95 protein-coding genes and 2 pseudogenes (1 of these 97 cut by a window edge) are annotated in these 115343 nt (G+C 60.7%); 57 read left to right on the top strand and 40 right to left on the bottom strand.

Translation table 11 applies throughout. From position 1 onward, the window contains the following. Positions 1-605: the 5' portion of an FAD:protein FMN transferase gene (locus tag OIT41_RS09020; RefSeq protein WP_241708350.1), read on the bottom strand. Its footprint begins 331 nt before the window's first position; only the first 605 of its 936 coding nucleotides appear in the window; its start codon is at positions 603-605; its stop codon lies off the left edge, out of view. Then, positions 605-889: a hypothetical protein gene (locus OIT41_RS09015; protein WP_241708349.1), complete on the bottom strand. Its 285-nt coding sequence runs from the start codon at positions 887-889 to the stop codon at positions 605-607. Before OIT41_RS09015 ends, OIT41_RS09020 begins: the two co-directional genes overlap by 1 nt. A gap of 189 nt (positions 890-1078) precedes the next feature. Here OIT41_RS09015 and OIT41_RS09010 point away from each other — a divergent pair, with 189 nt between their 5' ends. Genes OIT41_RS09010 through OIT41_RS09000 form a run of 3 tightly spaced genes read left to right on the top strand, consistent with a single transcriptional unit; the run spans position 1079 to position 4186 of the window. Continuing rightward, complete coding sequence (locus tag OIT41_RS09010) at positions 1079-2062, top strand: ABC transporter ATP-binding protein (protein WP_241708348.1); 984 nt, start codon at positions 1079-1081, stop codon at positions 2060-2062. Between the two features lies 1 nt (position 2063). Continuing rightward, complete coding sequence (locus OIT41_RS09005; RefSeq protein WP_241708347.1) at positions 2064-3686, top strand: ABC transporter permease; 1623 nt, start codon at positions 2064-2066, stop codon at positions 3684-3686. After that, positions 3683-4186 carry a GbsR/MarR family transcriptional regulator gene (locus tag OIT41_RS09000; protein WP_241708346.1) on the top strand — a complete coding sequence of 168 codons (504 nt, stop codon included), beginning with the start codon at positions 3683-3685 and terminating at the stop codon, positions 4184-4186. The genes OIT41_RS09005 and OIT41_RS09000 overlap by 4 nt, the downstream gene beginning before the upstream one ends. On the opposite strand, the gene OIT41_RS08995 is transcribed toward OIT41_RS09000, so the two are convergent. Continuing rightward, entirely contained in the window at positions 4177-4647 is a 471-nt protein-coding gene (locus OIT41_RS08995; RefSeq protein ID WP_372489651.1) for a DUF805 domain-containing protein, read from the bottom strand. The genes OIT41_RS09000 and OIT41_RS08995 overlap by 10 nt on opposite strands. A 258-nt stretch (positions 4648-4905) precedes the next feature. Here OIT41_RS08995 and OIT41_RS08990 point away from each other — a divergent pair, with 258 nt between their 5' ends. Then, positions 4906-5766 (top strand): universal stress protein, encoded by an 861-nt coding sequence (locus tag OIT41_RS08990; RefSeq protein ID WP_241708344.1) that lies wholly within the window; start codon positions 4906-4908, stop codon positions 5764-5766. A gap of 75 nt (positions 5767-5841) precedes the next feature. Here the strand turns inward: OIT41_RS08990 and OIT41_RS08985 are convergent, their stop codons facing one another. Both OIT41_RS08985 and OIT41_RS08980 read right to left on the bottom strand, forming a co-directional pair. Further along, entirely contained in the window at positions 5842-7536 is a 1695-nt protein-coding gene (locus OIT41_RS08985) for a SulP family inorganic anion transporter (RefSeq protein ID WP_241708343.1), read from the bottom strand. Between the two features lie 199 nt (positions 7537-7735). Further along, positions 7736-8803: a YeiH family protein gene (locus tag OIT41_RS08980; protein WP_241708342.1), complete on the bottom strand. Its 1068-nt coding sequence runs from the start codon at positions 8801-8803 to the stop codon at positions 7736-7738. A 161-nt stretch (positions 8804-8964) separates the two neighbouring features. On the opposite strand from OIT41_RS08980, the gene OIT41_RS08975 reads away from it, so the two are divergent. From OIT41_RS08975 to OIT41_RS08965, 3 genes are all read left to right on the top strand, one after another. After that, complete coding sequence (locus OIT41_RS08975; RefSeq protein ID WP_241708341.1) at positions 8965-9870, top strand: LysR family transcriptional regulator; 906 nt, start codon at positions 8965-8967, stop codon at positions 9868-9870. An 842-nt stretch (positions 9871-10712) separates the two neighbouring features. Then, positions 10713-11771 (top strand): LLM class flavin-dependent oxidoreductase, encoded by a 1059-nt coding sequence (locus tag OIT41_RS08970; RefSeq protein WP_241708340.1) that lies wholly within the window; start codon positions 10713-10715, stop codon positions 11769-11771. Between the two features lie 157 nt (positions 11772-11928). Next, positions 11929-12282 carry a TraR/DksA family transcriptional regulator gene (locus OIT41_RS08965; RefSeq protein ID WP_241708339.1) on the top strand — a complete coding sequence of 118 codons (354 nt, stop codon included), beginning with the start codon at positions 11929-11931 and terminating at the stop codon, positions 12280-12282. A gap of 166 nt (positions 12283-12448) precedes the next feature. On the opposite strand, the gene OIT41_RS08960 is transcribed toward OIT41_RS08965, so the two are convergent. Next, positions 12449-13027 carry an SOUL family heme-binding protein gene (locus OIT41_RS08960; protein WP_264637851.1) on the bottom strand — a complete coding sequence of 193 codons (579 nt, stop codon included), beginning with the start codon at positions 13025-13027 and terminating at the stop codon, positions 12449-12451. Between the two features lie 301 nt (positions 13028-13328). On the opposite strand from OIT41_RS08960, the gene OIT41_RS08955 reads away from it, so the two are divergent. From OIT41_RS08955 to glgX, 4 genes are all read left to right on the top strand, one after another. Then, the gene (locus OIT41_RS08955) at positions 13329-13829 is read left to right on the top strand and encodes a MarR family winged helix-turn-helix transcriptional regulator (protein ID WP_241708337.1); all 501 of its coding nucleotides are present in this window, start codon (positions 13329-13331) and stop codon (positions 13827-13829) included. An 89-nt stretch (positions 13830-13918) separates the two neighbouring features. Beyond that, positions 13919-14422, top strand: coding sequence for a hypothetical protein (locus OIT41_RS08950; RefSeq protein ID WP_264637850.1), 504 nt, complete (start codon positions 13919-13921; stop codon positions 14420-14422). Then, complete coding sequence (locus OIT41_RS08945) at positions 14419-15408, top strand: serine/threonine-protein kinase (protein ID WP_264637849.1); 990 nt, start codon at positions 14419-14421, stop codon at positions 15406-15408. Before OIT41_RS08950 ends, OIT41_RS08945 begins: the two co-directional genes overlap by 4 nt. A gap of 297 nt (positions 15409-15705) precedes the next feature. Continuing rightward, complete coding sequence (gene glgX, locus OIT41_RS08935) at positions 15706-17913, top strand: glycogen debranching protein GlgX (protein WP_264637848.1); 2208 nt, start codon at positions 15706-15708, stop codon at positions 17911-17913. Positions 17914-18105: 192 nt separating this feature from the next. Here the strand turns inward: glgX and OIT41_RS08930 are convergent, their stop codons facing one another. Further along, a complete protein-coding gene (locus OIT41_RS08930) occupies positions 18106-18564 on the bottom strand; it encodes a hypothetical protein (RefSeq protein ID WP_264637847.1) in 459 nt (152 codons plus the stop codon). A gap of 471 nt (positions 18565-19035) precedes the next feature. Here OIT41_RS08930 and OIT41_RS08925 point away from each other — a divergent pair, with 471 nt between their 5' ends. The 3 genes from OIT41_RS08925 to OIT41_RS08915 all read left to right on the top strand — a co-directional run bounded on the left by OIT41_RS08925 (position 19036) and on the right by OIT41_RS08915 (position 24103). Next, complete coding sequence (locus OIT41_RS08925; protein WP_241711011.1) at positions 19036-19677, top strand: peptidoglycan-binding protein; 642 nt, start codon at positions 19036-19038, stop codon at positions 19675-19677. 6 nt (positions 19678-19683) lie between these two features. Next, positions 19684-22080: a hypothetical protein gene (locus OIT41_RS08920; RefSeq protein ID WP_319801846.1), complete on the top strand. Its 2397-nt coding sequence runs from the start codon at positions 19684-19686 to the stop codon at positions 22078-22080. Positions 22081-22474: 394 nt separating this feature from the next. Beyond that, positions 22475-24103 (top strand): fibronectin type III domain-containing protein, encoded by a 1629-nt coding sequence (locus OIT41_RS08915; RefSeq protein WP_264637845.1) that lies wholly within the window; start codon positions 22475-22477, stop codon positions 24101-24103. Positions 24104-24295: 192 nt separating this feature from the next. Here the strand turns inward: OIT41_RS08915 and OIT41_RS08910 are convergent, their stop codons facing one another. After that, positions 24296-24604 (bottom strand): MerR family transcriptional regulator, encoded by a 309-nt coding sequence (locus OIT41_RS08910; protein ID WP_264637844.1) that lies wholly within the window; start codon positions 24602-24604, stop codon positions 24296-24298. A 132-nt stretch (positions 24605-24736) separates the two neighbouring features. Between OIT41_RS08910 and OIT41_RS08905 the strand changes: the two genes are divergently transcribed. Together OIT41_RS08905 and OIT41_RS08900 are read left to right on the top strand one after the other, a co-directional pair. Further along, the gene (locus OIT41_RS08905) at positions 24737-25162 is read left to right on the top strand and encodes an Hsp20/alpha crystallin family protein (RefSeq protein WP_264637843.1); all 426 of its coding nucleotides are present in this window, start codon (positions 24737-24739) and stop codon (positions 25160-25162) included. 324 nt (positions 25163-25486) lie between these two features. Next, complete coding sequence (locus OIT41_RS08900) at positions 25487-25861, top strand: hypothetical protein (protein WP_241710962.1); 375 nt, start codon at positions 25487-25489, stop codon at positions 25859-25861. A gap of 117 nt (positions 25862-25978) precedes the next feature. Here OIT41_RS08900 and OIT41_RS08895 read toward each other — a convergent pair whose 3' ends face one another. Then, positions 25979-26167: a hypothetical protein gene (locus OIT41_RS08895; RefSeq protein ID WP_264637842.1), complete on the bottom strand. Its 189-nt coding sequence runs from the start codon at positions 26165-26167 to the stop codon at positions 25979-25981. A gap of 94 nt (positions 26168-26261) precedes the next feature. Continuing rightward, a complete protein-coding gene (locus tag OIT41_RS08890; protein WP_264637841.1) occupies positions 26262-27245 on the bottom strand; it encodes an aldo/keto reductase in 984 nt (327 codons plus the stop codon). Positions 27246-27470: 225 nt separating this feature from the next. On the opposite strand from OIT41_RS08890, the gene OIT41_RS08885 reads away from it, so the two are divergent. Next, positions 27471-28481 (top strand): aldo/keto reductase family protein, encoded by a 1011-nt coding sequence (locus OIT41_RS08885; RefSeq protein ID WP_264637947.1) that lies wholly within the window; start codon positions 27471-27473, stop codon positions 28479-28481. Positions 28482-28933: 452 nt separating this feature from the next. Here the strand turns inward: OIT41_RS08885 and OIT41_RS08880 are convergent, their stop codons facing one another. Then, complete coding sequence (locus tag OIT41_RS08880) at positions 28934-29956, bottom strand: helix-turn-helix domain-containing protein (protein WP_264637840.1); 1023 nt, start codon at positions 29954-29956, stop codon at positions 28934-28936. A gap of 187 nt (positions 29957-30143) precedes the next feature. Continuing rightward, on the bottom strand, positions 30144-31415 hold the full coding sequence (locus OIT41_RS08875) for an ROK family transcriptional regulator (protein ID WP_264637839.1): 1272 nt from the start codon (positions 31413-31415) through the stop codon (positions 30144-30146). 264 nt (positions 31416-31679) lie between these two features. Between OIT41_RS08875 and OIT41_RS08870 the strand changes: the two genes are divergently transcribed. The 8 genes from OIT41_RS08870 (at position 31680) to OIT41_RS08835 (ending at position 40101) form a co-directional block, all read left to right on the top strand. Next, positions 31680-32813: a Gfo/Idh/MocA family protein gene (locus OIT41_RS08870; RefSeq protein WP_264637838.1), complete on the top strand. Its 1134-nt coding sequence runs from the start codon at positions 31680-31682 to the stop codon at positions 32811-32813. A gap of 87 nt (positions 32814-32900) precedes the next feature. Beyond that, positions 32901-34328 (top strand): ABC transporter substrate-binding protein, encoded by a 1428-nt coding sequence (locus OIT41_RS08865; RefSeq protein WP_264637837.1) that lies wholly within the window; start codon positions 32901-32903, stop codon positions 34326-34328. A 39-nt stretch (positions 34329-34367) separates the two neighbouring features. Next, positions 34368-35348 (top strand): carbohydrate ABC transporter permease, encoded by a 981-nt coding sequence (locus OIT41_RS08860; protein WP_264637836.1) that lies wholly within the window; start codon positions 34368-34370, stop codon positions 35346-35348. Continuing rightward, positions 35348-36208, top strand: a complete 861-nt coding sequence (locus tag OIT41_RS08855) for a carbohydrate ABC transporter permease (RefSeq protein WP_264637835.1) — start codon at positions 35348-35350, stop codon at positions 36206-36208. The genes OIT41_RS08860 and OIT41_RS08855 overlap by 1 nt, the downstream gene beginning before the upstream one ends. A 21-nt stretch (positions 36209-36229) precedes the next feature. Continuing rightward, positions 36230-37258, top strand: a complete 1029-nt coding sequence (locus OIT41_RS08850) for a zinc-binding dehydrogenase (RefSeq protein WP_264637834.1) — start codon at positions 36230-36232, stop codon at positions 37256-37258. 29 nt (positions 37259-37287) lie between these two features. After that, a complete protein-coding gene (locus tag OIT41_RS08845) occupies positions 37288-38148 on the top strand; it encodes a sugar phosphate isomerase/epimerase family protein (protein ID WP_264637833.1) in 861 nt (286 codons plus the stop codon). 218 nt (positions 38149-38366) lie between these two features. Next, positions 38367-39362, top strand: coding sequence for a sugar phosphate isomerase/epimerase family protein (locus OIT41_RS08840; RefSeq protein ID WP_264637832.1), 996 nt, complete (start codon positions 38367-38369; stop codon positions 39360-39362). Positions 39363-39741: 379 nt separating this feature from the next. Next, positions 39742-40101 carry a hypothetical protein gene (locus OIT41_RS08835; protein WP_264637831.1) on the top strand — a complete coding sequence of 120 codons (360 nt, stop codon included), beginning with the start codon at positions 39742-39744 and terminating at the stop codon, positions 40099-40101. On the opposite strand, the gene OIT41_RS08830 is transcribed toward OIT41_RS08835, so the two are convergent. After that, the gene (locus tag OIT41_RS08830; protein WP_264637830.1) at positions 40098-41351 is read right to left on the bottom strand and encodes an ROK family transcriptional regulator; all 1254 of its coding nucleotides are present in this window, start codon (positions 41349-41351) and stop codon (positions 40098-40100) included. The genes OIT41_RS08835 and OIT41_RS08830 overlap by 4 nt on opposite strands. Positions 41352-41483: 132 nt before the next feature. On the opposite strand from OIT41_RS08830, the gene OIT41_RS08825 reads away from it, so the two are divergent. The 10 genes from OIT41_RS08825 (at position 41484) to OIT41_RS08780 (ending at position 51933) form a co-directional block, all read left to right on the top strand. Beyond that, a complete protein-coding gene (locus OIT41_RS08825; protein WP_264637829.1) occupies positions 41484-42986 on the top strand; it encodes a sugar ABC transporter ATP-binding protein in 1503 nt (500 codons plus the stop codon). Position 42987: 1 nt separating this feature from the next. Further along, on the top strand, positions 42988-44034 hold the full coding sequence (locus OIT41_RS08820) for an ABC transporter permease (RefSeq protein WP_264637828.1): 1047 nt from the start codon (positions 42988-42990) through the stop codon (positions 44032-44034). 48 nt (positions 44035-44082) lie between these two features. Next, positions 44083-45144 carry a substrate-binding domain-containing protein gene (locus tag OIT41_RS08815; protein ID WP_264637827.1) on the top strand — a complete coding sequence of 354 codons (1062 nt, stop codon included), beginning with the start codon at positions 44083-44085 and terminating at the stop codon, positions 45142-45144. Between the two features lie 26 nt (positions 45145-45170). Next, entirely contained in the window at positions 45171-46031 is an 861-nt protein-coding gene (locus OIT41_RS08810) for a sugar phosphate isomerase/epimerase family protein (protein WP_264637826.1), read from the top strand. A 13-nt stretch (positions 46032-46044) separates the two neighbouring features. Then, the gene (locus tag OIT41_RS08805) at positions 46045-46590 is read left to right on the top strand and encodes a gluconate 2-dehydrogenase subunit 3 family protein (RefSeq protein ID WP_264637825.1); all 546 of its coding nucleotides are present in this window, start codon (positions 46045-46047) and stop codon (positions 46588-46590) included. After that, positions 46587-48320, top strand: a complete 1734-nt coding sequence (locus tag OIT41_RS08800; protein WP_264637824.1) for a GMC family oxidoreductase — start codon at positions 46587-46589, stop codon at positions 48318-48320. Before OIT41_RS08805 ends, OIT41_RS08800 begins: the two co-directional genes overlap by 4 nt. Next, complete coding sequence (locus OIT41_RS08795) at positions 48310-49167, top strand: SDR family oxidoreductase (RefSeq protein WP_264637823.1); 858 nt, start codon at positions 48310-48312, stop codon at positions 49165-49167. The genes OIT41_RS08800 and OIT41_RS08795 overlap by 11 nt, the downstream gene beginning before the upstream one ends. Positions 49168-49196: 29 nt before the next feature. Next, the gene (locus OIT41_RS08790) at positions 49197-50390 is read left to right on the top strand and encodes a Gfo/Idh/MocA family protein (protein ID WP_264637822.1); all 1194 of its coding nucleotides are present in this window, start codon (positions 49197-49199) and stop codon (positions 50388-50390) included. Between the two features lie 92 nt (positions 50391-50482). Beyond that, complete coding sequence (locus OIT41_RS08785) at positions 50483-51109, top strand: hypothetical protein (RefSeq protein WP_264637821.1); 627 nt, start codon at positions 50483-50485, stop codon at positions 51107-51109. Then, positions 51106-51933: an aldo/keto reductase gene (locus tag OIT41_RS08780; RefSeq protein ID WP_264637820.1), complete on the top strand. Its 828-nt coding sequence runs from the start codon at positions 51106-51108 to the stop codon at positions 51931-51933. The genes OIT41_RS08785 and OIT41_RS08780 overlap by 4 nt, the downstream gene beginning before the upstream one ends. 1544 nt (positions 51934-53477) lie before the next feature. Here the strand turns inward: OIT41_RS08780 and OIT41_RS08775 are convergent. From OIT41_RS08775 to OIT41_RS08755, 5 genes are all read right to left on the bottom strand, one after another. Then, positions 53478-53624, bottom strand: a complete 147-nt coding sequence (locus OIT41_RS08775) for a hypothetical protein (protein ID WP_264637819.1) — start codon at positions 53622-53624, stop codon at positions 53478-53480. A 350-nt stretch (positions 53625-53974) separates the two neighbouring features. After that, on the bottom strand, positions 53975-56323 hold the full coding sequence (locus OIT41_RS08770) for a YncE family protein (RefSeq protein ID WP_264637818.1): 2349 nt from the start codon (positions 56321-56323) through the stop codon (positions 53975-53977). A gap of 696 nt (positions 56324-57019) precedes the next feature. After that, complete coding sequence (locus tag OIT41_RS08765; RefSeq protein ID WP_264637817.1) at positions 57020-57496, bottom strand: hypothetical protein; 477 nt, start codon at positions 57494-57496, stop codon at positions 57020-57022. Next, the gene (locus OIT41_RS08760; RefSeq protein ID WP_264637946.1) at positions 57493-58452 is read right to left on the bottom strand and encodes a caspase family protein; all 960 of its coding nucleotides are present in this window, start codon (positions 58450-58452) and stop codon (positions 57493-57495) included. Before OIT41_RS08760 ends, OIT41_RS08765 begins: the two co-directional genes overlap by 4 nt. 9 nt (positions 58453-58461) lie before the next feature. After that, complete coding sequence (locus tag OIT41_RS08755) at positions 58462-58839, bottom strand: TIR domain-containing protein (protein ID WP_264637816.1); 378 nt, start codon at positions 58837-58839, stop codon at positions 58462-58464. Positions 58840-59707: 868 nt separating this feature from the next. Between OIT41_RS08755 and OIT41_RS08750 the strand changes: the two genes are divergently transcribed. Beyond that, complete coding sequence (locus tag OIT41_RS08750) at positions 59708-60586, top strand: S8 family peptidase (RefSeq protein WP_264637815.1); 879 nt, start codon at positions 59708-59710, stop codon at positions 60584-60586. Between the two features lie 434 nt (positions 60587-61020). Continuing rightward, positions 61021-61761: a hypothetical protein gene (locus OIT41_RS08745; RefSeq protein WP_264637814.1), complete on the top strand. Its 741-nt coding sequence runs from the start codon at positions 61021-61023 to the stop codon at positions 61759-61761. Positions 61762-62570: 809 nt separating this feature from the next. Here OIT41_RS08745 and OIT41_RS08740 read toward each other — a convergent pair. Beyond that, positions 62571-63718 (bottom strand): IS3 family transposase gene (locus OIT41_RS08740; protein WP_241711096.1). Its coding sequence is split into 2 segments (ribosomal slippage): positions 62571-63445 and positions 63445-63718, totalling 1149 coding nucleotides; the frame shifts between segments, so codons are not numbered across the junction. 772 nt (positions 63719-64490) lie between these two features. After that, positions 64491-64730 (bottom strand): hypothetical protein, encoded by a 240-nt coding sequence (locus OIT41_RS08735; RefSeq protein ID WP_264637813.1) that lies wholly within the window; start codon positions 64728-64730, stop codon positions 64491-64493. A gap of 939 nt (positions 64731-65669) precedes the next feature. Between OIT41_RS08735 and OIT41_RS08730 the strand changes: the two genes are divergently transcribed. Continuing rightward, entirely contained in the window at positions 65670-66839 is a 1170-nt protein-coding gene (locus tag OIT41_RS08730; protein ID WP_264637812.1) for a hypothetical protein, read from the top strand. Positions 66840-67241: 402 nt separating this feature from the next. Further along, positions 67242-69359 carry a restriction endonuclease gene (locus OIT41_RS08725; protein ID WP_264637811.1) on the top strand — a complete coding sequence of 706 codons (2118 nt, stop codon included), beginning with the start codon at positions 67242-67244 and terminating at the stop codon, positions 69357-69359. A 227-nt stretch (positions 69360-69586) separates the two neighbouring features. Here OIT41_RS08725 and OIT41_RS08720 read toward each other — a convergent pair whose 3' ends face one another. The 7 genes from OIT41_RS08720 to OIT41_RS08690 form a co-directional block, all read right to left on the bottom strand. Beyond that, entirely contained in the window at positions 69587-70084 is a 498-nt protein-coding gene (locus tag OIT41_RS08720; RefSeq protein WP_264637810.1) for a GIY-YIG nuclease family protein, read from the bottom strand. A 539-nt stretch (positions 70085-70623) separates the two neighbouring features. After that, on the bottom strand, positions 70624-71364 hold the full coding sequence (locus OIT41_RS08715) for a hypothetical protein (RefSeq protein WP_264637809.1): 741 nt from the start codon (positions 71362-71364) through the stop codon (positions 70624-70626). Between the two features lie 629 nt (positions 71365-71993). Then, complete coding sequence (locus tag OIT41_RS08710) at positions 71994-72536, bottom strand: DUF6036 family nucleotidyltransferase (protein WP_264637808.1); 543 nt, start codon at positions 72534-72536, stop codon at positions 71994-71996. After that, complete coding sequence (locus tag OIT41_RS08705; protein WP_264637807.1) at positions 72526-73071, bottom strand: hypothetical protein; 546 nt, start codon at positions 73069-73071, stop codon at positions 72526-72528. The genes OIT41_RS08710 and OIT41_RS08705 overlap by 11 nt, the downstream gene beginning before the upstream one ends. 299 nt (positions 73072-73370) lie before the next feature. Further along, positions 73371-75722: a hypothetical protein gene (locus tag OIT41_RS08700; RefSeq protein WP_264637806.1), complete on the bottom strand. Its 2352-nt coding sequence runs from the start codon at positions 75720-75722 to the stop codon at positions 73371-73373. Positions 75723-75998: 276 nt separating this feature from the next. Beyond that, the gene (locus OIT41_RS08695) at positions 75999-76859 is read right to left on the bottom strand and encodes a hypothetical protein (RefSeq protein ID WP_264637805.1); all 861 of its coding nucleotides are present in this window, start codon (positions 76857-76859) and stop codon (positions 75999-76001) included. A gap of 432 nt (positions 76860-77291) precedes the next feature. Beyond that, entirely contained in the window at positions 77292-77540 is a 249-nt protein-coding gene (locus OIT41_RS08690) for a hypothetical protein (RefSeq protein ID WP_264637804.1), read from the bottom strand. 104 nt (positions 77541-77644) lie between these two features. Between OIT41_RS08690 and OIT41_RS08685 the strand changes: the two genes are divergently transcribed. The 4 genes from OIT41_RS08685 to OIT41_RS08670 all read left to right on the top strand — a co-directional run bounded on the left by OIT41_RS08685 (position 77645) and on the right by OIT41_RS08670 (position 83441). Further along, a complete protein-coding gene (locus OIT41_RS08685; protein WP_264637803.1) occupies positions 77645-77938 on the top strand; it encodes a hypothetical protein in 294 nt (97 codons plus the stop codon). A 647-nt stretch (positions 77939-78585) separates the two neighbouring features. Beyond that, positions 78586-79056: a hypothetical protein gene (locus OIT41_RS08680; protein WP_264637802.1), complete on the top strand. Its 471-nt coding sequence runs from the start codon at positions 78586-78588 to the stop codon at positions 79054-79056. Positions 79057-79060: 4 nt separating this feature from the next. Beyond that, a complete protein-coding gene (locus tag OIT41_RS08675) occupies positions 79061-79330 on the top strand; it encodes a hypothetical protein (RefSeq protein ID WP_264637801.1) in 270 nt (89 codons plus the stop codon). 583 nt (positions 79331-79913) lie between these two features. Further along, complete coding sequence (locus OIT41_RS08670; RefSeq protein WP_264637800.1) at positions 79914-83441, top strand: ATP-binding protein; 3528 nt, start codon at positions 79914-79916, stop codon at positions 83439-83441. Positions 83442-83510: 69 nt separating this feature from the next. Here the strand turns inward: OIT41_RS08670 and OIT41_RS08665 are convergent, their stop codons facing one another. After that, on the bottom strand, positions 83511-86123 hold the full coding sequence (locus tag OIT41_RS08665; protein WP_264637799.1) for a hypothetical protein: 2613 nt from the start codon (positions 86121-86123) through the stop codon (positions 83511-83513). Positions 86124-86273: 150 nt separating this feature from the next. On the opposite strand from OIT41_RS08665, the gene OIT41_RS08660 reads away from it, so the two are divergent. Together OIT41_RS08660 and OIT41_RS08655 are read left to right on the top strand one after the other, a co-directional pair. Beyond that, a protein-coding gene (locus OIT41_RS08660; RefSeq protein ID WP_264636635.1) for an IS3 family transposase occupies positions 86274-87418 on the top strand; the annotation gives its coding sequence in 2 pieces (ribosomal slippage) (positions 86274-86547 and positions 86547-87418; 1146 coding nt in all). 108 nt (positions 87419-87526) lie between these two features. After that, positions 87527-88774 carry an IS256 family transposase gene (locus OIT41_RS08655; RefSeq protein ID WP_241711089.1) on the top strand — a complete coding sequence of 416 codons (1248 nt, stop codon included), beginning with the start codon at positions 87527-87529 and terminating at the stop codon, positions 88772-88774. On the opposite strand, the gene OIT41_RS08650 is transcribed toward OIT41_RS08655, so the two are convergent. The 5 genes and pseudogenes from OIT41_RS08650 to OIT41_RS08630 all read right to left on the bottom strand — a co-directional run bounded on the left by OIT41_RS08650 (position 88775) and on the right by OIT41_RS08630 (position 94540). After that, on the bottom strand, positions 88775-89728 hold the full coding sequence (locus OIT41_RS08650) for an SIR2 family protein (protein ID WP_264637798.1): 954 nt from the start codon (positions 89726-89728) through the stop codon (positions 88775-88777). It lies immediately after the preceding gene. A gap of 103 nt (positions 89729-89831) precedes the next feature. After that, a complete protein-coding gene (locus tag OIT41_RS08645) occupies positions 89832-90830 on the bottom strand; it encodes a hypothetical protein (RefSeq protein WP_264637797.1) in 999 nt (332 codons plus the stop codon). Positions 90831-90832: 2 nt separating this feature from the next. Then, positions 90833-92832, bottom strand: a pseudogene (locus OIT41_RS20960) (DUF3732 domain-containing protein). Continuing rightward, positions 92832-93332 (bottom strand): three component ABC system middle component, encoded by a 501-nt coding sequence (locus tag OIT41_RS08635; RefSeq protein ID WP_264637796.1) that lies wholly within the window; start codon positions 93330-93332, stop codon positions 92832-92834. The pseudogene OIT41_RS20960 and the gene OIT41_RS08635 overlap by 1 nt, the downstream one beginning before the upstream one ends. Continuing rightward, complete coding sequence (locus tag OIT41_RS08630; protein WP_264637795.1) at positions 93329-94540, bottom strand: ABC-three component system protein; 1212 nt, start codon at positions 94538-94540, stop codon at positions 93329-93331. Before OIT41_RS08630 ends, OIT41_RS08635 begins: the two co-directional genes overlap by 4 nt. 205 nt (positions 94541-94745) lie before the next feature. Here OIT41_RS08630 and OIT41_RS08625 point away from each other — a divergent pair, with 205 nt between their 5' ends. The 6 genes from OIT41_RS08625 (at position 94746) to OIT41_RS08600 (ending at position 102219) form a co-directional block, all read left to right on the top strand. Then, positions 94746-94904 (top strand): hypothetical protein, encoded by a 159-nt coding sequence (locus OIT41_RS08625; RefSeq protein ID WP_264637794.1) that lies wholly within the window; start codon positions 94746-94748, stop codon positions 94902-94904. A gap of 367 nt (positions 94905-95271) precedes the next feature. Then, positions 95272-95997: a hypothetical protein gene (locus tag OIT41_RS08620; RefSeq protein WP_264637793.1), complete on the top strand. Its 726-nt coding sequence runs from the start codon at positions 95272-95274 to the stop codon at positions 95995-95997. Positions 95998-96511: 514 nt separating this feature from the next. After that, positions 96512-96784 carry a hypothetical protein gene (locus OIT41_RS08615; protein ID WP_264637792.1) on the top strand — a complete coding sequence of 91 codons (273 nt, stop codon included), beginning with the start codon at positions 96512-96514 and terminating at the stop codon, positions 96782-96784. 527 nt (positions 96785-97311) lie between these two features. Continuing rightward, positions 97312-98991 carry an IS21 family transposase gene (gene istA, locus OIT41_RS08610; RefSeq protein WP_264637791.1) on the top strand — a complete coding sequence of 560 codons (1680 nt, stop codon included), beginning with the start codon at positions 97312-97314 and terminating at the stop codon, positions 98989-98991. Then, positions 98988-99806 carry an IS21-like element helper ATPase IstB gene (istB, locus tag OIT41_RS08605; protein ID WP_264637790.1) on the top strand — a complete coding sequence of 273 codons (819 nt, stop codon included), beginning with the start codon at positions 98988-98990 and terminating at the stop codon, positions 99804-99806. The genes istA and istB overlap by 4 nt, the downstream gene beginning before the upstream one ends. Positions 99807-101073: 1267 nt before the next feature. Next, complete coding sequence (locus OIT41_RS08600) at positions 101074-102219, top strand: DUF4062 domain-containing protein (RefSeq protein ID WP_264637789.1); 1146 nt, start codon at positions 101074-101076, stop codon at positions 102217-102219. Positions 102220-102557: 338 nt separating this feature from the next. Here the strand turns inward: OIT41_RS08600 and OIT41_RS08595 are convergent, their stop codons facing one another. Then, positions 102558-102695 (bottom strand): hypothetical protein, encoded by a 138-nt coding sequence (locus OIT41_RS08595; RefSeq protein ID WP_264637788.1) that lies wholly within the window; start codon positions 102693-102695, stop codon positions 102558-102560. A 475-nt stretch (positions 102696-103170) separates the two neighbouring features. Here OIT41_RS08595 and OIT41_RS08590 point away from each other — a divergent pair, with 475 nt between their 5' ends. After that, on the top strand, positions 103171-103815 hold the full coding sequence (locus OIT41_RS08590; RefSeq protein ID WP_264637787.1) for a nuclease-related domain-containing protein: 645 nt from the start codon (positions 103171-103173) through the stop codon (positions 103813-103815). A gap of 287 nt (positions 103816-104102) precedes the next feature. On the opposite strand, the gene OIT41_RS08585 is transcribed toward OIT41_RS08590, so the two are convergent. After that, positions 104103-104822, bottom strand: coding sequence for a hypothetical protein (locus tag OIT41_RS08585; RefSeq protein ID WP_264637786.1), 720 nt, complete (start codon positions 104820-104822; stop codon positions 104103-104105). Positions 104823-104898: 76 nt separating this feature from the next. Between OIT41_RS08585 and OIT41_RS08580 the strand changes: the two genes are divergently transcribed. After that, entirely contained in the window at positions 104899-105786 is an 888-nt protein-coding gene (locus OIT41_RS08580; RefSeq protein ID WP_264637785.1) for a PIN domain-containing protein, read from the top strand. 547 nt (positions 105787-106333) lie between these two features. Here the strand turns inward: OIT41_RS08580 and OIT41_RS08575 are convergent. Next, complete coding sequence (locus OIT41_RS08575) at positions 106334-106639, bottom strand: helix-turn-helix domain-containing protein (RefSeq protein WP_264637784.1); 306 nt, start codon at positions 106637-106639, stop codon at positions 106334-106336. Then, positions 106639-106992 carry a type II toxin-antitoxin system RelE/ParE family toxin gene (locus tag OIT41_RS08570; protein ID WP_264637783.1) on the bottom strand — a complete coding sequence of 118 codons (354 nt, stop codon included), beginning with the start codon at positions 106990-106992 and terminating at the stop codon, positions 106639-106641. The genes OIT41_RS08575 and OIT41_RS08570 overlap by 1 nt, the downstream gene beginning before the upstream one ends. Before the next feature lie 299 nt (positions 106993-107291). Here OIT41_RS08570 and OIT41_RS08565 point away from each other — a divergent pair, with 299 nt between their 5' ends. Next, a complete protein-coding gene (locus tag OIT41_RS08565) occupies positions 107292-108188 on the top strand; it encodes a YaaC family protein (protein ID WP_264637782.1) in 897 nt (298 codons plus the stop codon). A gap of 470 nt (positions 108189-108658) precedes the next feature. Further along, positions 108659-109651, top strand: coding sequence for a hypothetical protein (locus tag OIT41_RS08560; RefSeq protein ID WP_264637781.1), 993 nt, complete (start codon positions 108659-108661; stop codon positions 109649-109651). Here the strand turns inward: OIT41_RS08560 and OIT41_RS08555 are convergent. After that, positions 109638-110726 (bottom strand): IS630 family transposase, encoded by a 1089-nt coding sequence (locus OIT41_RS08555; protein WP_241711099.1) that lies wholly within the window; start codon positions 110724-110726, stop codon positions 109638-109640. The genes OIT41_RS08560 and OIT41_RS08555 overlap by 14 nt on opposite strands. Positions 110727-111116: 390 nt before the next feature. Next, positions 111117-112264, bottom strand: a protein-coding gene (locus tag OIT41_RS08550) for an IS3 family transposase (RefSeq protein ID WP_241711096.1) whose coding sequence is annotated in 2 segments (ribosomal slippage) — positions 111117-111991 and positions 111991-112264 — 1149 coding nt in all. Because the reading frame shifts where the segments join, the coding sequence is not laid out codon by codon here. Positions 112265-112358: 94 nt separating this feature from the next. Here OIT41_RS08550 and OIT41_RS08545 point away from each other — a divergent pair. Beyond that, a complete protein-coding gene (locus OIT41_RS08545) occupies positions 112359-113489 on the top strand; it encodes a hypothetical protein (RefSeq protein WP_264637780.1) in 1131 nt (376 codons plus the stop codon). On the opposite strand, the pseudogene OIT41_RS08540 reads toward OIT41_RS08545, so the two are convergent. Further along, positions 113486-113908: pseudogene (locus tag OIT41_RS08540) on the bottom strand (transposase); the annotation flags it as partial. The gene OIT41_RS08545 and the pseudogene OIT41_RS08540 overlap by 4 nt on opposite strands. A gap of 108 nt (positions 113909-114016) precedes the next feature. On the opposite strand from OIT41_RS08540, the gene OIT41_RS08535 reads away from it, so the two are divergent. Continuing rightward, complete coding sequence (locus OIT41_RS08535) at positions 114017-115309, top strand: ISL3 family transposase (protein ID WP_264637166.1); 1293 nt, start codon at positions 114017-114019, stop codon at positions 115307-115309. Positions 115310-115343: the final 34 nt, after the last annotated feature.

The raw sequence follows: 115343 nt of genomic DNA, 5'->3' as shown, positions 1-115343 counted from the left end.
TCCGGCAAATCCTGGACCAGCACCACCCACCCCTCCGGGGGCGCCTCCCCTGCGGTGGCCAGATCGCCGCCCAGGCTCACCATCGAACCGCAGCCAAGCGTTGACGAAATCCGGTGCGCGGCCCAGTCGGCCGCCAAGGCTTTGCCGATCGCACCAAAGTCAAGCATGAGGCCCTTGGGCACTTCAAGCCTGTTTCCGGCAAGTCCTATGCGGGTCCAGGCCGGGGCAACTGTTGTCACGGCAAGTGATCCCTGCGGCTCCGCCGCCCGGTTCCTGGGCACGTCGAGAAGGGCGAAGTCGCGGTCATACCCGAGTCCAAGCAGCGCGCTCCCGATTGTCGGGTCCACATCCCCGTCGGTCATTTCCGCAGCAGCCAATGCGCTGCGGACGATCGCCGCGAGTACGTCGCTGATTTCCTGCCCCTCGGATAGCCGGCTGCCGAGGATCATGAGTTCCGAATCGTCGCGGAAACGGCTGCACGCCATCTCAACGCCGTGGCAGACGTCCCGACATAGATCGACGGCCCGGTCAAGCATCGATGGCTCGGTGACGATGACACATGCCTCGGTGCCCCATAGCTCCCAGCGCCGCGCCGCCGTTACCATCAGGATCCTGACGATCGGCCCTGCGGGGCGGTTGATCCGGGCCCGAGGGGCTGCACCGGCGAGGTGGATGAGTAGTGGTGGCGCGGGCCATAGTTTGGAGTGGTGGACTGCCCCGTATTGCCGGAAGACGTGTCGCCGGAAGAGGTATTGCCCGAAGAGGTATTGCCTGCCGCGGCCGGAGCCGAGACGGCCGCACCGACGACCACGGCGCCGGCCACGCTCGCGGCACCCACCCACGATGTCACTTGACGGGCGATCCTGTGGCCACTTTCCCTGGAGTTCATGGCAGCCTCCTTGGCTGGTGCTTGACCGATGTCGCTGTGTTAATTCTAGGAGCGCCAGAGTTGGCCTCGGCTAAGCGTTTCCTGTGTAGAAGCTGTGTGGAAATGCTGAACCCCATGCACGAACCGCGCCGGAAAACAAGGGCCTTTGGATCATTCAAGATTTTGTGAAAACTGCGTACGTTTGTGGTCATGGACACCGTCATCCAGACTGTCGACTTGCACAAGAACTTCGGGCGCGTCAAAGCGCTCGACGGCCTCGACCTCGAGGTCCACAAAGGCGAGATCCACGGCTTCCTCGGGCCGAACGGCGCGGGAAAAACCACCACGCTACGCATCCTCCTCGGTCTGGCCCGGCAGTCGTCGGGCAGCGCGAGCGTCCTGGGCATGAATCCGTGGGCGGACGCCGTCGAACTCCACCGCCGCGTCGCGAGCATCCCGGGAGACGTGAGCCTCTGGCCCAACCTCTCCGGCGGAGAGGCCATCGACCTCCTCTCCCGCCTCCGCGACGGCGCTGTGGACCACGCCGCCTACAAGGAGCGCAAACATCACCTCTGCGAACTCTTCGACTTCGACCCGGGCAAGAAGGGCCGCGCGTATTCGAAGGGAAACCGCCAGAAGGTCGCGCTCATCTCCGCCCTCGTCATAGACGCTGAGCTGTATCTCCTCGACGAGCCGACGAGCGGCCTTGACCCGCTCATGGAGGCCGCCTTCACTCGAGAAATCCGTCGGATCGTGCGCGAGAACGGCGCGACAGTCCTGCTCTCAAGCCACATCCTCTCCGAAGTCGAGCAGCTCGCCGACCGCGTCAGCATCATCCGCGCCGGCCGGATCGTCGACGGCGGCACGCTCGATGCGCTGCGCCACCTCACCCGCACGGAGGTTTCCTTCGCGCAGGACAGCGTGGACACCCATGCCCTCGCCGCACTGTCGCAGGTCCACGACCTCACCGTGGTTGAGGGGCGCGTCAAGTTCGGCGCCGATTCCGACCGCGTCCACGAGGTGCTGCCCCTTCTCGGTACGCTCGGGGTCAAAGGCCTGCTCGTCGCGCCTCCGTCGCTCGAAGAGCTGTTCCTGCGCCACTATGGCGACACCGTCGCCCAGACCGTCCCGCAGATTGCGGACGACGGCGGCACCCATCACCGACGCCATCGAGCCGCCGCGGCGGGAGCCTGAGATGGGCGCGCTGTGGATCCTGTACCGGCAGCGCTTGCGCCGGGACCGCTGGCAGATCATCGTCTGGATCCTCTCGATCGGCGGGCTCGCACTGCTCGCCGTCGCGGCCATAGCGAAGTCCTTCGGCGACGACGCTACGCGCGCGCAGGTGCTGCAGCTCGCGACCGCGGCGCCCGCGATCCTCGTGCTGCGCGGCCTCCCGCGCGGCCCGGCGCTCGATTCGTTCACGTTCTTCGAGATTTTCGCGTTCCTGGCCCTCCTTGCGGGACTCATGAATACGTTCATGGCCGTCCGCCACACCAGGGCCGAAGAGGAGTCGGGCCGGGCCGAGATCGTCTCCGCCACCGCCGCAGGGCGGTGGGCCCCCCTCGGGGCGACCGTCCTTCACGCCATGGTGGCCAATGTGGTCGTCGCCATGGCCACTGCTCTCGGCTTCATCGCCGGCGGGCTTGACCCCGCGGGTTCACTTGTGGCCGGTCTCGCCACGGGCGCCGTGGGCTTCGCCTTCCTCGGCGTGGGCCTGTTGGCCTCGGAGTTCTTCAGTACATCGCGGGGAGCCAACGGCATTTCTTCGGCGCTCGTGATGGTTGCATACCTGCTGCGCGGCTTCGGCGACGCGACCGGACAGGTCAGTCCCGACGGAATGACCATGACGGCGGCGTGGCCCAGTTGGGTCTCCCCCATCGGCTGGGGCCAGCAGACCTTCGCCTACACGGGCAACCGATGGTGGCCGCTGCTCCTGCCACTCGCGCTTGGGGCGGCTTGCACCGCCGTCGTCGTAGCCCTCATGGCCCGCCGTGACGTCGGTGCGAGCGTACTCGCCGGACGATCCGGACGCGCCAACGCCCGGCCCTGGCTGCGCGGGAGCTTCTCCCTCGCTCTGCGCCTCCAGGAGGGCGCGATCATCGGCTGGTGCATCGGCGGCCTTGCCACGGGCCTCCTCACAGGCTCGCTCGGGGCCGCGATCCAGTCCTCGATCACCTCCAACCCCCAAATCACGGCCGTGCTTCGCGGCATGATCGAGGCACAGGGCACATCCATGACCCAGCTCCTCGTCGCTGCCCTGTTCGAGGTAGCCGGGATCCTTGCCGCGGCGTGCGGCCTCCAGGCCGTCCTGCGCCTGCGCCAGGAAGAGGCGGCCGGAACTGCCGAGCCCGTCGTGGCCGGATCCGTGGGCCGGATGCGCTGGCTGGGCAGCTTCCTCGGACTCGGCACGGTCTCGGTGGTGCTGGTGATGGCGTTCACCGCCGTCGGAGCATGGGCCTCCCTCGTTGCGTCCGGAGATACCTCAGGCTCCGCAGGCGAGGTCTGGCAAACTGCCGTCGACCAGCTCCCGGCAGCACTCATCTACCTCGCCCTGCCCGCCGCAGTCTTCGTCGTCTGGCCCCGGGCCACCATCCCTGCCGGCTGGGCGCTCCTGGGCATCGGCGTTGTCCTCGGCGTCTACGGTGGCATGCTCGGCCTCGACCAGAGGATCCGGGACCTTTCACCCTTCACCCACACCCCCGTCACCACAAGCACCGGAACCGACTGGAGTGGCGGTTTCTGGATGCTCGGCATCGCCGTCGTGGTCACGGCGCTCGCGCTTGCGGCTGTGCGCCGCCGGGAGGTGGGCACGGCATGACAGACTCCGGCATCGCCCGGATGCCCGACGCCGCCGAGACGTCCGCCGCGGTGCTTACGGCCGCCGGAATCCCCAAGATGCCGGCCCGTTCCCTTATGGCCCTTGTAGTCTCCGACGACGGTTCGCTGACCGCGGCCGAGCTCTCCGAGATACTGGGCGCGAGCGCCGCCGCGGTATCCGGCGCCGTGCGGTACTTGCAAACTGTCGGTTTCGTCCACCGGGTCTCGCAGCCTGGCAGCAGGCGCGACCGCTATGCCCTCCCCGCCAATGCGTGGTACGTCGCCTCCCTGCGGCAGAACCCCGTGTACCAGCGCCTGGCTGAGCTCGCCGACTCCACAGCGTCAAGCCTCCCGGAAGGATCGCCGGCGAGGACGAGGGTGAGCGAGATGGGCGCCTTCTACCGGTTCCTCATGACCAGGCTGCCTGCGCTCCTCGATGAGTGGGAGCACATGCGGGTCAAGGTCCAGGCCGCTCCGACTCCGCCTGGGCTTCAAGCCTGAGGCGGATACGGCTGCGGAGGGTTCGGCGGATATGCCTGCACCCATCGGTCGAAGCGCTGACCCCTGGGATTGGCCGGCAGGAGCACAAACACGAGCAACGCAATCCATCCGAGCACCGGAACCAGAGCGAGCAACAAGAAGAGCGCACTAAGATTCGCGTCGTGGAGGCGCCGTGCGCCCAAGGCAAGTGAAGGCACAACCGTCGCCAGGAACCACAGGCCGCCAAGGGCCGTCGAGGTGCCGGTGTTGCCGTTTCCTGTAGCACCGGCCGCATTGATGACCCCGGAGACAATGGCAGAGGCGAGGAACCACCACCAATACTCACTGCGGCTAGCGCGGCCGTGGAAGATTGCGTACTTTTTCCAGAATCGTTTAACGGCCTCGACCGGCGGGGCTCCGTAGTAAGGCAATTCAAGCGGGACTTCACCCGGGGGAAGATTCTGGGGCTGATAGCCGGACATCATTCAAGCCCTTCCATGCAGACTATTCGACACCGGAATGCTAGGCCGTGTCCCGCCTGTCCGAACAGGGCACAAAGCCCCGCCTGGGACAGGTGACACCGCCTAGGATCCGCGGGCGCAGTCGGTCCCTGGCCCCGGCGGCGTCACGAGCGTCGCTAACGGGACTTCCGGCCCTGCCGGGCTGGACCAAACGAGCAGAGGATGGTGCGTAAAGCACCCGGAACGCGGGAGCCACATTTCATGGAGGCGGACAAAGTCATGAAAAAACCAATCGTTGTCGGCGTCGTTGACACCCAGGCGAGCCGGGCCGCGCTGGCTTGGGCAATGAACCGGGCGGCACGACGGAAACTCCCGGTGCTGCTCGTTCACGCCGTCGACACTCGATGGCTCGACGAATCAGCCCATTCCAGCGAGGTGACCAAGGCCGCAGCAAACGAACTGCTGAGCAAAACCGCAGCATATGCCGGCGAATTGGAGCCATCGGTTCAGTTAAAAACCGTGCTGTTCCCCGGCAGCCCCGGGCAGGCACTCAGGAAGCAATCCAAAGGAGCCTCGATGGTAGTCATCGGAACCGGGCACAACTGGCCCGGAGGACCCGTCGCTGACAGGGCACTGCAGATCGCCGCCGTCGCCCAGTGCCCTGTGGCAGTAGTCGGGGAACAGAACATGACAGAGCGCCGCGGCATCGTGGTCGGCGCTGACGGTTCCGAAGAATCAACGCAAGCAGTTTCCTTCGCCGCCGCCGAAGCGGACAGGGACAACCAGGACCTGACAGTAGTTCACGCCGTCCCCGCGCCGCCGCTCATCCACCGCGCCATGCCAGCGGCCGACGTCGCCGAGGACATCCTGGAAGAAGAACGAATCGTCCTCGCCGAAACCGTCGCCGGTCTGGCCGAAAACTACCCCGACCTGATTGTCCACCAGGTTCTGGTATCCAACAACGAACCAGCGGAAGCACTCACGGAAGCCGCAGCCAACGCCACCATGCTGGTACTGGGAAGCCGCGGAAGAGGCAGCTTCAAACGCCTCCTCATGGGATCGACCGCCCACACCGTACTCAGATCCCTGCCCTGCCCAACCGTCATTACCCGCGTACGACGGGCGAAACTCACGGGTTAGACATCCAGCCCAGTCACTACCAACCGCCGAGCCGCTTCCCGTTTCCTCCTGGTCCTCCGAACGCCAAGGAGGCGACTATCCCTCCCCCTTCCCGCGTTGGAACGCCCTCACTGCTTCGCTCACCGTTGGGTGGAAATGCTCGGAGGAGAAACGCGAGCCCATGCCGTATTGCAGCAATTTGTCTTTGACCGGGCCTTTGAGCTCGGCGAACACCAAGTCCACGCCGCGCCGGTCCAGCCATTCGTCAAGCTCCACCAACTCGTCCAGTGCCGTCGTGTCGATCCCCGTCACGGGTTCTGCTGCCAGCACCACGCGCTCTATGCCGTCCGCCGCCTTGTCCAGTTCGTTGCGTACGAATGACCCCAGCAAGGCTCCGTTGCCAAAGAACAGCGGTGCGTCGAAGCGCAGGATCAACAGACCGGGGATGCGTTCCCCTTCCGGATGACGGCTCACGTCGTGGTACCCCGGCACCCCGGGCACGTCGACCAGTTCAGTGCGGTAGGGGTCCCAGGCTCGCCGCAGGAAATCCAACAGGGCCAAGCCGATGGCAACGGCGATGCCCGGGAGGACGCCAAGTATGGTGACCCCCAGAAATGCCGCGAGCATCACCAACGATTCGCTGCGGCTCATGCCGATAAGCCGTCGCACACCACCTGGGTCGGCTATACCTGAGGCGGCAGCGATGACAATGGCTGCAAGGGTTGCTGCGGGCAGGAAGTCCGTGACGCCCGGCGCCACGAGCATGAATCCGAGCACGAGCACTGCACCTACTACCCCTGTGAGCTGGGACTTTGCGCCGGACTCGACTGCCACCGGGGTGCGGGAGGTGCTGGCCGACACGGGGAAGCCGCCCAGTAGCCCGCTGGCAGCGTTCGCCGCACCCAAGGCTGCCATTTCATGGTTGCCGGATACTTTGCTCCCCTCTGCGGCCGCCAAGGATTGGGACAGTGTTCCGGTATCAACGAAGACGATGAGGGCGATCGCCGCGGCGGCGGGCAAAAGCGCCAGCACGTCAGGCCAGCCAATTCCGCCCAGGGCCGGCGCAGGGAGGCCCCGAGGGAGGGCGCCGGTGACCTGCAAACGCCCGTGGAGTCCCAGCAGGGCAACTGCCATGCAGGCCACAACAACCGCAACAAGCACACCCGGAACTTTCCATTTCAGCCAGCGGGGAATCAAGATGAGCACCAGCGAGACCACGCCGAGCAGCAGTGCCGTCACACTGGCTTCGCCGGCAAACACCTTCGGCACGACGGCGATGAGTCTTTCCCAAGGGGTGCCCCCGTCCACGGAAATCCCCAGGAAGGTGGGAAGCTGGGACACGGCTACCAGCAATGCGATCCCGTTGAGATAGCCGAGCCGGATGGGCTTCGACAACAGTCCCGTGACGATTCCCAGCCTCAGCGCCGCCCCGAACAGCAAAATGCCGCCGATCAGCATGGCCAGGAGGCCCGCGAGCGCAACGGATTTCTGCTGGCTATCCCTGGCCAGTGGAACCAAGGCTGCAGCGATCAAAGGGGCAAGCGCGGAATCCGGCCCCAACACCATCACACGCGATGGCCCGAACACCGCGTAGGCAATCAAGGGCACGACCGTGGCGTACAGACCGTTCACCGGTGGAAGACCGGCCGCCTGGGCATACGCCATTCCCGCAGGGACCAAGATCGCGAAGAGAGCGGCGCCGGCCGCCAGATCGTGGCGCAGCCACTCGATCCTGTAGCCGCGAAGGGCTGGCGGGACCGCCCAGAATGGATACGTTCCGGATGGGCGCATATTCCGATCATGTCCCATCATGCCCTTGCCCGCCATCCATGATCGGTGGCCGCGAAGACGGCCGGCACGCAGAAACCATGCCGATGGACAGGTCCGCACATCATCACATCGGCACTTCCATGGAGCAGACGTAGGTGTGGACACTGCAAGCTCGTGGGTCAATGCCGCTGTTCGCCGTCGGGCTGGGTGGCGGCCTGCCCTAGATGATGTGCACGCCGGCGAATGCCAGCGCTGCGATCAGACCCCAGGAGAGCATCGCTGCCATGATGGCCCTGCCGCTGGTCTGGAGCAGGGCCCGGACCTGCACTGATGCGCCAAGCCCGAACAGGGCTGCTGCGAGCAGCAGGTCCTGGACCGTGCCGGCAGCTTCCAGGACAACAGGCGGCAGGATGCCGAGCGTCCGCAGAATGATCATCGCCATGAACCCCGCCACGAAGAACGGAATCAGCGGAGGAAGCTTGATGCCGGTATCCCCTGCGCCGTTTGCCGTCCGACGGCGGCGGAAGCGTCCCACGAGGGCAGCTCCGGTGACCATCGGAGCAAGCATCAGCACACGGGTGAGCTTGACGATGAGCGCGACGGCAAGGGAAGCCGGGCCCGCCGTCTGCGCCGTTGCCACGACCTGCCCCACATCGTGGACGCTTGCTCCCACCCAATAGCCGAACTGGACAGTATCCAAGCCAAGGGGACCCTTGAGCGCGGGAAGGATCGCGATCGCCAGCGTTCCGCACAGCGTCACGAGGGCGATTGGAACGACGGTGTCGCGGTGATCCGTTTTGGTGACCCCGCTCATGGCGCCGATGGCGGAGGCCCCACAGATGGAAAATCCCGTGGCCAGAAGCAGGGGCTGATCGCCGGGAAGTTTCAGCGCCTTGCCCAGGAGCAGCGTTCCCATGAAGGTCAGCAGCACGATGCCAACCACGATCGCCAGCGTCTTCCAGCCGAGCGCAGCCACATCGAGAAGGCTGAGTTTGAGCCCCAGCAGGACAATGCCCAACCGCATGAACCGCTTGGCGGAAAGCACCAGGCCTGGCTGCAGGACTCCTTCCACGGCCGTACTGATCCCGGGGAGATTCGCACAAAGAATTCCCAGAATCACTGACACCGTCAGGAAGGGCATCACCGGGACGGTCGAATGGATCAGCCACGCGACGACGACAGCGGCCGCGGACGCCGCCAGTCCGGGCAACGATTTGTACCGCAAACCCCGGGGAAGCAGCGCACCCTGCCGTGCGTCCTTTAGGGGTGTGGCAACGTCTAGTCTCATGCTTGTCTGTGATCCTCCCGGAGCCGGCGTGCGCCAGGCCCTGGCTGGATCTCCTCCTCTCCCCCAATTCTCGGCCCGGATCATGTGCTGGGATAGCCGCTTTCTTGGCATAGCGATATATCAATATCGCATCACTATTCTCCCTGTTATATGCTTTGCGCATGGCAAAGTGGCCCGATCTGACCGTGCTCGAACTAGTGGTTGGCGTGGATGATTACGGAAGCCTCAGCGCAGCCAGCCGGCAAGCTGGCCTTGCCCAACCCAACGCGAGCCGATCGATCAGGGTGATGGAGCGCCAGCTGGGCATGACCCTGCTGCAGCGCAGTCCAACAGGCTCCACGCTCACCCCCCAAGGCACAGTCGTGGCCCACTGGGCGCGTAGAATCCTTGCGGAAACACGGCAGATGTTGCAGGCCACCGATTCCCTGCGCGCCGAGAGACGGACCGCACTGACGGTATCCGCAAGCATGACTGTCGCCGAGCACCTGGTACCCGGTTGGCTTGGCACCTTTGGAAGGCTGCACCCCGAAGTGCGAATACACCTGCTTGTCCACAATTCCGCGCAGGTTTTCGAGGATGTGACCAGCGGAGCCTGCGATATCGGCTTCGTGGAATCCCCAACCATCCCCCGCACCCTGCACAGCCTCACCGTGGCGCGCGACGAACTCGTCGTCGTCGTCCACCCCAAACACCCGTGGACCCGACGGCGGGAGCCAATCTCCATTGCCGAGCTGGCATCAACATCATTGCTGGTCCGCGAACCGGGGTCTGGCACCCGGATCACGCTTGACCTCGCATTGGCCGAGTACCCGCGTGCGGCTCCCTTGCTGGAACTTGGCAGCGCGGCCGCCATCCGTACAAGCGTTTTGGCCGGCATGGGTCCTTCAGTGATGAGCACCCTTGCAGTGGCAGACCAAGTAAACACCGGGGAACTAAAGATCGTCCCCGTCCAGGACCTTGTCCTTCATCGGGCGCTGCGTGCGGTGTGGAACGGCCCCCGTCAACTATCAGGTCCAGAAGCAGAGCTCGTGCGGCTCGTTCGTAGCCCAAGAACATCCCGAAACTAAACCTCGGAAACAACGCTCGGGAACCTTCACGTGCTGCGCCGCAGTCAGAGCACACCTGCGCCTGTCCGAGGCCGGCGATAGGATCTCGGCCGCTTGTTGCCAAAACGCTGTGCCCGAGGTGGGTTCGAACCGGGTTCCAGCGCGTCGCCAGGAATGCGGCATTTCGCAGCAGGCACTCGAGGAGACTGCCGGGGTTTCAAGGAAGTTCTTCGTTGCCCTGAGCATGTCGACGGCCATCGCTCCAACGCATCCGCCGACTCAAGGATCGGCCCGCTGACTGGAAGTAGCTCTCGGGCTGGACGCCCATCCGATCACCGTCTCGCCCACCGGCACGGTCGCGGTCCTCACCGCGCCCAGTGCCGGTCCTGCGGTGATCGCGGAACCGAATGCGCCTAGGCGGAGAACAGTGCCGACGCCAACCAGGATGGACGACAGCCCGAATCGGCCGGACCTACGATCTTTCCGCACCGGATCTCCTTCGTCATGCCCGGATATGTCGAAGGAAAACATGCGCAAACTTTCAGCTTGCGCTTCCCGGGCACAACACTGCGACTCGCCGTTTACGGACTCGCTGATCCGTCCAGCGCTGTGCGCGATGTGGTTCCGGTCCAACTCCATTTGGCGCTTCGGTTCGACCATGACGCAGGAGTTCCAACCGCTGTCCAAAGACGGTTCCCGGGCACCCTGTGAAGGGAACTCCGTCTCCGGCAGGCGTTCGATGCCGGCGACATGGCACCACTCACCACAGCCGACACGAAGGGTAACCTCCCGCCATTGTCAGACGAACCCGCAGGTCCCGGCGCATATTCTGAGATCAGCCGAATCCGATCCTGAAGGAAGCCATGCCCGACACCTCACGTCCCTTACGCAAACTTGGATTCCTCACCATCGGCCTTTTCGATCCGGCGGATCCCGCCTCGGGCCACGAATCCACACTACAGATCATCGAACTTGGCGAACGCCTCGGATTCGACAGCGCGTGGCTGCGGCACCGTCACCTGCAGTTCGGAATCTCCTCCCCCATCGCGATAATGGCCGCCGCCAGCCAGCGCACCTCACGGATCGAGCTTGGAACCGCGGTAACCCCGCTGGGCTGGGAAAACCCCTTGCGCCTTGCCGAAGACCTGGCCACCGTGGATCTGCTCGCCGGGGGACGCATCAATCCGGGGCTGAGCGTGGGTGAACCGATGCACTACGACACAGTGAAGCACGAGCTGTACCCGGATTCCTCCGAGCTGGAGGATTTCAGCTACGGGCGCCTGAACCGATTTGCCCGTCTGATCGCGGGGGAAAAGGTGCGGGACTTTTCCGGCAGGCAGGGTGTAGTCGAGGAATTCTCCAACCGCGTCGAGCCGCACTCTGCCGGGCTCCGGGATCGCCTTTGGTATGGGGCGGCCAGCAGGAAGTCGGCCGTCTGGGCCGGGGCAAACGGGTTCAATCTGCTCTCCAGCAGCGTCATCTTTCCGGAAGCGGATCAAGAACCGGACTTTGCCCGAATCCAGCAGTCGCAGATTCGCGCCTTCCGTGAAGCCGCTGAATCGTCAGCCCCGGCCCACGGACAGGCCCGTGTGTCGCAGGGCCTGGTGGTGATCCCAACTGATTCCGCTTCGCCGGGTCAGCGGGACAAATACCGGCGGTATGTCGATGAACGCACCCCCCGCACGCAGGCGCCGCAAGGGGCAAGGGGCATGCTGTTCGCCGCGGATCTGATCGGTACCAGCGACGAGATCGCCGAGCAGCTATACGCACACGCAGGATTTCGAGAAGTCGACGAGGTGGCGTTTGCGCTGCCCTTCAGCTTCGACCACGAGGATTACATCCAGATCCTCACCGACATCGCCACCAAACTCGGTCCAGCTCTGGGATGGACTCCAACCGAAGCCCGGCCCGACCCGCGGTAGGCGTCACAGCCGGCAATCGATCACATGTTGAGCATTCCTGGGACGGTGTGCGCTGCACCGGATCCCACACACCGGCACCCCGCGCCGGATTTTGAGCACTACGGACCCGAACTACGACAACCAGCAGGAGCTCAACTGTGCGGTAGCCTTTCGTCCCATGGTCGATGCGAAGCGGTTCCGAGTACTCCTTGAGGAGGAACGTGACCGCAAGGTTGCGCTCTTGAAAGCCCTCCTTGGGGACATCACGTCGGTAAACGTCGCCAGGCAGGACGCGAACGTCGACGACGAACACGATCCGGAAGGGAGCACGATCGCCTTCGAACTTTCCCAGGCTTCCGCACTCATGGAGCAGAGCCGTGTGGGCCTGGAACAGATCGAGGCCGCTTTGCTGCGGATTGCCAGCGGAAGTTACGGACTGTGCGCCGTGTGCGGCAAGCCCATCGCGGAGGGTCGCCTGGAAGCAAGGCCTTGGACTCCGTATTGCATAGAGCACGCGTCCGGTCAGGGCTAAGCCAAGGCGAATAATTCAAGGAATGCGCCACATCAACGCACAGATCATTTCCCTGCCGCCTTGGACGCTTGTCTGGGCCGCGAGGTAGCAACCGCAGACGAGCACATATGTACCGGACACCAGGGTCCTGACACAAAGAACGAACGGGGACATTCCCCTGACCCGCTCAGCCAGGGGTCTTCAGGTCAATGACTATCTCGTTGCGTCGCATGAACCATGGCTTGAACGGTGGATCAAACCGCGCGAATCGCGGAGTCCCGGCAGGGGTGAGTCCAGCCGCCTTCAAAGCGCTTCTTAGCTTCTCAAGATGGCGCTGATAGCTCACCGCACTCCAGCGCCCGCTGTAACGGATCGCCGCGGCAAGGCTTTCGGGAACTGTCCGCAAGTGCACATTCGGGTCGGTGGGGACGGGCGCGTTCTCGATGGTGAAGCCTTCCGGCAGAACAAAAGCAATCCGGAATTTCCGCTCCTCACCCGGCTGCCTTTCGATTCCCTGCTGCACGACCGGAGCAGTCATCGCGATCTTTTCAGAAGCCGCGTCCTGAACCACCGGCGCTGTCATCGCTACTTTCTGCTTGGAGCGGTTCTCTCCGCTGATATAGGAAAACAGGTAACGGAACGCACGGTTGCCGGCCTCTTCAAAAGTGCCTTCCACAATGACCTCGGCCAGTAGGTGTTCGGGATACTTTCGAACCTCAAAATCGTCGTAGCTTCGCACAATCTGATAGGGCTGCTGCGCCGTCATGGCATCACGGTACTCCGGCGGCGTTGCTCAAGCCATGAAGGTTCCTAAGGGTGGTGAATATTCGGGTGGTTTTCTTGCCCTGAGGCTTCATCCGACCCGCGCCGATCGGGAAACAAACCGTCGTACCCCTGACCCTTTCACGGCCAGCTCATATCACCTCGCCGTGACTGGTTGCCCTGGTCTACCGCAAACGGTCGGCTGCCGATCCAAGCCAGAACCCCAACGGCAGCAAGAAGACCGTGACACGCTTGTCGTACGATTAAATAGTTAGACGATCGAGCTACCTACTTAAGGGAATGACGTGGCCGAGGATACGCGGAAGGTTCACGATGGTTATTGGTACGAATCCGAAGAAGCCGACCCGGGACCGGTTGACCTGCTGAACGCCCTCCGGGACTACCGGGCGTCGGAGGCTGCGATGCGACGACGGACCCGCACCTCGATGGGGATGGGCGAGACGGATTTACTGGCGTTAAGGTACCTGCTCGAAGCCGAACACCAAGAGCGTGCCGTCAGCCCCAAGGAACTGGCAGCCTGGCTGGGCGTCACCTCCGCTTCGATGACGGCACTGATAGACCGGCTCGTGGCGTCCGGAAATGTCCGGCGCGAGCCCCATCCCAGCGATCGCCGGGCCCTGATCCTCCGCCCCACCCCGGGATCCGACCATGAAGTGCGCAGCACCTTGGGTGGAATGCATTCCCGGATGATTGAAGTGGCTCGTTCCTTTGATGCCGGGGAAGTCCGGGTCATCATCGACTTCCTGCGGCGCATGCAAACAGCAGTCGACACCATCGACGAATAAGCTCCTGACCCCGGCTGGACAATCTTAGTAAGCTCACTTATAAATAGTCCATCAAGCTACTTGCTATATGTACTATCCAGGAGATTGTTATGACGGCAGTTATGGAAAGCCCGGACAGCGACGAACTGGATTCGCCGGCTATCGGGGCTCAGCCGGAGGCGGACCATCAGGTTCTCGCGCTGGTGGTCGAAGACCCTGACCGTTTCGACCATCAGGCATACGTCGTTCACGGGCACGGTGGGCACGGACACGGCGCCGGAACGCCGGTGGTCGACAGGCCGTCTCACTGCGGGAGTGCCATGACGCTTAGTCTCGCAGGAGGAACTCCGCCGCAGGCCTGGATATCGGTGGAACCCGAGTGGCCTGAATGGACTTGCGGGTGCGGGTTGCGGATTTTTGCCGAGGTCGGTGATCTGTTAGGTGCCGTGTTATCGGCATCAGCCAGGGTCCAGACGCTGGAACTGCAGATGGAGGCAGCGCGGGCGGCACTGGAACATGCGGTGCACCAGGCTCGTGGTTCGGGGGTGGAGTACGGGGAACTGGCGCTTGCGTCCGGGTTGAACGGTTCCAAGATCGAAACCCTGCTCAGGTGAGCGTCCTGATGCCGGCAGAGCAGGTACCCAGATATCCCCCGGCAATATCCTCAGTGCATTCTTCGCGGACCTCCCTGTGGGACGGGCGTTACCGGCTTGGCCGGCCATTGGGCGGAGGAGCGGAAGCAGACGTCCTGGAGGCCTTTGATACCTGGAACGCCTCTTCTGTGGTACTGAAGATATTCCGTTCCGCGGGATCCCGCAGCGGAGAACCTTTCCTGCGGGAGATCGAATTCCACAGCCGGCTACGGCACCGGAATATTGTCCGCGTCGCCGGGCACGGCCGTCACCAACTTGCCGAGGGCGGCAGGGAGGGGCGTGACTACTTGGTGATGGAGCTAATGGCTGGCGGGGACCTGCGGTCAATCATCAAGAATGGCCCGTCCTGCCCCCCAACCGTCGCGAAATGGGTGGCCGATATCCTGGAAGGACTGGCCCATCTACACCTCAGACGCATCATTCACAACGACGTTAAGCCCGGAAATATCCTCATCGGCGCTTCATCCGGCAACGACACGGCGGGCCCGGCGAAGCTCTCGGATTTCGGAATCGCGACCAGCGGAAGACGCCGCGCGCGGTATCCATCCGCCGGAACACCTCACTACCTGAGCCCGGAAGAGGCCCGCGGCCACCCGCCGACCGCGGCAAGCGACATCTACGCCACCGGGCTAGTCGCTCTTGAATGCCTCACCGGCACCAAAACCTACCCGGGAACACCTTTGGAAACGATGGTCGCCAGGACCTTGCGCGAGCCCCGTGTTCCCGGCACCGTGCCTAGGCGCTGGGCCAGGGTACTGCTCGACATGACAAACCCCGACCCTCTCAAACGGCCCTCAGCCAGGAAAGCCGCCGGAATCATCCTGCGCCTTAGCGAGGCCACCGGCACAGACACATACAACCCGGCACCGGCGCGCAGAACCCACCCACTCCGTCTGCCCAGACAGGCAGGACACATGGAACCACCGGCTGGACCAATCCCGCTCTGATCGAACGAGCAATCGCGAAAGCAATCAAGCCCCCGGGAGTCAAAGGGGGGGGCTGGCTCGCGACCCTGTTGGCTGGCATCGTCGCCGCACTGGTGGACCAGGCCGGGATAGTGGACGTCGCCGGCCGGGGTGACGGGTTCGGCCTGTTCCCGGACTGAAGTATCCACGCACAGTGTAAGGTAAGTATGCTTAGTAATTTGGACAGAAGGCGCCCTCACCGGCCGCATTCGGGTCAGATCCGAGCAGGCGCGTGGGTTCCTGCCGGATTCCGTGTTTGACCAAGCAATAGGAGCACGAATGGACGTTTGGCCAGGATCCGCATACCCGTTGGGTGCCACTTTCGATGGCACGGGAACGAACTTCGCGTTGTTCAGCGAGAAGGCGGAGAAGGTGGAGTTGTGTCTCTTCGACGATGACGGGGAAGAGGTTTCCTACACCGTCAGCGAGGTGGACGGCTATGTTTGGCATTGCTACCTTCCGCATGTCCAGCCCGGACAGAAGTATGGCTACCGGGTGCATGGTCCGTATGATCCTGCCGCCGGGCAGCGGTTCAATCCCAACAAGCTCCTCCTGGATCCTTACGCCAAGGCCATCCACCGGCAGATCGACTGGGATCCGGCGCTTTTCTCGTACAACATGGGTGATCCGGACTCCCGTAACGACAAGGACTCCGCGCCCCACATGATGTTGGGTGTGGTCATCAATCCGTTCTTCGATTGGGACGGTGACCACCTTCCGCGGATCCCGTATCACCGGTCCGTGATTTACGAGGCGCATGTCAAGGGCCTGACCCAGCTGCATCCGGAGGTTCCGGAGGAACAGCGCGGCACCTATGCCGGTGTCGCCCACCCGGCCGTGATTTCCCATCTGCAGAAGCTCGGGGTCACGGCGATCGAGCTGATGCCGGTGCACCAGTTCACGAACGACGGCATCCTGCAGGACAAGGGGTTGAACAATTACTGGGGTTACAACACCATCGGGTTCTTCGCCCCGCACAACAGCTACAGTTCCAAGGGCGATACCGGCCAGCAGGTCCAGGACTTCAAGGCCATGGTGCGTTCCCTTCACCGGGCCGGCATCGAGGTCATTCTTGACGTGGTGTACAACCACACGGCCGAGGGCAACCATTTGGGCCCGACGCTGTCCTTCAAGGGCATCGACAACTCCGCGTACTACCGTCTGATGGATGGTGACGAGAAGCATTACATGGACTACACGGGTACGGGCAACTCGTTGAACGTGCGCAGTCCGCATTCGTTGCAGTTGCTGATGGATTCGCTGCGTTACTGGGTCACGGAAATGCATGTGGATGGTTTCCGCTTCGATCTGGCGTCCACGCTGGCCCGTGAGTTCTATGACGTGGACAAGCTGTCCACGTTCTTCGAACTCATCCAGCAGGATCCGGTGGTCTCCCAGGTCAAGCTGATCGCCGAGCCGTGGGACGTGGGTCCGGGCGGCTACCAGGTGGGCAACTTCCCGCCGCAGTGGACGGAATGGAACGGCAAGTACCGGGACACGGTGCGTGACTTCTGGCGCGGCGAGCCTTCGACCCTGGGCGAGTTCGCCTCGAGGTTGACGGGTTCGGCGGATCTTTACGAGCATTCCGGGCGGCGTCCGGTGGCCTCCATCAACTTCGTCACGGCCCACGACGGCTTCACCTTGGCTGACCTGGTGTCCTACAACGAGAAGCACAACGAGGCCAACGGCGAAGGCAACAACGACGGCGAATCGCACAACCGTTCCTGGAACTGCGGTGTTGAAGGGCCTACGGAGGATCCGAAGGTCCTGGGCCTGCGTGCCCGCCAGCAGCGGAACTTCATCGCCTCCATGCTGTTGTCCCAGGGTGTTCCGATGCTGCTGCATGGTGACGAGCTCGGCCGGACGCAGCGGGGCAACAACAACGGTTACTGCCAGGACTCCGAGCTGACGTGGATCAACTGGGACAGCGTGGACCAGCCGCTGGTGGAGTTCACGGCCGCGGTCAGCGCCTTGCGCGCCAAGCATCCGACCTTCCGGCGCAGCCGCTTCTTCGACGGCAGGCCCGTGCACAGGAGCGAGGGAGAACCGCTTCCGGACATTGTCTGGCTTGACCCGGAGGGAGCCCTCATGCAGCCGGAGGACTGGGACAACGGTTTCGGACGCTCCGTAGGGGTGTTCCTCAACGGTGACGGGATCCGCGGCCGGGACAACCAAGGCCGGCGCATCACGGACGTCAACTTCCTGCTCTACTTCAACGCCCACGACGACGAAGTAAAGTTCGTGCTTCCACCGGATGAATATGCTCCGGCGTGGGACATCCTCATCGATACAGCCGGGGTGGGCGCCGACTCGGGGCCCGTTGAAGCAGACGGCATTGTGTCCCTCGCGGCGAAGTCGCTCGTGGTGCTCCGGGCCCACAGCACACCGGAGGAAGAGCCCGACCACTCCGTAGCCGTCTCGCTCGCCGCGCTCACCCATACGGTCACTGCCGAAACCGCAGCCCTCACAGTCCCGGCGGTGCCCTAACCCAAGACCGCGGCCCGGGAGAAAACGGTGAGGAATGACTGTGAAAGTTACTCACCCCCCTGAAGCCGCCCTAGAGACCGCACCAATGTCAGAAGCGTCCCAAACTCCGGGAGTTGCAGCCGGCCGCCAAGGTAGGGCTGTAAAGGGGAGGAATTCCTGCAAGACATTCTGGACCGGGGATAACGACTGGCCCTAAAGGGTATGCAGGCCGGCATTCTGTCCGCGGCGATCCCCGGCAACTCCCGAAGGCAGGGCGTTGCCGGGGAGCGCGCCCTGAACCCAGGCCGAGCGACGGCCGGTCCGCAGGAGCTCGCTCGCTGTGGCCAGTCGCCATTTCATCTGCTCAACGGCATGATCTTCTCCGTGGTCGGCATTTGAGTGCCCAAGCCATCGTTCGATCAGGGATACCTCCAACCGGTACTCGCCCAGCTCCCTGCACAGCTGGCAAGCGAGCCACGTGACCGCGGCTGGAGGCGGCCCCAACGGGCCCGTATCCTTGTCAGATCCGGCCACCTCTGGCCGGCGGACCCCGAGATCAGCTTCGGCGGCCACAACGCACTCCAAAGCAAGATCCAAGGCCCGACGGAAATCAAAGCACGCCCTGAGGACCTTGACCCGCCGAATCTGCTTCGTATATGACAAGCCCCTCACCAGCAACTCCTTGGCCTCAGGCTTCTCGGCCGAGGAACCAACCCCCGAACTCGATCCCCTCCCTCCGGATTCCACCTGCTGCCGTGGCGAGCGGGCCAAAGGGCCACGCGACGACCGCATATCCTCCCGGCTAGAGCTCCGGGCCGACGCCCATCCCCGATCTTGAATCTTGCTTCACCTCTTGCCTGAAAGACTTAATACTAAGCAAGCTTAGTACTCTCTGAACGGGATCGACGAACCATTCGACTGTTGGCGTTGACCTTTCCGCGTAGGCGCGGACAGATGCCCGGTCGCAAAAAATGAAAAGTACCCTTACTATTTACCGGAGAGCGCGGCGCTGGGGTGGTGAGCTCTTCCTTGATCCATTTCCCGGTGCGGTTCTCCGTGCGAAATCAGTCACCGAAGCGGTGGATGAAGTGTTTATCGAAATAGCTGACGGCCAGGCTACTTGTGCCGGAAATGGAGTTTGTGATGAACGAAGAGCAGGAACTTGAGCCGTTGTCCGCTGAAGAACTGGCCGCGGAAGGCATCACCGCGCTGCCGGCGAAGGAAGTCGCGTCCATCCTTGACCTCAATGCCGACCTAAACCTCGGAATCCAGGCGGCCGCGCCGATCGATCTTGGCGTGGCCGCGAACGCCAACGTCGCGGCACCTATTGATGCGTCCGCGTCGGCCAACGTTCTCTCGGCCGGTTCCACGGCCGCGGGTGTGGCCCATCAGGGCGCACTAATCGATCAGGGTATCAATGCCGACGCGACGGCGAACTCGACGCAGGACAGCAGCATCGGCCACACAGCTCCGCCGGCTGCGGCCGCGCCGGCCCCGGCCGCTCCCGCTGGCGGGACGGTCACTGATCCGACCGCCGCCGTGAACGGGAACCTGCTCAACGTGGATGTAAAACTCGACGCCAACGCCGGTATCGCCGCCCCCATCAACGGCGCCGTTGCCGCCAACGCCAATGTTGCGGCACCGATCAACGCCGGGGTGGCAGCAAACATCGGCGCGATCGATAGCAATGCCGTGGCCGCCGCCCAGCAGGACGCCGTGATCAACCAGCACATCGACGGGGCTGCCACGGCCACGTCGAACCAACACTCGACCCTGCAGCAGTAGTACCCGGTGACGGTGATTCCCGGAGGCCCGCTCGACCCCGCCGACTATGCCAGCTCACCGGACATGGGCGCGGACGAACGCTGCCCGTCCCGTGCGGACGGCGTTGAGCTGATCGGTGAAATGGAAGGATCGGGCTACCGGGAACCGCCGTCTCTGGTGCGCCGGGCAGACGGACAGACCCTTCAGCTGACGCGGCTGCTCTACATGGTGTTGTCTGCAGTGGACGGCCGAACCAGCCCTGCGCAGCTTGCTGAGAGCGTCAGCGAAAAATCCGGGCGCCGGGTCTCCGAGGAGAACGTCCGCACCCTGATCGACTCCCAGCTTCGGCCGTTGGGTCTGCTGATGCGCCCGGACGGCTCACAGCCGGAAGTCAAGAAGTCCAATCCGCTGCTTGGATTGCGCTTCCGTTACGCCGTGACGGATGCCGAGAAAACCAGGCGGCTGACCGCACCATTCGCCCAACTGTTCCATCCACTCATCGCCGTGCCCGTGCTGGGCGCCTTCCTTTTTGTCTGCTGGTGGGTGCTGGCACTCAAAGGGCTAGGATCGGCAACCCACGACGCGTTCGAGAACCCGGCACTGCTGTTGCTTGTAGTCGCCGTGACGATCTTCTCCTCCGGTTTCCATGAATTCGGCCACGCCGCCGCAGCACGTTACGGAGGAGCGACTCCGGGAGCGATGGGCGCAGGCTTGTACCTGTTCTGGCCAGCCTTTTACACGGACGTGACAGACTCATACCGGCTCGGGCGCGCTGGCCGGGTCAGGACCGACCTCGGCGGCCTCTACTTCAACGCTATCGTCACTGTGCTGATCGCCGGGATCTGGTGGGCCACCGGCTACGACGCCCTGCTGCTGGTCGTGCTGACCCAGATCCTGCAGATGCTGCGCCAGCTCACACCTCTGGTCCGTTTCGACGGATACCACGTGCTCGCCGACCTCACCGGCGTACCGGATCTTTTCCAACGGATCAAGCCCACCCTCCTGGGCCTGCTTCCCTGGCGTTGGGGCAGGCCGGAGTCCAAAGCCCTCAAACCGTGGGCCCGCGCCGTCGTCAGCATCTGGGTCCTGATGGTAGTGCCTCTCCTCCTCCTGAGTGTCGTGATGATGATTCTCACGCTCCCGCGCGTGCTCGCCACCGCTGTGGTGAGCATCGCACGCCAGCAGAGCCTCCTCGGCGATGCCTGGGGCCATGGTGACCTGCCTGGCGGCGCGGCGCATATCCTCATGATTCTCGCCGCTGCTCTTCCCATCCTCGGCACAGGCATCGTCCTCGTCAGGATGGTGCGTCAAGGCGCGCGGGCGGTTTGGCGGAAGACCCGGGGCCGTCCAGGCCGACGTGCCGGCGCCGCAGTCGCCGGCGCCCTTGTCTGCGCCCTGCTGATTACGGCGTGGTGGCCCAACGCCTCCACCTACCGGCCAATCCAACGCTATGACCGCGGCACCATCACCGACGCCGTTTCCTTGGTAATGCCCAAACCCAACCGGCTCGTAGACGGAGCGCAGGGAAAGGTGGCAGCCATCTGGCCCTCCGGCAGCGTCAGGCCGACGGCGGACAAGCCGCAACTGGCCATGATACTGATCCCCCGGGCCCCGCAAACAACCGCCGCAGATACCGGCGCCCCCGCCGCAGAGCCCGCCTGGGTCTTCCCCTTCGATAAGCCGTTGCCCCCGGGCGACGGCGGGAACCAGGCATTGGCTGTGAACACCAAAGACGGGTCCGTAACCTATGACGTGGCGTTCGCCCTCGTCTGGGTTGATGACGGCCAGGCGCTCAACAAAAACGAAGCGTATGCCTTCGCCAGTTGTCGGGATTGCGGCGCCGTTGCCATCGGCTTCGAAGTGGTGCTCGTCGTGGGCCACGCGAACGTGATCGTTCCACAGAACCTCGCCGCGGCCGCCAACTACAACTGCGTCCAATGCCTCACCTACGCACTCGCCAACCAGCTGGTCCTGACCCTCGACCGCCCACTGAGCCCAGCAGGAACGGAACAACTGGCGAAAATATGGGACGAAGTCAGAAACTTCGAGGCAAACATCGAAAACATACCCCTGTCAGAGCTGCAGTCCCGCCTAGCTGACTACAAGACCCGCATCGAGCAGATCATCACGCACGACCCCTCCGCAACCCAATCCGCATCCGGGACAACCGCTCCGGCCCCAAGCACCACCACATCCAACACAGCCCCAGCACCCCCCGACGGGGGCACATCTCCCATACCCGGGTCCGCCCCGACACAGGCGCCGGTCCCACAGCAACCGACTCCGGCAGCCTCCCAGCCGGGCACCGCCCAACCGGTACAAACAGCAGTTCCCGCGCCGGCCACCGCCCAGCCGGCACAAACAGCCCCGGCGCCGACACAGGCTCCGGCGACGCCGCCCGCGACCGCGGTACCCGGCAGCTAAAACCACCCCAAATCTCGCCCACCATACTCCCCCGCCAACCGCTTGCAATTTCCCGGAATCAGCTTGGAATCCCGCCCACCGGACCTACCGTCGAATCTCGTCGGCGCCGAAGTGGTGCCTGTAACTGACGATCCACATCAGGAACACCATGAGCGTCCAGGCGGTGCGTTTGTTGCGAATAGGCTTCGACGCCCATGACCGTCGGTGCCGGGCGTGCCAAAGCCGAGGGCGAGCAACCCGACGTCGCGGATGTGGAAACCCGTACCGGTCGATCACCTGCAGGGCATCGGGCGCACCCACTAAGGGAAAGGGGTTACCAAGAATTAATGTGTCGGTGACTCGCCGCTTGGACAGTTTTCACTGTCTCGCCTCGGCGCCGCACAAAGCTGAACCCATGACTGATGACAAGGAACTCTTTAGGACTGGACTCTCGCGTCGCGGCTTCTTCACGGCTGCCGGAGCTTCCAGCGCCGTCGCCGTTTTGGCAGGCGCAACCCCGGCTTCAGCTGCGGACAACAAGGCGATGTTGCCCTCTGCCGTCGGCGACCCGCTGACCACCCCGGTGGTGAACGGACTGCATCTGCAGTTCGGTACCGATGCATCCAGCGAAGTTGTGGTGTCGTGGCACACCTTGCAGCCTGTCAAGCAGGCCCGGGCGATGCTCGGCGAAACCGACGGAAGTTACGGACGGAGCCAGGACGCGGTAGCAACCAGCTACGTCGACGCCAAATCCGGCCAGAAGGTATATGCCTATCACGCGAAACTCACCGAACTCGATCCATCCCACGACTACGTGTATGCAGCCATTCACGACGGCGCGCAGCCAGAGTTTGGTTCTTTCCGTACGGGTCCGCGCGGACGCGGAAAATTCACTTTCACAAGCTTCGGCGACCAAGGCACCCCCACGCTCGGAAAGAAGTCCAGCTCCGGGTCAGGCACGCAGCAATGGGTCAACGACAACCTCGGTTCCCCCGCTGCGGGTGACATGCCGGCCGGCGTCGAACGCGTCCAGCCTCTGTTCCACCTGTTCAACGGCGATCTCTGCTACGCCAATATCTCGCAGAACCGGGTACGGACCTGGACCGACTTCTGGGACAACAACTCACGCAGCGCCCGTCACCGGCCTTGGATGCCCGCCGCAGGAAACCACGAGAACGAACTGGGCAACGGCCCGATCGGATATGCCGCCTACCAGACGTACTTCTCCGTCCCGCCGCAGCCCGGGCAGACCGACCTCACCCGCGGCCTCTGGTACTCCTTCACCGCAGGTTCAGTACGAGTCATCAGCCTTGCCAACGACGATGTCTGCTATCAGGACGGCGGCAACAGCTACGTCAGGGGCTACTCGAAGGGCGCCCAGAAAATCTGGCTCGAAAATGAACTCAGGACGGCAAGGTCCGATAGGAACATCGACTGGGTGGTCGTCTGCATGCACCAAGTTGTCATCAGCACGGCAGGGTCCTTCAACGGAGCCGATCTGGGCATAAGGCAGGAATGGGTGCCGCTGTTCGACAAGTACGGAGTGGACCTGGTTGTCTGCGGGCACGAGCACCACTACGAACGCTCGCACCCGATCCGCGGCCAACAAGCCAACGCAACGCTGACTCCGATTCCGGCGGACACGCACACCGACGTCATCGATACCACCAAAGGGACGGTGCATATGGTCCTGGGCGGGGGCGGAACGTCGGTACCGTCGAACCAGTTGTTCTACAACCCTCCCTCATGCCGTGTCATCACGGGCGTTGGCGCACCCGACCCCACAACAAATAAGCGGCCACCGGTCTACGTCCAGGAAGACGCTCCGTGGTCGGGACAGCGCGATGCCGCGAACTCCTATGGTTTCGCGGCCTTCAGCATCGACCCCGGCACCGAACCCGGAGGGACAACGAAGATGGAGGTTACCTACTACAACGTAACCGGCCCCCAAGGACAGCTCGCATCCTTCGAATCCTTCACGCTCCAGCGCCCCCGGTCCGATTCACACCAACAAGGCGGCAACGGGAACAAGGACCGAAGCTAAGCCGATCAGCGTCGCCAAAACAACTCTTCAAAGTCGACTGCCGTCAGTATTAGTCTCAAACCTACTCCTTGGGCCTTTTCTCATGGGACTGTCCGGGATTGTCCAGGAGGCTCTATCCGGCCTTGGATCAGGACGTCGCCGCAGTCGCATCGTCGCCACCTTCTTGGTGAAGCTCCGCCAGGGATAGGAACATCAAGAACGGCCCTTGTTCCGTGTAGCGTTCGCGGATCTGAGCTCCGCCTCAAGACGGCGGTTGTCGGCCTCCAACACAAGGACCATCCGGATGCCCGCCAGGTTCAACCCCGATTCCAGCAGCTCACCGATCCGCCGCAATATCACGAGATCGTCCTCGCTGTACTGGCGGGTCCCGCCCAGGGTCCTGCCCGGTTCCAACAAGCCCTTGCGTTCGTAGAGGCGCAGGTTCTGCTGACCCGTCCCCACCAGTTCGGCGGCGACGGAAATCGCGTACACGCCCCTCCCCCGGTCCTCGGCCTGCCCCATCGGGTACCTCCAAAATCCTTCAAAAATCAGGCTTGCCCTGATCCATTCATGGTGCTATAAGAAATATATACCAGCCACCATAGATCGGCTGGGTTGACAACAAAAACTTCGATCCGCAAGGAGTGACACACCATGCTGATGCGAACGGATCCGTTCCGTGAATTCGACCGGCTGGCCGAGCAGGTGCTCGGCACCACGGCACGGCCGGCGGCGATGCCGATGGACGCCTGGCGCGAAGGCGAGGACTTCGTAGTCGCCTTCGATCTGCCCGGAGTCAACGTGGACTCGGTGGACATCGACGTCGAACGCAACGTCCTGACTGTCAAGGCCGAACGCCCGGACCCCGTCGGCGAGGGCACCGAAATGATTGCCTCCGAACGTCCCCGCGGCGTCTTCAGCCGCCAGCTCATCCTCGGCGACGCGCTGGACACGAACGGTGTCAAAGCAAGCTACGACGCCGGAGTCCTGACCCTGCGCATCCCGGTGGCGGAGAAAGCAAAGCCGCGCCGCATCGAAATCGAAACCGCCGGAAAACAGCGCCAGGAAATCAGCGCCTGACCCTCGGCGCAGCCTCCCGGACCGGGAGCACCCCATCGGCCCACCACACGCAAAGGGCGGTCGAGTTCACAGACCACGCCACAGCGCAGCCAGCGCACGGATGGATGAGGCCCCGAGGATGACTCCCGCAACGATGGTCCCCGGCCGAACAGGCCGGGGACCATCCCCCCGCCCACGAGAACACCCCGCATCTAAAACAGCCGCCCGCCGGACGGTCCCCGGGAATGCCGGTCCCGCAACGGCCATGTCCGCCAACCGGCCACGTGCTGATCCTGCAGATCAGGCGCTGAGAGCCGGAAAACCGCACAAGTCCAAGGAGCCCCCATGAGTGCCTGGCGCCCGTACGACAGCCAGTTGATGCCCGCGTTCTACGAACGCTTCGAGAAGAGATGGGGCAAAGGAACAGCGCCGTTCCTGGACCCCGAAACACACGAACAACCCATGCCCAGGGCTCAATGGATCAACCCCGACACCGGCGCCGCGGTCGCGGTCGTCCCCATCTGGACCGAGGACCCCCAGCACCGCTCGTTCGGCGTGTTCTACCTTCCCCCGGCCGGCGATATATGGGTCCTGCGACCCGGGTACACGAACTACCTCGAGACCGACACCAGGAACACCGAGCAAGCCAGCCTGCGCAACGACGCCTTCCGAAAAGCCGTCGCACACGCCAAAGAATTCATCTACGGAACCCAACCCTGACTCTTCGGGAACACACCATGACCCCTCCACAGACCAGCCAGTTCCTTCGGGACTGCATTGTTCACGATGACGCAAGCGACTCGGGGATCAACGTCGACGCGCTCTGCGGGCAATTCGTCAGCTGGTGTTCCTTGTCCAGCCGAGGGCCTCGTGCCGGTCCGCCGCCCCGGCGTCCACGGGCGCATAGACAACATCCGCGCCCTCGACGAAGGCTTCCTCCGCCAGGCGGGCCAGAACCGCGGCCTCGTGATCGGGCGCCACAGCGTCGCCGTCCACTGCGCACCGGGCCGACGACAGCGAATCCATCTCCAAACGCCGCCCGGCCCCGCGCCAAGGGGCGGTCGACGCGGGTCAGCTCTACGACGTCGTCAGCCTCCAAGGGCGCCTCGAACACCCCGGGTTACCAGCGCGAATGGATCATCTCGCGGAAGTACGTGTCGTAGATTTCCCTGACTCTGTTCTCGAAGTCCGGTCCTAGGTGGTCCAGTAGTTGGGCGGAGGCGGCGTTAGTGCGGGCTTGTCCGGGGTTTCGGGCCCCTGGTATGACAGTGCTGACTCCATCGCGTGCCGCTATCCAGGCGATGGCCGCCTGGGCTGTCGTTGCTCCGGACGGCACAATTTTTTTGAATTCTTCCACCGCTTTGAGGCCCTGTTCGAAGTCAACTCCGGAGAAGGTCTCTCCGACGTCGAATGCTGCACCGTTCCGGTTGTATTTCCGGTGGTCATTTTCGGCAAAGACTGTGTCCTTGGAGTACTTGCCCGAGAGCAGGCCGGAGGCCAGAGGGACCCTGGCGATGATGCCGACTCCGGCGTTCTTCGCCGCGGGCAGGACCTCGTCCAAGGGTTTCAGTCTGAAGGCGTTCAGAATGATCTGGACGGTCGCCGTGCCGTGCTTGATGGCCTCGAGTGCTTCGTCGGTCCGCTCAACGCTGACGCCGTATTCCTTGATTGCGCCTTCATTGACGAGCGTCTCCAGCGCATCGTAAACTTCCGGGCGGCTGTAAACCGGGGTCGGTGGGCAGTGCAGCTGCACCAGGTCCAGGCACTCCGTCCGGAGGTTCCGCCTGGAACGGTCAACCCATTGCCGGAAGTTGGCCAATGTGTAGTTTTCCGGTTTCTGTTCCAGGCGCCGCCCGATTTTGGTAGCTACTGCGATGTCCAGCCCGGGGTTGGCAGCGAGGAACGTGCCGATGGCTTGCTCACTCCGCCCGTCGCCGTAGACATCGGCAGTATCAAAGAAGGTCACCCCGGAATCCACTGCGGCTTCCAGGATGTCGTTGGCATCCTTCAGATCCACGTTGCCCCAGTCGGCACCAAGCTGCCATGTGCCCAGCCCCACAAGGGAGACGGAGCGCCCTGTCTTGCCCAATACTCGCTGCTTCATCCTTCGACTATAACCACGGCACAACTGCCCCGTCCGCATGGAAGGGGGACAGCTGATCCTAGGACCCGAAGGGCCAGCCACGCCTGGACAAAAGATCCCGTCAGAAGCGTAGTCTCGGAAACGGCTACAGACACAGGGGCCACTCATGGAACGACGTGGTCAGGGCCCTGGGTACCGCCACAAGGCCGGCTACTTCACGGACGAGAGAAAGTGCGTCAGCAAAAAATGGAATTCAGGTACCTTGGCAACTCCGGCTTCAAGATCTCGGAAATCACGTTCGGCAACTGGCTGACCCATGGCTCCCAGGTCGAGAACGACACCGCCACCGCATGCGTCCGAGCAGCGCTCGACGCCGGAATCAGCACCTTCGACACAGCCGATGTCTATGCCAACACCGCGGCCGAGACTGTCCTTGGCAACGCTCTGAACGGCGAACGGCGGGAATCGCTGGAGATCTTCACGAAGGTCTTCGGTCCCACAGGGCCCAAGGGCCACAATGATCTCGGGCTCTCCCGCAAGCACATCACGGAATCCATCAACGGCTCCCTCAGGCGCCTGCAGACAGACTACGTGGACCTCTATCAGGCCCACCGCTACGATTTCGAGACACCGCTGGAAGAAACCATGCAGGCCTTCGCGCACATCGTGCGGCAAGGCAAAGCACTGTACATCGGCGTGAGCGAATGGACAGCGGAGCAGATCCGTCACGGCCACGCACTGGCCAAGGATCTGGGATTCCAGCTGATATCCAACCAGCCGCAGTACTCGATGCTCTGGAGGGTCATCGAGGCCGAAGTGGTGCCGACGTCCGAAGAACTCGGCCTCTCCCAGATCGTGTGGTCTCCCATGGCCCAGGGCGTACTGAGTGGCAAGTACGCGCCCGGGAAACCTGCTCCCGAGGGCAGCCGCGCCACAGACACCAAGGGCGGAGCGCAGATGATCAAACGTTGGATGTCAAACGAGGTCCTGACCGGGGTCCAGAAGCTCAAACCGATCGCGGAAGAAGCCGGACTGACCATGGCTCAGCTCAGCATCGCATGGGTCCTGCAGAACCAGAACGTGGCCTCGGCCATCACGGGCGCGTCCCGGCCCGAGCAGGTCGCGGCCAACGTGGCGGCATCGGGAGTGAAACTGGATCAGGAGATCATGGACAAAATCGACGCCGCGATCGGCGCCCTCGCCGAACGCGACCCCGCCCGGACCAAAGATTCCTCACCCGCCACCCGGGAAGCATAGGCACCGAACGGTAGGGGACGGCCGGCCACCCACGTTACTTCCTGGATCTTCCACTCGGGAATCACCAGATTGCGCCCCTGCTTAGCTTTTCGGTTTTTTCCAACCGAGCGGGGGCGTCAATGGCGCTGCCGTACCAGGTCCGCCAATGTTCGAATTTTTCGTCCGGGTTTAGCCCGGCGGGAACGCTGTAGCGTCTGATTTGGTCCTGCGATGACCCGTCCGGATCGCCGGCAACGACGCCGTCGCAGGATACGGATTCCATTGAGTCGGAACCTTCCGGTAGACCGAGATTCAGAGTGTCCCGTCACTGCAACAGGAAAAGCGATCGTGTTGCACGGAACGTAGTTTAGGGTGTCGGCTTCGGCCTCACGAAGAACGAAGACGTTCGTTCCGCGATACGTGCGCCCCCGGGGAACGCACTTTGACCGCCGACTCGATCTCCCGGTCATGCGCTAGGGCATCAGCGACTCCCGCAGCTGTTTCAGTGCAACACGAACTCCGGTCTCGGATCGGTGGATCTCCCTCACATTCATCCCGGTGAACTCTTTCACTGCACGGCGCATGCTTTGCACGTTCGAGAATCCACACGATGCAGCAACTTCTGCGTAGGTGATCCTTTGGGCGTCGGCTTGAAGAAGAAGCTCCAGCGCCTTGCGCGTTCTCAAGGCGCGTATGCGTTCGCCCAGGTGAAGTTCTTCATTCTCGAAAAAGTAGAACAGGGAACGACGGGAGAGATTGAACCTTTCGGCCACCATTGCCACATCTAGATCGGGGTTGTCGTAGCTGGCATCAAGGTATTTCTTCACCGCCCGGCTCAGTGCCGGTTTTTGCGCCTCATCCTCGACCGGCACATCGAGCAGTGAGCCCACCAGGGTCGCCATCACGGATCTGAGGATGTCTGCGGTTCCCGATGCCTCGCGGTCGATTCCCGGCCGCTTCCAGCTCAATAGTGCGGGAACCACAAAAGTGCCCACAAGTGGATGTTTCGCGAGGTCAGGCAGGCGAATGAGGGAGCCTAAGGCGGTCTCGCTCACATCCAGGCTGCTGCGATCAATGTTGATCTGCACGGCGTGAAAGCCTTCGGGCGCATCAAAACTGCCGCCCACAGAGGTATCAATAAACCGGACGGAGCCGGGCGATACTGGCTCAGGCTCGCCGTTGAGGGCGAGGGTTAGGGTCGGCGCCTTCCTGAAGTAGGCCACGCGAATATCCCTGGTGTCGGGATTCGGCGCCCACGAGCCCAGTGCGGGGGCGTTCCATATTTCTATGAGGCTGAAACCTGGCCCGGCAAGACTAATGGCCGAAGGAGTGAAAAGCACAGGCGAAGCGTGTGCCGACTTTTCCAACCGCATCGGGGTTTCGACTGCACTGCCGTACCACGTTCGCCAGTGTTCGAACCTTTCTTCGGGACTGAGTCCCTCCGGCACCGTATATCGTCGCAGATGACCGCTGCTCTCGGAGGCAAATTGAGGCATGCCGTCCTCCTTTTCAGCAGCTGAACCTTTCGGGCGATCCTGGGCGGCCAAGTCGTCTGAGTGAGCGGTTGAGGTGGCTCGCAACTGGCAGGAGAGGACCTCAGCTGTATAAGTCGATTTTACCTGTGTACGTCGTCGATTCGTGTGTCGATGTTCTTAATGCCGGCACCTTCGTTTGGCGACTTGGTCAAGGAAATGCGTGGTGCAATTGTTCGTCCTCGACGTCTTGGAGCGGCTGGGACGTTCGGAAGATCTGGTCCACGTGCTCCAGATCCGTATTTTGCTGTCCACTGGGAAGCATCCTGATCGCGAAATCATTGACTCTATGAGGGGCGAGGGCGTGTTCGATGGCCAAGATGCTGGCCCCCACGACTCCAGCCTCCGGGCCGGTTTCGGATTGGGTGATGGTCAGGTGTTGGGTCGCCAACGGGGTCGAGCGTGCGTAGACAGTCTCGCGGATTCCGGCGATCAGATGTTCCCCGGATTGGGATAGGGATCCACCGACCACAATGAGGGAAGGGTTCATGAGGCTCACGCACATGTTGAGCATTTCTCCGATGTCGCGTCCGGCCTGCCGGACGGCTTGAATTGCAGCCAAATCGCCGGACCGGACGAGCGAGACGACGTCGCTTGCGGTGGTTGCTTCAAGTCCGCTGTCCCGGAGCCGGGCGGCGACCGCCGGAGCGCCTGCGATGGCTTCCAGGCATGCAGTCTGGCCACAGCGACATTGAACTCCCGCCGCGTTGGAAACGGCAATATGACCGATGTCTCCCGCGACTCCTGTCGCACCTCGCTGCAACATTCCTCCACTAATGACGCCAGAGCCGATGCCTGTAGCGACTTTGAGGAAGATCATGTTGTCCTCATTGGGCCAGCGTGTCGCCCGCTCGCCGAGGGCCATGATGTTGACATCGTTGTCGACGAGTACGGGGACGTCAAAGGTCTGCTGAATGTAGGCGGGGACATCGAATCCGTCCCATCCCGGCATGATCGGAGGGCTTGTCGGCTTTCCGGTCGAGTGTTCGACGGGACCAGGCAGGCCGATGCCGACAGCGATGATGTCCGTTGCCGGACGCTTCATCGTTTTCAAATGGCTCTGCAGGGTCATCACCAGCCAGTCCAGAACAGCTTCCGGTCCGCGGGAAATTTCAAGTCCTTCAGTGGTTTCCAGGAGAATCCTCCCCGCCAGGTCCGTGAGCGCAACGGTCGCGTGGGTAGCGCCGACGTCGGCGGCTGCGGTCAGCCTTGTGCCGGGGTTGAATGCCAGTCGCGCCGAGGGGCGGCCTCCAGTGGAAGCCGCATCCGATACCGGGACCACTAGCCCGCGTTCGAGGAGCACCTCAAGGCGGGAACTGATAGCAGCTCGCCCCAAGCCCGATATCCGTGCCAAGTCGGCCCTGGTTCGCGGGCGTCCGTCCCGCAGTATGCGCAAGAGTTCGCCGGCGCCTCCGTTGTCCATATCTCTCCGTTTCGGGGGTTCAAACGTCTCGGGGTTCGCAAGAGGTGAATGTGCGCGTGCCGTCAGCGTCGTGCTCACCAGGACCCCGAGTGGGATCTCATGTCCACTTAGTGTCGAGGCGTCCACTCGTTCCCGTCCACTCGCGGATCGCCACAGCATCAAAAAGTGCAACTTCGGTGCGGATTCCATACCCGCGAGCGTCAAAAGGTGCAGAGTTTTGCTGGCGGCCGACTAAAGCCATGTCGTGCGTGTCACTGTTTCGGCATGGAAAACAACAGAACCACGACAGCCGCTTCCCGGTTACGGGCCGGGTTCGTCGGTGCCGGGTTCATGGCTGAAGTGCATAGCAGAGCCGCCCGTGCCGCAGGGGCGGAAATCGCCGGCATCGCGTCCTCGAGCCCTTCCAGTGCCGCACGCGCGAAAGACCGCTTGGGCGCCGAACAGGCTTACCCCTCCGTCCAGGACCTGATACATGACGACAGGATTGACGTCATCCACGTTTGCACCCCCAACGCCACTCACGTCGCGCTCGCCGAGGCAGCCCTGAAGGCAGGCAAGCACGTTGTGTGCGAGAAGCCCTTGGCTACCAACGTGCCGGATGCCACCTATCTTGTGGAGCTGGCCGCTAGGGCCAAGACGGTCGCGACCGTTCCCTTCGTCTACCGGTTCCACCCGATGGTCCGGGAAGCCCGGGCACGTATTGCATCCGGCCAGACGGGACGGATCTCTACCATTCAGGGGTCCTATCTCCAAGACTGGCTGCTCTCCCGGAGCGACGACAACTGGCGGGTGGACGCCGGTCTCGGTGGCCCTTCGCGGGCGTTCGCCGACATCGGATCCCACCTGTGCGACCTCCTCGAATTCGTGAGCGGAGACCGGATCATACGGGTCGGAGCACTGAGCCGCACGCTCTTCTCAGGCCGGGCAAAGCACAAAGACGTCCAGACCGAGGACCTCGTTGCGGCTGTATTCGCGACGGAGAACGGAACCGTGGGAAATCTGCTGGTCAGCCAGGTTGCGCCTGGGCGGAAGAACCGCCTCATGATCGAGATTTCGGGTTCTGAGAGTACGGTCCAGTTCGACCAGGAGTCGCCCGAAACGTTGTGGCTTGGTAAACGGGCCGGTTCCCAGCTACTTGTCCGGGATCCGGACGCGCTCAGCCCCGAAGCGGCGCGGCTCAGTGTCCTGCCGGCAGGGCATCCGCAGGGTTACCAGGATGCGTTCAATGCATTCGTCGCAGATACCTACGCAGCAATCGACGGAGATATCCACGATGGCCTACCCACCTTCCGTGACGGGCTCAGGTCGGCCGTCCTCACCGAAAGCATCATCGAATCCAGCAAGTACGGCGAGTGGGTCGATGTCCCAGGCGTGAATCAACTCGAAGGAGTCCAGTGAAAGAACCAGAAGGAGTGCAGCAATGAAAATCATCCGGATAGAGGCATCGGCGCATGGAGCGCCTCACGATTTAAGGAAGGCAGTAGCATGATCCGTTCTCTCGATCGCATCAAGCGATCACGCATAGTAGCGGGCTTGGGAGCCGCGCTCACGGTGACCCTGTTGGCAACCGGATGCACCGGCGGGTCATCAGCACCCAGCACCAACGCGGCCAAACCGACGGAGTTGCGGATGCTCTACACCACCGATGAAGCCAACAGCGCAGCTGTCGCGTCGTTGGTGCCGCAGTTCAAGCAAAAGTTCGGCATCGATCTGAAGATCGACAACCAGCCGTACGACGCATTGCAGCAGAAGGTTTTCTCCGAGTTCGCTTCGGGCAGCAGTTATTACGACATCGTCGTCGTCGACACTCCGTGGGCGCCGGCCCTGGTGCAGAATCTCGAACCCCTGAGCCAGTACCTCCAGAACGGTGCCCTGAACCCTGACAGCCCGCAGGCAAACGTGGGCGACTTCATCCCTAAGGTGTTCTACGACACAGCCGTCTACAACGCTGATTCCCCAATCAAACGCTACCCGGATCCCACGGCAAAGCCCGATGCGGCTACGATCAAGAACGCCGGATTCGACGTGTACGGGATGCCGATCCAATCGAATGTGGCCGTCATGGCCTACCGCAGCGATCTGTTCAACGACCCGACCCAAAAGGAGAACTTCAAAGCCAAGTATGGCAAGGAGCTGACGGTCCCGAAGACCTGGGACGACTATGCCCAGGTAGCCGAGTTCTTCACCCAACCTGACAAGAAGCTCTACGGCACCACGGTCATGGCAGGCGTCGGAGACTGGGCCACGGACGACTTCAAGACCCTGCTCGCCTCCCAGGGCGGGGACGGCACCTTGGCGGACCAGAACGGCAAGCCCACGTTCAACACCCCCGAAGGGGTCCAGGCACTGGAGTACTACGCCAAACTGGCGCAAAGCGGACATGTCCCGCCGGGCAGCACGTCAGCGGATTGGGGCACGACAGCCGAATCGTTCGGCAGCGGGCTGACCGCCATGACAATCAACTACCACGACCTTAAGCTCGCTGACAACGTCAAGGGCGGCACCATCGGCTACGCCCCCGTCCCCACCGGCAAGGCTGCCGGCCCCCACTTCGGTACCTGGATGCTGAGCTTGAACAAGAATTCCAAGAACAAGGAATGGGCCTACCAGGCGATCAGCTGGCTGACTGCCGCCGAACAGCAAACGACGATGACCGCCAAGTCCCTGCACCCCAGCCGGGCCTCCGTCTTTGCCGGTATCAAGAGCGATAACCCCCTCGCACCCTTCTACGACACCCTCGGAAAATCCCTCGCAGAAGGCGTCGGCCGCGCACGGTTGACCAACTACACCGAAGCCAGCCACGAGGTGGCCGTCGCAGTGAACAACGCCGCAACCGGCGCTTCCTCGCCATCGGACGCCCTCAAGTCCGCGTCAGACAAGGTTTCGGCCCTCCTTAAATCGGCCGGCTACTAACCCATCAGACCGTTCAAGGTCGCCCAAGGAGTATCGATTATGAAAGCAACCGCCGCACCATTGGATGCGACCTTGACGGTTGACGCTTCCCGCCGCGCGGCCGGCCGTACCACGGTCGGTGCGCGCGGCAGGAAGCCGCTGACCTGGAAAAAGCGTTCGACCCCGTGGGTGTACATGGCCCCGGCCATGGTTGTCCTGCTGCTGATGACGGTGGCACCCGCCGTTTTTATCTTCTACTCAGCCTTCCGCAACGACAAGATCCTCGGGGGTGTGGGCAAATTCGTTGGACTGGATAACTTCATTGAGGCGGTCACCAATGCCTCGGTCCAGCACGCATTCCTGATCACGTTCGGCTTCGTCGCGGTCGCGGTGATCCTGGAGATGATCCTGGGCTTCGCCCTCGCACTCCCGCTGGCCGCCCAGACCCGCGCCAATAAAGTCGGGGCCGCCCTCATGCTGCTTCCGTTCGCCGTCACCCCGGCGGTCGCGGCAATGGTCTTCAAGCAGCTGCTGAACCCCAACTACGGTTGGGTAGGCTACTACCTCGGCGTCTTCGGATTCCCCAAAGGCATCGACCTGCTCGGTGATCCGACATCAGCATGGATCGTCCTTGTCATTCTCGACATGTGGCAATGGACCCCGTTCATCGCCCTGATCCTGATGGCCGGCCTTCAGTCCCTGCCGGGCGAGCCCCGGGAAGCAGCCATGGTAGACGGAGCGACCCCATGGCAGATGTTCCGGCACATCACCTTTCCGGCCATGGTGCCGTTCATCGCGATCGCAGCCGTACTGCGGACCATCCAGGCCTTCAAAACCTTCGATTCGTTCAAGATCCTTACCGGCGGCGGTCCCGGTGAGTCCACCGAAATCATCAACCTCGGCATATTCCGCGTCGGCCTTCAAAGCTTCAACGTCGGTCTCGCCTGCGCCTTGGGCGTGGTCTTCCTGATCATCCTCTCGCTCCTTATCCCCTTCATGCTGCGCATCATCGGTCGCCGAGCAGACCCTGAGGAAATGTAATGACAACGACATCATCAACCAGCCGCGGCGGTGCCGTGGCACGCGTCATCATCGGACGTACCTTCCTATGGGCATGGCTCCTGATCGGCCTCGTGCCGCTGCTGTTCATGCTCATCACCTCCATCAAGCCGGCCGGGATCGCCAACCAAATCCCCCCGGCCTGGATCTTCCAGCCCACCCTGGACAACTACGCCTCCGTGCTGTCAGCCGGCGGCGGGAAATCCGAAAGCTTCGGTCAGTTGCTCACCAACAGTGCGATCGTCAGTCTCGGCGCCACCGCCCTGGCCATCCTCGTAGGGGTCCCTGCCGCCTACGCCCTGACCATGAGGGATTTCCGGGCCCGCAAGGGACTCTCATCCTGGATCCTGTCGACCTACATGTTCCCTCCCATCGTCGCCGTCATCCCTGTCTTCGTCTTTGCCGGCAAGCTCGGGCTCATGGACACCTACCCGGCCCTGATCATCCCGTACGCTGCCTTCAACCTGCCCATCGTGGTCTGGATCCTGCGCAGTTCGATCCTGCAGTTGCCCTATGAGATCCAGGAAGCCGCCATGGTCGACGGCGCCTCAACATGGGAAGTGCTCCGCCGGATCATCTGGCCCCTGCTCGTGCCGTCCGTCGCGACGGCCGCTGTACTGACCATCGTCTTGTCTTGGAACGAATTCCTGTTCGCGCTGTCCCTGACCCGCAGCGGAGCCAAGACCGCTCCGGTGGGCCTGCAGCAGTTCACCGGCATGTACGGCACGGACTGGGGCAACATCACCGCCGCTGCGACCCTGATCGTCGCGCCCATCCTGGTGCTGATGGTCGTGCTGCGCCGCCAGATGGTCGCCGGCCTGACTTTCGGTGCGGTCAAGTAAATGAGTATTGGAGAAGAAAAAATGAAAGCAGTCATCCTACCCGGCGACAAAAGAGTCACCGTCGTGGAACGCGAGCTCCCGAACCCGGGACCGCATGAGGTGCTGGTGCGCACCCGTGCCTCCGCGATCTGCCGCAGCGACATGAGCATCTACTACGGCACCCCGATTGTCGGAGGCGAAGATGCCGGCCAAGGTTCGGTAATCCCCGGGCACGAGGCAGCCGGGGAAGTCGTCAAGGTCGGTAACGCCGTGACCCACGTCAAAGAAGGCGACCGCGTCGCCGGATACCTTGCCCTGGGTTGCGGATTTTGCGAGCACTGCCTCAGCGGCTACATGATGCTCTGCGAGCAGTGGAAATGCTTTGGCTTCGACGTCCACGGCGGCGACGCCGACTACTTCGTACTGCCCGAACGCAACTGTCTTCAGCTCCCCGACGAACTCAGCTTCCGCGCCGGGGCGGTGATGACCGACATGGTCGGCAGCCAATACCATGTGCAGAAGCAGCTCGGCGTGGCCGGAGGAAAAACCGTCGCCGTCTTCGGCATGGGACCTATGGGATCCGCAGCGGTACTCATCGGCAAGGCCTTCGGCGCCCGCGTGATCGCCGTCGACGTCATAGATCACCGCCTCGAACAGGCCAGCTCGCTCGGCGCAGACGCCGTCATTAACAGCACAACAGCCGACGCCGCCCAGCGGATCCGGGACCTCACCCAGGGCCGCGGAGCGGAGGTCTGCATCGATTGTTCCGGCAATCCGGCCGGGCAGAACTCTGCCTTGGATGCCGCCGCCAAGCGCGGCGCCGTCGCTTTCGTCGGTGAGTCGCGGGCTACGCAGATCAACCCCAGCGATCAGATGCTCAGAAAGCTGCTCACCGTCGTCGGCGGCTGGTACTTCCCAATCGGCGACTGGGAAGAAATCGTCCGCCTGGTCATCGACCAGAAAATCCCGGTCGAAAAACTGATCAGCCACGATTTTTCCATCGACCAGGCCGAGGAAGCCTTCCGCGCCTTCGACCGACGCGAAACCGAAAAAGCCGTCTTCGTCTGGTAAGCCCGGTCAGACCCCCAAGGAGAAAACCCATGTTCAGATATGCCGCCGAACTCGTCCCCTACCACGACCACGGCTTCGAAGACTCGATCCGCGACCTTGCCGAGATCGGCTTCAAAGAAGTCAATCTCTGGTCCTCGGCCGCTCCGCTGGCCCACCACGTCAACCCGGGAGATGACCCGGGAAAAATCCTCGGAGTGCTGGACAAATACGGGGTCAAACCCTGCGGTCTCACCGTGTATGGAAAGACCCAGGATGAGATCCTTGAACGCGTTGATTTCGCCGCAGACCTCGGAATCGACACCCTCATCTTCGACTGCGAAGCCAACTATCCCGACTTCGTCTCCACCTTCCTGCCACCCATCGTCGAAGCCGGGGCGCGCCGTGGAGTCCGCATCGCCGTCGAAAACCATCTCACCGTCCCGTTCTCCGCAGATTTCGAATCCGGTGCCAACGAAGACCAGCGGTGGGACGAAGGCGTTGACACGCTAGCGCAGATGAAACGGCTCATCCGGGACATCGACGACCCCTACCTCGGCGTCTGCGTCGCTCCCCCTCACCTGTGGGTAATGCAGGACACCATCAGCGAAGCGATCACGTTCCTCGCCGAACGCAAGAAGCTCTTCTACTACTACATCTGGGACATCGACCGCGCCTACCGCCACGGCACCGACGGGCTCAACTTCGGCCCAGCCGACCAGCAACTCCCCCGCCCCGACGGAACACTTGACCACTCCGTGATGCTGGGAACGCTGCGGCACGTCGGCTATGAAGGCGTGGCCAGCCTCAAATGCCATGGCACGCAGGGGTGGAGCTTCGAAAAAATCGGTGAGCATCTTCGTGCTTCCGACGCCTATGTCAGGGACTGCATGAAGAAAGTCCAATCCCTCTGAGAATCCCGGGCTCCCCACACGGTCCGGGGCCTGCAGCGGCAATGCCCGGTATCTTGCCGGCCCTAGCCCGAGCTGCATTCCCCGGACCTCAGGAACGGAAATCCGCCTCGGCAGCGAACGCTGCCACAGCCGACCCGACAACCTTTTGATCCCGACGCGTCGACGCCGCACCGCCGACCCGCCGCACGCCGGACAATCCAGTAGGCCAAGGAGAACCAATGCCCCGCCCGTATACCCTGTTCACCGGCCAGTGGGCCGACCTGCCCTTCGAGGAAGTCGCCAAGCTGGCCTCCGGCTGGGGCTATGACGGCCTGGAAATCGCCGTGTCCGGGGACCACCTGGACGCCTGGCGCTGGGACGAACCCGGCTACGTCGAATCCAAGCTCGCCGTCCTGGACAAATACAACCTGAAGGTCTGGGCCATCTCCAACCACCTCAAGGGCCAGGCAGTGTGCGATGACCCGATCGACTTCCGCCACCAAGGGATCGTCGGGGCCAAGGTCTGGGGCGACGGGGACCCCGAAGGCGTCCGCCAACGCGCCGCCGAGGAAATGAAACACACCGCCCGCCTCGCCAAAGCCCTCGGCGTGGACACCGTCGTCGGGTTCACCGGCTCCTCGATCTGGCAATACGTCGCGATGTTCCCGCCCGTCCCCGAGAAGGTCATCGAGGCCGGCTACCAGGACTTCGCCGACCGCTGGAACCCCATCCTGGACGTCTTCGACGACTGCGGGGTCCGCTTCGCCCACGAAGTCCACCCGTCCGAGATCGCCTACGACTACTGGACCACCGTCCGGACCCTGGAAGCGATCGGGCACCGGGAGGCGTTCGGCCTGAACTGGGACCCCTCCCACTTCATGTGGCAAGGCATCGACCCCGTCTCCTTCATCTGGGACTTCAAAGACCGGATCTACCACGTGGACTGCAAGGACACCAAGCTGCGCCCCACCGGCCGCAACACCGTCATGGGCTCCCACCTGCCCTGGGGCGACCCCCGCCGCGGCTGGGACTTCGTCTCCGCCGGACGCGGCGACGTGCCCTGGGAATCGTCCTTCCGGGCCCTCACCGCCATCGGCTACAACGGGCCCATCAGCATCGAATGGGAAGACGCCGGCATGGACCGCCTCCACGGCGCCCCAGAAGCCCTCGCCAACCTCAAAAAATACGACTTCCCGCCCTCCCAAACCAGCTTCGACGCCGCCTTCAAGCAGTAGCTCACCGTGGCGCGACGAGCCGCGACCGATACGGCCAGGCGAAGGCGATATCAGTAACCAGAAAGGACTCCACAAATGGATCCAGAAGAAGCACCGCTGCGCATCGGCATCCTGGGAGCGTCCCGCGTCAGCCCGACACCCATCGTTGAACCTGACATGCTGACAGGTGCGCGGCTGGTGGTCGTCCCTGCCCGCGACCGGTACGGCGTCGAACGGGTACTCGGCTCCTACGAAGATCTGTCAGTGACCTGGAGATCGAAGCGGGTCCACAACCCGCTGGACAACTCGCTGCACGAACGATGGAACCTAGCGGCCACCGCGGCGGGAAAACACGTCCTGTCAGAGAAACCGTTCCGCAAACGCAGCAGAAGCCAGAGAAGTGCAGGACGAAGGCAAACGCGCCGGCGTCAAGGTCGTCCACGGCTTCCGTCATCTTTACCACCCTGTCACGAAGAGACTCCACGAACTGGGCGCCTCCGGGGAACTCGGCGAGATGGAGCGTGTGGAAACCCTGGTGATGATTCCGCCCCCGCCACCCGAAGACCGCCGGTGGTCAGTGCCACTCGCGGGCGGAGCGCTCATGGACCTGGGCTGCTACAGCCTCCATGCCATCCGGGCCATGGCCCCCCTGGCAGGAGGGAATCTCACGCTCATCAACGCCCGGGGAGGCGAACGGACCGGCTTGCCCGGAGTGGACGAATGGGTTGACGCTGATCTGGTCTATCCCTCGTTCAGTTAGAGACCGAGTGGCAGCATCGTTGAGTCCGAGTGGCGGGTGTGGTAGGCGATACCGCGCGGCGACAGGACTTGTTCAATGCCGGATATCATTCCCCCTATGAGGCCGGCCTCGTTTCCGAGTGTGCTGTGCATCAGAGATAGATTGCGTGTGGCCAGCGGTTGGGCCTGTTGGTAAACGACGCTTCTGATCTGGGCAAGAATGTCTTCCGTGCACTGCGTGATCGCACCCGCCAGAACGATGCGGGCTGGGTTACAGAAATTGACTAGGTCTGCAACTGCCTGACCCACTATTGTGGCGCTTTCACGCACCACGCTCACGGTCGTGGGATCACCCCGTACGAGCAGATCAAAGAGTTCGCCTTCACTTACTGGCTTTTTGCGAAGTCCTGAGACCCGGTCCGCCATTGCGCCAAGGGATGCAACTGCTTCCAGGCAGCCATGATTTCCGCAGCGACAAAGGGCGTCGAGCATTGCAGGCACCTTAGTGTGCCCAATGTCGGCGGCCGCCCCGTCGGCTCCATGCAGCAGAAGCCCGCTCTCGCTGACGAACCCGCCGCCTACTCCGGTGCCGATGCTGATCATTAGTAGGGGCAGGAACTCTCCGCGGTAGGAGCGAGCTTCTCCTAGAGCCATTAGGTTCACGTCATTATCGACGATGACGTCACAGCCGAAGCGCTGTGCGAAGAACCTGCAGACCCCAATCCCGTCCCACCCTGGCATGAGCGGGGGGCGGACGGCAATGCCGAGTTTGGCATCCACAGGTCCGGGGAGACCAACCGAAATGACAAGGGCATCTTTTTCGCTCAGCGCGTTGTTGGTTAGCATCGATTCGAAGGAGCTGGCGATTGCATCCAGAACCTGGTCCGGACCATCGTCGACGGACGTGAAGATCTCATCTCTCGCGACAATCTGCTTGTCGAGCGTCGTGACTGCCAGCCTCGTCGTCCGGCTGGACACGTCTGCAACTAAGATGACGCCTTTGCCTGCACTTATCCTGAACGCCTGTGCCGGGCGCCCCCGGTTGCTTTGGGGCCCAAGTCCTCCGTCTTCGATCAGGTCATGGTCGAGCAAGACACTGAGGTGGTTTTCGATAGTTGAACGGGCCAGGCCCGTTGCTTTCACCAGATCCGTACGGGTGGTGTCGGTGCCGTCCGCGATGAGCCGCGCAACCACGCTTCTGGCTACTACCGCATCAGGAGCCAGATTTTGCTCCTGATGCAGCAGTCCGACTTCCGTCCACAACGAACCCATGTGATGCTCCTAGCGCATTCGAAGGCCTTAATTATGTTGAAAAAATAATAAATCAGGCACATTTTTCTTGATTGTTGACTCTCTTAGAGTACCTGTATTGGCTAATTCAGCGGTAGACACAGAGGTCTACAGATGCCAACGATGCATGGAGGCATAATGGTAGCCCGTCTCGAGGTGAAAAACCTTTCAAAACACTTCCTGGGTGTTCAGGCGCTGCAGGACGTCAGCTTCGACCTGCACGCGGGTCAGGTCCTAGCGTTGATCGGCGAAAACGGAGCCGGAAAATCGACGCTGATCCGGATACTATCCGGAGCGCATCAGCCGGACAGCGGTGAGGTCACGATTAATGGCAACGCGGTTCAGATTCACGGCCCCAAGGACTCCGAAGCCCACGGGATCGCCACGGTCTATCAGGAGTTGAATCTTTTCCCAGACCTAAGCGTCGCTGAAAACCTGGTATTCGGCGCCTACCCTCGCAAGGGCGTGATTGATTGGAAGGCCGCCAAGCGCGAGGCGCGCGATTTTCTAGGAAGCCTTGGTCTCAACGTCGACGTCAACCGCAAGGTGCGTGAGTTGAGCGTGGCCGAAAAGCAGATGCTTGAGATCGCGAAGTCGTTGCACCGCAACGCGCAGGTTCTGATCCTCGACGAGCCCACGGCAGTTCTAGGCGGCGAGGATGTCGATCACCTGCTGGAGCTCGTGCACGGTCTGAAGGAACGAGGCGTTAGCATCATCTTCGTTTCCCACCGACTCGAAGAGGTCTTCGGTCTGGCGGATCGCTACGTCGTTCTGAAGGATGGAAAGCTGACAGGCGCTGGGAAGATCTCCGAGACGAGCCACGATGATCTTGTTTCCAAGATGGTGGGCAGGGAATTCACTAGAGGTGAACGCGAAGTGAACGCCACCCTGGGAGAAACGGTTCTGGAAGTCAGACACCTCACGCGTGAGGGTGTGCTCAACGACATTTCCTTCGATGTCCGGGCCGGCGAAGTGGTCGGAGTGGCCGGCTTGCGAGGCGCAGGTCGCACCGAACTTGCGCGGGCAATCTACGGAGCAGACATGTACACCAGCGGTGAGGTTCTGCTAAAAGGGAAGAACCTGAAAGCCGGCAATCCGCTCAAGGCTATCGACGCCGGCATCGGGCTGGTTCCGGAAGAGCGGAAGTCCCAAGGACTTTTCACCTCGCTTTCGACGGCCATGAATATCCCCCTGGTCAGCACATTGAAGGACCGGAGGAAGAGCGTGTCGCCGGGACGCGACCGCAGGCTGGCCGCCCGGTATGCGCAGACGCTGCGCATAAAGCTTTCCGACGTTTCCGCCCCGGTGGCTACCCTCTCGGGTGGCAACCAGCAGAAAGTGGTCCTGGCCAAATGGCTGGAAGCGGGAGTCGATGTCCTGATCCTTGACGAACCCACGCGTGGGATTGACATCGGCGCCAAACAGGAAATCTACGAATTGATCCACGAACTATGCCGACAGGGCCTGGCCATCATCGTGATCTCCTCGGAACTGCCCGAGATCCTGGCTCTCAGTCACCGAATCCTGGTGATGTACCACGGGGAGGTCGCGGCCGAACTCGAAGGCGCCGTAGCCACTGAAGAAGAAATCATGTTCCACGCCGTTGGAGGTAAGTAAAATGTCCACTCAGACAACCGGGCTGGCGTCGAACAGCTTGTCCCTGAAGCTACGCAATAACTGGCTACCGATTCTTTTCCTGGTGATTGTGGTCATCGTCGTCGCCGTGGCCGTCCCTTCGTTCTTCCAGCCCAGCAACCTCCTAAATGTCGGGCGGCAGTCAGCGATTGTCGGAATCATTGCCATCGGGATGACCTTCGTGATCCTCACGGGGGGCATCGATCTTTCAGTGGGTTCCATCCTCGCTCTTTCCGGTGTCACCACCGCTCTCCTCATTAACAACGGTCTGGTCGTGCCCCTGGCAGTTGTGGCCGGGTTGCTTGTGGGCGTGGCCGCTGGAGTGGTCAACGGAATCGGCGTTGCCGTACTGAAGGTCCAGCCGTTCATCATGACGCTGGCCACGATGGTGGCAATCCAAGGTGTTTCCCTCCGTCTTACCGATGGCGGCCCCAAACAGTTCGAGAATCTGAACGCGTTCTTCGACTTCATCGGAAGCGGCAGCGTCTTCGGTATACCAGGACCATTCCTCGTCTTCCTCCTGGTCGCAATAATCGGAATCCTGGCCCTGCGGTACCTCGCGTTTGGCCGGTTCATCTACGCAATTGGCGGCAGCATGGAAGCAGCCAGACTCTCCGGGGTTCAAACCACCAGAACCGTGATCACCGCGTACTCCATCAGCGGGCTGTGTGCCGCGCTGGCCGGCGTAATGACGGCCGCACGGCTTGGAGTCGGTGATCCAACTGCAGGCAGCCTTTCCAACCTCGACGCCATCACCGCTGTGGTCATCGGAGGCACGAGCCTGATGGGAGGCATCGGCGGGGCCGTCGGAACGGTCTTCGGCGCCATCCTCCTGGCCATCCTCTCCAACATCATGAACCTGCTGGGAATTTCTCCGTTCGACCAGCAAATAGTCAAAGGCGCAGTCATTGTGATCGCCGTTCTGATCGCCGCCCGCGCAGGAGTCCGCCGCTTCCGCGAGCGCCGAACGGAAGCCCCGAAAGCCGCAACGACTCACGCCCCAACAATGTCAGCACCTGTTTCCAAGTAATTCCCGCCCATTCCAAGTCACCACCCACACCGAAAAGTGAAGGATGCAATGATGCACACCCAAAAGCGCCCGATCAAGCCATACGCCGGCATTGCCGCAGCAGGATTCGCTGTGGCCCTGCTCGCCACAGGCTGCACCGGACAGAGCACCGCCGCTTCCTCAAACGAAGCCGTCGGAACCAAGCTCGCCCCGAGTATCTACTGCGGTTCCACATGCACCGCCCAGCTTCAGCTCAAAGCCGACCCCGCGAGCGTCGACTGCAAGGTAGGAGTCTCCTGGAGCAGCGCCTCCTTCCCCTACGGGGCGAAATCCACACAACAGATCCCCGAATTCGCCAAAGCCTTCTTCCCGAAAATGAAAGTCACCGTCAGCGACGGCCGGGGGGACGCCACCACACAGTCCAGCCAGGTTTCCGAAATGATCGCGCAGGGAATCAAGGTCCTGATCATCTCCCCCCAGGATGCCGATGCACTCGCTGGTGTGGTTAAGCAGGCCAGCGCGGCCGGTATCAAGGTGATCTCCGCCGACCGTCAGGTAAATGCCGATGTTTCGACTTATATCGGCTCAGACAACACCGAGGCCGGCGTCGCCGACGGCAAAGCCATGGTCGCTGCACTGAACGGCACCGGAAACGTCGTCGAGCTTTCCGGCAGCCTCGGTGCTTCCCCGACGATCACCCGTGCCGCAGGATTCCGCCAGGGTATCCAAGGATCCAACCTCCAGATCATCGCCACCCAGACCGCCAACTACGACCGCGCAACCGGCCTCAAAGTCATGGAAGACATGCTGCAGCGATTCGGAAAAGGCAAAATCCAAGCCGTCTACGCCCACAATGACGAGATGGCATTCGGCGCCATCCAAGCAATCAAAGAAGCCGGCCGCGAAAGTGAAATCAAGGTCTTCGGAATCGACGGAGAGGCCGACGCGCTCACGATGGTTAAGAACGGAAGCTACACCGCGACCGTCGGATACCCGCTGGTCGTCAAGGAATCCACCATCGCCGCTGCAAAGCTGTGCGCAGGCGAACCAGTCGATGCCCGCATCAAGCTCGACTCAACACTGATCGATCAGAAAAGCGTCGACCAGTACGTAGGCAAGGCCCCCCAGTAGACCCTCGACTGACAAAAGGAAAAATCATGAAAATCTCTTACAACACCTGGGCCTACTCGAGCTTCTTTGTCTGGGTACCCTCCTACACGCTCGAGGAGACCATCAAGCGGATCGCCAAGCTGGGGTACGACGGCATCGAGATCGGTGGCGCAGCCCCGCATGCCTACCCGGCCTACCTTGGAGCTGAACGGCGGGCCGAGATCAAGGACCTCCTTGATGAACATGGTCTTTCGCTTTCCAGCATGCTTCCGGCTCCTTCCGGCGGCCCCGGAAACAACCCGGCTTCGCCGTACATTGAAGAGCGCCGAGCAACTGTAGAGCATTACGTCGAGTTGGCTGAGCTTACCGCCCAGTGGGGGGGCAAGACACTGATCTACCTGCCCGGATGGATGATCTTCGGCACGAGCCGGCGGCAGGCCTGGGCATGGACCCGTGAATGCCTCACGGAAATCGCAGACCGGATCGCCCACACCGGGGTGACCCTTGTGATCGAGCCCACCTCACACGACACGAACCTGTGCGAAAGCGCCGACGATGCCATCGAACTCATGGAAGACGTCAACCGCGACAACGTCAAACTCATGTTCGACACCTTCCACGTCATGTACCGCCGCGAGGTCAACACGGACTATGTCTACAAGATGGGCGAGAACCTGAAGCACATCCACATTTCCGACAACGACCGGCTGCCTCCCGGTAAGGGCATCGGTGACTGGCCGGCCTTGGTGGACGCCATGCTGGACATCAAGTTCGACGGGTACCTGACGATGGAAACCGGCTTCCACCAGCGTGGGATTGAGCCGGACGAGGACGCGCGGTCAGGCATCGACTTCCTGCGCCCGCTCGTGGAGGAACGCAAGAAGATGCGCTTGGGCGCTCAGGTATAGGAGGACGACGGAGATGGAGTCGAAATTTGTGCTCGACTTTCCCCTGACGTTCCTCAACCGCGAGGAAGCAGCAGTCATTGATGCCCTCGTGGGGCAGATCATCCCGTCCGAGCCAGGCTCACCGGGTGCCAGGGAGGCGGGGGTAACGGAATACATCGATAAGGCTCTGGCGGGATTCCTCCGCGAGCTGCAGCCCGTGTACCGCAGCGGTCTCATCGCACTGGCCGAGTTCACGGCAGGCGTCACCGAGGGACGGTTCCACGATCTGGCGGACGGCCAGCAGGAAGAGGTTGTCCGGCAACTGGCTGAGCTGAGCGAACGGGATCCTTCGGACTTCGCGGGCCAGTTCTTCCGCATCCTCCGGGAACACACGATGCAGGGATTCTTCGGGGATCCTGCATATGGCGGAAACCGGGAGCTGGTGGGCTGGGAACTAGTTGGGTTTCCCGGAGCCCAGTGGGGGTACACGGCCACGCAAATGGCTCCGGACTTCAATACCCGAACCATTCCGATGCTGACCATAAAGGATCTTTACTCCCGTATTGGAGGAGCACAATGAGCGAAAACTTCGACGCCATCATCGTCGGCATGGGGTCCACCGGCGGAATTCTGGCCGAGCAACTGACCAAAGCCGGTCTGAAGGTGCTTGGCCTGGACAAGGGCCAGGACTACACCGAGGAAGACTTCGCCATCAAGCAGGACGAAATCAGGTACTACCAGCGGGGCGCCATAGTCGCCGGGGTGAACGTCGATCCGGTGACCTGGCGCGCCTCCGACAGCGATACGGCCCGCATCCTTCCGTGGTCCGCCGGTGCCTTGGGCAATGATGAGCCTCTGTACGGTCTCCCCTCCATTGGAACCGGAGGCGGCACCCTCCACTGGGGTGCCGCTGCCTACCGGTTCAGGGAAGCCGACTTCCGGATGAAGAGCGCCATCGCTGAACGTTTCGGTGCCGAGGCACTGCCGGAGGGCTCCACACTGGCGGACTGGCCCATCAGCTACGCTGACCTGGAGCCGTACTACGACCGGGTGGAATACGAGCAGGGCATCTCCGGCTTGGGCAACACCGGCGGGGTGACGCCCGAAGGCGGCAACCCGTTCGAGCCGCCGCGCAGCAGGGACTATCCGATGCCGCCGGTCACACAGGGTCCCGGGGACGTACCCTTCGTGGCGGCAACCAAGCGGATGGGCCTCCACCCCTTCCGCCAGCCACTGGCCATCAACTCGCAAGAATACAAGGGCCGGCCAGCCTGCGTGAACTGCGGTTTCTGCCACGGCTACCCGTGCCACGTCAAGGCAAAGTCCACCACCCAGGTCACCTCGGTGCCGGCAGCCAAGGCGACCGGCAATTTGGACCTCCGGCCCCTCAGCCGGGTTTTGAGGATCAACCGGACCGCGGACGGCAAGCGCGCAACAGGGGTGAGCTACCTCGACAGCACAGGCACGTACCGGGAGGCGACGGCCGACACGGTCATCCTGACGGCCTATTCCCTGGAGAACGTCCGGTTGATGCTGCTCTCGGACATCAACAGCAACGGCCAGGTGGGTCGGCACTTCATGACCCACAACTTTGGCTGGTTCACTTCCATCCTCCCCGAGCCAACCAACCCGTTTCTGGGCACGTTCAACGCCTCCAGCGCGGTGGACGACTTTACGTCCGAACTTGTGCCGAATAACGACCTAGGAGTCCTTTGGGGATCTCCCATCATCAGCGTCGTCGGGGACCTCCAGCCCATCGAGGCCTACCACAACATGGATCCCCGGACCCGCAAGTGGGGCCGGGACCTCAAGCATTGGCTGCGGGATAACTACACGCACATGCACCGCATGTACTCGCAGACCACCAATTTCCCGTACGCGCGCCATTACGCCGATCTGGATCCGACGATCAAAGACCGCTGGGGCCAGCCGGCGCTGCGCATCACGCATGACTGGGACGACCACGATGCGAACTCGGTCACCCTGATGGGCCGCTACAAGGAGAAAATCGCCCGCGAGATGGGCGCGAAGGACTACTGGATGGATTCGCCCCGGCCCCCATACCACCTCTCAACCCACGACGTCGGGGTTCACCGGATGGGTGAGGACCCCGCCACGTCAGTGACGGACATCTACGGCCAGGTGCACGAGTGCGAGGGGTTGTACGCAATTGGAGGCGGCCAGTTCGTCAGCTACGGCGGCTACAACCCGAACCAGACCATCCAGGCATTGGCCTACTTCAGCGCGGAACATCTGCTCAAGAAGCTGGGCGTAGACGCCGCCGACATGGGGGTCATCCGTGCTTCATGACCTCTCCACCGGGCCCGTGGATCCATCGACTCCGCCCAGGTTTGCCGGCAAGGTGGCGTTTGTCACTGGCGGGGCGCGCGGACAGGGCCGCAGCCATGCGCTGCGCCTTGCACGTGAAGGAGCGGATATCGCCTTGGTCGATCTAGGGTCCGCTGGCCGTGTGGACGATCCGCACTACAACACCGCCACCAGCGCCGACCTGAAACAGACCCAAGAGGACGTCCTTGCCCTGGGCCGGCGTTGTCTGTCCTTCGAAGTTGACGTGCGCGACTACGACGGTCTAGCACGCGCCGCGGCGGACACCGCCGCCGGACTGGGCGGAATTGATTTTGTCATTGGCAACGCCGGCATCACTGACGGGTTCCACCGCACGTGGGAACTGCCGGTCAAGAACTGGCAAACGATGATCGACATCAACCTCACCGGCGTTTTCTACACCTGCAAGGCAACCGTGCCGCACCTGATTGACCGCGGAGCGGGTTCGGCCATGGTGCTGATCAGCTCCGGGGTGGGTATGAAGGCCGTGCCGCGGCTGGCCCACTACGTAGCCGCGAAGATGGCCCTCCGAGGCCTCGGCACCTCACTGGCCCAGGAACTGGGGGAATACGGCATCCGCTGCAACACCGTCCTTCCGGGGGGCATCAACACGGAAATGACGACGGCCATGGTGGAACTGAACAACGTCCCTCGGGAGCAACTGCTGGCAGGCTTCCGCGGCGGGCAATTGATCGACGCCGACCTGGAAGTCGCGGACACCACCGCCGCCGTGCTGTGGCTGCTGTCCGACGAAGCACGCCTGGTCACCGGTCTGGAAATGACCGTTGACGCCGGCGAGAGCAAGAAATAAGCATTCGTACCATCAGAAAGGGGCATCCTGTGCCATCCTCAAAGGTCCTCAAGATCGGCATCGTCGGACTGGAATTCGGCGCCGAATTCATCCCGATTTACCAGCAGCACCCGAACGCCGAAATGTACGCGATCTGCCAACGAACCGAATCCAAACTGAACGAGGTCGGTGATCAGTACGGCGTCGAGGTCAGATACACCGACTACGACAAAATGCTGGCCGACCCCACCATCGACGTCATCCACATCAATACGCCTCTGCAGCTGCACGCCGACCAAGTCGTCGCAGCCCTCGAAGCCGGCAAGCACGTCGGCTGCACCATACCAATGGCGACTTCGGTAGAAGACTGCAAGCGCATCGTCGATGCCCAGCAGCGAACCGGGCTCACATACATGATGATGGAGACTACCCTCTACAGCAGGGAATTCCTCTACCTCCAGGAGCTCTACCGGAACGGCGCCCTCGGAAAAGTCCAGTTCCTGCGTGCGTCCCACCATCAGGACATGACGGGCTGGCCATCCTACTGGGATGGCATGCCACCGATGTATAACGGCACCCACGCGATCGGACCCACTCTCGGGCTGGCCGGAAACCAGGCCGAGTACGTCCAATGCCTCGGTTCGGGCAGCGTCTTCGAAAAGATGAAGGGCCAGTACGGCTCCCCCTTCGCTATTGAATCCACCCACATCAAGTTCCTTGACAGTGATACAGGTGCGGAAGTGACCAGGCACCTGTGGGCTGTGGCGCGCGAATACCGCGAAAGTTTCGATGTATACGGATCCATCCGGTCTTTCGAATGGGCACAGACCGAGGACGCGGCCCACGTTCTTTATCGTGGCGAGACTCCGGAACGGATTCAGGTCCCGGATTTCGCCGAGCGGCTGCCGAAGCCAATCCGGCATTTCACAACTGCCGGGGTGTATACGGCCGGGGGCGAATCGGAACACCGCTCCTTCGTGCAGGGAGGAGGCCATGGCGGCTCCCACCCCCACCTGGCCCACCGTCTGCTGCAGGCTGTTCTCGGCGAGGCAGATGCATTCCCGAACGCCGTCCAGGCCGCGAACATTACCTGTTCCGGCATCCTCTCCCACGAATCGGCCATGCGTGGCGGGGAACGGGTGTTCCTTCCCGAGTGGACCCTGACCGACGCTAAGCCGATCGTTGTCGAACTTGACCAGGATATCCAGCCGCCATGGGCCGCAGAACCCGCCCTGGTCCCCTAGTTGCCGGGAGTCGGCCGGGCACGGGTGCCGGGCCGACTCCAACCCGTACGTGGTTAGTGCCCGCACGGACTGGTGCCCAGATCAACGTTCCGATGCGGTTGACCAATTTCGGTGGCAATGACAGGAGGACCACAGCAGTGAAAAGCATTACTGCCAACCCTGTGATGCCACGGCTTGTCAGTGAAATCCGGGGCAAGGAGCCTCATCATCGTGACGATCTTCAGCCCTCCCACACCGGACAGAAGGAGACATCAGGCACAGCCAGAGTGGACAAGGAATTCGGAGCGCTTCCTATGTGCCTAGAGCTGAATCTGGCGGCAATGGTGACCCTCCGGCACCACGTGGAAAACCTCTTGTCATTGTGGTGCACTGCACTGGATGCCCATGACTGGGAATTTCTCCGCGACCTGCTGGGCAACGCTTCCCTGTACGTAGATGACGAGCCCTTACGTTCCGATTCCAAGGACATGGAAGAATTTCTCCTCCCGCGCCCGCAGGAGCCGGTCAGGTCCTCACGAATATTTACAAACCTCCGTATCTGGCGAGACAACGATTTCGCTTACTACTCCTCGTCTGTCCAGACCTGGACGCTCGGTTCCGAGTGGACCTGCAAAGACGTCAGCTTCTATGAAGGGCGCCTCAAATCCGGCCCGCAGGTCTGGAGATGGGACCAACACCGGGTCAGAACACTCGAAAAAGGAAAGGATGCTCCACTGTGACCACACAGGTACCGCGACTACATCAGAACGACGGGGAGACCATCCCGCAGATCGGTCTCGGAATCGACGGTCCCCGAAACCAGCGAGCGACCGAAGCCGTGGTGACCGCACTGGAACTCGGATACCGAAGCATAGATACCGCCGCGTTCTACGCCAACGAATCCGGGGTCGGCGAAGGCATCCGACGCTCAGGTGTGCCTCGCGAGGACGTCCACGTCACGACTAAAATTTGGGGCGATGACCACGGCTCCAAAAGCGCGGCGGCAGCATTTGAACGGAGTCTGGCCGCACTAGGGCTCGACTACGTGGATCTGTATCTCATTCACTGGCCTCATCCCGGGAAAGACAAGTATGTGGAGACGTGGCTGGCTTTGGAAGAGCTTCTTGCCGAGGGCCGAGTGAAGTCGATTGGCGTATCGAATTTCCAGCCGCATCACCTGGCGCGCCTCTTCAGGGAGACGACCGTCCGTCCCGTCGTCAACCAGATTGAGCTCCACCCCGGCTTTCAAAACGAACAGACGCGCCAGTTCAATACCGAACACAACATCCTCACTCAGGCCTGGTCGCCTCTCGGCAGGGGCAGAGTCTTTGGAAACCTGAAATTGGAGGAAATCGCGCGGAAACATTCCAGGAGTCTGGCCCAGGTGGTTCTCCGGTGGCACGTGGGCCTTGGCAACGTAGTGATCCCGAAATCCATCACACCGGAAAGAATGAAGGATAATCTGGACGTTTATGACTTCAGGCTCGACACCGAGGATTACGCCGCGATCCGGGCTCTCGATGATGGGAAACGTACCGGCGACAACCCCGACGACTTCGGCTAGCCGATTCGAGGCTTGCGAAGTACCGCATAGAGTGCCCAGCGTCGACCTCATCTCGCGGCCGCTGGTGCATTCAGGCGAATGTTGAATCCGCCCGGGTTGGACTTCTTTTGGAAGAGTAGAGCCCACTGCCCGCGGAGATAACCCAAAGGACGCCGTCGCGGGCAAGCCTACTAGGCTTCCTCGTAGCTGCTGCGACACTCACCACCAGGCCACGGACCAACGGACCCGTCGGGAACGTGGCTCTGGATTAAGGCGGGGGGTCGACCAGTAAAGCGCGTCCGGAAGCTCACCGCGGCGCGCGGGCCACCCTCGCGGTGAGAACCAGACCGAACGGAGCACGTAATGCCAATCCCTCCCAAGCGACCATGAAGGAGCAGAACGTGGTTGGCTGTTTGTCGTTCTGATGATCCATGATCGCTGGGCGGGTTCTCCGCGAAAGCAGGGCGTCGAGCGCCGATCCCCCAAGTTGCACTCCGGGCCCTCGGCGCAGCCGCGCGGCCGCCATCAGAACGCCGCTAGAATACGACAGACACGCGCGGTGTATCAGCGGATAGTCGACGCAGAAGGCCCTTAAACAACAAGGCCGCTGAGCGGTGACGTCCAAAAGGGCGTTGCCTTTGGCGAGCATCGGCCGGCAGGGTGGGCATCAGCGGACCACCGAGCTGGCGGCAGCCCAACTGGGACCTGAAGTCATTTGAACACGGCCCGCGCCGCATAGAATTGCCCCTACGCGCTCGATCACGATTCCCCTCCAGCCTAAGTGGGCGGCCCGATGCGTCTTCGCCGTGTCGATCTGCCGCCCCATCATCGCTGGGCTGGTCCTGCGCGCACCCAGGGCGCTTTGCGCCGGACCCGATCCAAACTTCGTTCGGCGCTCCTCCGTCGCCTATTTCCCGCACCTGCATTGAGCGCATGTACGTCGAAAGACCCAGGTGCGGACCGCCATAGGCACTTCCATAAAAGCAGACGTAGGTGTGGACAGTGTCCACACCCCCTTTGGGAGGACAAAGTGGACAGGCGCAGCCCCCTTACGACCGAGTGCGGCCTTTCAAGACACATCGCCGCCAAGGTCGGTTTCATCATGTTGTACCCCGGACCCCGAACCATGAACAGATGTTGGCCACCCGCGACCAATCCAACAAAACCGGAACGAGGAACCGCATAACCCCACCCCAGAGCAGATGGAGGCCCACCAGCCAGGGCACTGAACCCGCCACCCACACATCTTCATAGGCCACCGCGGCGGCCAGGCTACGGCCCGCGAACCAGCGTCAGAGGGACGCCACAAGCTTTGTACACACGTTAAGGCAAAAACCCCCTCTGACGAGGGGGAATGCTGTGCCCAAGGTGGGACTCGAACTGCATTCCCTCGCCTGTAAACACTGGGAGCCGGCGAAAGCATGCGGAATCCGGAGCAGTCCGGAGGCCGTAACTCCCAAACCGACGGGAAAAGTGTTGACATTGTCAACACCCCCTTTTTCGCTCTGGAACCTCCCCCCAGCGAAACCAAGGGGTGAATTTAGTAAGGGTCCGGGGTTGCCGTGTCAGGCGACCTGGATCCGTTCGTCGTCGAGTTCAACCTCGACCCGAAGCCGACCACCGGCCGCCTCGGCGCATTTCCGCAGCGTGTCGACCTGGGCAAGATCGCTGTCGCCGTACTCGATGCGGGACCAGCTTGTCCCGGCTGACATTCAGTCGCGCAGCCAACTCTACCTGCGTCAAGTCAGATGCCTCTCGGAAATCACGAAGCCGGTAGGGCACGGACCTTATCGAGCAGGCGCTTCTTGTGGGCATCCACAGCAACCCGGTCAACAGGCCGCTTGGCCAACATCTCCTCGATGATCTTTGCCATCACGATCCTCCTCTCGGAATCTTCAGATGATCATCGAACCGCTCATCCGCAATCGATATGTTTGTACCGTTCGCGGGGAATCCTCGCTGCGGCCAGGTCCGCACCGGAGGCCTAGCCAACCACCCTGACTGGCAACAGGACCGGTATCAGGCCTCGCCCTGCACGCGCTCACTGTTTGGTTCTGTCGCCCTATCTCTGCTTGGCCTTGAACTGTACGAGAGATTGGCCGTCAGCGACGACCACGACGCCGTCACGCACCGATAGGCCTGTGCCTTGGTTGCCCTCGGTAAGGAATCGACGCACGAGCCCGTCCGGCGCGAAGGCACTTATTTGCTCCACACCCTCAACCACGAGAGTGTTCCCATCCGTCGCGATCTCGGCCATCGGCCGTTTGGTCCAGATCGTTGGGCTTCCGACCTTTTGATCGGCCGGGACGAGCTGGTGAGTCACTTGACTGTGTACCAGCGGAAGTCCGTTCCAAATAATTACACGCGAAGGGCTGGCCACGGACTTCATCGTAGATGTGACAGAAAGGTCTTTGCGGTCCAGATATGCGACTTCACCCCGGTCGGGTATCGCGGCAATTATTGAGGCTTCGGAGACCGTCAGATCCCACACAGCCCCCCCGACTGAAGACCGGCGGATCGTTCGGCCGTCTTCAATTCCGAGCGCAACGATTTCGCCCGTTGCCGGGGACGTCACCAAGAGGCTGTTGCCGTCAAATGCCAAGGACCGAACCCCCAGGCCCAACTCCTGTTGCCAAAGAAGCTCCTGACTCTCGAGTTTCCAGGCGCCGACTTTGCCTGTAGGTGTGGAGACGTAGAAGAGTACGCCGTCACGGACGGCAGCGGTGCTGATCGGGACGGGTAAGTTTCCGACCGACGTTAGGGTTCTTTGAAGGAAGTCCGCCCGGGCTATTCTGCTGCCGTTGAGAATAGTCCATGCGATGTCACCCTCCTGTCCCGCGACCTCAGTAACGGAGTAGCCTTGGGCGATTTCAATGCTCGAGCGTGCCAGACCAGAACCGAGCGGATCACCATTCAAGTACGGTACTGCAATCGATATGAGGCAGACCTGCAGGATCGCATTCCAAACCCACGGATTGCGCTTCCACGTTCGCGGCGGCTTGGACCTGCCTACGCCAACCACTTCTGCAAGCGGTGGCACTGAAACACCGTTCGCATCATCAGGGTTGACTTTGATGTCAGGCGAAAAGACGAACTCTTCATCCAGGCGGTCGCCTGCTCGCCTCAACGCATCGGCACAAACGGCGATAGCTTCGTCGTAGCTCAAGTCATCTGGGCCCCGGGAAGTGACCACAATAGGTTCCGAGGAACCAAGCGGAAGGCATACGGCCACCACGGTTCTCCCAGCGCCCCGGGTATCCAGGGAACGCCACGACAATGCCAAAGTCTGGGCCAGTACGGCCAGCCGGCGGCGGCGCTCGGCTTTCTTAACTGGCGGGATGAGGAAAACGGTCTTGTGCAAGTACCCCAAATCCCTGATTCGGTTCATTTCCAGCACCAGATTTTCGGAGCGCCCAAGCGTCACTGCTATAAAGATCGAGCTTTCCATCAGCTCATAAATTCTTGTCTCCCAGTCCTCGTGGCTAAACTCAATTCTGGTGGCACCTAGCCCTGGGGGAAGGCGTTCTCCAGGCGTACTGGCGGCCAGCACCGGTCCGTATTTGGAGAGCGAGACCGCAGCAACCTCTTCAAACCGTTCCCACCGCCGTAACGCCAGTTGATCGACGAGGCCGGCTCGATCCAACCCGTGAGAGCGCATGCGGATCTTGTCGTCCACGAAGGAGCGCAGGAATAGCACCGGGGCCTGTTGGGGGTTCCAAGGCTCTTTTCGTTGCCGCCGCGAGACCATCCTGCGGGCGAGAGCAAGTGGAGTAAAGGCAAGAAAAAACAAGCTAGCGGCCAAAAATTGGAGAGCAACTCCCCACCGACTCGCGACCCAGCTAGGCCCTTCGGGCAAGATGCCGCCACCGGCCAGTGATGCGCCGATGTCGAATAACCACAGTGCGGAGGTGAAGACGAGAAGAGAACCGAGCAGGCCGGCCCCCAACCACGCAATATTTGTGGGAGACAGGGGTTTGGACCGTCGCGGTCGAACCAAACGACCCATGATCTTGCGAGCGATCAAAACCGTGATCAGGTACGTCGCGAACATCATGCCGAATGTCACGAATGGACCGGTATTCAACTCTTCTGACAGCCGCAGGACCCAAACCAAAACAGCGAAGCGGGCCAGCCCAAGCGCGCGGTAGCGCGTTTTGACGCCGCTGACCGCGGGCTCGATGTCGGTGTGACCTGGACCCTTCCGATAACGCGAGAAGAAGGAGAGCAATCGTTCCCCAGTAGCTCGATCGAAGAGAAGAGATGGCAGAGTGCTCAGCAGAGCCAGGCCAATTAGTGCCAAGAACCATGTTTTAAAGAAACTTAGACGCGTGACAATCGCGTTACCTGGGGGTAGAGGGTTATCGGCATCGACCACAAGACGCGGCTTTTGCAGCTCCAGAAGAGTGTTCACCGCGGTGGCCGAATCCTGCTGGGAGGTACCCGGGGGCACCCGTATGTCAAACCAGATCTCTATTCGACCCACCACCATATCTGCGCAAACCAGCGTGGCGTACGTGGCCTCCCAAACCGTACCTGCGGACCTTGTTTCAACTGACGTTTCCCAAGGCTGTTCCGGGCGACACCTCGGTGTGGACTCATGTGCTGCGGAACTGGTCCGGTATTGCAGGGCGTGCTCTGACACGGTCTCCTGACTATCCGGTGTCGTCCAATTACGTTCCCATCCCCCCTCAAACTGCAATTGGCGCAAGTCAGCGCCCAACGGGGCCTCGGTCTGAAAGAGCGGGAGGTCGGGGGGCCCTTCTTCAAGCATCAGAAATTGGCGGTGCAACTCCCTGGTGATCTCATCAGTGTTCAAGAGCTGAGAGGCCACTTTTGGAACTACGAAAGGAGGACCTTGTGGAGCCGTCGTTCCGCCACCCCAGCTCTGGCTCGTGAGGATGCCCGAGACAGACAGGACTAAAAACACCAGCGTTAGTACACGCCAAGTCCACGTGGATAGACGCCCCATCCGCTCGGAACCGGATCGTGGCGGTTCTACCCCAACCTTCTTGGTTGCTGGCATGGGACAACAATAAGGGACAAAAGGCCGAAATGGACTGCTTCGGCTTTTGTTGATCTCCTGGGCTTATCCGCTTTGAGTTTTCGCCTAGTCGCGAGTGACACCTGCAGGCCAGATGATGTGAACGGGTTTGCCGTTTCTACGAGCGTGTTCGACAGCGTCTCCCGTGCCGCCCTGACCTCTCGCAGCCTCACCGTCCCATATAGCAATCATGATGTCGCACAGTTCCGTGATAGTTCGGCCAGCCGCATCAAATGCTTCTTCCGAGGGCGCCTCGTAATCCAATATTCTGATTTCAGTAGCCCGATTTCTAAGATTGAAGTAGCTGGCGCGGTCCACTTCCGACAAAGTTTCTTCGTAATGTTTAGAGGGAATGACAGCATGGAGATCACCACCCGCTGTAAGTATTGCATAGGCGAAAAGTTGGTCAGCGCCCGCCGCGAGACTGCTCACGCCAATCAGAGGTGCCGGCTGCTGCGACAGGATCTGCTGCAAGCTGTCGGTGATGTATTGGCGTGCAACTTCCGGGATAGATTGGTGGCCCGTGACTCCGATGATGGTCATATGAGTCCCGCCTTCACCTGACGCCAGTAGTGTTTTCCGAGCGGGGTGAGCCTACACCCTTTCGAGCGCATGGCTGCGAAGTAAAGGTGGTCCTCATCGATGGGTTCAATGAGCCGACAAGCCCTGAACTTTTGAAGCCCGGAGAAAATCGCTTCGTTAGCAGGATTGCTGCCTTCCTCGGTCGGCTCGAAAGACGGGTCCAGCGGGAAGTCATAGTCAAAAGTGGGAAACCAGTCTGTGAGCTTACGCAGGGTTTCAAGGGGAACACGCGGGTCACACTTACGGATGTCTTGTAGTCGATCAATGTTTGCCTTAAATGTTGGGCGTTGTTCCCAAGCTCCAAAGGACTCCGATAGGTAGGCATACAGGCCAGCAACGGTGACGTGCCCGAGGACGTCGGCGGCGCCGGCATCCAGGGCGCCTTCAAGATAGGTGGAGAACTGGCCCCGGCCGTGAGCAGTTTCCATGGAAACCTGGTCGCTTCGGCTCGCGGTAAGAACGGATAAACCATTCTTGAGATTAGCCAATTGGTTACCGAGCGCTCCAATTGTGGTGGCCCCACCAGAGAAGCAGCAATCGAGGATAATCACGACCTCGTTGACAGTGCTGGCATTTATGACACTGAGAATCTCGGAGAACATAACGCCCGGCGTGGTTTGCGTTCCATTCGACGTCACCAGCGCGACATCTCCGTTCATCGGCGCTCCGTGACCTGCGAAGTAAAAAAGGGCAAAAGTTCCGCCTGGACCGAGGAGTTCATGGACATGTTCCAGGAGAGCGTCCCGGCTAATGGGGCTACTACTGTCACGGGCAGTGAGGGTCCGGCATGCAAAGTTCGGGGAATTGTCCTCGTTGCGTGCAAGCAGCGGTTCGAGCGCCTCAGCGTCGTTCGCACATCCTCCGAGGGCATCGAAGCTATTGTAGTGATCGATGCCGAGAAGTAGAGCCCTCTTCATCTCCAAGCCCTAGAGTCCGTCGATGAAGTCAGCGATATTGGCCCAAGTCCATGCCTTACAAGGAGACAATCCCATCTCCTTGGGCTTAATCCGGTAGTTGTCCTCGATCCATATTCCAAGGAGCGGCACGCCCTCTTCAACAGCACATGTAATTTCCCACAGCTGTCCATCAGCCGCTGGAGTATTGCGGCTGATAAGAACGATGACACCGTGGGAGCGCCGGATTCGGGTTCGGACTTTCTCTTTCCACTCCGACGAGTAAGGCTCCTTCACGGACATGTCCGTGAACTCAAACGGAGTCGCGGGATTCACTCGCTGACCGGTGAAGAGGTTGCGAGTGGGTTCGTCTTCTTTGGCGAAAGCGATGAAAACAACTTTGGTGGCCATGTGCACACCCTTCTGTAGCACCGGTTAACAACTGTTGACACAAGCCTAATCGCCAGCAATGCATATTCCGGCTGAAACGGTCAGTGTCGGATCGATCCCTGCCGAAATCCAAACCGCGGCCCGATTTGAGACCGCTGCCGATGCCCACTGCGTGAGCACAGCCTGAACTGCTGGCAGGGCCACCGCAAGCCCCAGCGCAAAGGGGCAGGAATAAACTGATGCGCCATGGATGGGGCGCTTTAGCTAACGGACACGTGGAGCATCCCGCCCGTCCAGCATTATGGCCAGTTAGCAAACTGCCAAAACTGAAATTCTAGCTACCCGTCAAACTCCTTGATTGTCGAGGCCAACCGCTGGTCCGCCATCTCGTCAGCAGCATCCTCGCCAGAGACCGCCATCCAAGCGGCTGTAGCTTCTCGATAACAAGCGAGGAACTAGTGTTGTTAGCAATGCACCATGTTTCGATACAACAGAAGTGACAGAATGCCAAGCTGCTCTACAGCCCAAACAGGAGAACGATATGCCGGAAGCACTCAATCAAACAATTGTAATTCTCCGCGCGCCGTCCCCTCGCGTCCGCAGCGGAACCTTTGCAGGCTCCCGAGCCCGGAGCAGCGGAACCAACGCTGAGGCCGTCGCAGAAATGGCTGCGGGAATGAGAATAGAAACGGACGACAAAATATCCACGTCCGTCACCAATGCTCTCCAAAACGATCCCACGGTGTTGTCCTACGCGCCTGCAATGCCTATGAAACTTATCGAACCCCTCGCGTGTGAGCCTGCAGCTCCTGCTGAGGTGACGTGGGGTGTGAAAGCTGTTGGGGCAGAAAAGTCGCCATACACCGGAGCGGGAGCTGTAGTCGCTGTCTTGGACACCGGCATTGATGCCGACCATCCGGCTTTTGCCGGCGTTCAGCTCACCACTAAGGACTTCACAGGCGCCGGCAGCGCGGAAGATGACAATGGCCATGGCACACACTGCGCCGGAACAATTTTTGGCCGCGACCTCGACGGTCAGAGAATCGGCGTAGCGCGTGGCGTCAAGAAAGCTCTGATCGGAAAAGTCCTCGGAGGACCTCATGGGGGCAGCAGTGACACCCTGGCCGCTGCAATGTGGTGGGCCGCTAACCAAGGCGCCAACGTCATCTCGATGTCGCTCGGTATGGACTTCCCTGGATGGGTGGACACATTGGTCAAGGGCAGCGGCTTGTCCATCCCGGCCGCCACCTCGATCGCACTGGAAGGATACCGGGCAAATATCCGGCTGTTCGAACAGCTGACCAACTTGCTAAATGCTCGGGCCGCAGTCGCTCAAACCACAATAGTTGTGGCCGCGGCCGGCAACGAAAGCCGACGCACTGGCCTCCCCTCCTATGAGATCAATGTTGCTCCGCCAGCAGCCTCGTTTGGCATAACGTCTGTGGCAGCTTTGGCCAACGGTGACAGCGGACTCACTGTTGCCCCGTTCTCCAATTCCCTAGCGACAGTGGCCGGACCGGGAGTCGGGGTTTTCAGTGCGTGGCTCGACGGCGGCACCAATACGATTAGCGGAACCAGCATGGCCACTCCGCATGTCGCCGGCGTAGCCGCGCTTTGGACGGAGCGACTCCTTGGGCAGAGTCAGTTGAACCCAGTGCTCCTGCAAGCAAAACTCATCGGTTCCGGAACATTGAGTCCAATTGCACAAGGAACAGCCCCCGCCGATGTCGGTGCTGGATTGGTACGGGCACCCACAAGTACGAGCTAGGGAACTGTCTTCTCCCAAGACTGCGTCTTACGGTCATGCCTGCACTGGGCTTGGGTCGGTGGAACCGGACGACTTTACAGTCAACCGGACTTTGGTACAGGAGTAATGAGGGTCCGGCAGTAATACCGAACGACAAGCCGCGACACACGTTCTGTACGCACGACGCGATCATATCCCTTACCTTGACATTTATTGTTTCGAATAATGCGACCCGCCCCTAGTAGGGTGTCTTGGCTGCTATCTAACTCTGGAGTTCAGAAAGATTTATGGCGGGAATATTTATATCTCATCGCGCAACTGCAGCAACTGAAGTTGTAGTGAAGGATTTTGTAGGGCACTTTCTCGTACGGCAATGCGGGGTCTCTCCGTGGCATATTTTCACGACATTCCATGGGACCCGAGTTCCGGGTGGCTCGATGATGTATGCCAGAGTCATGGCAGCCCTGCTCGACGCTCCAGTAACTATCCTGATGGCGGATAAAGGCTACTTCGAAAGTCGGAATTGTATAACCGAGTTAGGCGCCTCGATGGGCTCAAGGGGCCGCGTATTTGCGTTACTCTCGCCAGAAATCGTTTGGGAAGATATTCCTCAGGAGTTCAGGTGGATTGGATGGCGATATTCACACGACCCGTCTGTCTTGACTGAAATTCGGGAGTGTATCGAACAGTCCAACTACATCGATTCTGCGCCGCAAATTCAGATCGCTAATTACTGCGCATGGATCAATGAACAAAGTGAGAAAGCCAAAGAAAATCTCAGGCTGTTCCGGCAATCGTGGCCGAAACTTAAGGATTACCGTCCGCTTCCGTTTCCGGCAGGCCGTCCCGATGCTGTATTCGGATTATCGAGTTGGGAACTCCAGAGTGGAGAGGTCGTTCCTGTTCTTTATGCACATGACGACCAGTCAAGCATCATGAATTCCGACAAGCTGGTCGAATTTATAAAAGAGAAATATCGCACCCACGAGGTGTTTGGACTTTGGCCTGATGAGAGTATGGGGGTGTGCATACACACAGGAGGTGGTGGAACTCTGCCTCATCAAGAGGAGAAGCTGGCTGCTCTGGATTTACCACTGCTTTCCTCGTCGAACGACGCTGAGGTCAGAGGTCCAAAGAACTTCTTTACTCCGCACTGGTTCGAAGACTGGGAGGCAGACCACATTACGGAGCTTTGAATGCCGTTGTCGGCGCTGGGCCTCTGTGGACCGACGTAAGTAGAGGATGCGGGTCGTTAATTCGTATTGGCGGGCAGGGGCGCAGGAGGGGAATGAAGGTTCCTGAACCCGTGTTCGCCCTGGTCGGCGCCTAGCTGATTCTAGGCTTAGGCGATACATCACGCCAAAATACCGGCTTTCTTACCCCGTCGGCGGCCACTTCACTGCTACCGTAAAATCCTCGCAACTGACAGACTCCAGCTCGTTTCTGTCGTTGTTCAGAACAAGCAACCGGACTCCGGACATGTCCCGCACTTACCTGGGAATGTTTCCGAGGCTATAGATGCTCTTCGGGTCCTCCAGGTTCCCTGACACTGTTTGTTGGTTCTGAACAACGACCCGGTACCGCTCTACCGTTCCCATATTGTCAAACTTGTAGGTGATTCCAAGGGCCGGGCATTGGGTGTCGTACACCTCTACGCGGGTGAATGCATTCGCCAGGGAGCTACCCGCCAGCCCGTAAATGCTGAGGTCAGCTTTCCACAGCGCGTCGTCCCCCACGCCTGCAAGTCCGAGTTGTCGGCAGCCCTCCACCAAAAAGTTCGAGGGATTCCTGTTCTCTCCAACACGGACCGGTGTCCCCTACGCATCAGGATGCTACTTATGGCATTGTGCGACCGGATCCTCGGGAGGCTGTGCGGCCGTAACGCCCCAAATTGACAGGCCCCTCCCACGAGCAACGGGAAAATCATATCCGGTCGTTTCCAAAAGTTTGAGCAGGTGATCCCGTGGCCGCTGGCATGGTTGGGTCCCCGTTAGCAGTCCAGCGTCTATGCGATAGCTAATTGGTTTTCTTGCGTCCAGTTCTCCCAGTACCGATTCGGCGTCATGCCATCCAGGGATCCGTGGGGCCGTTCATGATTGTAGATAGCTTTCCATTCCTCGGCCAAATACCTTGCCTCGGCCATGGTGTCCATGATTTCTCCGGTGAGTTGTTCCCTTCTGAACTGGGCGTTGAACGACTCGATAAAGCCGTTCTGCCACGGTGATCCGGGGTCGATGAACGCGGTATCGACCCCGGCGGTGTTGCACCAGCCGACCAGCGCTGCGGCGGTGAATTCCGGCCCGTTGTCGCAGCGGACGTACGTCGGGGCGGTGCCGGTTTCGGCGATGATGTCCTCCAGCACCGCGATGACGTCGGCGGCCTTGAAGGACCGGCGCGGAATGACTGCCAGCGCCGTGCGCGTGTATTCGTCGATGACATTGAAGAACCGGATGTGTCGGCCGCAGGAGGTCACGTCGGACTGGAAATCGAAGCTGACCACGTGCATCGGGTACTGGGCCGTGAGACGCTTCTGTTCCCCGGCGCCGGGGCCGGTGCGCCTCTTCTTCCTCGCCCTGGGTTTGCACGTGAGCCCTTCGTCACGCCAGAGCCGGCGCACCCGCTTCTTGTTCAGTGCCACACCAGCCCATGCCGGCTGGGCCAGCAGATGCCAGCGGGCCTTCCGCCAGCCCCACGCGGGATGCTTCACGGCCACGGCCCTCAGGTCCGCACGCAGCTGCGCCTCCTCGAATCCCATGTCGGGTTTCTTCTTGCGGAACGCGGACCGGTTCTGGCCCAGAAGCGCGCAGGCGAAGCGTTCGGACGCCCCGAACTTCTCCACCGCCATGCGCACGGCACGGCGGCGCGGTTCGGGGCTCAGAATTTTCCCTTCGCCACCTCATTGAGAATGTCGATGGCCAGTTCCTTCTCCGCCAGCAACCGCTTGAGCCGGGCGTTCTCCTTCTCCAGCTCTCTGGTCCGCCTGGAGGCCTCGGCGTTCTTCTCGGAACCGTACTCCTTCAGCCACCGGTACCAGGTCGCCTCGGTGACCTGGAGCTCCTTGATGACCTCGACCATCGGGCGTCCGTCATTGAGCATCTTCTGGCCCTGCCGGACCTTCGCGATGACCTGCTCGGGGGTGTGTCTGCGTGCCATGATTCGTGAAATTCCTCCTGCGTCCATTCTCGGACACGAAACTCACACAAACACTGGACTCCTACCCGGGGACCCAACCAGGCACTTTCGGCTGACACACTTCGCTGGGTGTCCATACCGGGGAGTATCCGCTGAGGCCGCGGGGCGGTCAACGACACGACACCTCTGCTGGAGAGATTGGGTACCCCTGATTTGTTAGTGGCGAATCAAGCAGAATGACCCGCCTGCTAGAAAAGAGCGATGACATCCGGCCAGCGGCATCTTTCGGCGATGACAACCGCGGATTAGGCTTCAATCTCCCCTGACAGTGCGGCGGAACGTGGATCGGAGATTTGTCAAGATTTGTCAACACTCAGAGTGGAACGCGGCCTCTGACCTGCGGAAACACTGTGCCCGAGGTGGGACTCGAACCGGACTCCAGCCCCTGCAAACACTAGTAAGTCAGCAAAACATACGGAGTACCAAGCGGTACGGGGTCCGTTCGACACAGTCAGAGCCGAAGGGCGTTGACGCTGTCAACAGGTAGTTTCTCCCCAGCTCTAACGTCTTCTCCTAACAGCCGAGAATCCGGCTCAGCGCGTCACCAGAGGCGGGCACGGTCCCACAGCTTTTATTTGGCGCAAGAGGTAGTCGTATCCGGGGAGAGCCCCAGCTTCAACCGAATCTTCTGCGCAATCGCAGCGCGCTCAGGCGGAGTTATCCAGCCGTTCCAGGCAGCAATGAGATTACCTTCCGTTGTTTGGTTGGCAACATTTTGTGCCCCGCTGACGTCCTAGTACATTCCGTCCGCTAATGCGGCAATGTCGGACTTAACAGCCTCAGGCCACATCACTTTTTCCACAGTGAGATTCTCGATAGCGGAGCGGCACGCATCCCGCAATGCACCCGCTTCCGCCTTGGCAGCTTGCAGATCAAGAGGTTTGGTTTGTATAACGGTCGTCGTTTTATCCGCTTGCGCATTACTGGCACAAACAGCAGACAAGTAGGCCTTGGCCGCCTCATCTTTGCTCATGACAGTGGGTGTAGGCGTAGGCGTTGTTGTCGGACTTGCCTCCGGCGTCCCCGCCCCACTTGCCCCTCCCAATCCGCCAACTGTTTGAGGGCCATCGCTACAACCAGAAAGTGCAAGTGCCAACACCGCGACAACATAAAGCTCTTTCAAAACTCCCCCATATAAGCCAAACTAATGATGCCCTAAGGCCAGAATAACACCACCTAATGCGCCTGCTGGTGGACCCTTTACTCCTGCTGCAATGAAATAAGCCGTGGCTAAATCTTTCCTAAATTAAACGTAATCAAGGGAGCGCTATGACCACCGCGTCCGGCAGCGCCCCGTCTTTGCATTAGCTGTTGTTGGCGAAGGCCTGACCCGAAAGCTTCTCTACACGTTCGCGACCAGACGCACTACGACGACCAAAAGGCGCTACCGCTCTGGGCTTCGCCCCTCCCCGCCACCGCCCCGGATGCCTTGCGCGGACTTTCCCTGGAGATTGCCGCGCAGCTCAACGCTGCGTCGTGCCTAGACATAATTACAGTTCGCCTCGCCGAAGATTAGAGGTGGAAAGGGTGATCCGCCATGTTCCCCTGCTCGGACTTGGGCGGCTCCCCCGCTTTCAGCGATCCCGGCCAAATACACGTTGGCTGCCGCTGGTTTGTTCATTAGAAAACGGGACAGGACAAATGACTGTCCGAGGGCTACTGCTCAAGAGATTGACTAACGACTCATGCTCCCGCCTCTACACCGGCAACACCGTTTTGACGCCAGAGTCAGGAATTGCCAGCCGCCCGCGAAGGGGTATCAACCTTTGGACCTCCCGCTCCGAAACCAGGCTCAGGGAGACCGGGATGGGCAGTCCCCCTTTTCCCTTTAAGTCGGCGGGGTGCGGTCGGTAATAGCATTTGCTGTCCAAGGCAGTATTCTCGACTTGCTCACGTCAGATGAAAGGTCAGGATGACAAGCGGCGTTTACACACCTCCTCCGGGCGAGTATTCCCGGCCGGAGGGTAAGTACTGGTTGCGAGTTGAGAACTTTAACTACGACAACCATTATGTTCGTGGTGCCATCTATCATCAGCCGGCACTTGTTGAATTCACTACCGGGCAGAGCCTGGACGTCGAACTGGTTCCCGAGCCGGGCAACCCACATGACCCTTGGGCTGTCGCATTTCACGTAAGCGGCCAACGTATCGGATACCTAGCGTCGGATTTCGCCGACGAAATGCATGAGTTCGTCGCGGGGCACAACAGGCGAGGCCGGGCAGTGTATGCCTCGGGCGAGGTGCGCGTTCGACCCGAAGATAGCGTAAAGCTGGCAACTGTATTCCTGCCCTGGTGGCCCGAACGAGAGGCGTTTCAAGTCGACTCGGGCGTACCCGCCGAGTGCGACGCATTGCTGGCCCTCTTGACCGGTGAAGTCCGCGAACGCGCCATGGCAACCTCCCAGAACTTGTCCGATCAAGATGCGCGGCTTATCCGGTCCAAGAGGTCCTCTGCGCCGCATCTCGTTTGGTCCAAGCGCGGGGGAAACCAGATTCCCGTCGCTCTACGTCTCCGGCTCATCGATCTGGACATGGAACGGAAAGAGGAAGAGCGGCGGGTACGCGAAGCTGCACGCGAGGTCCTCCGTGAGGTTAAGCGCCAGGAACGGGCGGCGAAGCTGGAAGCCCGGGAGGCGCTTGACGAATCCATACGTCAATTGGCCCGCGAAGGAGTTAGTAGGGCTGCAATAGCCGCCAGACTAAACTGCTCAGAGACCAAGGTACGTTCCACACTCCAACGTGCAGGCCTCGCGGCCTCGAACGCGAATGTCGCAAGCCGGAACGAACGCCTTGATCGAGCAACTCAGGCGTTGGCCCTCCAAAAGGATGGATTCACGAGAAGAGAAATCGCCCAAGCATTCGACTGCAGCTTTGAAACCATCAAGGGTCTGCTGAAGGATGCGAAGTTCTTCCAGGACCCCAGTTCAGACTTAGGACGTCAGCGACGTGCGAACCAAGTGGCGGAAACTCATCAGCTCCCCAAGTTAGCTGATGCCGCTGCATATCTAGGTTGGACGATCAAGGCTGTGAAGGCTGCCCGCAGTGACGCCGCTGTGCTCAGTCACTTGTATCCAACTCCATAAGCGTAGGCCCGGCGCCCCGGGAAAAGGCCGTGCTTCAACTGCAGAACTGGACGTAACTATCAACCAACATACGGTGGCATACTCTCCACTATCGGTGTCGCGGCGAGGGCGAAGCGGCAAGTCTCCGGGCCGGTGACGGGAAGCTGGACGCGAGTATGTTCGGGATGCTGCCTAGTCTGTGCCCGCCAGCAATGCGGGTGTCAGTACTGCCCGTAAGTCATGGAACGAGGAACGGCCGGTGAACTGCCGGCCGTTCCTGCAACGCGTGCTGGCACTTGATAGCCCGGCTCGATGTGGTGACGGAGCCTCCGCGCCTTGTCCTTATCCTTTCGGCGCCACCTGCACATTTCCCCGCTCCCAATCGCTGCACAAACTCAATTGACGATCTCTTATAGTTCTTCAATGACCACAGATAGTCTTTCAATGACAACTCATGGATTTGCGGAGCAAAAAGCGCTTTGGAGGGGCCAAGCCGGTTCGATTCCAAGCCTCCTTGGCGGAAAAGCTGCACGGGTCCCGCTCGTTTTCGACTTACTAAAACAGGTCGACGAGGGACACGCCCATGACTTGGACGCAAAACCTAAGCTCTCATTCAGGGTGGAAGACCTACAGGCGCGCCAAGGAGGCGCGTCACCCAAACCGGATATCGCGACATGGCGGCAGTACTACACCTTCTTACGAGGTCTAAGACTCGTGGAGAACACCGTAGCCGGCCTTCACCTCGCCCCCGCAGGCGTGGAGCTCCGCTCCGATCCAACGACCCAACGCCTAGCGATTATCTTTGCTGATCGCATCCGGCTGTTCGCTGAGGTACTAGCAGTAATCGCCCAAGAACCGCTTACCGTCGACGAAGTAGACGAGCGGATCCGGGACCTTTATAGAACCTCGTGGGAAAGCAACGGTGGCACTCGCAGCCGCATGGATTGGCAAGGGGTGCTTGGCCTTATCGAACCAGTAGGCGAACGGCGGTGGCACGTAACTACTTCGGGACGCGAGTTACTCCAGGACCGCCTAATCGTGACACCGGCAATTTTTGACGCAGCCTCTGAGCAAGTTGTCGATATCGCAGAGCCCCCAGCAGAGATCGCGGCCCTGCTTGGAGAATTCTCCACATCCGCACGCACACATGATTCCCGCAGCACCTACAACATATGGGTTCCGAGCCCCCCGTCGAGTCCCAACAAGGTCGAGAATCTTAGAACCATCATCAACGCCGCACTACACAGGATCGGGCGGGAAGAGTTGTTCTCCTTTATCTGCCGAACCTACAGCCTCAAAAGAAGCAGCGTGGATTCAATGCTGCCGTTCCTGCGGGCATCAGGAATTCTGGTGGAGGTCGGTCGGGGAGTCTTTGAGGCGACTCCTGCGGCAAGAGCTTGGATTGAGTCAGGAGACGACCTCAACTTCATACGGATCCTGCACGCGAACATGCGGTTCGTCGGTGAGATGATTCGCGTAGTTGAGAACGATGTCGCCCGGAATGAGATGTATGCCGAGGCGTCCTTGTTCGGCCTCAACGTAGACAAGTGCCGATGGATTGCCAGTTTTCTGCTGAATACCGGGCTGCTCGAAGAGCCGCGGTACGGGAGCCTCAGAGCAACGCCACGAGGCCTCGCATTCCTGACCGAGCTACCTCTCGCAGAAATTCCGACCGCTCAGGTCAAAGTCAGCAGGGAGGCCGAGCACGATAACGAATTGAACGAAGTTCGGTCAGTTGCTCTGAGCGAAAACCTGAACAAACTTTCACGAGAACCAGTTAGTGCGGGACTGGCGTCGGGTAAGGCATTCGAGAATGCAGTACGTGACGTCTTTCTGGCAATGGGATTCGAAGCTCGAGTGATTAGCGGGTCTAGTGACACGGATGTCCTCGTTCAATGGGCGAATGCTGAAGGTTCACAGATAACGGCGATTATCGAAGCAAAATCGCGATCAGTGGGGTACGTGGCACACACTGACATCAGTGATGTAGCAATTGAAACTCACAAAAACCGACATCACGCTGGTTTTGTCGCAATCGTCGGTCCTGCGTTCAGCGGTGACACCATTAAGAACATGGCCTCACAGAAGGAGTGGGTACTCCTTGAGGCTGAGCGACTGGGGAAGCTAGCCGAAACCTCAATTGCCTTTGGACTTCGACCATACGAAATCGGGCAACTGTTCCTCGCACCAAACGGTCTCTACGAGCTTGATGACCTGCTAGCGGCACGTCAGAGAGAATTGGACATCGTGTCGTTCGTGCTAACCAAACTCGCTGAAGAGGAGCGCGAGTCCGGAGAGGCGCTTTCTGCACGAGATATGTCTCGGGATGGCCGCAGGACTGAATTAGCACCTAGTGCTGAAGAAATCATCGTTGCGATCGAAACAATGTCCCAGTTGCAAATTGACGCCCTGCGACTGATCGAAACAGCCGACGATCCGAGATTCGCTACCTACGCTCTGGGTAACGCACCAGCCGCGACCCGTCGACTCCGCGCACTTGCTGATGCCATCGAACGTGGAGGCAATGATGCCAGTGTCTGAGCTTGCAGCAAGGTGGCTGAGGTGAATACGGCCGAGGGGAGTGGGGAGATCTTCAACTCACCCACCGAGATGCATTCTAGGAATCGTGGCGAGCTGCGTTGGGCGAAATTTCGCGTCTCTGCTGTGAAGGCAGATGCCACTTATGGCAGGGATCTTAACGGCGCCCCTCCCGGGTTGCTCGCTCCTCCCCGCTGTTTCCTGTCTTACTGAGGATTAGGGGCCCGGCTTCAAGCGATAGGAAGTGCAAGCGCTGTTGCCTTGTGCTTGGCACGGAGGGCTTTGAGCGTCGGGTAGTAGGGATGGTGGCTGTTGCCCTGTAGGTTGAGCGGCAAATTCAGCTGCTCAATCGCCCTTGTTTCGAGCAGCCAGGGCGCATCCGCCTGGACCCACGTCACGCGGGCGTGCCGGCTCATCCACTCGCTGATCCGATGTTCCCCATAGGGCGTGAAGGTCAGCCGATTACCGCTGCCGACTCTGCGAAGCGCGATGTTGTCTAACTTGTCTGCAAGATGGCAGCCCAAGGTCAGCCGCAGTGTGGAACCGTAGGCATTGCCGCGGTAGTGGCACCGGATCCGATTCCAAAGCGTCTGGGTGTTCGGAGACGCGCCATTGCGCGGCGGCTCTTTGGGCGCGATCCCGACGTAGAGCATCACTCCTTCAGGGATGACGTGGCAGTCGCGGACGTCTACACCCGGTGGCACTTCATCAAAGTACCACGCGTACACGCCGGATACCTTGGGTACAGGTGAGGATCGCTGGAGCACTTCTTCGCGGGTGAAGAGGCTTGATGGCCCCAGTAACTGTGCCAGCTCTGTGGTGTATTCGTCAGATGGGTCCCGTCCCGCACTCGTCAGCGGCGCTAACCCGGCGCCCGTCTCGTCCGGGAACTCTTGTCCAGTCGTGACAGGTCAACGATGACGGCGAGGATGGCGAGAACCGTTCATCAACACGCTGTGACCCGCCAAGTATTCCTTCGTCAGATCCTGCATCAGCTATCACGACTTCGCCGAGCGCGCAGTTGGCGGCTCGTCGGGGCATTCACCAGGCCCGTGCTTACACTCGTTTGCTATGGTTGTGGCCACGCGAACCTGGTCACTTACTTCAACGAAGGGCGCCGGGACGAGGAGAAGTCGGTCGCAGGAATCCCGCCTATATCCGGGAGCTTGCAAAGCTCCAACAGTAAAAGGACAAAGAGCTTTAGACGTGAGCACGTGGCCAGCACGACGAGGGTGACTCGTTTGGCAACGTGATTGCTTAAGGTCCGCTACTTCGAGTCGGGAACCTCCACGTCCTTCTCCTTGAACACATTCCGACCCGACACATGCCGCCAGATAACGTGGTCCAGCCTTCTGGCTTCGGTAGGGTACAGCTCAGCGACCTGCCTGATCAGGCCTGCAGCCTCAAAAGAGGTCAGTTCACGCTCCCCCAGCTCCGCATGTTCCTTGATAAACCTGGTCACCATACGATCAGGCTTCACTGACTGGAAACCGGCCAGGATGAGCAGGTAGTTGTAGGTTACTCCGGACCGCTGACTGGGCAGGTGTATCCAGGCGTTCTTCAGCGCCTTAAGTTCCTTGTCTTGTGCGTATGCCCGGTGCAGGTGCTCCCGCCTGGTGTAGCCCAGTTCCTTGAGAGTCTCAGCTGCCTGGCGGACGACCTCGGCCTTTAGCGGAGCGTTCTTTTTAGTGTGTGCGGGCTTGCGGTTATTGACTACCTTGTCTGCCCAGGTAGCCGCATTGTCCCCGACGTCCGCAAAGGTAGCTAGGAGCTCCGCTGTCCCATCATAATCTGCATTGCCGCCCTCGGCTCGCCGATAGGCTCGGTACTCGTTCACGACGTTAATAACGCTGTTGTAGTGAGATCCTGTGGAGAAGATCGAGTCGATGATGCAGAGCGCCAGGCTGTGGGGGTAGCCATCGGCTGCGATCCACTGGGTCTCATCACCGAAGATTCCACGGCATACCTCGGTCAGCTTTTCCGCTTCGGCGGTGAAGTCAGTCGTCACCCTCGGACTCTAGCAAGTCTGAGGTGAGACCCGCGGGATGCAGTCGACTGTGCCAGCAAAAGCTTGCCTATGGGCTTGGGATTCAGCAGCAAGTCCAAACCACCCCAGATGTGGAAAATGTCAAGCTTTGTCAACAGTAGAAAGGCAAAATGCCTGTGACCTGCGGAAACACTGTGCCCGAGGTGGGACTCGAACCGGCTTCCAGGCCCCGGAAACACAGGGAACTCCCGAAAACATAGCGAGTACGAGCCAGTCCGGCCGATGTACGACCCGATCCGAAGCCAAATCTGTTGACACTGTCAACACCCCCTATCTGACAGAATTTGAATAACGCAGAGCGACTGCCGCCCCCCGTTTGAGGAGGAGCGGCAGTCGCTCTATCTTCGGCTGCAACGGCATCAGGCCAACTCGTCCTGGATGCATCCGTTCGTGACAGATGTGTCGGCTCGAATCTGGTCACGGCGGTCCCCCTTCATCCATCCCATGAGCCGAAATGCAGGAACTCCCATGAGCTTGCGACATTCACGTCACGTCACCGCGGAGCCGTGGCGAATGGGTTGGAGCTGAAACGGAGGGGTGCTATGCCGCAGGCTGCCGTCGGGGGTTCGGAGGGCGTGGTTGCCGGATTATCAGCGGCCGGCGGAACTCCGCACCCATGCCAGGGCCCGGTCCCGGCGAATGTCGTCACCACGTACGGTTTCAAGCCGCACGGCAATCGTGTCCACGTCGACCAACCCATGCTCAAGGAGGGCGTTCACGAAGACGCGATCCTTGGCCCGGCCGGCGATGAGCTTGGCCGCACACAGATCGTGCGGTTCAAGGCAGAGTCCGGTCCGGCCCCTGGTATTGGCGTTATTGACCCTCACAAGCCTGTCCGTCCAGCCCTCGGGCAGCACCGCCGTGTCCATGCCGACGCCCTGGACATAAAACCCGTGCGTTTCATGGAAGAACGACATCTCACCGATCGCCGCGTCCAGCTCAGTCGCCAACGACTGGGCATCATCGTCCTCCATCGGAGCGACGTCGACTTCCTCGGACATCGTCGCCTCGAGCGGCAACTCGTCCTCCGTGAACGATCCCAGAATCGCCTGGCTGCCGATAATCACGACGGTGTCATGCCGGATGATTTCCGTCGCAGCCCGGATGGCGTGCTCCAACTGGCTACGATCCATGCCGTGTCGCCTTGTGAATGGCCAAAAGCCTCTCCTCATCCGTCAGCACTCCGGCGAATGGCGTCAGCTGGCGCAGGTCAATGGACCGCTCGTCCCGGCGGAGCATGACCTCAATAAGGTTCTCGACCGGGCCAGCGAGCAACGCCGACCATTCGCTCACCCATCCCTCGGCAAAGGAGCCCCGGGACCTTGTCTCCAGACGGCCGAGATTCACCCCAGCCTTAGCCAGAACAGTCTGAGGATCGACACGCAACTTCTCGGCAACGGCCCGGTGGAGCTCATAGGACACCCGTTCCTCCCGCCGTTCAAACGCCGGCCGGCTGGCTCGGGCCTTCTCCAACAGGCGCTGACTCACCGAAGGACTGACTGCCGTGGCCTTGGCGATCCCCCGAACCGTCATGCCCTCGACCCACAACGAAAAGACAGCTTCCGCGCGGCTATCCGAAGCCGCGACCATTTCCCGACGCGCCTTATTGCCCGCCTCGCCAGCAACTTTCACCTTCTGGATGAGCTCATCCGTCAACACGGTGGACATGCTTGTATCCTACCCGGGTACAGGTGTCTTCAAAAGCCAGCGATGATCATGCTGCGGCCTTCGGCCGTCTTCTCCCTTGAGGCTGGCCCGGCAGCCCCCTCCTGTCTCTGGAACTCCTCACAGACGCCGGGAACTTCGCGTCCTGGGTCCGGAGCGCGGGACGCCGGTCGGCCGGGTCCCGACCGGCAAGGTTCGTCGTCGTCAAGTTACCTGTTCCGGCCATTCGTGCTTCTCGGAAATGCAGCGGACTTCCCCGCTTCTGCCGCTCAAGACAATCAGCAATCCTGCCAAATCCCGACTTAGAATTCGTTGTCCGCAGGCCTAACCACTTCAGCGTCCTTCCACGCCTCGCTGGCCTTCGCACTCGTAAGGCCGCTGTCCGCGTGGAACTCGTCTTTCGTCAGTCCACGCTTGCGGGCCCTGGTGGCGGCACCAGCCCGATGAAGCCTTTTCTGATCCGACATTGGATTGGAATAAAACCGGCCGTCACGGAGCAGTACTTTAAGGCGGTCAACGCTGACTCCAAGCCTTTCCGCGATGTCCCGCCTATTGAGCCCCAGTGCTCGTAATTCCACCGCGCGATTGCACCGCTCGAGTCGGTCCCGGCGGGCCGCAGCATTGAAGGCGTTTTCGAGACGAGGAATACCTGCAGTGTCGTTAGAAGCGGTGACCACGTCCTTCAGGACGGGAGACCATATCCACGAAGTCGTTCCAGTTATCGTTGCATGGAGCCAAGGTGCGAATATGAGGTGGAGTTTTTCAAAGTCGCGGTCGGTGAGCTCAATGAGCGTCAGGCCGTGACGTGCGGCCATCTGCCGTTTTTGAAGCATTTTCGCCGCGTAGGCGGGATCGTTCGGAAGTCCCCACAACTCCACGAAGGTGCCGTCGGCTAGCCTCCAATCAGCCCTTCGACGACCGGAAAGATTAAAATCGGCATCCGCTGGGTACGCGGGCTCGCGATCGTGGCTGATCCCATACTGATGGAGGAAATCGCAGACAGCCTTTTCACCGAGCGACAGACACCGGTGACCGTCACGCGCGCGAATAAGCGTGCCCCTACTCAGGCGCAAACCTGACTTTGGGAGACCCGCTTCCTCGAGAAGGTACGTCCATGGGAATCTTCGGCGCCTGATCGCGAACCTCAGCAGCAGAAGCTTGTCGACGACGCGTGGTGAGACGGGGACTTTCGGGTCAATGTGCAGCGTGGACAACTGGCCTTCCAGCATGGGCTCATCGTCAAACTCAAGTTTCCCCAGCATTCTGAGCGAACCGGCCGCGCGTTCCCGATTCTCGAACACGCCCTCACCAGCCAGATCAAGGCATTGATGGCAGTATGTGAGTGGCTCCAGACAGACCGATGAGATAAATGTCGCCCCGCGCCGACGACACAGCCGGCAACTGTCTGAGGTGTTCATCAGCCTATGCGCACCGAACAACCGCTGCCGCTGCTCTACATGCGCTTCGTGAAGACGGAGCGAAGCCTCTGACTCGGTCAATATTCCCATCATGATTCGAAATGCTTCGGATCTGATGGCCTCTTTGGGCAACACCTCCTTTAGCCCCGCGACCCGCACTGATTTGTTCAGCTCTCGGATTACTGGTTTCACAGCGGTTTCCCGGTCCAGCTGCATTTGTTTTCGAAGGCCGTAGTCCCTTAGCTCGTCGAATTTGAACTCGTCGTCCAACTTCCATGGTCTTCTGGGTAGACCTACTTCCGAAATTTCGAGGCCGGAACGTGCTGCGAAGCACAAGGCCGGTCCGACGAGGCGACTGTCTTCGACCCACAACTTTCGTGTCCGCGGGTTGTACTGCGCGATCACGCCACGTGCGAGGAAACTGAACACTTCAGCATGGGGCGCAATCTGTATATTGGGGACCTCCGTGATTGGCCACTCGTCAGCAAGGGGGATCGCGGGCTTGGCAATCGGTTTGGCAACGGGCACATTCGCCCCGGCAAGACGCTGCGTGATGACTGCCCTGTCGCGTTCATCCACAAGGAACAAATATCCCCGATCGACATGCCCCAACAGCCGCCTCGACCCACCGTCTGTCACCGCAAGGCTGCGCCCCATGTCGCCAAACCGTGTGGTCAACTCCAAGCCTTCAACCGACTCCTGCGGTTGTGCGAATGATTGCAAAGCCGACAGAGCGTTGTCGGTCTCTACCGAGGGTTGTGTGTGGTGCCGCTGCCGGGCACCCTCGCGACCGAGAAATTCGTCGATAGCCCTGGCCAATTCGGCCGGTTTCGGCAGATCAATATTGAGGCCGTTCGTGCCGTACGCCATGCCTTTGCAGATGATCTCCCCGCCAGCGACTTCGGCGAGATCTGGTAAGCGACCCATCCCAACATTCCGCAATTGGCCGTCATACAAGTACCCCAAATGCCTGCTGTCGGGGTCTGCGCCGAACCGAGCGGGCATCGCAACCGAAATCGCATTCGGGTTGTATTCATTATCCGCTCGATGGATCAGCGCAACCTCGACCGTGACGCAAGCATCCTCACGAGCATGTCGACCGACGGACTGCCTAATGAATTGTTCGATCTTCCTGTCGGCATCATCACCCCACCTGCTGAACCCCCAGGATTCGCCGACGGCAGGCAGCACTACTCTTCCCGACACCCATTGGATCGCATACGACGATCCTTCCATTTGAGCTCCCTAAAGGTCCTCTGATCATGTCGTCGTGACCCACTAATCCGGCCTGCTGAACATCCAGTACACCGCCAGAGAAGGGAGGCCGTCACGAGTACGGCGTACTTGTTTTGCACCCCAGCCGCAGCGCCCGCCTTCGCCCAGTACCGGGCAGCCCGGGTGTCGGTGATGGTGACGGTCGAAAACTAGCCATCATGACGTCGGCGGAAGTCAATCTGCCCGCCATTACGGTCCCCGATGGCCGGACACTACCCAGACCGATAATCGGCGAAATCACATTTCCGGCGTGAGCGCGGCATGCACCAGCTGATCAGCGAATGCTGCACTAAGCCTGTACCCGTCGGCCTTTTTGGCAAGAAACTTTAAGGCGACCTCGCGCATGAGATTCATGGAACCGGCGATCCGCCACTGGGGCTGTCGGATCAGCTCTTCAACCAATTCAGGAATCCGTTCAGAGAGTTCATGCTCATACTCGAATATCCTCCTCTTCGCGAGTGCATTAGCTTCAGTCAAGGTATGCCGAAAGCCCCAGGTGCCAACAAGGTCTTCATCGATGGCCGAAGCAATTGCCTCAGCGACCGCTCGCCGTTTCATCACGGAAGCCGCCCTGAAATCCTGGGAAGCTGCCAACGCAGCCTCAAGCTCGGCGAGTTGAGCCTGGTAAAGAGCCTGCTCGGTTGCCGATTCTTCTTCGACTTCCCGCGAGGCAGCTGCCCTTGCCGCCGCCAGCTTCTCCCAGAACGCTTCGTGCCAGTCGGTGGCCGCGGTCCATTCAATGACGAGGCCCTGTGCCGGCCATCGTAGCGTCAACGTTTCGACCTCATCCTCGTGGGAGCTGGCCTCATCGATGACCCCCTCGACCACAGCCGGCAATTCAACGAGTCCATCCTCATTTGCCACAAAGAGACGCAACAGCTCGCCATCGAACCTATTCACGTCGAGAGAAACAAAAGGAGCACGGGAACCCAAAGCGATTGCGAGTGCTGAGTCGAGCGCAACTGCGGCGGAGCTGAGCTGCACGTCAGCCTTGTTGACGAATTCCGCATCCTCAACGTAGAGAAGCCCGCGATCCATCGCCCTCGTGGGGATCTCTGCGGCGAGTGCCGCCAACTCATCAGAAGTGAACGACGTCATGGTCAGGACTATAAGGGTTAGGACCGACGGATCAGATGGATTTCCTGATGTCATTTCTGGGAATCGTCTCAAGGATGTTGGCGCTTAGCGTGTGATGGAGCTGCCCGGCTGCGGCTAGGTGGCGGGGCCAACACTTAGGCATCGTAAGTCAACCCGGCGACGCGAGCAGGCAGCGGCTGGCACCTCTCCCGCATCAACGCCCTCGCTGTGGACACCATCCTGAGCTGGCGGGAATACCCGATGAAGCGTGATGCGGATGCAGCCCGGTGGAAGCAGTACCTGGCCGAGGTTGTCGAAGGCGCTGGCTTGAGCCACCGCCATGGGCAAGCCAGCCATCCGGGCAAAGCTTCGCGCCAGGCAGGAGGAACTCGCCGCCTGGCGCGAAGAGAACGACCGGAAGAACTCTAGCTACCTGAGGTCGCCGACCGTCCGTTAGCTGATGTACTCGCCGTTCACGACTTTTCCGTCGCCCTTCATTTGGCGCGTCGGACCGTCGAACGGCGTCCCCGCCACGGAAGACCACGCGCTGGGCGAGTACTCCGTATCGATTTCCCAACTCCCGTTCTCATCGTCCGACTGGATGATGATCTGTAGAACCCCGCTGTCCAGGATCTTGTACGCGCTTGCCCCGCTTCTGTCTTGTCGAGGATCTGCGTCCTTCAATCGCACCAAGTAGGACATGAAGTCCCCCTTTCATTCATGGCCGTTTGCCGTTTGCATGCGGTCCGATCCAACCGTAATCAAACACAGGCAATCAGCTACGCCCATTTCACCTTTGGAGGAACATGTCCAAATCGACCGCGACGGAACAGACGATCACGGAACAGCAGGACCCGCGGAAGCATGAGGGCCAGCAGCAGGAGCAGCAGCGAGCCGCATGGGATGGCAAGGTCCAATCCCTCCCGGAAGGTGCCCAGAGACTCATCCGGGACCTCCGCACGGCTGACTGCGACGAACGCGTGGCCGCCAAGAACCTCCGCGCCGCCCAGAAAGCCGTAAACCCGGATGCGAAGGGCGACGAGAAGCCCCCCCCGCCGCTTACCCACTCACCAAGGCACTCAAGGACCGGGAAACCGTAGCCCTCGAGGCCGAGACCGAACTGGTCGTCGACAACGCATCCAGCAGGCACGGCGCCGACGTTGACGCCCTCCTAGTCTCCCGAGGGCTACCGGGCGAAGCTCAAAGATATCGACCCATTCGACTCGAAGGCCGTCGAAATGGCCTTCGAGGATGCGATAACGACAACCCCAAGCGCAAAGCGGTCCAGGCGGCCGGTCAAAGCGGCGGCTCGCCGGCGGGACCGCCCAGCAACCAACGCGAAGCCGGGAATGTGGCTTATCGCGGTATCCAGGCGGCGAACACATTGTGACGAGTTGTCAACTCCAGGGCGTGCACGACGAGGGTCAGTAGCGGTTCGTAAAAACCCTGTCCTTGAGCTGGAATCCCGGACATAAGGTCCCCTCACCCATGAACACCCACACTGCCCGCCGCATGGCTTGGGGATCTTTGAGCGCCTCGAAGTGGCTCTGCAGATCCGCGACGGTGGGCAGGATAGATTCCTTCCGGAAGCTGTCCCAGGTGCGCTCCGGGACAGCCGTCCAAAACGGCTCAGCCCTCACATTAGACGCAATAGGAATTGCCGTTCTTCTCGTGTGCTCCCCAATCGGCTTCAGTCTCATTTCTGACCCTACGACGAAATGTCAGGCCTATGGCTCATACTCTGCGCATGATCGAGATACGTCGGCTCTTTCCCCGCAAGTGGGAACCGTCAGATCCCCTCGTCGCCTTCAACAACGCGGACGGGCAGGTTGTCATAGCAGCGGCCATGGACCGGGGAAGCAACTCCTATTACGACCGCTACGGTTACCAGGTGTCCAAGGAGATCGTCCGCATCGACTGCAAGGAAGCGGGCCGTGAAGTCCCGGTCCAGCTCGTCGATGCCAGAACGCGATGCAACCACTTCCGCCATCAGGCCGGCGAGGTCCCCGACGGTCTGCGCCGCCACGGTGAAACTGCTGAGCACCTGCGCGGGAAGCGCTTCATCATTGACTGGGCCAGAGACCAGCAGCACATCCTTCCTTGGTCTGTCGAAGATGAGGCATGGATCGCCGGTGCCCGGCTGCGCAGCGACGTGGGAGCGACGGCAACCTCCAGCCGGCATCTGGCTGGCCTTCGAGGTCCAGCGCAAGGCGCTTGACCGCTTGGAGTGGGACCGCCGCCATGGCGGCTATCAGACGCCGGGCATCCATGACATGTGGCTGTGGTCTCCGAACCTTCCTGGCCTGGTCCTCGATCTGCCGCTGACCGGTGTCGTCCTGGACATGGCATATGAGTCCCTCGGTGTCATCGTGACCACATACTCCGGCAGCTACCGCCGCCCCTCGGCTGAGAGATACTTCTGCCTCCGCCCCGCTGTCCGAGTGGAGCCTGTCGGACGAAGGATCCCTGGTGCCTCCGCCCGGGATGTCTGAATTCATTGGGCACAAGCCGGAGTCGTCCCGGCTGGTACAGCTCAAGGCTCATCAGGAAGCGCTCGCCCGGCGGACAGAGCCACCCAGACCGCCGGTGGCGCCGGTGGAGCGGCGGGCTAACGCATTTAGTGAGTACCGGAGAGGCAGCAATCCGGGCCGGGTAATGGGACCCAGCGGAAGTGCGCCGTATTTCGACCCGGAACGTGAGGCGGAGGCCGTCGAACGCATCATGCGCAGCAAACGCTAGATCCTCCGCTCTCCCCGGCCTTCCGACTTCGGCGACGGCCAGCTCAGCTACGTCGAAGCCGAAAGCGCGACGTACGAGGTAGCAAAACAACAAGCCGAGGCCCAAATCCCGGAAGGATCCATAGCGATCGCGATCCGTACCGTATAGGCGGGAAGCGGAAGAGCGGCTTTCGCGCGGTTTGGCCGCCGGCCAGGGGAAGCTCATAGGGTTATGGCGAAGGTCGTATCCCGAGTGGTGTGCTGGACAGCGCATTGCGAGCAACAAGGGGACGGCCTTCATCTGTTCAATCACGTCGATTAGGTCTTCATGGTCCGACGTTACTGGCAGTCTTAGTCTATGAATCTGAACGAACGCATCACGGGGAAGCTCGACGCAGGTATTGATGCTGACGTGTTTGAGCGGTGTGCTGTGGCCCTAATTGCGAACCACTACGAGAACGTGGTGGGTATTGAAGGCGGCAGCGATGGAGGTCGCGACGGCGACATCATCGCCCCCATCGCTGACGATCCCGACTCTCGCGGAAGGATTTTGGTGACGACGGGCGAGTCCCTTAGTAATCTCAAGAGCAGCCATAGAACCTGGAAAAAGTTCTGGGATGCGGGCGAGACGTTCCGGGTAGACCAGCTTGTGATGATTACGTCTAGGACCCTTTCGGACACCAAGCGCCGCAACATCGAGACCTACTGCAAAACCAATGACCTCCCGGTGCCGCGCATATATGCAAGACAGTGGCTAGTTGATTCCCTGCGCCGCGACCCGGATCTTCGCGTTGAGCTGATCGGAGTCCACGGGCGCCTTGAAGCGCTGACAACGAAGGCACCCGAGCCTTCGTCATCGTTCACCGACCTGTTCGGACGGGACGAGGAGCTCGAGCACCTGCGCTCCGCGGTGATGCAGACGACCGATGTCTCATTAGTGGGCGTTCCAGGAGTTGGTAAGAGCCGCCTACTCGCTGAGCTCGAAGGTGGCGTGCACTTCATCGACCGCCTTGCCCGAAACCACCTTGCCGACGACCTGTTCGCCATAGAACCAACGACAGTCGTGCTAGACGATGCCCACCTTAATCGGGAGCTCCTTGAGCAGCTGGTCAGCATTCGTAGCAAGGAACGGTTCAGCTTCACGATAGTCGCCGCGACATGGCCCGGAACGGAGGCTCCGGTAGAGGCTCTGCTCAACAAGCCGACCCGGGTCGAGGTGGACCGCTTAGCCCGAGCGGCACTCGATCAAATGATCCAAGCGCTCGGAGTCCACGGCGTCCGTGCGCGTTCCCTGGTGCTCGAGCAGTCCGACGGCCGACCGGGCTGGGCGGCCATTCTTTCTCGTTTGGTCGTCAACGGTGCAGGCGACGACCTCGCAACCGGTCAATCGCTTCTTGACCAAGTCGCCGGCCTCGCTGCCGCTATTGCAGGCAACGCCGTACTCAATGACGCGCTGGCCTGCATCGCCGCACTCGGCGCAGCCTCCCTCGAGGACATTGAGATTATCGCAAGCCATGCTGGTGTCCCTTACGCCGACTTGATCGCCTGGCTCAACGTCACCGCTCAGGGAGGTCTCGTGGAGCGGACAAACGACAGGTGGTCTGTGCTCGCACCGCTCCGCTCACTGATCGTCGCGTCGACCTTCTTCGGGGCAAGAAGGCAAAGGAGTTGGGCCTCGTTCACCGCGAAGTTCCCCCACGACGAACGGCTGGACCGCACAGTCCTCAATCTTGCTAACGATGTTCCAGATGCAGGCGTCCGGGCGCTGGCGGATTCGTGGTTCGATGACATATCGACAAAGGAGATCCACGAGAACACGCTTGCCTTGGTCGAGGTCTACAGTGGCATCGATGAGACTTCGGCTGACCGCGCCGCCATCGTCGCCCGCGCTGTCCTTGATTCGCCTCGTGAGCCTCTGACCCTCTACGGCGGTCTCACCTACGACCCCTATGGCCCTGCAGCTGAGAAAATACTCCGCACCGCTTTCCGCCGGTCATGCTCTCGCGAGGCCACTCGCGGACTGCTCCACCTCGCAATCAGCGACGAGCGGCCGCGACACCAGCACCCCGACCACCCAATGCGGGTTATCCAGGACATGGCGCACTACCTCGACCCTGATCTAGGGCCCGTTGATACCTTGCGCGACCTCATCTTGAAATACACGTTGGAGTGGTTCGATGAAGATCCCAACGCGGCACGGTGGAAGGTGCTCGCAGAGGTCACGCATTACGTCTTCGACCCCCGGATTGAGGGCCACTGGAGTGATCCAAGCAGCCACCTCAGCCTCACCATGTCGCAGGGCGTGATGACGGCGGAGGCAATGAGATCACTGCTCGCACTCTGGAACATGATCGATTCCAGAGTCCGGGGGGAAGTAGCTTCGAGCATCACCCATCGGGCAGTGGCACAACTCTGCGAAATCTTTGATTCGTGGTCTGCAATTGCCGTAGGCATCACCAACCATGGGGGCGAGGCATCGACGGCGCACCGTGTTGTCGGCGCGAAGGGAGCCGAGCTGGTGCTCAGCACCCTGACGGTGCTGGCAGCACGCTTCACGGGGGTGCCGATTCGGGTCAACAAACGGCTCGCCCTCGTATCGATGTGGAATGGCGGCCCTACAACGCTGGCGGAGCTCCCGGTCGATGACGATTGCCTGGCACGTTTCGTGGGAGTGCGAGAACCCGATGACGACATCGACGTTTGGATGGCCGACCGTCGGGAGCAGTGGACGTCCCTGGCCCGTGACCTGGACAAGCTAACTGCTGCGGAAGGCGTCACTGAGTACAGAAGGCTTGTGGCCGAAGCATCGGTTCTCGGTGCCAATCATGAGGCCGCTTCATTCGCGGGCACGCTCGCCGAGCATGTGACCAACTCTGGCGCATGGCTGGAAGCCGCCATTAGGGCAATCGCCAGCCCCCTCGTTGCGCCGTTGATGACCAAGGCTCGCGCAGATGGTGCTGATGTCGATGATTTGGTTATGTCGGCAATCGCGGTCCCTGAGCTGCGACCCGAGGTTCTGCGCGCAATCACGCACGAAGACGGCGAACTGGATGATCTGGCCCACACTGTCATCGACGGTCTAACCGACGATGACGTGCCACTCATCGGCGACCTGTGGATCCATGAGTCGGTGACCCCCATCCTGCGTGAGTTACTCCTACACCCGCGCACGTCAGTACGAGCCCTCGCTGCCGTCACCTTCGGAAAGGGAGCACAAGGTCATGGACCGGAGTTGCCCGAGGAACTCAGGTCCGCCTGGCGGACAGCACTGGTCGAGGCCGCACCGGACCAGCTGCCGCAGCACTCAAGATGGCGCCTCGGCGAGATACTCAAGGACGCCGTCACCACGGATCCCGAGCTCTGCGCCGACTGGTTCATCGCAAACGCGGGAACGTCTGGGTTCTCCACGCGTGCGCACCGACTGGTGAAGTCATTCCCTGATGTGTTGAGGAACCTCCCGCAGGATCAAAAGCGGCGGATCGTTACGACCCTCGATGCCGAGACACTGATCCACAGTGGTTACGCAGGAGATGTGCTTGGTTCCGACGGGGAGCTTGCCAGCGATTTGCTCTTTGAGGGCGTTGTAGATGGAGAGGTTCTTCTCGGATCGATGTCAGGCTATCGCGATCACACCGTCGCGGCTCTCGCACCAGCTCTCGTGGCTGCACAGGTTCCTCCACGACGCATCGTTGCTAATGCCCTTCGAGGGGGCAACTGGACCGGGGACGAGTCGGATGCGATCCTCAGTGATCTCGAGTTCTTCGCAAACCTGCGCAAGCGGCAGCCCGAGCTTGACGAAGTCTGTGCCCTCGCAGCCGAAGAATTAGGCAGACAACTCGAGGCCGCACAGGCCAAGGAGAAGCAGGACCGACGCCATGGCTGGTAGAGATCCTGCAGATAGCTGCTTTCGACTAAAATACCCAATCTTCAGCGCCGATCCATCCAAGGCTTAATCCTAAACCGTGCCGATAACCAACTGCAGCGATTCCCTGTCGCCAAGTCTTATGAGCTCCCTTAAGATTCCTCTCGCTTCCTGTTCGTGGGGGCTGCTGAGCAAGGGTTTCGCTAGCTTCCTCGCTGGCTCCATCAGCCAATTTGTGTGGCGCTCGCTTTTGAATAGTCGCTCGCCCTTTAACAAATGGATCAGCACCCGAGCAGACTTAGAAGGTTCGTGTTCGAACGGAAGCGATTGCATTTCTATGAGGGCACGAGGGGTCGCTTGGCTGCCATCGGGGACCGGGCTTAGGAGAAAGAGCGGACAAAACTCAGCAAACGAATCTCTCGATATTAGGAGCCAAGCGGACATGGCTGCCGATTCCACGCCCGACATGGGAACTGGCAGCCCCTTGGCACGTCTTCTCCAGAACCCCGCCATCCGCCGCCGAGTCGGAGCATCGAGGCCAGGTTCAGATCGCCCGCAGGCAGAAATTAAGTCAATCCACTTGGCTCTTTCTAGGGGTGACAGGTTAACGATCAACGGGTCAGCCCATTTGACCGGTATAAGGCGTGACGAACCAAACGAGAAGAGCCGGGCGTGGTGACGCAAAAACAAGTCAAAGTAACTAGCGAGGTGTTTCCGTACCCAAGGAGCAGCGACGCGAACCACCCGAGATAGGTACGGTTCCATCTCTTTGGTCCAACTGTCCTGGCTCAAGAAACCGCTCCACATAAGAACTGCTTGGTTTGGGTAGCGATTCCAGTCCAGAAAAGGAAGTACGTTTGCGCGTGTCCACCCGTGTTCAACATGAGAAAGGAACGCCGCGAAGGCGCCGACCTGCACTAGGGTAGCGTCCAAACTTTGCGCCCCGTCGTCAAGAAACGCTCGCAGCTCCGAGGTCACAACTTCGTCGAGTTGCCGATATCCGTGACTAACAAGACTTCGCAGGCGGAAAAGGTATAAGAATACAAGCCCTCCACGCGGGTCTTGCATGCTTCGAAACGTGCTGTCTTCGGTCTCAAGTTCTGGAATCCACGGTGACTGCCCTGTGACGTCGCGCCACAGCGCAAAGACGCTGCGTAATTCGTACTCAATGACCGAAGCCGGGATCACTTTTGCACTGGACCTTTGCCAGGAGCTTTGGAGAAAAGATACGAGGGTCGGGACCAACAATTCCTTGTGCGGATGCGATCGAAGGCTTTGGAGGACGGGTGAGGCATCAGAAACGCCGTGGTCAGCGAGTCCGTCTAGCAGTTCTTCCCAAAGGCGAAGATTCCATACCTTCCGCCTTACAAAGGCGGATATGAGGCTATACGCCAAAGATTGGCTTTCACCTACCACTAGCCGAAGCTCGCTAAGCCATTCCTCATTGGGTTCATTTTCGTCTAGATTTGAGGCTTCATTCACGATCGTGTCCGTTGATGCGCCCTTAAGTAGCCCTGAAGGCTCGTAACCGTACACTTGGAGACCCGTAAATGGGTTCCAAGCGGGGCTTTTCGGTTTCTCAGCAGGGAACCCCGGATTCCGAAGGCGAATCTTTGTGAGTCCGGCAGCCGCAAAGTCGTCAGATGGATCGCTGCCGGTGAGCTGAAGCAACAAACTGTGGCGCGTGTAGTCCTCTAGGTGCTGTTTCCTTCCGCTTGCCCCGCTGCCCATCACCGCGTTAACGATTTCTGACTTAGAGGACGGCGATGCGTGGGGATACTTAGCCGCCAGAACGCGAACCATCTCCGGTTTCAGTCGATTATCGTAAAGCCAGCCCTTCAGGACCAGGATCTCTAATGCACTATCCGAGCTGAGGATTTCCGTTTCTGAGATTGCATCCAAGGCAAGGCGTCTGCACAGGGTGGACTCGCTGTCCAGCAAGATTTCCAGAACCGAATGCGCCGAGCGCGACCCTTCAGCACAGCTTGCCCTCAGTACATCTCTACATATGTCGACGAGAATGCCGATGCCGATCTTGTGGCTATCGACCTCGTCATAGTTGATCTTCGTGCGCGACAAACTCGCCCGGTCGTCGCGTCGATTACGGGGTTGGCTGTTTCGAAGCGCAAACGAAACCTGTTCAACATACGCAATGCATTGGACCAACAAACTGGAACGTTCTGCGCGCGACAACGGTTGAAGTTCGCTCCAGCCAGACCGAAGGTCATAGGTGTCGGCAGAGACCTCGAAATCGAGCACTAGTTCGCCGTCTCCCTCGGACAACAACGCCACCAGATCCGGGACAAACTTAGGATTGGGTCTGAGAAGCCAGCTAAGCAATCGGAGGGCACCGGCGCGATCCTTTGTTGAAACCTTGGAGAACAACTTCGACATATGTCCCAGGTACCGGCCGCTCGCCGGATGATCCATTAGCAATGTCAAGTAGTGGGAAGCCACGACAGGCTCCGGGTAATTGTTCCAAAAGGCAAGCCATACGGCTTGCCAGAGTGCATTTGACAAAGTCCCGCCGTGCTTGTGTATAAGACGAAGCAGCCCTGAGGGGTCCGAAGTCAGCAGTTCGCAGATCCAGCGTGCCCAGACCTCAGATTCTTCCGAGTCGGGTCGCATTGACTGCTCCCAGACACCGTCGATCATTGATCGATCGGTTAGCCAATCTATCCATTTGTCAGGCTGTGCGGCTTCCACGAACAACCGAAGTGTCTCTGCCTTGGTTATGTCCCGCCGAGTGGTGTAGATCTCAGCGGTTGCGCGTTGCTCCGGCAACGTAGGGGACTGCCCCGGGTTTGATTGACTCCTGACTTGTGAGGATTTACTCCTTGCAGCAAGGATGTTCACATGCCCAAGCCTTTCCCCGTTGAGTTCCGCCGCGACGTGGTCGCCGTGGCGCGGAAGCACGAAGCCCCGATCTCCCAGATCGCTAAAGACTTCGGGATTTCCGAAGCAACCCTGCACAACTGGCTGAAGAAGGCCGACATCCAGGAGGGCGCCCGTCCCGGTGTGACGGAGAAGGAAGCCGCGGAGCTCAGGGATGCCAGGAAGCGTATCCGGCTGCTTGAGCAGGAGAACGAGATCCTCCGCCGGGCAGCGGCGTTCTTCGCCCGGGAGCTGCCCCCAAAATGAAGTTTCCGCTGGTCCTTGACCTTGCCGCGGATGGGATTCCCGTCGCGGTGGCCTGCCGGGTGCTGGGGTTCTCTAAACAGGCGTTCTACGCGTGGAAGGCCGCGCCGGTCACGGAGCGTGACTGGTCCGATGCGCACCTGATCAACGCAGCGGTGGACGTCCATCGGGACGACCCTGCATTTGGGTACCGGTTTATCGCCGACGAGCTCGAAGACCAGGGTTTCAGCGCCGGGGAGAACCGGGTGGCGCGGCTGTGCAGCAGCCAGCAGATCTGGTCCGTGTTCGCCAAGAAGCGCGGTCTGACCCGCAAAGCCGGCCCGCCGGTGCATGACGACCACGTCAGGCGGGACTTCACCGCGACGGCGCCTGATGAGCTTTGGCTCACGGACATCACCGAGCATCGGACCGATGAGGGCAAGCTCTACCTGTGCGCCATCAAGGACGTCTACTCCAACCGGATCGTGGGCTACTCCATCGATTCCCGGATGAAAGCGTCTCTGGCCGTCTCGGCCCTCCACAACGCGATAGCACTCAGGGAGCCGGTAGGAACCGTGGTCCACAGTGACCGCGGATCCCAATTCCGCTCCAACGCGTTCGTGGGGACGCTGAAGGGCAACGGGCTGAAAGGATCGATGGGACGGGTCGGCGCGTGTGCCGACAACGCCGCGATGGAATCGTTTTTCTCGCTCCTGCAGAAGAACGTTCTGGACCGCCAGCGATGGTCCACGAGGGTGGATCTGCGCCTGGCCATCGTGACCTGGATCGAGAAGACGTACCACCGGAAACGCCGTCAGCGGCGCCTCGGACGGCTAACGCCGGTCGAGTTTGAGACAATGCATAGCGGCCTCAAAGCCGCCTAACAACACTAAACCCCGAGAGTCAACGAAATCCGGGGCAGTCCCTAGTGAGCCATCGTGCGATGGTCAGTGAGTACCGATCAAAGAACTCACAAAGGACACAAACACACGATGGCTCTAGACCAGTCTGCCCTGCTTGACCTCCTTGGCCAACTGAAACTCACCGATGTCTCCGATCGGATCCGTGCCGCGACCGAAACCCTGTACCAGCAGCTCATCGAGGCCGAGGCGACCGCGTTCATCGGCGCCGCCCCGTTCGAACGCTCCGAGGCACGGACCACACAGCGCAACGGGTCCCGGCCCAGGACCCTGACGACCACCGCCGGGGACCTGAACCTGAAGATCCCCAAGCTGCGGAACGGGTCGTTTTTCCCGGCTCTGCTGGAACGCCGCCGCCGCGTCGACCAGGCCCTCTACGCTGTCGTGATGGAGGCCTACCTGCACGGGGTCTCCACCCGGAAGGTCGATGACCTGGTCAAAGCGCTCGGGGCCGACACCGGGATCTCCAAGTCCGAAGTTTCCCGGATTTGCGAGGACCTGGACCACGAAGTCGGCGCGTTCCGGGACCGCGACCTCTCGGCCATGGACTACCCGTACGTGTTCCTCGACGCCACCTACTGCAAGGCCCGCGTCGGGCACCGCGTCGTGTCCCAGGCCGTCGTGGTCGCCTTCGGCGTGGCCGCGGACGGGCGCCGGGAAGTCCTGGGCTTCGACGTCGGCGACAGCGAGAACGAGGGATTCTGGACCGCGTTCCTGCGGTCCTTGAAGGCCCGCGGACTGGACGGAGTGAAACTGGTGATCTCCGACGCCCACACCGGCCTGAAGAAAGCCATCGGCACGGTGTTCCAGGGCGCGACGTGGCAGCGCTGCCGAGTGCATTTCATGCGCAATGTGCTCTCGACCGTGCCGAAGGGATCCCAAGACATGGTCGCCTCGATCATCCGCACCGCCTTCGCCCAGCCCGACGCCGGGCACGTGAACACCCAGTTCGACGAGGTCACCCGGATGCTTCTCAAATCCCACCCGAAGGTCGCCGCGATGCTCGGCGACGCACGGGACGACGTGCTCGCGTTCACTGGATTCCCGGCCAGGCACTGGCGCCAGATCTGGTCCACGAATCCCATGGAACGCGTCAACAAAGAGATCAAGAGACGCACCGACGTCGTCGGCGTCTTCCCCAACCCGGCTGCCCTTCTCCGGCTCGCCGGTGCGGTCCTCGTCGAGCAACACGACGAATGGGAAGCAGGCGACCGCCGCTACCTCTCCGAGGCCTCCATGACCGAACTCAAGGCCATGAACACGACCCCCGCCACGCCGATCGCGGAGGCGATTTTGCTTCCCGAACTCACGGCAGCATAATCAAATAACTGACCTGCACGGTGTCGAGAAAACTCCACCACTCAGCGGGACGTAACCCTCTGCCTTTGCGCAAATGCGACGAATATAGGTCTCATCGACCGCATTGAGCGGGAAGCCTGAGTCAACAATTTGGATGACCCTACGGAAATGTTCTATTGGGTCATCTGATGCTTGATCGACCATCGCGACAATTGCTTCTGGAAGGGCCCCGTGGTCAACCCCGGGCGGATACACGAGCGGGACGATGCCGAGAGCACGCCATGATGCCTCTCCTTCGGGTGCCGTGAACGCGTAGTGCTTGGACGCAGGAGGCAGTCCTCGCGTCAGATATCGCATTATCGTGTCATCGCCGCTGTATCCCACGAAGAGGACCGTGAAGTTCTCAAACATCTCCGTAAGGAACCGAGTCGCCCAGCCCCGGTTCACGTACGCGCGACCAAAATCACTATCGGTAAGTACCAGTTCCTGCCCTGGCCCCAGCGGCGCTTGTCCATGAAGGTGAACGATCCCAGTGAAGGCGTCGCCCAAAGGAAGAACGGGGGCGACGTACTCGGTGAATTTTAGGTCCAGGGACTTAAGAGCGCTCTGAAAACACTGATCATAGTTGGTCGTCACCAGTCGAAGGGTGGAGACCGACGCTAGGCTCGCGATTGCCATATGCAATGAGTTCGGCGATCGGCGTCTGACGCTAAGCAGGTCTTCGGTAAGTCTGTCGAGGTCAGTGCCGCAATATCCCTCTATCTGACCCAAATAGGCGTCAATCGGCTCGCCGTTCTTAAGGACGTGCGGGTAACCCACCCCAATAGCGAGCTGGCGAGCGAGTTCCTTGAAATTGGGCAGATTGGTGGGCGCGCCCATGGACGCCCCGGCGCCAGCGAACACCACAAGTCGGTCGTTCTGAAGCGCATCCAAAAGATCGCGTGGAACGGCGACCTGATCAGTCAGTGACTCCATTTCTTACCCTTCACCGCTCCCCTACTAAGCAGATTGTGCCCGTCGTGTTGTCAGCGGACGTGGATTCAGTCATGACTGCAACTCAACCTCAGAGAGGTCGATGCTAGGCAGTAGAAGCGACGAGGAGGTCGACGAGTGCGGCCGTGTCGCTGAGCAGTGTTGTGTTGTAGCGCTGCTCGACTCTGCCTTGACGCAGCCGGTGGACCCACTGCCTCTCCGTAACTACGACGTCGCAGTACACGGCCGCGACTGGCAGAGCAGCGATGTCGTTGAAGTCGTTTGGCTCCCACTTCTGTTGGGTCTGCCGAAGTTTGGATGAACGCATCACGTTTGTCACATATCGAGTGGGAAGATCATCGATGAACCTCACCAGTTCAGAGGGGGGCATCCGGTCGATGAAATCCTCCCAGGTCATCCCGATGCGCTCAAGGCCTTCGGTGACTGCTGTTCGGATGCCACCGAGGTCAGATGCGCGAACGGCCAGTTCGAGAAGGCCGCCGGATAACCTTTGGCCCCGGATCGCGGCCGCGATTGAGTTTTCGTAGTCGACGAATTGCTGCGCAAGTAAGACGTCGGATGGGTCGAATCCTGCTTTGCGCACAGTTTCGGGACCCGTGCGGAGCAGTTCTCGTTCACCAAGCCCGTTGTAGATCTGCTTAATCTGCACAATTGCGCCGGGCGTTATCTCTGTGATGCTGTCGGGCAACCTGTTGGGATCGAAAGACGGCCACGTCACTACGTCCGCGGTAATGTGTCGCAGTCCTGCACCGAACACGTGCACTTGCCGCGGCTGCTCCGTGCGTCCGAACCGGCGGTTGAGAGCCTGATCGACTTCTGCCGGAAGCAGCGCGTGCGGACGGGCCATGGTGTGTTGCTTCGAGAGCTCAAGCATGAGGTCGGCAACCTCGATCCTAGAGCGGTCATCGCGACGCTTCCCGGTCTCAAGATACCGATAGATGTCGAGCGGAAACGATGCAGTGCCGGAAGCGGCGGCGGCGCGGGCCGATCCCAGCGCGTCAACGAACCGTGCTCCATCGCGATGGCCCGTCGCCGCCCTTGCTAGATCGATCCACTTGTTCTGGTCTAGATACACACGAAGCACAGTTAAGCTTCCTCCTCCGACGGCGGCGCCTCGGTGGAAGCAGGGAGCACCGGCTGCGTCACCTGCTCGGTCATGTACCACTCGCGCGGGATAAGAGCGACACCGTCACGCCATGTCTCGATGATCGACTCGTGGAACCATTCGTCGGCGAAGTCCGCGTGGTCGAACGCGATGATCTGAAGTTGACCGTTGAGTTGGGTGACGGCGTCAAACATCATCCGATACAGCTTCCGAGTGTTGTCACGATCGGTGTCGGACAGTTCGGCAAGGTCCCCCCCGCTCTCTCGGTCTCGGGGGAAGCTTGGCTGGGCTGATCGAGGACGATGAAGCGGGGAACTGGTCGGTTCGCGTCAATGAAGTAGTCCTGCAGGGCCAGGTAGGCGGTGAGGTGGTAGCCGACCCAGCTCATGCCGCTGCCGATGGCTCCGGCATCCATGTAGGCCGGGCCCTGGAGAGTGTCGGCCACGACCGTGAGGCGGTAGGGATCGATCCGTACACCGTGGTCGGAGTGTTCGAGCGGCAGAGCCTGTGCCAGTGCGGTCATGCGTCGACCCACGATGTTGAGGAGAGAATCCATCGCTGAGCGAAGTGCGTCAGGATCCAGCTCTTCGGTGAGTTGCGCGGCATTGTCTTCGAGGGCTTTAATCGCACGTTCCAGGTTCCCGATGGTGCCGTCACTCTCCACCGTGGTCGTGTCAAGATATTGAGCGATGCGGCCGCGAACGAAACTCTGCTGATCCCACGTGCGCTGCGCACCCGCCCGGATGTCATCGGTATTCGCGAGCTCATCGAGCGCCGTGTTGATGTCCGTCAGGTCTCCTCGCACCCGGTCGCGTGCCTGGATGAGCTCGGTGCGCGCTGCGGTGATGCGCGGCTGGTCACGCTGGGCAAGTTCGATGCGGCGCGCGACACGGCCCAAACTGTGCCCGATTGCGTCGTGGGCGCCGGTATCCGTCAGGGCGGTCTGGCAGACCGGACAGCTGGCCTCCACATCCGTCGAGTCCGGGATGAGGCCGATGGATGCGAGCCTGACACGGTGCTCATTGAGTTCTGCACTGTACTCAGTACCGACCCGCGCAAACTCGTCGAGACCACGGAGCTTGTCGTGGATATCCCGCAGCGCACTGCGTAGCTCTGCGCGACGGGCGATGAGGCTCTCTGTCTCTGCGTCACTATCAACCTCGTCAGCATGCGTCGGCGGTTGCTCTGCGCCATGAACCGCCGAGAGGAGCGCGATCGCCTCGCCGGCGTCGCCAGGCATAGTGTCGACAGGCAGCAATCCATTGGCCCGAGCGTCAGCGATGAGTCCTGCCGCACGTCCCACTCCCAATTCCCGGGCGGAGTGGGCCTCGGCAAGACGCGATTCCTGGCGCCGGATGTCACGGCGGAGCTCGGAGAGCTGCTCACGTTTGCGGAGCGCATCCGGGCCCTGAGCGCCGAGGAAGTAGGGAAAGGTATCCCGGATCGTTTGCTTCTGGAAGTCGCGGTTCTGGTGGTGGAAAGGGAGGTCGGGGTTTGCAACTTCCCCCTGCCCTTGGAAGCTGTAGTAGAGCGAGTGCCGGAAATTCGCGGCAAGAGCTCGGCGGGTCCGCCCTTCGGCAGGCACGTGCAGGTTCTCTTCGATCCCGATCAGTCCGCCAAGGTAGTCGACGAGGTCGGTGGTGTTGGCATTGGGTTCGAGGGCCGTGAGCTCTGGGATCGCGCTTTCGCCAATCGAGAGCATCACGTGAGATGTTGTCACCCCGTGAGGGGGTGCCGGACGTCCGATGAAGAACTGTGTTTTGCCAACATGCGCGAGGAGCCCGTACCAGGTGACGGTGTCCTGGATCGGGCCGAGTGGGACGTGCGGGCTGTCGCCGCCGAGGAGGAACCGGAGGATGCCAATTATGCTGCTCTTCCCAGTGCCGGACTCACCCGAGATGAGGTTGAGCCGTCCCGGTCGGAAGCGGATCTGACGGATGTCACCATCAGCGTTGTATAGGATGAGCGCATCGAGTTGCATCAAGGTTTGACTCCCCAGTGAGCGAGGGTGGTGGCTTCGTCAGCCTCGGATCCTCCGAACCAGCGTCCGAGGAACTCGGCGGCTTTCACACAGTCCGTCCAATCATCGGTTGGGAAGAGTGTGCGCGGGCGGCGGGCGAGCTTCCCTGCAGCTATAGATCCGAGCGAGCCAGTGAGGACGGTGCGCTGCAGCCCATACCTGATCGCGGCCCCGGTGAAGGTGCGGAATGTGCGGGCTCGGTTGGCGAAGTCCATGAGAATGACCGGGTTGCTTCGGAGCCACGCCCACATCGATGAGGCGGTCGTGCCGGGTAACGCTTCTCGCGTGGGTTTGTGCAGAGCGCTGGGCAGGATGAGGAACGCAAATGTGATCGGCATCGCGGCGCCCGCTTTCGCTTCATACGCGGCGCATGCCCTATTGAGCAGGAGGGCGCAGAACGCAGGGTTGAAGAGTGTGCTGGTCTCTGAGTCCGGAGCAGTGATGGGCGTGGTGATACTCATGCGACATCCTGCACTTCGGCAATGCGGTGCCTCAGGAGGTTGAGCCAATCCGGATGCCAGCCGATTTGCAAACGATCGGCGAGGATGTGCAACGAGCCGAGCGGAATGTAGCCGGATCGGACCTCGGCGCGGATCTCCGGCAGGGTGCGTTCCTGGAGTCGCGCGTACGTGGTTCGCGCGAACTTTCGCTTCTCGTCATCGCTGACCACGTCGTCCCCGTCCGGCTCCTCCAAGGGGAGGAACGCACGTTTCCATTCCTCAATCAGGCGCCGGTCGTAGGAGTCGAGTTCGCCGATCGCGAGCAGCTGCTCGCGTTGCCACCGGGACCGCTGCAGGAAGGCTCGATTGTGGTCGTATACAGCCTGCCGAATGCGTTCATGGTGCAGGAGGATGACCTGCAGCTGCTCGACGAAGACCCGGTCGTCTCCCGCGACCTCGTCTGGGGTCGGTTCGCGTTCGTTGTCATAGTCCAGCGGTAGATTTTCGTCTCGGAGCGACTGAGCGATCAGGTGCAGCTGATCTTCGATCTCTCGGATATCTATCCAGTCGGCTTCACCTCGGGTGACCTTGGTGAGGTGCACCATCGTGCGCCCGTGCCACCATCCCCGCAAACGATCGACAAGAGGTTGGCGACGTTGCTGCACCGTGGTCTTGCGGACGGTAGCGACGAGTTGCTCGGTGATCCGTTCACCAGTAGCCGCTGCACCGAGCACGACGACCCTGTTCAGCAGCTCTGTCCTTTGCAGGTCGTTCAGGGCGAGGTACCTCGTGTAGTAATCGGCGGATGCCGCGTTGCCAGCGGCACGAGCGACGACGTCGAGTTTCTCTCGGGCAGCGAGCACATGCTCGCTGCTACGGCCTGGACCGAGCAGGCTTGCGGCTGTGCCAGGTTTTGGGGTCGCCGTCGAGTAAAGGAAACATGCGGAGCGGTCGTCAGATGTCTCGGTCCAGTTGTGCAGCGTTTTCCAGAGGTCCGGACATGCATCGCCGAGAGAGCCCTGCCGCTCAACATGATGCTTGGTTTGCCACAATTCCTGTGGCTGTCCCTCCACCTCGAAGGCGATATCGTCCACGGTTTCGAGAGACAGCCGAAGGCTATCCTCGGTATCCAATCGTTGCAACGCGATAAGCAGGGCGTATTCGACCTGGGCGAGATACCCGAGCGCCGCGCCTGCGGCGCTGAATCGGTTGCTCTCGGCGATGCTCATGACTTTACTTTAGCGACTGTTCTGCTAGGTCATCGGTGCCTTCCCGGTCGAAGGCGTTTAATCCGGAATTCTCCACTTTCGGCGCCAAGGCCGTGGGGATCACGGAGACTGTGCACATCTGATCGGAGATCGCTTCCTTCGCGGTGTCGATACACCTTCTACGATGGGGCGGCTGTCATACTGGTCTACGATTTCGCGTCTTTCTGTGCTCGGGCATATCACGGTCTGCGAAGTCACGGCCGGCATCGCGGACCGCTGCATCGACGACTGGGAGCCGTCTCATTCCGCCTCCACGCCGAAGAACACCGTGAGGCTCTACACCCGGCGGATATCGCATGATTTACAGGCTGTGTGCCTCGCGTGATCGTGCAATTCCGGGGTGACGCATCGGCAATCCCCGACTACTAGCGAGCGAATTCCGAGAGTTGAGTGCAATTGAGGCCGCTTGTCTCAAGTGGATGCTATTAGACGATCAGCGCACGTCATGCCAAGGCCTGCGACTGCTTCAGCGACCCGGCAATTCGTGTAGATTACTTCCGTCTCTGCTTCATCCGATGCGATGCAGACGCTGAGTACCAAGGCGCGGAACTCGAGTAGCTGGTCGGCAGCGGCCGCGCGGGCCTGAAGGCCGCCGCCTCTGTGCCGTCGGTTGCATCGATTGACCGTTATGACCATTCAACACAGTCACGGAATGCACCTGTCGAGCCTGTTTCATCGCTAGATTAATAGGTGTGACCAACGATCGTGAATTGGACCCGGAAGATCTATGGAGCGAGTTTCCTGAAAGCAACGTGGTCGGAGATACGGCCTTAGCCGCAGGCAAAGGGGTCTTATCGCTGATCCCCGGGGGTGGCCTGTTAGCTGAAACCGTCGGAGCTGCTGTTGCTGCGAAGGCACGCGAACGCGATGAGGCGTTTTGGAGACTCGTAGTAGGGTGCCTTGTTCAGCTTGGCCAAAAAGTCGAAAGCCTCCTGAACGAGAACGTGACTGAGGACGAGGACTTTGTTGCGTACGCGCACCGACTCCTGCGCGCGTCCCAGGAAACGGCCGATCCTGTGAAAAGAGAACTTCTTGCCAAAGCTTTAGCGAAATCAGGCTCGTGGTCTGATCTAGCCACGTCTCAGAGAGATAGATTTACCTCGCTCATTTCCCGCTATTCGATGCTGCACATCACCTTGCTCAACTTTTTCGCCAATCCGTCGGCTTGGCTGCAGAAAAACAGTGCAGAAGATGCAATTGGGATGACGGACAATCTCGGTCACGTCATCAGGGACCACGTCATAAATGGGGATCCGGTCTATCCGGGAGAAGTCCTCCGAGTGATTGCCGAGCTTAACCGAGATGACCTGACCGACATCCCAAGCTTGACCACGGCCATGACGTCCAACGGAACATTCTCACCGCGTATAAAGGCTCTGGGCCGCGAATTCCTCGATTTCATACAATTGGACTCCTGAGATACACTGTCCGCTTCAAACCGTGGAACTGTCGCATTCAAGCGGGGGTCAATTCTCCCGCTAGAGACTCAAAGTAGACCGACCCGGCGCGGTGCGTCGCTCCCGCGACATCGCAGGGTACCGGGACCCAATCTATTACTTGCCATCGTGCTTTTACTTGCCGTCGTCGACACCGACACCGTCGCGTGCATCGAACCGGGACACCTTCATCACCCAACGCTGACGGCTGGACCAATTGCTTCAACAGCGTCTTTGGCCTGTTCACACTACTCGGCGGGAAGAAGGTCAACGCCCGATTCTTGCATCTAGGGACGGGCGAGGGCACGCTCTCATACGTGGCGTAAGGCAGGAGCTTTGGTACCGGGTGCGGGCAGTCGGATAGCCAGTCGTTGCTGATCTCGGTGGCTTTGGCGGCATGGAGAACGAGCAGGGTAGCGCGGGCCGAGCCGGTGATTTTTGCGTAAGCGAGGGCGGTTTCGCCGATAGTCTCGGTGTGCTCTAGAAGCGGCAACAGATGTGCGGAGGTGACGTTGCTGAGCTCACCGACGCGTTCGCCGTCGAGCCGGACTTCGACAAATGGACGCTCGGTACCGTTCTTGAGAGTGTGGATCGCCTTGTGCAGGCTGACCAGCAGGAGGCCGGCCCCTTCCGGTGGCACGTGGTTAAAAAGATGTCGAACGTCCCGTGGATGAGCGATGAGGTCACCAGAGGCGAGTTCGAGGCCCCTGCTGCAGACGGCGTCGATGCTGCTGACCTGTTCAAAGCAGTCTTCTTCAGCGGTAGTTGAGCGCACGGAACGAAACCCGCACGGGAAGCGGTGCCCCAAGAAGTCACTTCCTGAGACCCGTCCTAGCGAGACGCACTTTCTGAGACCCGGTCCCCTGCATGGAGCCGAAGGTCGGGTTTCGTCCCGTTTGGGAGCCCGGCGTTGCCGTTGACCTGGTGGCGAGGACCATCTCTTTGCAGGGTCCTGTTGCGCCCGGCCGAGAATCCGCTCGGCAGGTTCGAATTCGGCGGCAGGCGGGGTGCCAGGCCGGTCGAAGACGGCATGTTGCCGTACACGCTCGCCGACGTTTGCGGGAAGAGCCGAATGGCTATGAGCCGCTGCAGGTTCATGCTCCCCGAAAATGTCAGAGGCTACTGCTAGCTTGCGCATGTGTACATCTTCCGGATGAATATGGCAGTTTGGTTCAGGACCGGCGTGACGGCTTGAACCAGGACCACCCACGACTCGCCGGTTGCTTGTGACGGTTTGAGTCAGGACCACCACCAGTCTTGTTTTCATCTGATGAAAACGAGCATTGGGAGGTCCGGATGAGGGTGCGCATGGAGCTGTTTGCCAAGATCCGCAGGGATGCCCGCGTTGAGGGTTTGTCCATCCGTGGTCTGGCAAAGAGGTATCAGATCGGCAGAGACACTGTCCGGCAGGCATTGTCCGATCCTCTCCCACCGGCCAGGAAGACTCCCGTGAGGTCATCGCCCCGGTTGGATCCGTTCAAGCCCGCAATCGATGCCATGCTGACCGAGGACACGACGGCGCCCCGAAAGCAGCGCCACACCGCCCGCAGGATCCTGGCCCGGCTCATCGAGGAGCACGGCGCGGAGGAGCTGTCGTATTCCACGGTGCGTGACTATGTGCGGGTCCGCCGGGCCCAGATCGATGTGGAGGCCGGCCGCCGGGTTGAAGCGTTCGTCCCTCAGGAACACGCGCCGGGCGCTGAGGCCGAAGTGGACTTCGGGGAACTCTGGGTGGTCCTGAACGGGGTGAAGACGAAGTGCCACATGTTCATCTTCCGGCTGTCCTACTCGGGCAAGGCCTTCCACAGAATTTACCCGACCCAAGCGCAGGAAGCCTTTCTGGAAGGCCACATCGAGGCGTTCAACGAGATCGGCGGCGTGCCGGTCAGACACATCCGCTATGACAACCTCACCAGCGCGGTCACTGCCGTGGTGTTCGGACAGGGCCGGCAGCGCCAGGAAAACGACCGATGGGTGCTGTTCCGCTCGCACTACGACTTCGACCCGTTCTACTGCCAGCCCGGCATCGCCGGGGCGCACGAAAAAGGCGGCGTCGAGGGAGAAGTCGGTTGGTTCCGCCGCAACAGACTTTCACCCATGCCGGTCGTTGAATCACTCGATGAGCTCAATGACCGGATCCGGGCATGGGAGGCCTCGGACGATCGGCGGCGGATCAATGAGAGGATTCGCACCATAGGCCAGGATTTCGCGGCCGAGCAGCCGTTCCTGGCACCGCTGCCGGCAGAAGAGTTTGATCCGGGCCTAGTCCTGAACCCCAGGGTGGACCGGTCTTCGATGGTGACGGTGCGGATGGTGAAGTACTCCGTTCCGGCACGGTTGATCGGCAGGAGGGTCCGGGTCTCGTTGCGGGCGTCGGAGGTCGTGGTGTTCGACGGCCGTGTCGTAGTAGCCAGGCATCAGCGGATAGTCGCCAAAAACGGGCAGTCCGTCCAACTGGATCACTACCTCGAGGTCCTCAAAACCAAGCCGGGCGCCCTTCCTGGATCCACCGCGCTGGCCCGGGCGCGGGAGTCTGGGGCGTTCACCAGCGCCCATGAGGCGTTCTGGGCTGCCTCCCGCCGGGTCAACGGCGACGCTGACGGCACGCGTGAACTCATCGACGTCCTGCTGCTCCACCGTTCGATGGACGCCGGCGACATCCAGGCCGGGATCACTGCGGCGCTCGGCGTCGGTGCCGTCAGTGCAGATGTCGTCGCGGTCGAGGCCCGCAGGCACGCAACGATCGCTTCCGGGAGTGGGCCCCGTCCAGACCGCCATCCCGGTGCTCACGACGACGTGAATGTGCGACGGGTTGTCAGTCTCACCCAGCGCCGGCTCATGGACCCGGCCGCGGTCATCGCCGGACTCCCGCCGGACAGCCGGCCCCTGCCATCGGTCAGCGTCTATGACGAGCTGCTGGCCAAACGCGCCGAACATCCCACCCAGGACAACACGTCGAAGGAGAACATCTCATGAGTCCCACCACACCGGCCACCACCATCACTCCCACCTTGCGCCGGCGGCGTGGACTGACCGAGCAGGCGGCGGTCGCGGCCGTGGACCAGGCATGCCGCCGGCTGCGCTTGCCCACGGTCCGCGCGGTCCTAGACGAAGCCCTGACGGTCGCCGGGAAGGAACAGCTGAGCTATCAGGGCTTCCTGGCCGAGCTGCTTCTGGCCGAGTGTGATGACAGGGACCGGCGCTCCTCGATCCGCCGCGTCAAAGCCGCGAATTTTCCCCGGGACAAATGGCTTGGGGACTTCGACTTCGACGCGAACCCGAACATCAACCCCGCCACCATCCACACCCTCGCCACCGGGGACTGGATCCGCAAAGGTGCACCCCTCTGTCTGATCGGAGACTCCGGCACTGGCAAATCCCACCTGCTCATCGGGCTCGGAACCGCCGCGGCCGAGAAAGGCTACCGGGTCAAATACACCCTGGCCACCCGGCTCGTGAACGAACTCGTCGAAGCCGCCGACGAGAAGGTCCTGGCCAAAACCATCGCCCGCTACGGCCGGGTCGATCTGCTTTGTATCGATGAGCTTGGCTACATGGAACTGGACCGCCGCGGCGCCGAGCTCCTCTTCCAGGTCCTCACCGAACGGGAAGAGAAAAATTCCATCGCGATCGCTTCCAATGAGTCATTTTCGGGCTGGACGAAGACCTTCACTGACCCCAGGTTGTGCGCCGCTATCGTGGACCGGCTGACCTTCAACGGCGCCATCATCGAAACCGGCACGGACTCCTACCGTCTCGCCCACACCATCGCCCAACAGGTAGCAGGCTAACCCGACCCTGTGTAAATTACCTGTCCCTGAGCGTGCAGGGGCTATCAGGACCTAAAAGGGGACGACGGGGACCGTCAGAACCAATGCCAGACATCCCTCATGAGCCAAACGAGGAGCGAGGCGAAGAGCATGGGTGGAATTAAGTACAACACCCAGATACCGGACATCTGGTACTTCTGGCGCTTGGTCATCCTTGCTCCCTTCCCCTGCTAATCATTCTACGGGGGCTCTGACCGCCCGGTGCAGAGCCTCTTAAGGAGCTATTAGGGCTGGGATTTCACGGATCCGCCGCCAGCAGGTCGTTGGCCTGACGGCTTCTGGACCATAGACTTCGGACAACCGGTCCAGTTGTGAACCAGGAGGATGAGCATGTCGGCCATATGGTTTGGTTTGGTCGGCCTGCTCATGGGGTTGTTTATCTTGGCTATCTCCGGTCCGCTGGCCAATCTGGCAACCAAATGGAATCTCTTCATCCGTCAGGACGCTGACGTTCTGGAGGCCTATAGAAGCCAGAAACGACGCGGGGTACGACTGGTTGCGACACTTTTCTTGGTTGTGGGAGGCGGCGCAATTATCGCGGGTCTCATTGGGTGGAGTCTGGGGGCCCCTTAGCCAGCCCGCGGCCTCCAGTATGGAGATATATCCGGGAAATAAGTCAGGATGAACCATTGCCCATGCTTGGCCTTTAGAGCAGTCGCTGCCACCGGCCAGCGCCGTCGGTGGTCTTGGATCAAGCCGTCCTCGTGGTCCTGAATTACGTTGACATACTCATCCGGACCCACCGCGACGAGTACCCTTCGAAAAGGAGTACCGCTAATGCAACCGAACTACGTCAAGGTTGAAATTCGATGCGGGACCATTGGAAACTCGATTCCTCTGTGCGTTCGAGTAGATAGAGGTGTCCCTCCCCAACTGCGATGCACCCCGTCAGGACGTGCTGCCGGCTCATCAGCTGGCTCCGTCCACACCTGCCGAAAATGCCATGCGCTGCTGACGGAAGGAGGAAACCGTTTGTCCGAAGAGGTCCAGCAGCTCATCGCCCGGGGTTGGGACACCCACCTCAGAGCCGGTGCCGTACACGTGACCTGCTAATGGCACTCCCGGCAGCTGCGGCGCAGGGGCGCGTTGACGGGGTATATTCCTGGCCAACATCAGCGCCGCCGGCCAACGCGCACAGATTCGGTAGACGTTGCGCCGGTGGATTAGACGTAGCCATTTATTCGCTGGCCAAAGTGTAAACGTCGTACCAATGTGGTGAACTTGGGGCATGACTGACGCTTCGTTGCTGGTTGATCAACGCTCGGCATCTTTGACTGCCTCCGAACAAGATGTAAAGGCGTGGGCTAGCGGGCGACGGGTGTTCGTTTCGAGTCTCATTACCGACATGCCCGAGGAACGCTCAGCAGTCCGTGCAGCAATCGAGACCATCGGCGCGACGCCGGTGATGTTCGAGGATTTAGGTCCTTTGGATGTATCCGCAGATCAGGCTTATCTAGCGGGGGTGCGCAGCTCCGAGGTTTATGTAGGCATGTGGGGACCCCGTTACGGCGTACGCATGTCCGACGGATACTCAGCGACCCATGCTGAGTATAGAGAAGCCGAACGTAACGGACTGAGGCTCTGCCTGTTCGTACATGGCGAGGCATCGGGCGAGATGGACGGCGCACAACGCGATCTCATTCAGGGTGCGCGCAACCTTTATACAACCAGTTCTTGGAGCGATCCGACAGATTTACAACAGCGCGTGATTCGGCGGCTAACGGATCTGGCTGCTGAGGAGTTAGCACCATGGGTGCGCGTTGGGCGAGCACTCTTCCGCGCACGCGAGATCACCAGTGACGGCAGGACGATCTCGATCATGGCCGAAGTGCGAAGTGATGCAGTGCACTCCGAGCTGGTGCGTCTGCGTGGCAGCCGGGCCAGCGGCGTCGCTTTTGCCTCTCCCACTGAGGCTCTGTCAGTGCAGCTGGCCGAGCTATCAACTCGAACAATCTCCACCATTGCGCACGAGGAGCATCTGACGCTAGTAGCTCAGGAGCGGCGATCGTCGAACATTCGAGCTGCACTCAATGGTATCTCTGCCGATGAAGTGGCACGTCGCGCACTGTCCGACGGCCTCTTCGGAACCTCTACGCTCGGCGAACAAGCTAGGTGGCTCGCACGTCCAACTGATCCCTTGGCCCGGTTACGGGGATCTGGTTTTGACGACAGTGTTCTGCGACCGATCGCGCGTCTACTGTTCACCGAACAACTCATTACCGACGGATCCGCATCGCGGATCGACTCGTTCGCGCTCGGTCCCGCACACCAGGGAGCACGCCGACTTCAAGCCACATGGACCCCGCCGCAAATTTATATGAATGAACCAGACCCAGCCCGACTATCAATTGACGGAACTGTCACTGGTCTTTAACAGCGGCCCTGACAAACATTTCCTCTTGAGACGAGGGGCGAGGGGCGAGGAAACCCTGCCGAGCAACCGGGCGTGTCATTTACCCTTGCGGAAAGGCCGCCTAATCAGCTACGGAACTCTTACACGGGTTCCCCTGCTCGTCCCCGGCTCCTGTGCCTTTGTACATTACAGCCGCCTCATGGATGCTGAGTTCTGGGTGGCTGTTGCCGCTCTGGTTGTATCGGTAGTTGCTTTGAGGCAACCTGAGAAGCGACCCCCGGCGTGGCGCTCCAGCTGGGTACAGCGACCACAAGGCCCCCGTAACCGCACGCGGACGCATTAGACCCGGAGTGCCAAACCTAGTCCGTCACAAGTCTGGCGAGGGAACGAACGCCGTTGGTGAACTGGTCGAACTTCAGCTTGATGTGACCGTTCTGCAACCCGCCTGTGCTGCGAACGAGTTCGTGTGCCTTGAGCTCCAGCAATTGATCCGGCACGAAGCGCGGTGTTGTCCGGCTCACCCATGGCCAACGGTCAGCCTCTTCGCCCCTTTCGGCACGGTAATCATCAGGCAGGAACGCAAACCCTCCTATATTACGGAGCGCAGCAGCAGATAATCGCTCAGACGCATCGCAGCGGCCAACGACTCCGCACGCCCATGAAATGTCGCCGCCTGTCGAGGCCAGCTGCACCCCCGACTCTGGCGGGTGAAGGGAATCTCTGGCAGGATTCGACCAGCCTCCTTTCTCGCAACGGGAGGCCTGCAGCGCACGGAAAAGGGGAAGTCCGTTGGAAGGTGGCCAGACTTCGCAGGGTGTCCCGTCACAGCAGACCGGCCATGCATGGGGCGCTCTCAGGTGCAGGACCGCCGGTCATGCCGTCATCGAGAGACTCCTGCAGGAGCAGGCAAGCGTTCCCGGTCGTACCTTTCTGGGGCGTGTTTTCGGGGCCAGCCCGCTGGGGGCGGACTCCGTGTCCTGGTACCAGGGGGCTGTGGGAGAGATCAACGTCGGACACATCCTTGAACGTCTGGGACCGGAATGGACCGTGCTGCATGCCGTGCCTGTCGGGGCCGGAGCCTCCGACATCGACCACGTGTTGATCGGCCCGGCCGGGGTGTTCACCCTCAATACCAAGAACCATACGGGTCAGGCCGTCTGGGTTGCCGGACGTACCCTCATGGTCGCCGGCAAGAAGCAACGCCACCTCTACAACGCCGCTCACGAAGCGTCCCGGGCGGCGAATCTGCTCAGCCGGAAAATGGGCGGGCCGGTTCCGGTCACCAGTGTGGTGGTCATCCTTGCACCGAAAAGCCTGACGATAAAAGCCAGCCCCGAGGGCGCCGCCGTCGTCACCGGCACCCGCCTGCTCACCTGGCTAGCCGACCGACCACGGGTTCTTGGCCCCGGACAGGTCGGGATGCTCACCGCCGCGGCTTCCCAGCCGCAGACATGGCACCGGAATCCACCGGTGATGACGGATCCTGGCCTGATCCGTCGGGAATTCTCCGCACTCCGGACGGCGGTAAACAAGGCACGCGCCCATCGGATAGGCTGGCTCCTCGCCATCACGGTCGCAGCCCCATTGATCCTGCCCAACCTTTTGCGCCACTTCTGAAACCCTGGCCGGAGGGAGTACCAGCGTCCGGTTCCGCAGCCAAGGTCTACGGCTCCCTACACCCTGTGGGTTGTGCCCGGCGTCGGGCGCATAGTGCTTACGGACAGGGGCGGCTATTTGTACCCGACGGCCACGCTGCCGTGGTAGCCATCCTTCATTGAGCAGTGCAGTCTCTCCCCCACCGGGAACCACGGCCGGGGCCGCCCATTCAGGTGCCGCTGGCGCTGCCGGAACTAGAACCTGCGCCCCATGCTTCGCGCATCCCCCCTACAGCCCCTGGTGTTCTGTTAGCTCAACTCTTCCGCCCGGAAGATCTCTCGACCTGAAACGTGTCGCCAGATCACGTGGTCGAGTCTCCTCGGCTGGGTTGGATACAGCTCGGCGACTTTCTTGATTAGCTCTGCCGTCTGCATGGACGTGAGTCTCTTCCCCTCAAGACCGGCGTGTTCTTCTACGAAACGGATCACCATGCGGTCAGGCTTCACGGACTGGAAACCGGCCAGGATAAGAAAGTAGTTGAACGTGACACCCGAAGACTGGCTTGGCAGACGCAGCCAAGCTTCTTTCACTGGACTCAAGCCCTCATCCGTGGAGTGCTCAGCATGCAGCTCGGCCCTGGTGGTGATATCAAGCGCCTTGAGCGCCTCAGCGGCCTGACGAACCACTTCAGCCTTTAGCAAGGCCTTCGCCCCGGTGTGTGCTGGCTTGTGGTTATTGACCAGAACTGCCCAACCTTTGCTATCGCCGACTTCCTCGAAGGTGCGCAGCAGCTCACCAGTACCGTCTTGATCAGCGTCTGCACCCTGGCTGCGCCGGTAAGCCCGGTACTCGTTGACGACGTTTATGACGCTCTGGTAATGCGATCCAGTTGAGAATATTGAATCGATAATGGCAAGAGCCAGGCTGTGGGGATAGCCATCTGCCTTTATCCAATTAGCTTCATCACCAAAGATGGCGCGGCACACGTCGGTCAGTTTGGTCGCTTCTGCGGCGAGCTCGTTCGTCATAGCCGGACTGTAAGAAGGTTTCACGATAATAACGGTAGTAACCCGTTCATGTTTACCCTGCAACCTAAACTGAACCATGATCAAACTAGCGCTGGGCGCCTCACCTGACCGCCTCCGATCCATTCTCGGCGACGCTGCCCGCGAAATCGAAAACGTCAGAGGAAGCACCCAAGCCGAGTACGCCATCGGCTTATACAACGCGTACCTTGAGTGGGCCAGCCATCAGGTTCGACTCGTGGCTGGTCTCCTACCTGACGAAGAAATCGACCGGTTGATAACGACCAAGCGATACTGGACGCTTCTTTCGCTTGAGCCGAGCGCCGTTACCGAGCGCACACTGAGGATTCTCGTAGATGGCGAGATCAGTCAGAGAATTGAGTACCTCAAAGCTGCACAGGAAGGTATTACGACGGATCTGGCGCGTTGGGACAGCGGGGCCGCTGTCGCCGTCGTGCTCGATACCGGGGTCTGGTTGAAGCATCACGAAAATATAGCTGAAGTTGATTGGAATACTGTATTAGACATTCGCCCTGACATTCCTCTCGTGATCACGGTCCCAACAAAGGTTATCGACGAGCTCGACGGCCACAAACGCAACAGACAGCAGGTAGCCAAGGGACAGCTATCGATCCGCAACCGCGCGGGTAAGGCTCTTAGGTTTCTCGAACTTCAATTCCGAGCGCCCGGGCAACGACCCAAACTAAGTGACGGCTCCATGGCAAGTACTACTCCGTCATCAGCGCTTTATCTCGGTTTGATTCCTCAAGAGTTAAGCCATTCTCCCCTGCCTGATGCCGACCTAGAGATCATCGACCGGGCCCTAACCACGAGGCCCTACGCCAAAAGCGTTCACGTCGTGACAACGGACTACGGGATGGTGTTCCGGGCCAAGCAGTCTGGGCTCGATGTGACGAGGGTAGCCGACTTCGACGAGGCACTGGAGAAAGCTACTGACGGCGAGTAGCCACCCGTGGGCGGGGCGGGTAAAGGGTAGCTAGTCAACGTAGGGTGCAATAGATTGACGCCTCATCGAGGAACAGAAACCCCCAGTGGGCCGCCAAGGAAGCTTTAGCTCAAGGGAGTCCAAAACCGTCGCGCGATGGCTGGACCAGTGCAATGGATGATGGCCGCCAATGACTATGGCCACCTTTTCGCCAGAAACGTCAAACGACGATGGCGTATGCCGAGTTCCACCTGATCCAAGCGGCGCGAAGTGCGGCGTGCCCTGTACACCAAAACGCCTCAAAAAGTCAAGTTTTGTCAACAGTCAGAGGCCAAATAGGCCCCTGACCTGCGGAAACACTGTGCCCGAGGTGGGACTCGAACCGCATTCCAGCCCCTGCAAACGCTGGGAACTCCCGAAAACATGCCGAGTACGGGCCAGTCCGGCCAATGTACGACCCGATCCGAAGCCCAGAGTGTTGACACTGTCAACGGACCTCTTTCCCACTTTTGAACCCTCTCGCGAACACGACCAAGCTGTTCAAACGTAATCGGAACGGGCTGCCGGGTCAGGCGATCTGGATCCGTTCGTCGCCAAGTTCAACCTCGACACGAAGCCGGCCGCCGACCGCTTCAACGTATTTCCGCAGCGTATCGACCTGGGCGCGATCGATGTCACCGTGCTCGATGCGGGACACCCTGTTCTGGCTGACGTGCAGACGCGCAGCCAGCTCGACCTGTGTCAGGTCCGATGCCTCCCGGAGTTCCCGAAGCCGGTAGGCGCGGACCTCATCGAGCAGTTGCTTCTTGAGAGCGTCCACAGCAACCCGGTCAACAGGCCGCTTGGCCAGCATCTCTTCAATAGTCTTCGCCATTACGATCCTCCTTTCAGAATCCTCAGATGATCATCGAACAGCTCATCCGCAATCGGAATGTTCGTCCTGTACCACTTGCTCCAGCTGCCTGCTTTGTCGCCCGCAACGAGCAAAATCGCATGCCGCTCAGGATCAAAGGCAAACAAGATCCGCAGCTCCGACCGGCCACTGGATCCGGGCCGAAGTTCCTTCATGTTCTTATGCCGCGAACGGACCACCGTGTCGACCAGGGGCCTGCCAAGCTGGGGACCACGCTCAGCAAGAAGCTCCAACGCGGCGATCACCTGCTCGTACGAGTCCTGATCGAGCCCGAGCAGCCACGACTCCACCAACTCAACGTCAACATTCCACACCGACTCGATGATACAACCCACAGGTTATACAACTCAAGGGCTATATCCATGAATGGACACCCGGCACCGCTCCGCGTGCCCCGCCGACGAAGACCGCTCTTACGGAAGCCCGAGCGCGCGAAAGCGCGCCAGCTTCGTGATGTGCTCCGAAAACCTGTCAGCATGGATCCGTGCAAGATCGGATGTCGGTTGAAATTACCGTAATCGGAGAGGGTTTCGTGCCCCTCGACGCGCGAGCGCCGGGATCGGTAAGGTTTGACGGCAGGTTGGTCGTCGCCAACGAACGCTAACATGACCTGGTGACGCCAACTTATTGGGACATGGAAAGACGCGGCTCCGCAGAATCCTGGCGAAGGCTTCGGCAGTACCGTTCCGTCCTTCTCGACATGACCGCGGACGACGATCTTCAATCGCTTTTTGCGACCGGATTGCATCAGGCAGAGCAGCAATTCAAAGCGGCGACGACCATCGGCCCGGAGAGCCGTCCTCTAAATCTGTTCTACGGCCTTTCCCAGGCAGGCAGAGCAATTGCGGTTGCCGCGTCACTGAGCCGAGCAACGCTCGCTCGACTCGACGGCCACGGCATCACGTGCAGGGACCTTCAGAATTTCAGAAAGCATCGGGTGCCCGATCTATCGACTCTGGTGGTCCGCTCCCGGGACTCGCAAGACGCCAGTTTCCCGGTTCTCTCGAAGATCTTGGAATCCCAGGACTTGTCGTCTGCCATCAATCTCGGACAACTGTGGGAGGTGCTGGTGGAGCCTCAGCTCCATGAACCCCTCATCGCCCTTCAAAACCCAGTCCTTCTAGCCCGAGCAGATGAACTGCTCGGGCCGGAAGGGTCCGGCACAAAGTTCCTGTACCTCGACGGCATTCCTGCATCCGAGGACTTCAATGATCCGGTGAGTTTCGCCAATTTTGCGGCATCATATCCGTCTTTGGCTGGATCGACATTCGACAGAGTAACGGGCCACAGCAGCGTTCGTGATGGCCGGTCGGATACTCAGTCGATTCAAGTTTCCTGGACCGTTAGTTCCGGTGGATCCAGCGGCGCCACTGATTCCATCGGAATATATCGGCAGTCGCTTTTTGTGCTGCCGGCTCCACCAGGGGGCGATCGTCCAATGCATCCTCTGATGATCTGGTGGGCCGTCCTGTTTGGACTCTCAATGTTGGCCAGATACGAGCCAACGTGATGGACCAAACTCATCGATATCAATACATCGTCGTCGGCCGTGCCCATCGAATTCCTTCTCAACACAGCCCTTGAATCCGTCCCAGACATTCTTGCGGAGACCCTTGGTCAACTCCTGGGTGAGATAGAAGGCAAGGCCGCTGAATAGTCTCACCGCCGCGGAACCGGACGATACGCACCAACCTGATCGTTCACGACCCGCGCATTGGATATGGGCACTCATGGACGTCCGTCACCTTATGACAGCGTCAGGAATAGTCGGTTAGCTGGACATGACCGCAGCCCGCGGTTGCCGTTCAAACCCTGTGCCCGCAGCTGTGTCGATCATCTCTTGGCACGGGCATCATGGTGCGCCCCTTTCAACCACCGGGTAATGTGCTTCCAAAAAAAGTCGCTGGACAAACCCTAGGCCAGCCTCGTAGACCGGATACTCTGAGGGACACCACTTATGTCGTGAACAAGGGGGCTCCCATGACGGTCAAATCCATGAATCGCGCCGAACTGGCAATAAAGTACGCCGATCCCGATTGGCGGCGCCGGTACCTGGACGTTGTTGACCTCGTGTCATTACTGCGCGATTGCATCATTGAGAAGTCCTACAGAGTCTCGGACGATTTGAACAGCGCAATCGCCCTGACTGAAGCCGGCAAGAAGATTCGAGACCAACTCATAACCAAAGAGCAAGTGGGCGCCAAGGAAGCCAATGTCCTGACACTACTGGGCCTAGTCCACGTGGAGCCCTTGGTCGACGTCGCGGGAATGGATATAGATCGGCTTCAGCAGGCAATCTCTCAAGAGATCCGGTCGGGAGCACTGATTTATCCGTTTGTCTTTGGACGCGATCTCTACGATAGGGCGGCCCGGCTTTTCCCCGAAGAGCGGGACTATCTCCGCCATGACGACACGCTCAGGCTCATAAAGGACATGCCCCAAGGGGTCTTCCAAGCAGGCCATTTTCTCGTTGGGCCCTACGGCATCATCAGAGTCAGTCACTACCGCACTATCCATTCGACGACGGTCGTCCCCCTCCAACACTGCGCTGATCACTCATGCTCCCAAATACACCGGGTTCAGCTTTCGACGAGTTTCGATGCGGCGGTGAATCGCCACCGCCGGGCCCTTAACAAGGTTCTAGATCAAGTCGCGGAAGAGCCCTCCGAATGGAACGGATTCATGTCCGACATTGCGGAAGGCATGTTCAACACCTACGCAGTAAACGACGTATCGACGCTGCCCGGACTCTTGGGTGATGCCTTCAGCAACGATGAACTGAAAAGCATTTTGGCACATGGCTCCGGCATCTCAAAGGGACGACTCGTTGCGACGGCCAAAAGTCTAGGCTTATCCGGCGTTTCGAAAACCAGCGTCAAGGACCTGAACAGGTCAGCGTTGCTGCAAATCCTCCTGACAGAATCCGATGAACAACTGGTCGACCTACTAGTGGTCTGTCTCAGTTTTGCTTGATGGTTTCGAGTGCGACGCGGCCACGGGCTACTTTTTTGAGGATTGAGTCTGCGGTCGCGGTCCAAACCAGTGGTTTGGGTTCGGTGTTGTGAGCGGCGAGGTACTCTTCGATCTTGTTGATCAGGTCCGGGACGGAATGGAAGGCTCCGCGGCGCAGGGCCTTGTCCGTCAATTCCCGGAACCATCGCTCGACGAGGTTCAGCCACGAGGACGAGGTCGGAGTGAAATGCAGCTGGAACCGGGGATTTTTCGCCAGCCAGGCTTTCACGTCCGGGTGTTTATGCGTGGCGTAGTTGTCCAGGATCAGATGGACATCCAGGCCCTGCGGGACTTCCTTGTTGATGGTCTTGAGGAACACCAGGAATTCCTCGTGGCGGTGTTTGGGCAGGCAGGACCCGATGACTTTCCCGGTCGCCACGTCCAGGGCCGCGAACAACGTGGTGGTGCCGTGGCGCTTGTAGTCATGGGTCATCGTTTCCGCCCTGCCCTTCGTCATCGGCAGCGACGGCTGGGTACGGTCCAGCGCCTGGATCGAGGACTTTTCATCCATGCACAGCACGATCGCTTTTTCCGGCGGGTTCAAATACAGCCCGACCACGTCGATGAGTTTTTCCTCAAACTTCGGATCGTTTGAGAGCTTGAACGAGTCCACCAGATGCGGCTTCAGGCCACGGGCGGCCCAGATCCGCTGCACTTGCGCCGGGGACACCCCGACCTTCGCGGCCATCGTCCGCACCGACCAATGAGTCTGCCCTTCCGGCTTGGAATTGCGCGTCAGGTCAACGATCTCATCGATCTTTGCCTGCGGAATGACCGGCTTACGGCCCCGCCCCGGACGAACCTCACCCAAATGGGTGAGACCATCTTCGGCGAAGCGGGCACGCCAAGAACGCACCGTCGCCGGGCTCACACCAACAATCCCCGCGATCCACTCACTCGCCAGCCCCTCCGCGGCCATCAACAAAACCTGCGCCCGCTGCACCTCACGGTAGGACGCCGTCTGCGACTTGGAAAGCCTCTCAAGAAGCACACGCTGGGCATCAGAAACCACCAAAGCAGGAGCACGATTCGACATGCACCAATATTAACAGCCCACCTCTAGCTATTTTGGAGACACACCACTAGATGCATGCGTCAGAGAGAACGTGGTTCAGGTTCCGAACGGAGAAATTCGACAAGCAAAAGTGAACTCAGGGCATCGATCCGGCGCTTGGCATCTGCGCACTCAATTGAGCCATTTAGGCGTCAGGGTAGTAGGCAGCGGACGGGATCTTCCATTGCTGAGGCTCTCCACGATGTGCCGCTCCCTCTTTGACGCTAGTTCCGCGCTCGACCTGGACGAACTCGCATGGGTTCTTCGCGATACGCCCGGTGACACCACTGATGGCCGACTAGAAGAATTTCTGAGAGTATCCGACCCACAAGCCATCGTTCGCTGGTTGGGTCCCCGTTAGCAGTCCAGCGTCTATGCGATAGCTAATTGGTTTTCTTGCGTCCAGTTCTCCCAGTACCGATTCGGCGTCATGCCATCCAGGGATCCGTGGGGCCGTTCATGATTGTAGATAGCTTTCCATTCCTCGGCCAAATACCTTGCCTCGGCCATGGTGTCCATGATTTCTCCGGTGAGTTGTTCCCTTCTGAACTGGGCGTTGAACGACTCGATAAAGCCGTTCTGCCACGGTGATCCGGGGTCGATGAACGCGGTATCGACCCCGGCGGTGTTGCACCAGCCGACCAGCGCTGCGGCGGTGAATTCCGGCCCGTTGTCGCAGCGGACGTACGTCGGGGCGGTGCCGGTTTCGGCGATGATGTCCTCCAGCACCGCGATGACGTCGGCGGCCTTGAAGGACCGGCGCGGAATGACTGCCAGCGCCGTGCGCGTGTATTCGTCGATGACATTGAAGAACCGGATGTGTCGGCCGCAGGAGGTCACGTCGGACTGGAAATCGAAGCTGACCACGTGCATCGGGTACTGGGCCGTGAGACGCTTCTGTTCCCCGGCGCCGGGGCCGGTGCGCCTCTTCTTCCTCGCCCTGGGTTTGCACGTGAGCCCTTCGTCACGCCAGAGCCGGCGCACCCGCTTCTTGTTCAGTGCCACACCAGCCCATGCCGGCTGGGCCAGCAGATGCCAGCGGGCCTTCCGCCAGCCCCACGCGGGATGCTTCACGGCCACGGCCCTCAGGTCCGCACGCAGCTGCGCCTCCTCGAATCCCATGTCGGGTTTCTTCTTGCGGAACGCGGACCGGTTCTGGCCCAGAAGCGCGCAGGCGAAGCGTTCGGACGCCCCGAACTTCTCCACCGCCATGCGCACGGCACGGCGGCGCGGTTCGGGGCTCAGAATTTTCCCTTCGCCACCTCATTGAGAATGTCGATGGCCAGTTCCTTCTCCGCCAGCAACCGCTTGAGCCGGGCGTTCTCCTTCTCCAGCTCTCTGGTCCGCCTGGAGGCCTCGGCGTTCTTCTCGGAACCGTACTCCTTCAGCCACCGGTACCAGGTCGCCTCGGTGACCTGGAGCTCCTTGATGACCTCGACCATCGGGCGTCCGTCATTGAGCATCTTCTGGCCCTGCCGGACCTTCGCGATGACCTGCTCGGGGGTGTGTCTGCGTGCCATGATTCGTGAAATTCCTCCTGCGTCCATTCTCGGACACGAAACTCACACAAACACTGGACTCCTACCCGGGGACCCAACCATTCGAACTCTTGCTTTGGCTCGTCGCAGCAACGCAGAGCAAATATGCAAGGAACTCAACGTTCGATTAGACCAACCAGACAGCTCACTCGTCGAAGCAATCCTTTGGAAACTCGGATTTCCCATGCAGCCACGTCTGGACGTGCGCGATGATTACTGGAGACATCACGAAAATCTTGAGAGCTTTGCCAGTACTGCGGATTCAAACCTCGGCCTCAACGAAGAACGTCTCAGGGAGCTTTCGTCCAACTACTTTGTGAGCCTTGAACGATTCCTTCACGACTCAATTGCCTTTCTTACCTGGGCGCTTCTTAACGACCACCACACCTCAGAGCAGTCTTACGTGTACTTTGAGCTGTCGGGCAAGGAATTCACGAAATCCAAGTTGAACGAGGTTAATGCTGGCACCCGAAGCCGAGCAGAGGACGACCTTAGTGACAACCCCAATCTCAGCCAGCTCGTTCAGGCCTACACGAGGCTCTCCAAGAAATTGGAATCGCTTCGGGGCCGAGAGCAAGAGTGGAACCGACCGGCTTCTACGACGCCAGAGTTCGTGGCGAAAACGCGCCTACAACAATTTCCTTTTGATCATTTGGTTCCCTTTCTTGATCTGACTGCGGAGTCTCAAGTGAGGCTGGTGGAGACCCTCGGGGCCGTCGCCTCTGATCTAAACGATTCGGGAATTATGACCGCGAGGAACGGATTACTCCACGCGAAGCAGGAGACACCTAGCCTCGCCGAAGTGCGAGCAGCTCTTGATCGTTCACGCAGAGCCTTGGACCGGCTGGAGCAGATTGGTGCCGTCCGAACGACATTCCGCGTTGCCGCGAGTGCAGTCAATTCCTGGGGCCGATGGACGATCGTAATGGAGTCAAACGGCAAGGAGATCGAGTTCTCCTCCCCTTCGCCTTATAGCTGGCTTGGACTTCCAGGCTTCACAACCCCTCAGTACCTGCTCCACGGCGCACTTTTCGCTCGCCCAAATGAAATGCTCCGCTTTCGCGAGGGAGTCGCATCCGATTATCAAAAATACTGGGCCGGATACGAGCAGCGGCCAGAAGCCGGAAACAGAGTACTTGCGAACCAATCGGAAAACCTTGCCACCCCAATGGAAACTGGTTCTTTCGTCTCGGCAAAGGCGGACTAGAGCGTGTCTCCTAAAGCGGCGAGCCAGATGGTGACCGCCCGGAGGACGGCTCCGCCGCGGTAGGTGAGTGCGAGTTTGTCGTATCGGGTGGCCAGGCCGCGCCATTGCTTGAAGGTGTTGAAGTTCCGCTCGACTACGTTGCGGCCTTTGTAGTCCTCCTTATCGAAGGCCGGTGGCCTGCCGCCAGCGGAGCCCCGCCGTTTCCGGTGTCCGATCTGATCGGACGGTTCCGGGATCACGGCCGTGATGCCCCGGGCCCGCAGCTGGGTCCGGATCGCCCGGGAGGAATACGCTTTGTCCCCGCGCACACGGTCCGGGCGGGTCCGTGGCCGGCCCGGACCGTCCCGGTTGATCGCCAGGTGGCCCATCAGGTGCGGAAACATGGGCGCATCCCCGCCCTGGCCGGGGGCAACCAGGCTCTTCGTGGTTGGTGGGGAAATGAGTTCGTGTCGTTGAAGACAAGGGGGCCCGTGGCCCTGCTGGGATGAGTGTGTCTAAGCATTCAACCTGGAACAGGACCACGAGCCTTGAACGAGCCTACCGGGGTCGCAGCTGACGCTGCCACCAGCATCTTCAACCTGCCCGGCTACCGCGTCATCTCCACCAGCCTGAGCCCCGATGGCGGCCGCAGAGTCATTGTCGAAACCGACCAGCCACCGGGCTGCCCCACGTGCGGGGTGGTTGCGTCACGGCGGAAGGAACGCCGCTTCCAGCGGATCCGGGACATTCCCGTCGCCGGACCCGTGGAGGTCCTCTGGTCCAAGTACCGCTGGTACTGCGAGGAACCCGCGTGCGAGCGGCTCTCGTTCTTTGAATCCACGCCCCAGGTGCCGCGGCGTGCCCGCTCCACCGGCCGGCTCCGGGACCAGCTCGTGGAGGCGGTCATCCGTTCGGGTCGGGCCGTTTCGGAGACTGCCGCCGCGTTCGCGGTGTCCTGGTGGATGGTCCGTGTCGCGCTCAACGAAGCCTGCTTCCTGACCCTTCCTGATGTGGACCGGCTGAGCCCGAGAATGCTGGGCATCGATGAGCACCGTTTCCGGTCCGTGCGCTATTTCCAGGACCCCGAATCCAAGGCCTGGACGCGGTTCGAGCCGTGGATGACAACCATCGTGGACCTGGACACCGGCCAGGTCCTGGGCGTCGTGGACGGCCGGGACCACAAGGGCGTCGGGGAATGGCTCTTCGCCCGGCCCCTGGCATGGCGTCTGGCCGTGCAGGTCGTCGCGATCGACCCTTCCGCGGCCTTCCGCAAGGCGCTGCGGATGTGGCTTCCCCGGACCGCGGTCGCCGTGGATCACTTCCACCTGGTCTCCCTGGCCAACCAGGCCGTCACCGAGACACGGCAGAACCTCTCCCAACAGGTCAAGGGCCGCCGGGGAAGGGCCGTGGACAAGGCCTGGGCGCACCGGATGCTTCTCCTGCGCGCCGGCGACACCCTCACCCAGAAGGCAGCCCACCGGCTGGAGGAAGTGTTCGCCGCCGACGATCCGACCGGCACCCTGCAGGCGGTCTGGAAGGTCAAGGAACAGCTGCGGGTCTTGCTGCGCACCGGCTCCCTGGAGGACGCCACGGCGGCGAAGAACGACCTTGAGGAACTGGTGAAGAAGGCGGCACGGCCGGAGACGAACAGGCTCTACCGCACCGTCTGCAGGTGGTGGAAAGAGATCGAGGTCTTGATCATTACCGGCGCCACCACAGGCAAGGTAGAGGCCAACAACACCGCCATAAAAAATATCAAGCGCACCGCCCGTGGCTATCGCAACCCCGCCAACTACAAATCAGTTATTCTCTTGAGAAGTGCCGCCCGGACGGCGGCATGACGCTCATCCCAGGGATCTATTTCCCCACGAACCG

Origin of the sequence: Arthrobacter sp. YA7-1 (assembly GCF_025960325.1) — a bacterium.
Classification (GTDB): Bacteria; Actinomycetota; Actinomycetes; order Actinomycetales; family Micrococcaceae; genus Arthrobacter; species Arthrobacter bambusae_A.
This window is presented reverse-complemented; position numbering and strand designations above follow the sequence as displayed.

Excerpts from the sequence above, each read along its gene's own strand:
- OIT41_RS08885 (WP_264637947.1), top strand. The coding sequence starts at position 27,471 with ATGGAATTCAGGTACCTTGGCAACTCCGGCTTCAAGATCTCGGAAATC.
- OIT41_RS08830 (WP_264637830.1), bottom strand. The coding sequence starts at position 41,351 with ATGGGTTCGTTGTGGACGGAAGTCGGACTGCTGCATCAGGAGCAAAAT.
- OIT41_RS09005 (WP_241708347.1), top strand. The coding sequence starts at position 2,064 with ATGGGCGCGCTGTGGATCCTGTACCGGCAGCGCTTGCGCCGGGACCGC.
- OIT41_RS08815 (WP_264637827.1), top strand. The coding sequence starts at position 44,083 with ATGATGCACACCCAAAAGCGCCCGATCAAGCCATACGCCGGCATTGCC.
- OIT41_RS08985 (WP_241708343.1), bottom strand. The coding sequence starts at position 7,536 with ATGCGCCCATCCGGAACGTATCCATTCTGGGCGGTCCCGCCAGCCCTT.
- OIT41_RS08970 (WP_241708340.1), top strand. The coding sequence starts at position 10,713 with ATGCCCGACACCTCACGTCCCTTACGCAAACTTGGATTCCTCACCATC.
- OIT41_RS08755 (WP_264637816.1), bottom strand. The coding sequence starts at position 58,839 with ATGGCCACCAAAGTTGTTTTCATCGCTTTCGCCAAAGAAGACGAACCC.
- OIT41_RS08775 (WP_264637819.1), bottom strand. The coding sequence starts at position 53,624 with ATGTCAGCCGGGACAAGCTGGTCCCGCATCGAGTACGGCGACAGCGAT.
- OIT41_RS08915 (WP_264637845.1), top strand. The coding sequence starts at position 22,475 with ATGACTGATGACAAGGAACTCTTTAGGACTGGACTCTCGCGTCGCGGC.
- OIT41_RS08655 (WP_241711089.1), top strand. The coding sequence starts at position 87,527 with ATGGCTCTAGACCAGTCTGCCCTGCTTGACCTCCTTGGCCAACTGAAA.
- OIT41_RS08760 (WP_264637946.1), bottom strand. The coding sequence starts at position 58,452 with ATGAAGAGGGCTCTACTTCTCGGCATCGATCACTACAATAGCTTCGAT.
- OIT41_RS08800 (WP_264637824.1), top strand. The coding sequence starts at position 46,587 with ATGAGCGAAAACTTCGACGCCATCATCGTCGGCATGGGGTCCACCGGC.
- glgX (WP_264637848.1), top strand. The coding sequence starts at position 15,706 with ATGGACGTTTGGCCAGGATCCGCATACCCGTTGGGTGCCACTTTCGAT.
- istB (WP_264637790.1), top strand. The coding sequence starts at position 98,988 with ATGAGTCCCACCACACCGGCCACCACCATCACTCCCACCTTGCGCCGG.
- OIT41_RS08860 (WP_264637836.1), top strand. The coding sequence starts at position 34,368 with ATGAAAGCAACCGCCGCACCATTGGATGCGACCTTGACGGTTGACGCT.
- OIT41_RS08865 (WP_264637837.1), top strand. The coding sequence starts at position 32,901 with ATGATCCGTTCTCTCGATCGCATCAAGCGATCACGCATAGTAGCGGGC.
- OIT41_RS08995 (WP_372489651.1), bottom strand. The coding sequence starts at position 4,647 with ATGTCCGGCTATCAGCCCCAGAATCTTCCCCCGGGTGAAGTCCCGCTT.
- OIT41_RS08725 (WP_264637811.1), top strand. The coding sequence starts at position 67,242 with ATGACCACAGATAGTCTTTCAATGACAACTCATGGATTTGCGGAGCAA.
- OIT41_RS08635 (WP_264637796.1), bottom strand. The coding sequence starts at position 93,332 with ATGAGTATCACCACGCCCATCACTGCTCCGGACTCAGAGACCAGCACA.
- OIT41_RS08880 (WP_264637840.1), bottom strand. The coding sequence starts at position 29,956 with ATGCCTCAATTTGCCTCCGAGAGCAGCGGTCATCTGCGACGATATACG.
- OIT41_RS08730 (WP_264637812.1), top strand. The coding sequence starts at position 65,670 with ATGACAAGCGGCGTTTACACACCTCCTCCGGGCGAGTATTCCCGGCCG.
- OIT41_RS08825 (WP_264637829.1), top strand. The coding sequence starts at position 41,484 with ATGCCAACGATGCATGGAGGCATAATGGTAGCCCGTCTCGAGGTGAAA.
- OIT41_RS08805 (WP_264637825.1), top strand. The coding sequence starts at position 46,045 with ATGGAGTCGAAATTTGTGCTCGACTTTCCCCTGACGTTCCTCAACCGC.
- OIT41_RS08700 (WP_264637806.1), bottom strand. The coding sequence starts at position 75,722 with ATGGAAGGATCGTCGTATGCGATCCAATGGGTGTCGGGAAGAGTAGTG.
- OIT41_RS08925 (WP_241711011.1), top strand. The coding sequence starts at position 19,036 with ATGAACGAAGAGCAGGAACTTGAGCCGTTGTCCGCTGAAGAACTGGCC.
- OIT41_RS08555 (WP_241711099.1), bottom strand. The coding sequence starts at position 110,726 with ATGTCGAATCGTGCTCCTGCTTTGGTGGTTTCTGATGCCCAGCGTGTG.
- OIT41_RS08670 (WP_264637800.1), top strand. The coding sequence starts at position 79,914 with ATGAATCTGAACGAACGCATCACGGGGAAGCTCGACGCAGGTATTGAT.
- OIT41_RS08850 (WP_264637834.1), top strand. The coding sequence starts at position 36,230 with ATGAAAGCAGTCATCCTACCCGGCGACAAAAGAGTCACCGTCGTGGAA.
- OIT41_RS08695 (WP_264637805.1), bottom strand. The coding sequence starts at position 76,859 with ATGACGTCGTTCACTTCTGATGAGTTGGCGGCACTCGCCGCAGAGATC.
- OIT41_RS08900 (WP_241710962.1), top strand. The coding sequence starts at position 25,487 with ATGAGTGCCTGGCGCCCGTACGACAGCCAGTTGATGCCCGCGTTCTAC.
- OIT41_RS09010 (WP_241708348.1), top strand. The coding sequence starts at position 1,079 with ATGGACACCGTCATCCAGACTGTCGACTTGCACAAGAACTTCGGGCGC.
- OIT41_RS08810 (WP_264637826.1), top strand. The coding sequence starts at position 45,171 with ATGAAAATCTCTTACAACACCTGGGCCTACTCGAGCTTCTTTGTCTGG.
- OIT41_RS08845 (WP_264637833.1), top strand. The coding sequence starts at position 37,288 with ATGTTCAGATATGCCGCCGAACTCGTCCCCTACCACGACCACGGCTTC.
- OIT41_RS08710 (WP_264637808.1), bottom strand. The coding sequence starts at position 72,536 with ATGGATCGTAGCCAGTTGGAGCACGCCATCCGGGCTGCGACGGAAATC.
- OIT41_RS08875 (WP_264637839.1), bottom strand. The coding sequence starts at position 31,415 with ATGGACAACGGAGGCGCCGGCGAACTCTTGCGCATACTGCGGGACGGA.
- OIT41_RS08685 (WP_264637803.1), top strand. The coding sequence starts at position 77,645 with ATGTCCAAATCGACCGCGACGGAACAGACGATCACGGAACAGCAGGAC.
- OIT41_RS08560 (WP_264637781.1), top strand. The coding sequence starts at position 108,659 with ATGACGGTCAAATCCATGAATCGCGCCGAACTGGCAATAAAGTACGCC.
- OIT41_RS08690 (WP_264637804.1), bottom strand. The coding sequence starts at position 77,540 with ATGTCCTACTTGGTGCGATTGAAGGACGCAGATCCTCGACAAGACAGA.
- OIT41_RS08765 (WP_264637817.1), bottom strand. The coding sequence starts at position 57,496 with ATGACCATCATCGGAGTCACGGGCCACCAATCTATCCCGGAAGTTGCA.
- OIT41_RS09000 (WP_241708346.1), top strand. The coding sequence starts at position 3,683 with ATGACAGACTCCGGCATCGCCCGGATGCCCGACGCCGCCGAGACGTCC.
- OIT41_RS08600 (WP_264637789.1), top strand. The coding sequence starts at position 101,074 with ATGACTGACGCTTCGTTGCTGGTTGATCAACGCTCGGCATCTTTGACT.
- OIT41_RS08905 (WP_264637843.1), top strand. The coding sequence starts at position 24,737 with ATGCTGATGCGAACGGATCCGTTCCGTGAATTCGACCGGCTGGCCGAG.
- OIT41_RS08585 (WP_264637786.1), bottom strand. The coding sequence starts at position 104,822 with ATGACGAACGAGCTCGCCGCAGAAGCGACCAAACTGACCGACGTGTGC.
- OIT41_RS08820 (WP_264637828.1), top strand. The coding sequence starts at position 42,988 with ATGTCCACTCAGACAACCGGGCTGGCGTCGAACAGCTTGTCCCTGAAG.
- OIT41_RS08580 (WP_264637785.1), top strand. The coding sequence starts at position 104,899 with ATGATCAAACTAGCGCTGGGCGCCTCACCTGACCGCCTCCGATCCATT.
- OIT41_RS08990 (WP_241708344.1), top strand. The coding sequence starts at position 4,906 with ATGAAAAAACCAATCGTTGTCGGCGTCGTTGACACCCAGGCGAGCCGG.
- OIT41_RS08975 (WP_241708341.1), top strand. The coding sequence starts at position 8,965 with ATGGCAAAGTGGCCCGATCTGACCGTGCTCGAACTAGTGGTTGGCGTG.
- OIT41_RS08575 (WP_264637784.1), bottom strand. The coding sequence starts at position 106,639 with ATGGCGAAGACTATTGAAGAGATGCTGGCCAAGCGGCCTGTTGACCGG.
- OIT41_RS08870 (WP_264637838.1), top strand. The coding sequence starts at position 31,680 with ATGGAAAACAACAGAACCACGACAGCCGCTTCCCGGTTACGGGCCGGG.
- OIT41_RS08745 (WP_264637814.1), top strand. The coding sequence starts at position 61,021 with ATGGCAGCCCTGCTCGACGCTCCAGTAACTATCCTGATGGCGGATAAA.
- OIT41_RS08680 (WP_264637802.1), top strand. The coding sequence starts at position 78,586 with ATGATCGAGATACGTCGGCTCTTTCCCCGCAAGTGGGAACCGTCAGAT.
- OIT41_RS08890 (WP_264637841.1), bottom strand. The coding sequence starts at position 27,245 with ATGAAGCAGCGAGTATTGGGCAAGACAGGGCGCTCCGTCTCCCTTGTG.
- OIT41_RS08650 (WP_264637798.1), bottom strand. The coding sequence starts at position 89,728 with ATGGAGTCACTGACTGATCAGGTCGCCGTTCCACGCGATCTTTTGGAT.
- OIT41_RS08950 (WP_264637850.1), top strand. The coding sequence starts at position 13,919 with ATGACGGCAGTTATGGAAAGCCCGGACAGCGACGAACTGGATTCGCCG.
- OIT41_RS08840 (WP_264637832.1), top strand. The coding sequence starts at position 38,367 with ATGCCCCGCCCGTATACCCTGTTCACCGGCCAGTGGGCCGACCTGCCC.
- OIT41_RS08855 (WP_264637835.1), top strand. The coding sequence starts at position 35,348 with ATGACAACGACATCATCAACCAGCCGCGGCGGTGCCGTGGCACGCGTC.
- OIT41_RS08960 (WP_264637851.1), bottom strand. The coding sequence starts at position 13,027 with ATGACGGCGCAGCAGCCCTATCAGATTGTGCGAAGCTACGACGATTTT.
- OIT41_RS08630 (WP_264637795.1), bottom strand. The coding sequence starts at position 94,540 with ATGAGCATCGCCGAGAGCAACCGATTCAGCGCCGCAGGCGCGGCGCTC.
- OIT41_RS08705 (WP_264637807.1), bottom strand. The coding sequence starts at position 73,071 with ATGTCCACCGTGTTGACGGATGAGCTCATCCAGAAGGTGAAAGTTGCT.
- OIT41_RS08785 (WP_264637821.1), top strand. The coding sequence starts at position 50,483 with ATGCGGTTGACCAATTTCGGTGGCAATGACAGGAGGACCACAGCAGTG.
- istA (WP_264637791.1), top strand. The coding sequence starts at position 97,312 with ATGAGGGTGCGCATGGAGCTGTTTGCCAAGATCCGCAGGGATGCCCGC.
- OIT41_RS09015 (WP_241708349.1), bottom strand. The coding sequence starts at position 889 with ATGAACTCCAGGGAAAGTGGCCACAGGATCGCCCGTCAAGTGACATCG.
- OIT41_RS08910 (WP_264637844.1), bottom strand. The coding sequence starts at position 24,604 with ATGGGGCAGGCCGAGGACCGGGGGAGGGGCGTGTACGCGATTTCCGTC.
- OIT41_RS08965 (WP_241708339.1), top strand. The coding sequence starts at position 11,929 with ATGGTCGATGCGAAGCGGTTCCGAGTACTCCTTGAGGAGGAACGTGAC.
- OIT41_RS08980 (WP_241708342.1), bottom strand. The coding sequence starts at position 8,803 with ATGAGACTAGACGTTGCCACACCCCTAAAGGACGCACGGCAGGGTGCG.
- OIT41_RS08735 (WP_264637813.1), bottom strand. The coding sequence starts at position 64,730 with ATGAGCAAAGATGAGGCGGCCAAGGCCTACTTGTCTGCTGTTTGTGCC.
- OIT41_RS08615 (WP_264637792.1), top strand. The coding sequence starts at position 96,512 with ATGTGCGGAGGTGACGTTGCTGAGCTCACCGACGCGTTCGCCGTCGAG.
- OIT41_RS08895 (WP_264637842.1), bottom strand. The coding sequence starts at position 26,167 with ATGGATTCGCTGTCGTCGGCCCGGTGCGCAGTGGACGGCGACGCTGTG.